Source organism: Glycomyces sp. NPDC049804 (genome assembly GCF_040674615.1).
Lineage (GTDB): Bacteria > Actinomycetota > Actinomycetes > Mycobacteriales > Micromonosporaceae > Glycomyces > Glycomyces niveus.
This window is the reverse complement of record NZ_JBFAMQ010000005.1, coordinates 354,515-449,089: the sequence shown is the minus strand read 5'-3', so window position 1 is coordinate 449,089 and position 94,575 is coordinate 354,515. Positions and strand designations below refer to the sequence as shown.

General features: G+C 71.0%; 84 protein-coding genes and 5 pseudogenes. 52 read left to right on the top strand and 37 right to left on the bottom strand.

Features of this window, described 5'->3' with window-relative positions; translation table 11 throughout:
* Together AB0K52_RS11160 and AB0K52_RS11155 are read right to left on the bottom strand one after the other, a co-directional pair.
* Positions 1-217, bottom strand: a pseudogene (locus AB0K52_RS11160) (alpha-hydroxy-acid oxidizing enzyme); the annotation flags it as partial.
* Between the two features lie 112 nt (positions 218-329).
* A complete protein-coding gene (locus AB0K52_RS11155; protein ID WP_363529516.1) occupies positions 330-2,003 on the bottom strand; it encodes a glycoside hydrolase family 13 protein in 1,674 nt (557 codons plus the stop codon).
* 101 nt (positions 2,004-2,104) lie between these two features.
* Between AB0K52_RS11155 and AB0K52_RS11150 the strand changes: the two genes are divergently transcribed.
* Together AB0K52_RS11150 and AB0K52_RS11145 are read left to right on the top strand one after the other, a co-directional pair.
* Positions 2,105-3,331, top strand: coding sequence for an ROK family protein (locus AB0K52_RS11150; protein ID WP_363529513.1), 1,227 nt, complete (start codon positions 2,105-2,107; stop codon positions 3,329-3,331).
* Between the two features lie 60 nt (positions 3,332-3,391).
* The gene (locus AB0K52_RS11145) at positions 3,392-3,880 is read left to right on the top strand and encodes a VOC family protein (RefSeq protein WP_363529510.1); all 489 of its coding nucleotides are present in this window, start codon (positions 3,392-3,394) and stop codon (positions 3,878-3,880) included.
* Between the two features lie 50 nt (positions 3,881-3,930).
* On the opposite strand, the gene AB0K52_RS11140 is transcribed toward AB0K52_RS11145, so the two are convergent.
* The gene (locus tag AB0K52_RS11140) at positions 3,931-5,928 is read right to left on the bottom strand and encodes a glycosyl hydrolase (protein ID WP_363529507.1); all 1,998 of its coding nucleotides are present in this window, start codon (positions 5,926-5,928) and stop codon (positions 3,931-3,933) included.
* A 401-nt stretch (positions 5,929-6,329) separates the two neighbouring features.
* Between AB0K52_RS11140 and AB0K52_RS11135 the strand changes: the two are divergent.
* Together AB0K52_RS11135 and AB0K52_RS11130 are read left to right on the top strand one after the other, a co-directional pair.
* Positions 6,330-6,725: pseudogene (locus tag AB0K52_RS11135) on the top strand (protein kinase); the annotation flags it as partial.
* A gap of 388 nt (positions 6,726-7,113) precedes the next feature.
* A complete protein-coding gene (locus AB0K52_RS11130; protein WP_363529504.1) occupies positions 7,114-7,725 on the top strand; it encodes a PASTA domain-containing protein in 612 nt (203 codons plus the stop codon).
* On the opposite strand, the gene AB0K52_RS11125 is transcribed toward AB0K52_RS11130, so the two are convergent.
* The 4 genes from AB0K52_RS11125 to AB0K52_RS11110 all read right to left on the bottom strand — a co-directional run bounded on the left by AB0K52_RS11125 (position 7,722) and on the right by AB0K52_RS11110 (position 15,575).
* On the bottom strand, positions 7,722-9,182 hold the full coding sequence (locus tag AB0K52_RS11125) for a hypothetical protein (RefSeq protein WP_363529501.1): 1,461 nt from the start codon (positions 9,180-9,182) through the stop codon (positions 7,722-7,724). The two genes, AB0K52_RS11130 and AB0K52_RS11125, sit on opposite strands and share 4 nt — an antisense overlap.
* Before the next feature lie 67 nt (positions 9,183-9,249).
* Entirely contained in the window at positions 9,250-12,861 is a 3,612-nt protein-coding gene (locus AB0K52_RS11120; protein WP_363529498.1) for an ACP S-malonyltransferase, read from the bottom strand.
* A 516-nt stretch (positions 12,862-13,377) separates the two neighbouring features.
* On the bottom strand, positions 13,378-14,571 hold the full coding sequence (locus tag AB0K52_RS11115; RefSeq protein WP_363529495.1) for an MFS transporter: 1,194 nt from the start codon (positions 14,569-14,571) through the stop codon (positions 13,378-13,380).
* A gap of 299 nt (positions 14,572-14,870) precedes the next feature.
* Positions 14,871-15,575 (bottom strand): GntR family transcriptional regulator, encoded by a 705-nt coding sequence (locus AB0K52_RS11110; RefSeq protein WP_363529560.1) that lies wholly within the window; start codon positions 15,573-15,575, stop codon positions 14,871-14,873.
* A 111-nt stretch (positions 15,576-15,686) separates the two neighbouring features.
* Here AB0K52_RS11110 and AB0K52_RS11105 point away from each other — a divergent pair, with 111 nt between their 5' ends.
* The 7 genes from AB0K52_RS11105 to AB0K52_RS11075 all read left to right on the top strand — a co-directional run bounded on the left by AB0K52_RS11105 (position 15,687) and on the right by AB0K52_RS11075 (position 23,951).
* The gene (locus AB0K52_RS11105; RefSeq protein WP_363529492.1) at positions 15,687-16,226 is read left to right on the top strand and encodes a YbhB/YbcL family Raf kinase inhibitor-like protein; all 540 of its coding nucleotides are present in this window, start codon (positions 15,687-15,689) and stop codon (positions 16,224-16,226) included.
* A 229-nt stretch (positions 16,227-16,455) separates the two neighbouring features.
* Positions 16,456-17,361 carry a ribokinase gene (locus tag AB0K52_RS11100; protein WP_363529489.1) on the top strand — a complete coding sequence of 302 codons (906 nt, stop codon included), beginning with the start codon at positions 16,456-16,458 and terminating at the stop codon, positions 17,359-17,361.
* Between the two features lie 242 nt (positions 17,362-17,603).
* A complete protein-coding gene (locus AB0K52_RS11095; protein ID WP_363529486.1) occupies positions 17,604-18,014 on the top strand; it encodes a hypothetical protein in 411 nt (136 codons plus the stop codon).
* Between the two features lie 341 nt (positions 18,015-18,355).
* Entirely contained in the window at positions 18,356-20,449 is a 2,094-nt protein-coding gene (locus tag AB0K52_RS11090) for a glycoside hydrolase family 36 protein (protein ID WP_363529483.1), read from the top strand.
* A gap of 211 nt (positions 20,450-20,660) precedes the next feature.
* Positions 20,661-21,683, top strand: coding sequence for a LacI family DNA-binding transcriptional regulator (locus AB0K52_RS11085; RefSeq protein ID WP_363529480.1), 1,023 nt, complete (start codon positions 20,661-20,663; stop codon positions 21,681-21,683).
* 38 nt (positions 21,684-21,721) lie between these two features.
* The gene (locus tag AB0K52_RS11080; protein WP_363529477.1) at positions 21,722-22,468 is read left to right on the top strand and encodes a GNAT family N-acetyltransferase; all 747 of its coding nucleotides are present in this window, start codon (positions 21,722-21,724) and stop codon (positions 22,466-22,468) included.
* 238 nt (positions 22,469-22,706) lie between these two features.
* A complete protein-coding gene (locus tag AB0K52_RS11075; protein ID WP_363529474.1) occupies positions 22,707-23,951 on the top strand; it encodes an MFS transporter in 1,245 nt (414 codons plus the stop codon).
* A gap of 8 nt (positions 23,952-23,959) precedes the next feature.
* Here the strand turns inward: AB0K52_RS11075 and AB0K52_RS11070 are convergent, their stop codons facing one another.
* The 3 genes from AB0K52_RS11070 to AB0K52_RS11060 form a co-directional block, all read right to left on the bottom strand.
* Positions 23,960-24,544 (bottom strand): DinB family protein, encoded by a 585-nt coding sequence (locus tag AB0K52_RS11070; RefSeq protein ID WP_363529472.1) that lies wholly within the window; start codon positions 24,542-24,544, stop codon positions 23,960-23,962.
* A gap of 38 nt (positions 24,545-24,582) precedes the next feature.
* Positions 24,583-25,485, bottom strand: a complete 903-nt coding sequence (locus AB0K52_RS11065) for an alpha/beta hydrolase (RefSeq protein ID WP_363529469.1) — start codon at positions 25,483-25,485, stop codon at positions 24,583-24,585.
* 227 nt (positions 25,486-25,712) lie between these two features.
* Positions 25,713-26,411 carry an SDR family NAD(P)-dependent oxidoreductase gene (locus AB0K52_RS11060; RefSeq protein ID WP_363529466.1) on the bottom strand — a complete coding sequence of 233 codons (699 nt, stop codon included), beginning with the start codon at positions 26,409-26,411 and terminating at the stop codon, positions 25,713-25,715.
* Between the two features lie 150 nt (positions 26,412-26,561).
* On the opposite strand from AB0K52_RS11060, the gene AB0K52_RS11055 reads away from it, so the two are divergent.
* Entirely contained in the window at positions 26,562-26,951 is a 390-nt protein-coding gene (locus tag AB0K52_RS11055; protein ID WP_363529463.1) for a helix-turn-helix domain-containing protein, read from the top strand.
* Positions 26,952-27,004: 53 nt separating this feature from the next.
* On the opposite strand, the gene AB0K52_RS11050 is transcribed toward AB0K52_RS11055, so the two are convergent.
* The gene (locus AB0K52_RS11050) at positions 27,005-28,963 is read right to left on the bottom strand and encodes a BTAD domain-containing putative transcriptional regulator (RefSeq protein ID WP_363529460.1); all 1,959 of its coding nucleotides are present in this window, start codon (positions 28,961-28,963) and stop codon (positions 27,005-27,007) included.
* A 96-nt stretch (positions 28,964-29,059) separates the two neighbouring features.
* On the opposite strand from AB0K52_RS11050, the gene AB0K52_RS11045 reads away from it, so the two are divergent.
* Positions 29,060-29,938: an alpha/beta hydrolase gene (locus AB0K52_RS11045; RefSeq protein WP_363529458.1), complete on the top strand. Its 879-nt coding sequence runs from the start codon at positions 29,060-29,062 to the stop codon at positions 29,936-29,938.
* Positions 29,939-30,040: 102 nt separating this feature from the next.
* Here AB0K52_RS11045 and AB0K52_RS11040 read toward each other — a convergent pair whose 3' ends face one another.
* Positions 30,041-30,454, bottom strand: coding sequence for a hypothetical protein (locus AB0K52_RS11040; protein WP_363529455.1), 414 nt, complete (start codon positions 30,452-30,454; stop codon positions 30,041-30,043).
* A 234-nt stretch (positions 30,455-30,688) separates the two neighbouring features.
* Positions 30,689-31,267 (bottom strand): hypothetical protein, encoded by a 579-nt coding sequence (locus tag AB0K52_RS11035; protein ID WP_363529452.1) that lies wholly within the window; start codon positions 31,265-31,267, stop codon positions 30,689-30,691.
* Between the two features lie 146 nt (positions 31,268-31,413).
* Here AB0K52_RS11035 and AB0K52_RS11030 point away from each other — a divergent pair, with 146 nt between their 5' ends.
* The 4 genes from AB0K52_RS11030 (at position 31,414) to AB0K52_RS11015 (ending at position 33,463) form a co-directional block, all read left to right on the top strand.
* Entirely contained in the window at positions 31,414-31,914 is a 501-nt protein-coding gene (locus AB0K52_RS11030) for a TetR family transcriptional regulator (protein WP_363529449.1), read from the top strand.
* An 84-nt stretch (positions 31,915-31,998) separates the two neighbouring features.
* Entirely contained in the window at positions 31,999-32,367 is a 369-nt protein-coding gene (locus tag AB0K52_RS11025; RefSeq protein ID WP_363529446.1) for a metalloregulator ArsR/SmtB family transcription factor, read from the top strand.
* Entirely contained in the window at positions 32,364-32,861 is a 498-nt protein-coding gene (locus AB0K52_RS11020) for an SRPBCC family protein (protein WP_363529443.1), read from the top strand. The genes AB0K52_RS11025 and AB0K52_RS11020 overlap by 4 nt, the downstream gene beginning before the upstream one ends.
* A gap of 44 nt (positions 32,862-32,905) precedes the next feature.
* Positions 32,906-33,463, top strand: coding sequence for a maleylpyruvate isomerase family mycothiol-dependent enzyme (locus AB0K52_RS11015; protein ID WP_363529440.1), 558 nt, complete (start codon positions 32,906-32,908; stop codon positions 33,461-33,463).
* Positions 33,464-34,057: 594 nt separating this feature from the next.
* Here AB0K52_RS11015 and AB0K52_RS11010 read toward each other — a convergent pair.
* Entirely contained in the window at positions 34,058-34,990 is a 933-nt protein-coding gene (locus tag AB0K52_RS11010; RefSeq protein ID WP_363529437.1) for a LysR family transcriptional regulator, read from the bottom strand.
* A gap of 532 nt (positions 34,991-35,522) precedes the next feature.
* On the opposite strand from AB0K52_RS11010, the gene AB0K52_RS11005 reads away from it, so the two are divergent.
* Positions 35,523-36,236: a MerR family transcriptional regulator gene (locus AB0K52_RS11005; RefSeq protein ID WP_363529434.1), complete on the top strand. Its 714-nt coding sequence runs from the start codon at positions 35,523-35,525 to the stop codon at positions 36,234-36,236.
* 164 nt (positions 36,237-36,400) lie between these two features.
* Here the strand turns inward: AB0K52_RS11005 and AB0K52_RS11000 are convergent, their stop codons facing one another.
* Together AB0K52_RS11000 and AB0K52_RS10995 are read right to left on the bottom strand one after the other, a co-directional pair.
* Entirely contained in the window at positions 36,401-36,655 is a 255-nt protein-coding gene (locus tag AB0K52_RS11000) for a DUF397 domain-containing protein (protein ID WP_363529431.1), read from the bottom strand.
* Complete coding sequence (locus AB0K52_RS10995; protein WP_363529429.1) at positions 36,615-37,460, bottom strand: Scr1 family TA system antitoxin-like transcriptional regulator; 846 nt, start codon at positions 37,458-37,460, stop codon at positions 36,615-36,617. Before AB0K52_RS10995 ends, AB0K52_RS11000 begins: the two co-directional genes overlap by 41 nt.
* Positions 37,461-37,775: 315 nt before the next feature.
* Between AB0K52_RS10995 and AB0K52_RS10990 the strand changes: the two genes are divergently transcribed.
* From AB0K52_RS10990 to AB0K52_RS10950, 9 genes are all read left to right on the top strand, one after another.
* Complete coding sequence (locus AB0K52_RS10990; RefSeq protein ID WP_363529426.1) at positions 37,776-38,081, top strand: hypothetical protein; 306 nt, start codon at positions 37,776-37,778, stop codon at positions 38,079-38,081.
* Complete coding sequence (locus AB0K52_RS10985) at positions 38,074-38,403, top strand: hypothetical protein (RefSeq protein WP_363529423.1); 330 nt, start codon at positions 38,074-38,076, stop codon at positions 38,401-38,403. The genes AB0K52_RS10990 and AB0K52_RS10985 overlap by 8 nt, the downstream gene beginning before the upstream one ends.
* A gap of 182 nt (positions 38,404-38,585) precedes the next feature.
* Complete coding sequence (locus tag AB0K52_RS10980; RefSeq protein ID WP_363529420.1) at positions 38,586-40,568, top strand: hypothetical protein; 1,983 nt, start codon at positions 38,586-38,588, stop codon at positions 40,566-40,568.
* 231 nt (positions 40,569-40,799) lie between these two features.
* Entirely contained in the window at positions 40,800-41,420 is a 621-nt protein-coding gene (locus AB0K52_RS10975) for a hypothetical protein (RefSeq protein WP_363529417.1), read from the top strand.
* A gap of 174 nt (positions 41,421-41,594) precedes the next feature.
* Positions 41,595-42,215, top strand: a complete 621-nt coding sequence (locus tag AB0K52_RS10970) for a TetR/AcrR family transcriptional regulator (protein ID WP_363529414.1) — start codon at positions 41,595-41,597, stop codon at positions 42,213-42,215.
* Positions 42,212-42,556, top strand: a complete 345-nt coding sequence (locus AB0K52_RS10965) for a DUF6204 family protein (RefSeq protein ID WP_363529411.1) — start codon at positions 42,212-42,214, stop codon at positions 42,554-42,556. The genes AB0K52_RS10970 and AB0K52_RS10965 overlap by 4 nt, the downstream gene beginning before the upstream one ends.
* Before the next feature lie 44 nt (positions 42,557-42,600).
* On the top strand, positions 42,601-42,975 hold the full coding sequence (locus tag AB0K52_RS10960; protein ID WP_363529408.1) for a YciI family protein: 375 nt from the start codon (positions 42,601-42,603) through the stop codon (positions 42,973-42,975).
* Positions 42,976-43,086: 111 nt separating this feature from the next.
* Positions 43,087-43,488 (top strand): ACT domain-containing protein, encoded by a 402-nt coding sequence (locus tag AB0K52_RS10955; RefSeq protein WP_363529405.1) that lies wholly within the window; start codon positions 43,087-43,089, stop codon positions 43,486-43,488.
* A gap of 203 nt (positions 43,489-43,691) precedes the next feature.
* A complete protein-coding gene (locus tag AB0K52_RS10950; protein ID WP_363529402.1) occupies positions 43,692-44,306 on the top strand; it encodes a LysE family transporter in 615 nt (204 codons plus the stop codon).
* Between the two features lie 8 nt (positions 44,307-44,314).
* Here the strand turns inward: AB0K52_RS10950 and AB0K52_RS10945 are convergent, their stop codons facing one another.
* Both AB0K52_RS10945 and AB0K52_RS10940 read right to left on the bottom strand, forming a co-directional pair.
* Positions 44,315-45,172 carry a virginiamycin B lyase gene (locus AB0K52_RS10945; RefSeq protein ID WP_363529399.1) on the bottom strand — a complete coding sequence of 286 codons (858 nt, stop codon included), beginning with the start codon at positions 45,170-45,172 and terminating at the stop codon, positions 44,315-44,317.
* A 78-nt stretch (positions 45,173-45,250) separates the two neighbouring features.
* Positions 45,251-45,835, bottom strand: a complete 585-nt coding sequence (locus AB0K52_RS10940; protein WP_363529396.1) for a helix-turn-helix domain-containing protein — start codon at positions 45,833-45,835, stop codon at positions 45,251-45,253.
* Positions 45,836-45,996: 161 nt separating this feature from the next.
* Between AB0K52_RS10940 and AB0K52_RS10935 the strand changes: the two genes are divergently transcribed.
* Positions 45,997-46,938, top strand: a complete 942-nt coding sequence (locus AB0K52_RS10935) for an oxidoreductase (protein ID WP_363529393.1) — start codon at positions 45,997-45,999, stop codon at positions 46,936-46,938.
* Between the two features lie 8 nt (positions 46,939-46,946).
* Here the strand turns inward: AB0K52_RS10935 and AB0K52_RS10930 are convergent, their stop codons facing one another.
* Positions 46,947-47,411, bottom strand: coding sequence for a MarR family transcriptional regulator (locus AB0K52_RS10930; RefSeq protein WP_363529390.1), 465 nt, complete (start codon positions 47,409-47,411; stop codon positions 46,947-46,949).
* Positions 47,412-47,557: 146 nt separating this feature from the next.
* Between AB0K52_RS10930 and AB0K52_RS10925 the strand changes: the two genes are divergently transcribed.
* Together AB0K52_RS10925 and AB0K52_RS10920 are read left to right on the top strand one after the other, a co-directional pair.
* On the top strand, positions 47,558-49,024 hold the full coding sequence (locus tag AB0K52_RS10925; RefSeq protein ID WP_363529387.1) for a class II fumarate hydratase: 1,467 nt from the start codon (positions 47,558-47,560) through the stop codon (positions 49,022-49,024).
* Between the two features lie 61 nt (positions 49,025-49,085).
* A complete protein-coding gene (locus AB0K52_RS10920; RefSeq protein ID WP_363529384.1) occupies positions 49,086-50,096 on the top strand; it encodes an MsnO8 family LLM class oxidoreductase in 1,011 nt (336 codons plus the stop codon).
* A 4-nt stretch (positions 50,097-50,100) separates the two neighbouring features.
* Here AB0K52_RS10920 and AB0K52_RS10915 read toward each other — a convergent pair whose 3' ends face one another.
* A complete protein-coding gene (locus tag AB0K52_RS10915) occupies positions 50,101-50,715 on the bottom strand; it encodes a hypothetical protein (protein WP_363529381.1) in 615 nt (204 codons plus the stop codon).
* A gap of 279 nt (positions 50,716-50,994) precedes the next feature.
* Between AB0K52_RS10915 and AB0K52_RS10910 the strand changes: the two genes are divergently transcribed.
* The 4 genes from AB0K52_RS10910 (at position 50,995) to AB0K52_RS10895 (ending at position 55,574) form a co-directional block, all read left to right on the top strand.
* Positions 50,995-51,699 (top strand): FadR/GntR family transcriptional regulator, encoded by a 705-nt coding sequence (locus AB0K52_RS10910; protein WP_363529378.1) that lies wholly within the window; start codon positions 50,995-50,997, stop codon positions 51,697-51,699.
* A gap of 112 nt (positions 51,700-51,811) precedes the next feature.
* Positions 51,812-53,215, top strand: a complete 1,404-nt coding sequence (locus tag AB0K52_RS10905) for a four-carbon acid sugar kinase family protein (protein ID WP_363529375.1) — start codon at positions 51,812-51,814, stop codon at positions 53,213-53,215.
* Between the two features lie 26 nt (positions 53,216-53,241).
* Complete coding sequence (locus AB0K52_RS10900) at positions 53,242-54,141, top strand: NAD(P)-dependent oxidoreductase (RefSeq protein ID WP_363529372.1); 900 nt, start codon at positions 53,242-53,244, stop codon at positions 54,139-54,141.
* 2 nt (positions 54,142-54,143) lie between these two features.
* Complete coding sequence (locus AB0K52_RS10895) at positions 54,144-55,574, top strand: GntP family transporter (protein ID WP_363529369.1); 1,431 nt, start codon at positions 54,144-54,146, stop codon at positions 55,572-55,574.
* Positions 55,575-55,694: 120 nt separating this feature from the next.
* Here AB0K52_RS10895 and AB0K52_RS10890 read toward each other — a convergent pair whose 3' ends face one another.
* Positions 55,695-56,399 (bottom strand): hypothetical protein, encoded by a 705-nt coding sequence (locus tag AB0K52_RS10890; RefSeq protein WP_363529366.1) that lies wholly within the window; start codon positions 56,397-56,399, stop codon positions 55,695-55,697.
* A 362-nt stretch (positions 56,400-56,761) separates the two neighbouring features.
* Between AB0K52_RS10890 and AB0K52_RS10885 the strand changes: the two genes are divergently transcribed.
* Both AB0K52_RS10885 and AB0K52_RS10880 read left to right on the top strand, forming a co-directional pair.
* A complete protein-coding gene (locus AB0K52_RS10885) occupies positions 56,762-58,063 on the top strand; it encodes a glycoside hydrolase family 43 protein (RefSeq protein WP_363529557.1) in 1,302 nt (433 codons plus the stop codon).
* Between the two features lie 73 nt (positions 58,064-58,136).
* On the top strand, positions 58,137-60,866 hold the full coding sequence (locus AB0K52_RS10880) for a beta-L-arabinofuranosidase domain-containing protein (protein WP_363529363.1): 2,730 nt from the start codon (positions 58,137-58,139) through the stop codon (positions 60,864-60,866).
* On the opposite strand, the gene AB0K52_RS10875 is transcribed toward AB0K52_RS10880, so the two are convergent.
* Positions 60,867-62,099, bottom strand: a complete 1,233-nt coding sequence (locus AB0K52_RS10875; protein WP_363529361.1) for an MFS transporter — start codon at positions 62,097-62,099, stop codon at positions 60,867-60,869.
* A gap of 105 nt (positions 62,100-62,204) precedes the next feature.
* Positions 62,205-63,593: a short-chain fatty acyl-CoA regulator family protein gene (locus tag AB0K52_RS10870; RefSeq protein WP_363529554.1), complete on the bottom strand. Its 1,389-nt coding sequence runs from the start codon at positions 63,591-63,593 to the stop codon at positions 62,205-62,207.
* Positions 63,594-63,724: 131 nt separating this feature from the next.
* Between AB0K52_RS10870 and AB0K52_RS10865 the strand changes: the two genes are divergently transcribed.
* Genes AB0K52_RS10865 through AB0K52_RS10855 form a run of 3 tightly spaced genes read left to right on the top strand, consistent with a single transcriptional unit; the run spans position 63,725 to position 67,241 of the window.
* Positions 63,725-65,221: an MmgE/PrpD family protein gene (locus AB0K52_RS10865; protein ID WP_363529358.1), complete on the top strand. Its 1,497-nt coding sequence runs from the start codon at positions 63,725-63,727 to the stop codon at positions 65,219-65,221.
* Positions 65,221-66,126 carry a methylisocitrate lyase gene (gene prpB, locus AB0K52_RS10860; RefSeq protein ID WP_363529355.1) on the top strand — a complete coding sequence of 302 codons (906 nt, stop codon included), beginning with the start codon at positions 65,221-65,223 and terminating at the stop codon, positions 66,124-66,126. Before AB0K52_RS10865 ends, prpB begins: the two co-directional genes overlap by 1 nt.
* On the top strand, positions 66,123-67,241 hold the full coding sequence (locus AB0K52_RS10855; RefSeq protein WP_363529352.1) for a bifunctional 2-methylcitrate synthase/citrate synthase: 1,119 nt from the start codon (positions 66,123-66,125) through the stop codon (positions 67,239-67,241). Before prpB ends, AB0K52_RS10855 begins: the two co-directional genes overlap by 4 nt.
* Here AB0K52_RS10855 and AB0K52_RS10850 read toward each other — a convergent pair.
* From AB0K52_RS10850 to AB0K52_RS10840, 3 genes are read right to left on the bottom strand one after another with little or no spacing between them, the layout of a single operon-like run.
* Positions 67,238-67,741 (bottom strand): hypothetical protein, encoded by a 504-nt coding sequence (locus AB0K52_RS10850; RefSeq protein WP_363529349.1) that lies wholly within the window; start codon positions 67,739-67,741, stop codon positions 67,238-67,240. The genes AB0K52_RS10855 and AB0K52_RS10850 overlap by 4 nt on opposite strands.
* A 60-nt stretch (positions 67,742-67,801) precedes the next feature.
* On the bottom strand, positions 67,802-68,329 hold the full coding sequence (locus AB0K52_RS10845) for a potassium channel family protein (protein ID WP_363529346.1): 528 nt from the start codon (positions 68,327-68,329) through the stop codon (positions 67,802-67,804).
* 10 nt (positions 68,330-68,339) lie between these two features.
* Positions 68,340-69,656 carry a chloride channel protein gene (locus tag AB0K52_RS10840; RefSeq protein WP_363529344.1) on the bottom strand — a complete coding sequence of 439 codons (1,317 nt, stop codon included), beginning with the start codon at positions 69,654-69,656 and terminating at the stop codon, positions 68,340-68,342.
* 646 nt (positions 69,657-70,302) lie between these two features.
* Between AB0K52_RS10840 and AB0K52_RS10835 the strand changes: the two are divergent.
* Positions 70,303-70,734: pseudogene (locus AB0K52_RS10835) on the top strand (DUF4396 domain-containing protein); the annotation flags it as partial.
* A 4-nt stretch (positions 70,735-70,738) separates the two neighbouring features.
* On the opposite strand, the gene AB0K52_RS10830 reads toward AB0K52_RS10835, so the two are convergent.
* The gene (locus AB0K52_RS10830) at positions 70,739-71,302 is read right to left on the bottom strand and encodes a helix-turn-helix domain-containing protein (protein ID WP_363529341.1); all 564 of its coding nucleotides are present in this window, start codon (positions 71,300-71,302) and stop codon (positions 70,739-70,741) included.
* 185 nt (positions 71,303-71,487) lie between these two features.
* On the opposite strand from AB0K52_RS10830, the gene AB0K52_RS10825 reads away from it, so the two are divergent.
* Positions 71,488-72,978 (top strand): MDR family MFS transporter, encoded by a 1,491-nt coding sequence (locus tag AB0K52_RS10825; RefSeq protein ID WP_363529338.1) that lies wholly within the window; start codon positions 71,488-71,490, stop codon positions 72,976-72,978.
* 84 nt (positions 72,979-73,062) lie between these two features.
* The gene (locus AB0K52_RS10820; RefSeq protein WP_363529336.1) at positions 73,063-73,524 is read left to right on the top strand and encodes an SRPBCC family protein; all 462 of its coding nucleotides are present in this window, start codon (positions 73,063-73,065) and stop codon (positions 73,522-73,524) included.
* 59 nt (positions 73,525-73,583) lie between these two features.
* Here the strand turns inward: AB0K52_RS10820 and AB0K52_RS10815 are convergent, their stop codons facing one another.
* From AB0K52_RS10815 to AB0K52_RS10800, 4 genes are all read right to left on the bottom strand, one after another.
* Positions 73,584-73,985, bottom strand: a complete 402-nt coding sequence (locus tag AB0K52_RS10815) for a hypothetical protein (protein WP_363529333.1) — start codon at positions 73,983-73,985, stop codon at positions 73,584-73,586.
* A 126-nt stretch (positions 73,986-74,111) separates the two neighbouring features.
* The gene (locus AB0K52_RS10810) at positions 74,112-77,288 is read right to left on the bottom strand and encodes an error-prone DNA polymerase (protein ID WP_363529330.1); all 3,177 of its coding nucleotides are present in this window, start codon (positions 77,286-77,288) and stop codon (positions 74,112-74,114) included.
* Positions 77,281-78,666 carry a DNA polymerase Y family protein gene (locus AB0K52_RS10805; RefSeq protein ID WP_363529327.1) on the bottom strand — a complete coding sequence of 462 codons (1,386 nt, stop codon included), beginning with the start codon at positions 78,664-78,666 and terminating at the stop codon, positions 77,281-77,283. Before AB0K52_RS10805 ends, AB0K52_RS10810 begins: the two co-directional genes overlap by 8 nt.
* On the bottom strand, positions 78,663-80,186 hold the full coding sequence (locus tag AB0K52_RS10800; protein WP_363529324.1) for a hypothetical protein: 1,524 nt from the start codon (positions 80,184-80,186) through the stop codon (positions 78,663-78,665). The genes AB0K52_RS10805 and AB0K52_RS10800 overlap by 4 nt, the downstream gene beginning before the upstream one ends.
* A gap of 505 nt (positions 80,187-80,691) precedes the next feature.
* On the opposite strand from AB0K52_RS10800, the gene helR reads away from it, so the two are divergent.
* Positions 80,692-82,893: an RNA polymerase recycling motor ATPase HelR gene (gene helR, locus AB0K52_RS10795; protein WP_363529321.1), complete on the top strand. Its 2,202-nt coding sequence runs from the start codon at positions 80,692-80,694 to the stop codon at positions 82,891-82,893.
* A gap of 54 nt (positions 82,894-82,947) precedes the next feature.
* Here the strand turns inward: helR and AB0K52_RS10790 are convergent, their stop codons facing one another.
* The 3 genes and pseudogenes from AB0K52_RS10790 to AB0K52_RS10780 form a co-directional block, all read right to left on the bottom strand.
* Positions 82,948-83,706: an SDR family oxidoreductase gene (locus AB0K52_RS10790; RefSeq protein ID WP_363529318.1), complete on the bottom strand. Its 759-nt coding sequence runs from the start codon at positions 83,704-83,706 to the stop codon at positions 82,948-82,950.
* A pseudogene (locus tag AB0K52_RS10785) lies at positions 83,703-83,927 on the bottom strand (hypothetical protein); the annotation flags it as partial. The gene AB0K52_RS10790 and the pseudogene AB0K52_RS10785, both read right to left, overlap by 4 nt.
* Entirely contained in the window at positions 83,867-84,067 is a 201-nt protein-coding gene (locus tag AB0K52_RS10780; RefSeq protein ID WP_363529566.1) for a hypothetical protein, read from the bottom strand. The gene AB0K52_RS10780 and the pseudogene AB0K52_RS10785, both read right to left, overlap by 61 nt.
* On the opposite strand from AB0K52_RS10780, the pseudogene AB0K52_RS10775 reads away from it, so the two are divergent.
* The 5 genes and pseudogenes from AB0K52_RS10775 to AB0K52_RS10755 form a co-directional block, all read left to right on the top strand.
* Positions 84,011-84,283 (top strand): annotated as a pseudogene (locus AB0K52_RS10775) (helix-turn-helix domain-containing protein); the annotation flags it as partial. The gene AB0K52_RS10780 and the pseudogene AB0K52_RS10775 sit on opposite strands and share 57 nt — an antisense overlap.
* Positions 84,280-85,650, top strand: a complete 1,371-nt coding sequence (locus AB0K52_RS10770; protein WP_363529316.1) for a GH1 family beta-glucosidase — start codon at positions 84,280-84,282, stop codon at positions 85,648-85,650. The pseudogene AB0K52_RS10775 and the gene AB0K52_RS10770, both read left to right, overlap by 4 nt.
* Positions 85,647-86,921 (top strand): MFS transporter, encoded by a 1,275-nt coding sequence (locus AB0K52_RS10765; protein WP_363529314.1) that lies wholly within the window; start codon positions 85,647-85,649, stop codon positions 86,919-86,921. Before AB0K52_RS10770 ends, AB0K52_RS10765 begins: the two co-directional genes overlap by 4 nt.
* A gap of 40 nt (positions 86,922-86,961) precedes the next feature.
* Positions 86,962-87,624 (top strand): hypothetical protein, encoded by a 663-nt coding sequence (locus AB0K52_RS10760; protein ID WP_363529311.1) that lies wholly within the window; start codon positions 86,962-86,964, stop codon positions 87,622-87,624.
* The gene (locus tag AB0K52_RS10755) at positions 87,515-88,381 is read left to right on the top strand and encodes an ATP-grasp domain-containing protein (RefSeq protein ID WP_363529551.1); all 867 of its coding nucleotides are present in this window, start codon (positions 87,515-87,517) and stop codon (positions 88,379-88,381) included. Before AB0K52_RS10760 ends, AB0K52_RS10755 begins: the two co-directional genes overlap by 110 nt.
* On the opposite strand, the gene AB0K52_RS10750 is transcribed toward AB0K52_RS10755, so the two are convergent.
* A complete protein-coding gene (locus tag AB0K52_RS10750) occupies positions 88,362-88,808 on the bottom strand; it encodes a nuclear transport factor 2 family protein (protein WP_363529309.1) in 447 nt (148 codons plus the stop codon). The genes AB0K52_RS10755 and AB0K52_RS10750 overlap by 20 nt on opposite strands.
* A 122-nt stretch (positions 88,809-88,930) precedes the next feature.
* Here AB0K52_RS10750 and AB0K52_RS10745 point away from each other — a divergent pair, with 122 nt between their 5' ends.
* Positions 88,931-89,470: a TetR family transcriptional regulator gene (locus AB0K52_RS10745; RefSeq protein WP_363529306.1), complete on the top strand. Its 540-nt coding sequence runs from the start codon at positions 88,931-88,933 to the stop codon at positions 89,468-89,470.
* Between the two features lie 42 nt (positions 89,471-89,512).
* Here AB0K52_RS10745 and AB0K52_RS10740 read toward each other — a convergent pair whose 3' ends face one another.
* Complete coding sequence (locus AB0K52_RS10740) at positions 89,513-89,857, bottom strand: lactococcin 972 family bacteriocin (protein ID WP_363529304.1); 345 nt, start codon at positions 89,855-89,857, stop codon at positions 89,513-89,515.
* Between the two features lie 159 nt (positions 89,858-90,016).
* Positions 90,017-90,973 (bottom strand): GlxA family transcriptional regulator, encoded by a 957-nt coding sequence (locus tag AB0K52_RS10735; RefSeq protein WP_363529301.1) that lies wholly within the window; start codon positions 90,971-90,973, stop codon positions 90,017-90,019.
* 131 nt (positions 90,974-91,104) lie between these two features.
* On the opposite strand from AB0K52_RS10735, the gene AB0K52_RS10730 reads away from it, so the two are divergent.
* The 3 genes from AB0K52_RS10730 (at position 91,105) to AB0K52_RS10720 (ending at position 94,358) form a co-directional block, all read left to right on the top strand.
* Positions 91,105-91,692, top strand: a complete 588-nt coding sequence (locus tag AB0K52_RS10730) for a hypothetical protein (protein ID WP_363529298.1) — start codon at positions 91,105-91,107, stop codon at positions 91,690-91,692.
* 129 nt (positions 91,693-91,821) lie between these two features.
* Positions 91,822-92,685 carry a twin-arginine translocation signal domain-containing protein gene (locus AB0K52_RS10725; protein ID WP_363529295.1) on the top strand — a complete coding sequence of 288 codons (864 nt, stop codon included), beginning with the start codon at positions 91,822-91,824 and terminating at the stop codon, positions 92,683-92,685.
* A 176-nt stretch (positions 92,686-92,861) separates the two neighbouring features.
* The gene (locus AB0K52_RS10720) at positions 92,862-94,358 is read left to right on the top strand and encodes a pectinesterase family protein (protein ID WP_363529292.1); all 1,497 of its coding nucleotides are present in this window, start codon (positions 92,862-92,864) and stop codon (positions 94,356-94,358) included.
* Positions 94,359-94,575: the final 217 nt, after the last annotated feature.

The window sequence follows — 94,575 nt, the reverse complement described above, 5'->3', positions numbered from 1 at the left end:
TGAACGCCTGCCGCGCCCGCGCCAACGACAGCTCGGCCTCGGCCGCGCCCTCGGTGTAGTCGAACGCCGCGCGCGGCGTGCGGCGCTTCGCGATGGCGCGCAGGTCCTCGATCGTCAGCGCCGCCCGCAGGCGCCGCCGCTTCGCGTTGAAGTCGGGCTTCTTGAACTTCACCAAGGGCAGCAGGTCCTTGGGGCGGGGAAATTGTCGCTGAGTCATACCGGCTCTTTGAATCGTTTCATTCTCTATATCGAGCAGAGCCTATCCCACCCGCCGCTCCCGCGCCAGACCCCGCCTCCGGCGTCGAGAAGACGCCGGAGGCGGGGACGGATCAGCCGTTCCGCAGCCAGACGGTGGTCTCGCCCGGCAGCTCGCCGTCGACCGGCCCGCTGGCGAGCAGCACCTCACCGGCCGGCAGCGGCACCGGGGCCGCGCCGAAGTTCGCCACGGCCTCCCAGCCGTTGGCGCGGCGCAGGTGCAGCACCTGCGGCTCCGACTCGACCCAGGTGAGCGACTCGTCGGTCTGCAGCTCCCGGCGCAGCGCCAGCGCGTCCCGGTACAGGTTCAGCGTCGAGCCCGGGTCGTCCGATTGCGCCTCGACCGAGATCTCGCCGAACCACTCCGGTTGCGGCAGATGGGCTTTCGCGGGACCGAAGCCGTACGACTCGCCGGCCGCGCTCCACGGGATCGGTACGCGGCAGCCGTCGCGGCCCACGTCCACGCCCGGGCTGCGGAAGAACGTCGGGTCCTGCCGCGCCGCGTCGGGGATGTCCGCGACCTCGCCCAGGCCGAGCTCTTCGCCCTGGTAGAGGTACGCGCTGCCCGGCATCGCGAGCATGAGCAGCGTCGCGGCCCGCGCCCGGCGCAGCCCGGCCTCGGCGTCCACCACCGGGTCGGCGCCGCCCGAGAGCAGCCACGCGCGGTTGTAGTGCCGCGGCCGGTCCCCGTTGGGCGGCAACCCGTACCGGGTCGCGTGGCGCACCACGTCGTGGTTGGAGAACACCCAGGTGGTCGAGGAGCCGGAGGCCGCGGCCTGCTCGAGGTTCTCGACGATGATCTTGCGGTAGGCGTCGGCGTCGAAGTCCGCTTCGAGCAGGTCGAAGTTGAACGCCTGGCCCAGCCCTTCGGCGCTGGCGTAGCGGGCGCGGCGCGCGGGCGGGTCGACCCAGGCTTCGGCGACGGCGATGCGCGGCGGGTCGTACTCGTTGAAGACCTCGCGCCATCCGGCGTAGATCTCGTGCACTTCGTCACGGTCCCACAGCAGGTGGGTGCCGGTGGCCCGGTCCATCGCCTGGAGCTGGGCCTCGCTCGGCAGGTCGTCGGGCAGGTCCTTGGCGAGGGCGTGCGCGACGTCGACGCGGAAGCCGTCCACGCCCCGGTCCGACCAGAACCGCAGGGTCTGGAGGAAGTCGGCGCGCACCTCCTCGTTGTGCCAGTTGAAGTCCGGCTGCTCGGGTGCGAACAGGTGGAGGTACCACTGGCCGTCGCCCACCGGGTCCCAGGCCGGGCCGCCGAACATGCACTTCCAGTCGGCGGGCGGCAGCTCGCCGTGCGGGCCGAGCCCGTCGCGGAAGACGTACCGGTCGCGTTCGGGCGAGCCCTTCGGCGCGGCCAGCGCCTCCTTGAACCACTCGTGCTGGTCGGAGGAGTGGTTGGGGACGATGTCGACGATGAGCTTGATGCCCGCCGCGTGGAGGGCCGCGACCATCGCGTCGAAGTCGGCGAGGGTGCCCAGGCGCGGGTCGACGTTGCGGTAGTCGGCGACGTCGTAGCCGCCGTCGGCCAGCTCGGACGGGTAGAACGGGCTGAGCCACACGGCGTCGACCCCGAGCCTCGCGAGGTAGTCGACGCGGGAGGTGATGCCGGGGAGGTCGCCGATGCCGTCGCCGTTCGCGTCGGCGAAGCTGCGCGGGTAGATCTGGTAGACGGTGGCCTGACGCCACCAGTCGGCGTCGATGCGCGTGCCCGGGGTGGTTCCGGTCGCGCCGGTCAGCAGCTCGGTCATTGAGCGTGAGCCTTTCAGGGATTGATAGGGTGATTAAATCTAGGTGTTAAATCAACTCCGTCCGCCATACTGGTACACGGGAAGGCGAGGTGTCAAGAGGCGTGGCCGACTTTGATGACAGGACCGGGTTCTCGCAGAAGCGAGCGAACGCGGCAGCCGTGCTCGACTACGCCTGGGACCAGGGGGCCTTCACCGCGAGCGACGCCATCGAGGCGACCGGCCTGACCCGTTCCACCGTGATCGCGCTGGCCGACGACCTCGTGGAGCGCGGATGGTTCTGCGAGCTGCCGAACGCGCGCGCCGCGGGGGAGTACCGCAAGGGCCGCCCCGCCCGCCGGTACGAGCTGCGGTCGAGCGCGGGCGTGGTCGTCGGCGTCGACGCCGGTCAGCACTGCGTCACCGCCGCGGTCGCGGACCTGCGCGGCCGGGAACTCGCCCGCGCCCACACCGACGTCGACGAGGACAGCGCCGAGCAGCGCCTCGCCGTCGCGGACACCGTGATCGCGAAGGCCCTCAGCGAGGCGGGCGCGCTCGAGCAGTCGGTACTCTGCGTCGCCGTCGGCGTGCCCGCCCCCACCGACCTCGACGGGGTCTCTCCCGAAGGGGAGCAGGGGTTCTGGTCCCGCATGAACCCCGGTTTCGCCGCCCACCTGCGGGAGCGCGGCGACGCGCACGGCTGGCTCATCGAGGTCGAGAACGACGCCAACCTGGCCGCGATCGCCGAAGGCGCGCTCGGCGCGGGCGCCGGGGCCTCCTCGTACATCACCCTCATGACCGGCGAGCGGTTCGGCGCGGGCTACGTCGTGGACGGCCACCTCGTGCGCGGCACGCGGGGCGCCGCAGGCGAACTGCGGCTCCTGTCCCTCGTCGAAGGGGTCGGCTCGACCCACGGCATCGCGGCCCTGCTGCGGGCCTGGGCGCTCGAAGTCCGCGACTCAGGCGCCGCGGACGCCGCCAGCGCGCTCATGACGACCCCGAAGGCGGACCTCGGCGCTCCCGTCGTCTTCCGCGCCGCGGAAGCGGGCGACCCGGCCGCGCTGGCGCTCCTCGACCGCATGGCCGAGCGGCTCGCGCGGATCTGTGCGGTGCTCGGCGGCCTGCTCGACGTCGAGCGCATCGTCTTCTCCGGTGCGGTGGCCGACTCGGTCGGCCTGCTTGTGCCGCGCACGGCCGCCCGCCTCGACGAGCTGACCCACCCGCCCGCGCCCGAGCTGATCGCCTCTACGCTGCACGGCGGCGTGGTCAGCACCGGCGCGGTCGTTCGGGCGCTGCAGATCGTGCGGGCGAACGCGATCGCGCTCGACCCTGTCGCACCTTCATTGGAATAAAGCATTCCGTTCTGATATGCTCGACTCGCACCCGTTCCCGAGGACGAAAGCGAGCGCGCCATGAGCACCCGACCCGAACCGATCCCCGAGGGCTACGGCACCGTCACGCCCTGGATCATCACGAGCGACACCGCCCGCGTCATCGCCTTTATCGAAGCCGCCTTCGACGGCGAGGAGCTCGGCCGCGTCGAGCAGCCGCCCGGGAAGATCGGCCACGCCGAGGTCCGCATCGGCACCTCGATCGTGATGCTCTTCGACACCCCGTTCAAAGTGGACACGCCTGCGATGCTGCGGCTCTACGTCGAAGACGCCCAGGCCACCCTCGACCGCGCCGTGGAAGCCGGCGCGACCGTCGTGACCCCGCTGACCGACGTCCAGGCCTGGGGCGACCGCGTCGCCCGCCTCCGCGACCCGCTCGGCAACCTCTGGTGGCTGCAAGAGCGCGTCGAGGCCCCCTCTCCCGAGGAGGCCATGCGCCGCATGGGCGAACCGCAGTACCTCAAGGCCATGGAGCAGACCCAGGTCATGGACGCCCCCGGCCTCGCCTGACCGCGAAGGCCCCGGGACCGGAGGACCCGCTCCGGACCCGGGGCCTTCACTCACTCCGCACGAATGTCGTCTACATAGACCGTTCCCGAAACGGTCGCCCCGCCATAGCCCAGGTACAGGTTGAACGCCGACACCTCCGCCAGGTGCGCGGCGTCCAGCAGCTCGCCCGCGTGGCCGGTGTCCCAAGGCGCGGGCCGGAAGTCGGTGAACGGCGCCGCCACCTCCGCGCCCGCGGTGTCCGACAGGCCCGTGTTGTACTCGAAGTACGCGCCCTTCGCCACCACCTGGATCGTCATCCCGTTCGACGAGCCGTCGCCCTTGAGCCACAGCTTCAACGCGCTGAACGCCGTCCAGTCGGGACCGACGGACTTCCCGATGCCCGTGTACCCCGCGCTCGCGAAGTCGTACGAGTACGCCAGACCGTAAGCGCCCGAAGCCTTGTGCTCCGCAGAGAGCTCGGTGGCGTTGCCGTTGACGTGGCTGTACGCCTCGCTCAGCGTCAGGTCGTCCCCCGCGTACCCCTCGAAGTCGTCGATCCAGCCCGCCGGGAGCGGCTCGACCTCGCCGAGGAACACCAGCGCCGAGCCGGTGTAGGTCGTCGCGCCCGCCTTGGCGCTCACCGACACCGTCACCGTCCGGTTGTCCAGCCAGGACGGATCGATCGCCCACTTGCCCGAGTAGAACCCCGCCGAGTCCCGCGTCAGCGCCACCGGCGCGCCTCCGTCGACGGCGAAGGTCGCCCTCCGCGTGGTCGCCGAGGTCAGGCGCATCCGGACCGTCGTCTCGGTCGTCGTGACGCGCTGGCGGTCGGTCGGGGTCACCAGGTGCAGGAACGGCGCGCTCGGCACCGCGTGCACCCGCCCGTCGAACACGCCCTCGAGGTCGGAGGCGAACAGCGAGTACGGGTCGTCGTAGAACGCCGCGAAGTCCGGCTCCAGCGCGTGCCCCGGGAACGGCACGTACGCCCGGTTGGTACCGCCGAAGTTCGCCCAGGTGAGCATGTGCGACACCCGGCTCGCCTGCGGGTCGTCCTTGAGCGCGCCCAAGAGGTCGGTGAACCAGTTCAGGTTCCGCCCCTCGGCCCCGGACTCGCCGAACTCGGTGAACGCCGGCACCTTGCCGCGCTCGTCGGCCAGGCCCACGATCATCGCGAGGTCCTTCACGGTGCCCGCCAGCCACTCCGGGCTGCCCGCCGAGTTGTCGTAGGCGTCGTAGCCGAGGACGTCCACGAACTCGTCGCCCGGGTACGTCTTCATGTAGCCGGTCGAGTCGCCCCCGAAGCTCGAGTTCGGCGAGTACGAGTACAGCAGGTTGTGCACCTTCTTGGTGTCCCGCAGGTACTCCACGGTGTACCGGAAGATCTCGATGAACTCCGCGGAGGTGCAGTGCCCGGCGCCCCACCAGAACCAGCCGCCCGTGTTCTCGTGGAACGGCCGGAACACGACGGGGATCGGCGTCCCGTCAGACCGCTTGGCGCCCTTCACGGCCGCCGCGATCCGGTCCAGGAACCCGTTGAAGTCGGCGTGCTTCGCGCCGCCGGGCAGGATCTGGCCGACGACCCGGCCCGCCGTGTCCCAGAAGTCCCCGCCCGTGACGAAGTTGTACATGTGCGCGCTGAGCACGTTGATCCCGCCGAGCGCGTCGGACTTCTCGAAGGCCCAGCTCATGGCCTCGATGTTCTGCTCGACGGTCCCGCCGTAGACGCCCGGCTTCTGGAACCCGTCGAGGATCAGGGTGTCCCAGCCGAACACGGCCGGGTAGTCGCCGGTGGCGGCCTCGACGTCGGAGGTCGTCTCGGTGTACGTGTCGAAGGTGAACCCGTCGGTGAGGGTGTGCTCGTGGCCGAACAGGATGCCCTGGCCCTGCTGGTCGAGCATGTACTGGAACAACGCGCGCGTCTCGGGGGTCGCGCAGTCGTCGACGAGCTTCACGCGGCTGGCGCGGGCCGTCTCGGCGCCGGCGGAGAGCGGCACGGCGGCGGCCGCCGCAGCGGCGGCGCCCAAGGTGATGACAGCGCGGCGGGGCGCGCGGAACGCGGGAAGAGCCACTTGCGTCTCCTTTGGAACGAAGGGCCGGCCCTCCGGTGAGGGGTGGATCCGGTATGCGGGCTTGACCTGGGGTTTCAAGGCGCTGAATCGGCTAAGCCGACCACAGGATATTCATAGTGTTTCATCGATGTCAACGGCTCTGACGCTCCTGAATCGGTTGAGGAACGGCCTTGGTCCCGCACTGTCCGGGACATTGACGGACGGCTATGCGCCCTGCTGCCAGCGCCGCGATCGCCTAGGCTTGTCGGACATTGACCGCCCCCGGACCCCGAGGTGCAGCCGTGGAACCCGGAACGCTGATCGCCGACCGCTACCGACTCGACGCCTCGATCGCCTCCGGAGGCATGGGCACCGTGTGACGCGGCTACGGCACCCGCCTCAAACGGGCCGTCGCCGTCAAGATCCTCAAGTCCGGCTTCGAGCGCGACGAGAACGCCCGCGCCCGCTTCGAGCACGAAGCCCACGCCGTGGCCTCCTTGCGCCACAACGGTATCGCCGCCCTCCACGACTACGGCGAGACTGAGGACGAGCAGGGCGCGGTCCTCTCCTACCTCGTGATGGAGCTGATCGAGGGCCGGTCGCTCACACAGGTCCTGCTCGGCGGTCCGCTCGAACCGGCCGAGGCGATGCGCGTGTGCGCCCAGGTCGCCGCGGCCCTGCAGGCGGCCCACGACGCCGGGATCATCCACCGGGACGTCAAGCCCGCCAACATCATCATCGACGAGCGCGGCCGCGCCGTCCTGGTCGACTTCGGCATCGCCCTCTCTACCGGGCGCGCCTCGATCACCGAGTCGGGCCTCCTCCTCGGCACGCTCTGCTACGCCTCGCCCGAACAGCTCGAAGGCCACGAGCTCACCCGGCCACCGACGCGTACTCGCTCGGAGCGGTCGCCTACGAATGCCTCGCCGGGACGCCGCCGTTCACCGGCGAGACCGCCGGGGCCATCATCAACGGGCACCTGCACCAGCCCCCGCCCCAGTTTTCCGAGACCGTGCCGCCCGCGCCCGCCGCCGTCGTCTTCCAGGCCCTCGCCAAGGACCCCGAGAACCGCTGGCCCTCGGCGGCCGCGTTCGCCGCGACCGCCGAGCACGCCGCCGCGAACCCCGCAGCGCCGCATGCCGCCCCGGCGCTCGCCCCGGCCCCGCGGCCGAGCCGGTCACCGCCGCGACCCCCTTTCCGGCCCCCGTGCTGCCGCCCCGCCGCCCGAAACGCAAGCGGCTCACGGTCATCCTGCCGACCGCCGCCGTCGCGATCGTGGCGGCCGCCGCCGCATTCATGCTCTCGCCCTGGCTCAGCGAAGCGGGCGACGCCGATGGCGGCGACCGCGGCACGCTCGCCGCGCAGGACTCCTCCGCCGAGACCGAGTCCGCGCCGGCCGTCGCGGGCACCACGACCCCCGCACCGTCCGCATCGGACACCACGAGCGCGGCCGCGACCGAATCCGAAGCCGACCAACCGGTCGGAGACGCGGACGGCGACGACGCGGCGACCACGGGCGGCGCCGCCGGAGACGACCGCGGCGAGCCCACCGGCGGCACCACCACCGAGGAAGGCGGCATGGTCGACGGCAGCCCGCCGAACCTCCCCGACGTGCGCGGCGAGTGGTACACCGACGCGAAGGACCGGCTCGTCTCGGAGGGCTGGGAGCACGTCTCCCTCGTGCCCGACCGCGACGACCCGGACAACGGCCAGACCGAATGCAGCGTCCTCGCCCAGGACCCCGACCCCGGCTCCCCGACCGACTACGACACCCCGATCGCCTTGACCTACCTCGAGTTCGCCGACGGCGACTGCTAGGGCCGGTCGAACGGGAATCGGTGACCCGCGAACAGCGCGGTGTCGCCGCTGCCGCCGCGCTGGCGGAGGGCGTAGGCGATGAGGGCGTGGTCGAGGATGTGGAGGCGGCTGCCCTCGGCCTCGCCGTCCGGTGAGAGCCGGTCGATCACCCAGTCCATGGCGGACTGCCCGCCATAGCGCGGCCGGGGCTCGAACACGAGGTCGGCCGCCCCGATCTCGCCGAGGACGTTCACGAGGTACCCGAAGGGGTAGGGCCGGTTGACCCGGTCCTCGTCGGTGCGGTCGAGGTCGGGGTAGGAGTCGGCGACGCGTTCGAGCATCGCGTGCGGGACGAGGTCCATCCGCCCGGTGAGCATGGCGGTCTGGATCAGGTACGGGTAGGCGATGCCGGTGAGGAAGAAGTTCTCGCCCGGATCGAGGTGCCGCCACGTGCCCACAAGGGACTCGAGGTACCGGTCGAGGGACGGCACCTGCGAGCGCAGTCGGCCGAGGTTGCTCAGCGCCATCAGGTAGTACAGGCCCATGTGGGTGCGTTCGGCCGGGTCGAGCGCGGCCATGAGGTCCCGGGCCTGCGCGAGGCGGTCGCGCCCGCGCAGCAGGTGGTCGGGCCGTCCGACCACGGCCACGGCGTTGAGCATGGTCAGCAGCGGGTAGACCTTCCCGAACGCGGCGCTCAGCGGCTGCGGGAAGGCCGGCGGCATCCCGATCTCGTCGTCGCGGTCGAGGTAGTCGAGGACCTCGCCGATCGCATCGCGGCCGCCGGCGGTGAGGCGGTCGCCGTGTCCGATGAGCGCGGTGACGGCGATGAGCATGGACCCGCCCCGGCCGCGGAAGAACGGGGAGGGGACGCGGTCGATGAGCCCCAGCGCCTCGCCGATGTGGTCGCGGTCTTCGACGAGTCGCGCCTGGAGTCCGAGCTGGCCCTGGGCGAGGAAGACCGCGGTGTAGGCCGAGAGGCGTTCGTAGTCGCCGTGCCGGCCCTGGTTCTCGTCCTTGATCTGGTCGGGGGCGACGGCGTCGACCAGGGCGAGGGTCTCGGCGGGGATGTCGGCGTCCCCGCCGGTGAGGAGCGCGGGATCGAGGCCGAGCTTCGCCCAGGCGTCCATGAGGATGCACCCGGCCATGATGCGCCAGTAGGGGTTCGGCACGGCGCGCGCGGCCTCCATGATGGGGCCGAGGGCGCGCGCGGCGCGCTGGTCGGACAGGCCGGGCCGGGCGAAGTTGAGGACGAGTTCGGCGAGGTGGCCGGAGAAGCGGGTGTACGCGTTGCCGGGCACCGTCTTCGCGAGCCGGTCGAAGGCGCCTCTGATGCGGGAGGCGGCGAGCGGGTCGTAGCGGACGGGGTGCTGGCCGAGTCCGATGCCGCGGACCATGCGGCTCCACGGGGTGGCGATGACGCGGGTCTCGGCGGGGAGGCCGTCGAGGGAGGCGGGTACGGCGATGGAGGGAGTGGCCATCGAGGCGTGTCCTTTCGGGAGGGTGGAGGGCGCCGGGCGCGGCATGGGCCGCGCCCGGCGGGGCGGCTCATCGGGGGACGGGGATTCCCAGGAACTCGGTGCGGGTGCCTTCGAGCATCTCGGCGGCCCAGTTGAGCCACTTGACGCCTTCGCAGTAGATGGCGACGGGGCGGCGCTGGACGAGCGGCGTGTCGGTGAGGGTGCCGTCGAGCTCGGCCTGGAAGTGGAACGGCGGCATGGCGGTGAAGTGGGTGCCCATCATGAATACGAACCGCACCAGCCAGTCCGGGTCGTCGGCGAGGAACGGGGAGTCCGGTTCGTCGAGCCCGAGCGCGGCGGTCATGACGGACGCGAAGTGGTCTTCCATGCCCTGCGGCCGTTCGGGGGTGACCGGCGCCCCGGTGACGGCGACGTCCCGCACCCGGTAGGCCCGCTGGAACGGGTTGCCGGGGGTGAAGGACACGTCGATGCGCGGCTCGCGCCCCGGCCCGGTGTCCACGGAGAGCTTGAAGTGCTCGAAGTGGATCTCGTCGTAGTGGCCGATGGAGTTGTGCCAGGGCTTGTTGTCGTACATCGGGTCGTCGCGGGTGTCGGCGCCGCTGCTCTCGAAGCCGATGGCGCGCGGGTCGAGGAACCTGATGCCGAGCGACGCGTCGGTGGCGGCCGCGAGCGCCGCGTCGATGCGGTGCGCGGGCGCGCCGGTCTCGATGAGCCGCTGCGCGGCTTCGAGGGCGGCGGTGTCGGTCAGTTTGACGTTCTCGGTGTTGGTGTCGCCCATGACGAGCGCGTGGTAACGCGGTTCGAGGCGGGCCTGGTGCTCGGGGTGCGCCCGGAACCAGGCGAGGAGCGCCCCGGCGTTGCGGTAGGGCCGGCCGTCGATCCAGATCCGGTCGGGGCCGAGCAGGTCGGGCCCGAACGTGCGCGGCGCGGTCCTGGCGCTCAGGGCGAGCCGGTCCTCGATCTTCTTGAAATAGGAGGCCTCGAGGGTCCCTCCCGGCGAGGGGACCCGCCCGAAGGAGTGGACGTCGCGGTGCAGGGTCCGCACGAGGTGCTCGTAGATCCGGGCCACGACCGCCGGATCGGGGACGCGGCGCTCGATGTACCGGCTGACCTCCTCGCCGGGGACGTAGCTCATCTCGTAGATCACCTCAGCGCAGGAGCCGCCGCTGAGCGCGGGGATGGACCGCTCGGTGACCGCGTACACCTCCGGGAAGCGCCGCAGGACCGGCCCCGGCAGGGCCTGCAGGAACTCGGCCTGCTTGCGGGCCTTGGCGAACGGCGGCAGCATGACGCCTTCGCCCGCCGGGTCCCAGGAAGCGGTCACGAGCGCTTCGCTGAGGACCTTCCGGACGGTCACGTCCGTCTCGCCCGGCTTGGACAGGAAGATCGTCATCGATTCGCTGCCGCCGCGGCCGAATCCGGTGATCCGCTCGCCGGCGTGGACGTAGGCGTTGATGGTGCTGGAGAGGATGCGGCGGTGCTGGGCCTGGCGCAGCACCAGGCCCTGCTCCGCGGTGAGCGTCCCGGTGGCCCGGTCCTCGGCGGCGTCGAGCGCGGGGTTGAGGCCCCGCTGCCACACCTCCTGCGGGTCGCTGAGGTTGACGATCTCGACCCGGTACCGGCCGCCCCGGACGTCGTCGGGGTCGAGCCGGGAGCCGAGCGCGATCACCTCGGCGTCGCCGCTGAGGTGGATGGTGCGGATCGGTTCGTCGAGCGCGCCTTCGAGGAAGATCGCCCGGGCGGCGGCCGCGAGGTCCTTCTTGGACTGGAGGGGGACGCCGTCGGGGCCGATCACGGGCAGCTCGGCGTCGCGCATCGCGCCCATGAGGCGCTCCAGCGCGAAGCGGGTGCCGCTGCCGCGCAGGACGGCCGCGTACAGCTCGACGACGTCGGGCGGGGTGACCGCGTTGGAGGCGGCGAGCGCGACGAGCCAGCCGAGCGGGTCGCCGCCGATCAGGTACGTGTCGCTCTGCTGGAGGACGGCGGGCCGGTAGAGCCGCAGCAGTTGGAAGACCGCGTACTGGCAGGCGATGCGGTCGGCGGCCTCCGCCTCGCCCTCGGCGGGGTCGGTGAGCCGCTCCATGAGCCGTTCGTGCACCAGCGCGGCGAGTGGCTGGGTCGCGGTCAGCTGGTCGGTCTGGCGGCGCAGCGACTCGGGGTCGGCGTCGGGCATCCGGTCGAAGTGGGCGACGAGGACTTCGGGCCGGGCGGCGGCCACGGCGCGGGCGCTGAAAGCGCCCGATCCGTCGACGATCCGCAGCTCGGTGTAGGCGCGGCCGAGTTCGTCGTCGGCACCGGTGAGCCGCTTCTTGGTGCGGGCCTGGAGGACCAGCTCGCCCCTGGCCGGCTCCACATGCGCCCGGTGGACGACGGTGTGCCGGAAGGCCTCGAGGAACCGGTGGTAGGCGGTGGAGCCGCCCGGCCGGTCGCGCAGCAGCTCGCGGGCGGAGAGCCGGCCGATGAGCCGGCGGGTGTAGCGCTCGCAGAGCCCGTTCTCGGCGAAGGACCGGAACGTGGTGCGCAGCAGGTCGTAGTGGCGCACGCCGAGGTCGTCCCCGGCCGGGTGGAGTCGCCGCAGCTCGCGGACGAGCGCGCCGGCGGTGTCGAAGGCGTCGAGCAGGGCCGCGGTCTCGGTGCCGGTGTACGCGGCGACCGGCGTGGAGACGTGGTTGTCCTCCAGCAGCTGCACCGACTTCCCGCCCGGACCGAGTTCGAGCACCAGGTCGGGGTGGAGCCGTTCGATCGAGGCGACGGTGCGCTGGGAGTCCATGACCCGGTCGGCGATCGAGAGGACGGCTTCGCGCACCTCCGCTGCGGTGGTGAGCAGGTGCTGGTCGCCGCCGTGGTTGGCGATGATCGCGGTGTGCGGCTTCGCGAAGGCGATGCCGTGCGTGTCCATGAAGGACTCGAGGCCGGTGCGCAGCGCGCGCATCCGCGAGGCGTGGGCCAGGAATGTGGTGGGCGCCTTGAGCTCGGTGGCCTCGACGCCGGGGAGCTGCCCCACGACCCAGTCGAAGTCGGACTTGCGCTCGCCGCGCACGTAGAGGTTGACCTGCACGGGGGAGTACCGCTTGTGGACCTCGACGTCCTCGCGCCGGAAGTTCCGGCCGAGCCGCTCCAGTGCGACGGCGAGGCGGTCGGGCCGTCCGGAGAGGCCGACCACGTGGAAGGGCTCGGGCACGAGCGGTGCGCGCACCGGGAGGTGGGCGGCCATGAGCCGCGACAGCGGCTCGTCCCGGTCGACGCCTTCGGCCGCGGTCAGGGACATCGGCGTGAAGGCGTGGGCGATGGCGACGCCGTCGCCGACCGACAGCGCCCCTCCGGCCACGGCCGCGGTGAGCATCCCGAAGCTCTCGCCGGTGTACGCCCTGAAGATGAGGGGCGTCCCGCGCCTGGCCGCGGCCTCCCTGAGGTGCGCCTCCAGCGCGAGGCTGTGGACGAGGAGCGCGGCGCCGATGAACCCCTGCCGGGCGAGGCGCCCGGCGGGGAGGTTGGCGGCCTCGGTCAGGACGCGGTGGGGGCGTCCCGGCACGTCGAGCGCGAAGGCGGCCTCCCGGTAGATGCGGGTGACCTCGGGGGCGCCGGATTCGAGCAGCGCGCTGCCGAGGTCCTGGAATGCGGACCGGCTGCCGAGACCGGGGAAGAAACCGACCAGTCGGGCCTGCTGGGCCTGGGTCAAGTGGTCGATGAACGGCGGGCGCGATACGGTGGGTGCGCCTTTGTCGAATGGTGTCGATTGCGCGTTCTCGGAATTGGCGGCGGCGTCGATATAAGACGCGAAATCCCATTGTGAGGTTGCGGCCGGAGTGGTTGCAGCGTCGCTTGTAGACACAGTGACGTCCTTCCCACGAGGGTGGAGTTTTGGTGGGATTGCAGGGTGGGGGTAGGATACGGCGTCGTATTCCAGTGCGACGGCGATGATCGCCTTTGTCCATGATGCCGTCATGGTGTTCCCGGCGCTGCCCCGGAAGCGGGGACGGGGGCAGGCGCGCCACGCGTCATGGTGGCGGGGGATGCAATCCAGAGTAGGCATTCGGATGCACTGAGACAAGATCGAAAGGTGAAAGTGATTCAGATCACATACAATTTTCGAATGCTTGTGTAAAATGATCTTGAACCACCACTGTGGATGAACGAGGGCACGCTGGAGCCGCCCGTGCCGGAACGCCGGCGCAGGCGGCTCGCGCGCTGTCGACTACACGGTGGAGGCGGCCGGCTCGGGCTCCGCCGCGTGCGGGACGGCCGTGCGGCCCCGCTGCGCCAGTGTCCCGGCGACCAGGACCAGGAAGCCGACCGCGATGACGATCGAGCCGACCCACAGCGGGGACGTGAACCCGAACCCGGCGCCGATGGCGAGGCCGCCCAGCCAGGCGCCCATCGCGTTGCCGATGTTGAAGGCCGCGATGTTCGCCCCGGCCGCCATCGTCGGTGCGCTCGAGGCGTACTGCATGATGCGCACCTGGAGGCCGGGTGCCGTCGCCAGGCCGATGGTGCCCATGAGCACCAGCGAGACCAGCGTGAGGATCTGGTTCTCGGCGGTCAGCGCGAAGAGCGCGAGCACGGCGGCCAGCACGGCCATGATCGCGATGAGCGAGCCGTTGAGGGACCGGTCGGCGGCCTTGCCGCCGGCCCAGTTGCCGATGAACGTGCCGACCCCGAAGAGCACCAGCAGCCACGGCACCATCGACGAGGCGAAGCCGCTGACCTCGGTGAGCGTGAACGCGATGTAGGTGAAGGCGCCGACGACGCCGCCGAAGGCCAGCACGCCCACCGCGATCGAGACCCACACCTGCGGTTCGCGGAACGCCCGCATCTCGCTGCGCAGATCGGTCTTGGCGCCGCCGGCGCTGGTGTGCACGAGGAGTTGGATGCCGATCAGGGCGATGACCCCGATGATGCTGATGGCCCAGAACGTGGAGCGCCAGCCGAGCTGCTGGCCGAGGAAGGTCCCGAGCGGGACGCCGATGACGGTGGCGACGGTGAGGCCGCCGAACATGACGGCGATGGCGCTGCCCTGCTTGTTCTCGGCGACCATGCTGGTGGCGACGACGGCGCCGACGCTGAAGAAGGCGCCGTGGCACAGGGCGGCGACGATGCGGCCCAGCATGAGGATCTCGTAGGAGGTCGCGACGGCGGAGATCAGGTTGCCGGCGATGAACAGGACCATGAGCGAGAGCAGGAGCTTCTTGCGGTCGAAGCGCACGATGGCCGCGGTGAGCGCGAGCGCGCCGATCGCGACGGTGAGCGCGTAGCCCGACACCAGGTAGCCGGCGACGGGCTCGGAGACGCGGAAATCGGCGGCGATCTCGGGCAGGAGGCCCACGATGCCGAACTCCGTGAGTCCGATGCCGAAGCCCCCCAAAGCGAGGGCGATGAGTCCTATGGGCATGGAACCCTCCAGGTTGGAATGCGTGACGAAGCGGTCGTTCGCCAATACTTGCACGCGCGGGCTATTGGCGGGAAGTGGCAATCGCGATGTGCAAGTAATGCGTTGACCTGGTGCTCCATTCGACACCGCATACGAGACAGGGCCGTGACCAGTTGGTTTCCTGGAGGCGTCACCGTGCGTGTTCGCCTGGCCCCCTTGACCCTGGGACTGGCAGTCCTACCTTCGCGGGGCGGGCCGGGAACGGCAGCGCCCGCCCGGGGACCGGGCGGGCGCTGCGGATTCTCGAATGTCGTCGTGCCTCAGGTGGATCGCTCATCGGGGTCGGCGCCGAGTCCGGCGGCGGTGGTGGTGAGGTGCTGCGCGAGGAGCGCCGCCGCGCCGTCGGCGTCGCGGGCCAGCGCGAGCGCTTCGAGCCGCCGGTGCTCGCCGGCGTGGTCGCGATGGGGCGTCCGGCGAACGGACCAGCGCCGGGCCAGCTCGCTCGCCGTCCACATGCGGTCGAAGGTCTCGAGCAGGAACGGGTTCCCGCAGGCGTCCAGGAGGGTCCGGTGGAACTGCCGGTGCGCCTCGGACCACGCGTCGGAGAAGTGCTCGCCGCCGTCCTCGTAGACCGGGGTGCCCGCGAGGCGGTGGTGGGCGGCCTTGACGCGGGCCTCCCAGTCGAGGTCGCCCCGATCGATCGCCATGCGCAGGAGCACGGGTTCGACGGTGCGGCGGGCCTCGGCGATCTGCTGCCAGCGCGCGTCGGAGTGCGCGGGGACGGCGAATCCGCGGTTGGGGAGGCGGTCGGCGAGCCCTTCGCCCACGGCCCGCAGCAGCGCCTCTCTGGCGACGGCGAGGCTCACGCGGTGCCGGTCGGCGAGCTCCTGGGGTTTGAGCGCTGCTCCGGGGCGGTGGCCGCCGGCGAGGATGGCGGCTTTGAGCTCGGTGTACACGCGCTCGGAGAGCATCTGCTTCGCGGTCGCCGCGGCGGCGTCGCCGGGCACGTGGTGCTTGAGGGCCATGCCCCCAGGATAGATCATGCCTTGAATAATCGATTATCTTTGCTACGCTCGATCCTGATCGACTTCATCGATCGAGACGGCACACCGCGAACTCCATCGAAAGGAATATCGATGAGCGGCAACGACCCGTTCGCCCGCCTCCCCGAGGCGAGCGCCTTCACACTCACCAGCAAGACCGTCGCCGACGGCGGCGCGCTGCCGAAACCGCAGTACTCGGGGGCCTTCGGAGTCCCCGGCGGCGAGGACCTCTCGCCGCACCTGGCCTGGGAGGGCGCTCCCGAAGGCACGAAGAGCTTCGCCGTCACCGTCTACGACCCGGACGCCCCGACCCACTCCGGCTTCTGGCACTGGGCGGTCGCCGACATCCCGGCGTCCGTGACCGAGCTGCCTGAAGGCGCCGGGGACGAGGCGGGCTCGGGCCTGCCCCAAGGCGCGTTCCAGCTCCCGAACGACGCCCGCGCCGCCCGCTACATCGGCGCGGCCCCGCCCGCCGGGCACGGCGAGCACCGCTACTTCATCACGGTGTGGGCGCTCGCCACGGAGTCGATCGGCGTCCCTGCCGACGCGACCCCGGCCTTCCTGGGGTTCAACATGTCCGGCCACACGCTCGGCCGCGCGACGATCGTCGCCACCGGGGAGACGCCCGCCTAGCGCCGGCGCTTCCCGCTCGGGGACCGACGAGCGAGCCTCGACCGAGGCTCGCTCGTTTCGCTTGCCCGGACCGGCGAACGCGCGTGGGCGATGCCGCGCCCAGCAGCTGGGACGGCACGTCCCGGATCACTGGATCGGCGGACTCCGCGACCGGCCCGCGGCCGCTGTGTCAGGCTTCGGATGGGCGGGTACGACCGCTCGAGTGATCCGGACTGTGGAGGCAGGCAACATGAGCGTCGTCGTCATCGGAAGCGCGAACCTCGACCTCGTCTACGAGGTCGAGCGCATCCCCGCGCCGGGTGAGACGGTGCTCTCGCGCGGCCTCGCCTCCTTCCCCGGCGGCAAGGGCAACAACCAGGCCATCGCCGCCGCCCGCGCCGGAGCCGAGACCCGCTTCATTGCCGCGCTCGGCCGCGATGAGGCGGCGGACGCGCTGGCCGCGCAGGCCCGGGACGCGGGCATCACGCTGCTCGACCGCCGGGTGGACGCCCCGACCGGCACCGCCGTGATCTTCGTGGACCGCAAGGGCGAGAACTCGATCGTGGTGAACTCGGGCGCGAACGCCGCGCTCGTCGACCTCACCGAGGCCGAGCTCGCCGAGATCGCGGCCGCTGACGTCATGGTCGTGCAGCTGGAGACGCCGCTGGAGACGGTCACCGCCGCGATCCGCGCGGCGCGGGCCGCCGAGACGACCGTGGTCCTCAACGCCGCGCCGAGCGGCGCCTTCCCCGTGGAGCTGCTGGCGGAGGTCGACATCCTCATCGTCAACGAGCACGAGGCCGCCGAGCTCGCGGGCGAGCCCGCCGGGACCGGCGAGCGCTCGCTCATGTCGGTCCTCACCTCGCACGGCTGCGACGTGGTCATCACCCTCGGCTCGGATGGGGCCTTCGTCGGCGGCCACGGCACCGAGCCGGTGAAGGTCCCGGCGTTCCCGGTCGAGGTCAAGGACACCACGGGCGCGGGCGACGTGTTCGTGGGCGCGTTCGCGGCCTCGCTCGACCACACGGCCGACCAGCGCTCGCTGGTCGACGCCACCGAGTTCGCGACCGCCGCCTCGGCGATCGCGGTGCAGCGCAAGGGCGCCGGTCCCTCCATTCCGCACCTGGACGAGGTCCGGAGCCTCCTCGACTTCTGACCCCTCGCTCGACGAACGGCTCTGCACGCACGGTGCGGGGCCGTTCGCTTCGCGTCCGGTTCCTCCGGGAAGGCGGGGAAGGGGATGCAAATTCCTTTTGCGTCCGAGCAACCTCCCCGTCCTCCGCAGCGGTCTATATCAGCGAACGACGGACACCCGAAAAGCCTTGGGGCGCAACGGGTAAGCCGCTGATCGATGCTGCCCGCCGCCTGCGCGGGCACAGACCTAGAAGGGAACTGCGCATGCGCAACCGCATTGCTGTGATCCTGTCGGCGCTCATCGCGTCGGTGGGCATCGCCTTGATGATCGGCTCGCCCGCCGCCGCTTCGGAATCCGACCGAGCGGTCGACGTGGACTGGTCGGACCGGTACTACAAGGAGTGCCTGGACTTCGCGAAGGTCTCCGGCTGCGTGCAGGGCTACGGCGACGTGCTGTGGCTCAAGGACGACAGCGCCGACGGGTACGCCGTCTCGCTCTCCTGGCGCGACACCGGCAGCACCCGCTCGGGCACCTGCCTGAACACCCTGGGCGAGGCCAAGGGCTGGACCGCGTGCGACAAGAACTTCGAAGACGGCAGCAAGATCCAGTGGCAGCTCGGATGGAACGGTCCGAACGGCTGGTCGCACAGCGGCTGGTACGAGACCTGGGTGTAGGTCTCGCGACCGGTGGCCGGCCCCGGTCAGGGGTGTAGGACCGGGTGCCGGCCGACGAAGGCCCTGTGCGATCCGCACAGGGCCTTCCCCTTTCGGGCGACGGTCGCCCGACCGCGCGGCGCGATGGCGACCCGGTCGACGTCCGGCGCCCCAGCGCTCGGGTTATTCCTCAAGAACCCTGGGAGTTCGGCCCTGGGATCGCAGGTAGGCCGTACCGATTCTTGATAACGATTTCAATCCATGACTTGAAATCGATTTCAGATTTAGGCTAGGGTTCCACCTGAAAAGCGACACCGCGGCCGCCCCCGGCCGCACCGTCGACCGACCGGCGAAGGGGAATCGTGGCCGATCAGTTCTCTTGGGGCAGTGACCGTCTCGAGCTCGGATTCGAGTGGGGCGACGACGCGCCCGTACACCTGGCGAGCGTCACCCGCGACGGTGTCGCCCATCCGGTGCACGCCGCGCCCCTCGTCGAGATCACGACCGCCGCCCACGGGAACACTCCGGCGGCCGACCGGATCGCGCACACCGCGCTCGGCGAGACCCTGCGGTACGTCTCCCACTCCGAGGCCCGCACCGCGAACGGCCGCCTGCTCACGATCTGGCAGGCCGCCGAGGGCGTCGAGGCGAGCATCGCGATCGAGATCCTCGACGGCGCCGACCGGGCCGTGCGCTCGCGCGTCTCGGTCGTCCCCGCCGGAGACCGCCCGCTCGTGCTCCGATCCGTCGCCTCCTGGTCTTCGGGGTTCACCCGCCCCGGCACGGTCGACGACGACAACCTCGCGGGCTGGCACCGGATCAACGGCGTGAGCGACTGGTTCGGCGAAGGCCGCTGGACCCGCGCCGCCCTGCGCGGCATCGACTTCCCGCGCCTGTCCACCCAGCTCGCCCACAGCACCCACGACCCGCGCGGCTACTGGACCGCCACCTCCGACGGCACCTGGTCCACCGGCCGCCACCTCCCCGTCGCCGGCCTCGAGCACGCGGACCTCGCCGTCGCCTGGCAGATCGAGCACAACGGCCCCTGGCGCTGGGAGCTCGGCGAAGACCTCAAGGGCGCGTACTTCACCCTCTCCGGTCCCACCGATGTGGACTCGGCCTGGACCCGGGTCGTGCGCCCCGGCGAGTCCTTCACCAGCGTGCCGGCCACCGTCGCCTTCGGCGGCGACTTCACCGGGGCCGTAGCCGCGCTCACCGACTTCCGCCGATCCGCGCGCCGCCCGCACCCCGACAACGCGGCGATGCCCGTGGTCTTCAACGACTACATGAACACCCTCCTCGGCGACCCCACCACCGAGAAGCTGCTCCCGCTCATCAAGGCCGCGAGCGAGGTCGGCGCGGAGATCTTCTGCATCGACGCCGGCTGGTATGACGACGGCGGCGACTGGTGGCCCAGCGTGGGGGAGTGGCAGCCCTCGACCACCCGCTTCCCCGGCGGCCTCGGCGAGGTCATCGACGCCATCCGCGACGCCGGCATGGTGCCCGGACTGTGGCTCGAACCCGAGGTCATCGGCGTCCGCAGCCCCATGGCCGAGCGGCTCCCCGACGAGGCCTTCCTGCAGCGTCACGGCCAGCGCATCACCGAGCACCACCGCTACCACCTCGACCTGCGCCACCCGGCCGCCGTCGCGCACCTCGACGGCGTCGTGGACCGGCTGGTGAACGACTTCGGCGTGGGCTTCTTCAAGTTCGACTACAACGTCAACCCCGGTCCCGGCACCGACTTGGACGCCGACAGCGTGGGCGACGGCCTCCTCCGGCACAACCGGGCCCATCTCGCCTGGCTCGACGGCGTGCTCGACCGCCACCCCGGCCTCGTCATCGAGAACTGCTCCTCGGGCGCGATGCGCATGGACTTCGCGGTCCTCTCCCGCCTCGCCATGCAGTCCACTTCGGACCAGCAGGAGTTCGCGAAGTACCCGCCGATCGCCGCCGCCGCGCCGATCTCGCTCCTGCCCGAGCAGGCCGCCAGCTGGGCCTACCCCCAACCCGAGATGAACGCCGAGGAAGTGGCGTTCTGCCTCGTCACCGGCCTCCTCGGCCGCTTCTACGTCTCCGGCTTCCTCAACCGCATGACCGAGGACCAGCGCGCCGCCGTCGCGACGGCCGTCGCCACCGCCAAGACCCTCCGGGGCGAGATCGCCTCCGGCCACCCGTACTGGCCCGCCGGGCTCCCCGAATGGACCGAGCCCTGGGTCGCCCTCGGCCTGCGCGGCGACGACGACCTCGTCTCCGTCTGGCGCCGAGGCGGACCCGCGACGACCGAGCTGCGCTTCCCGCACCTCGCCGGACGCGACCTCACCGTCACCACCGTCTTCCCCCGCGACCTCCCCGAATGGAAGACCGCCTGGGACAAGGCGACCGGCACCCTGTCCGTGCACGCGGGCGACGCGCCGACCGCCGCCCGCACCCTGCGACTGACCACTGTGCCCTAAGCCGTGCGGCGGTGATCCAGTGCAAGGCGCGCGCCGCGCCGGGAGGTTCGCTGCGCGGGCGGCCGTCGGCGCTCGCCGAGCGCGGGTCCGCATCTCCGGAACTGGCATCGCATCTTCGCCTATATCATCCTGATGAGCCTGCCGCCGCTGATCACGTTCGTGGTCGCCGGCGCAGGATCCTCTCAGGCATCACGAGCGGTGCGGTCGAGTAGTGGGGAGAACCGTGGGCAAGGAGGGCAAGAACCCGACGATCTCGGACGTCGCCGAACTGGCGGGCGTCTCGGTCCCGACGGTCTCCCGCGTGCTCACCGGTGCCGCCAAGGTCAGCGCCGCCAAGCGCGAGCAGGTCGAGGCCGCGATCGCCGAGCTCAACTTCCGGCCCAGCGCCGCCGCCCGCGTGCTCGTCTCCCGCAAGTCCCGCACGATCGCGGTCATCGCGGGCAACACCTCCCGCTACGGGTACGCCGAGACGATCCGCGGCATCGAGATCGCCGCGCGCGCCGAGGGGTACACGGTCATGATCACGGTCGTCGAGAGCGCCGACGAGGACGAGGTCAACCGCGCGGTCGAAGCGGTCGAGATGCAGACCCTCGCCGGAGTCGTGGTCCTCAAGTTCGACCCGCCCGGCGTCGCGGCCCTCAACCGGCTCGGCACCGGCCGGCCCCTCGTCGCCCTCTCGGGCACCCGCGAAGCCGGTGTGCCCCAAGCGGTCCTCGACGAGGCCGCCGCAGCGGAAGAGCTCACCGCCTACCTCCTCGGCCTCGGCCACCGCACCGTCCACCACGTCCGCGTCCCGCCCTCGCGCCGCGTCGACGGCCGCACCACCGGCTGGAAGCGCGCGCTGCGCAAGGCGAACGCCCCGGTCCCGCCCGTCCTCGACGCCACCTGGGAGCCCCTCAGCGGCGTCCCCATCGGCCGCGTCCTCGCCGCCGACCCCGAGGTCACGGCCGTCTTCTGCGGCAACGACGAGATCGCCATGGGGGTCATGCGCGGCATCACCGAAGCGGGCCGCCGCGTCCCCGAGGACATCTCGGTCGTCGGCTTCGACGACCACCCCCTCGCCGAACTCTGGTCCCCGCCGCTGACCACAGTGGAACAGGACTTCGCCGGCCTCGGCCAGCGCGGCTTCGCGCTCCTCCTCGAATCCATGAACGACGAGAACGCCCGCCGCTACTCCTCCGAACGCCCCCGCATAGCCTTCCGGGCCAGCGCCGCCCCGCCCCGGATCCGCTGAAGGCGAAAACCGTTTTGGCGCGGTGAGAGGATCGAGCCATGGTCGACGACTCGCTGAAAGCGCACGCCCGATCGCTCTGGCAGACCCTCGCCGGTGCGCCCGTGACCTTCCCGTCGGGCCCAGGAGTGCGAGTGGTCGCCTCCCCTGGATCCCAGATGTGCCCTCCCTCGTGGACCGGGATCGTCGTACTGGGCGACTCGGCGATCGCCACCGTCCCGACCGAGGATGCGGTCGTGCCCGTACAGAACGCGCTCAGTCGGATCGCGACCGAGTCCCTGTCGCAGCCCGCGGATCTGCAGTCGGTGCTGCCGGTCGAATCGGTGCTGGGGCCGGCGACGCTGGCCTACGTCTCTCGGTCCTCGTTCGTCCCCGCCCCGCCGGGCGTCGTCGAGTCGGTGCCGCACGACCACCCGGAACTGCGAGCCCTCCTGGACGCGGTGCGCCCGGACGACGCGGACGAGAGCGGGATCGGCGAGATCGATTCTCCGGCGTTCGTCGTGCGCGAGGCGGGGACGATCACGGCGGCGGCGGGCTACCGGACGTGGCCTGCCGCGACCGCGCATCTCTGCGTGCTGACCGCCGAGGAGTCGCGCGGCCTCGGCCTGGCGAAGCGGGTCGCCGCCGCCGCGGTGGACCATGCGCTCGCCGCTCGCCTGCTGCCGCAATGGAGAGCCCGGCCGGCGGCCTCTCGGCGGGTCGCGCGGGCATTGGGCTTCTGCGAGATGGGAACCCAATTGAGCGTCGAGCTGGACTCCGCTCGCCTCGCCGATCTGACCCGTCGCTGACCAGCACCGGTGGGCGGCCGCGCGCAGATGGGCCTGCCGCGGTCGCGGGATCGAGGCGAGACTGAAGACCATGCGGCCGGCGTCGCAGTGCTAGGCTGGGCCGCGTTGCCCTGCCTGAGGACGATTGGAGGCGGTATCAGTGGATCTTTCTTCTGCCATGCGTTTCCGCGCCATCAGGAGGACGAACGCCGCCTGAGCGGAGACGACACCTCGTTTCCCCCCAAGGTAGGTACCTCCGTTGTCCAACGGGACCAAGACGGCCGCTCGGCCGCCGGTCAAGCTCGACCGTTCTTTCTGGAAGCTCTTCACCGCCTCCGCCATCGCCACATGCGCCGACGGCATCAGCAAGGTCTCACTGCCCCTGCTCGCCGTGTCGCTGACCGGCGATCCGGTGCTCATCTCCGGCCTCACCGCGTTCGCGTTCCTGCCCTGGCTGGTGTTCGGCCTGCCCGGCGGGGCGCTGGCCGACCGGTTGGACCGCAAGCGCGCCATGTCGGCGGTCAACCTGATGCGGGCCGCACTGCTCGGCGTGCTCGTGCTCCTCGTCGTCCTCGGCACGGGGAGCATCCTGGTGCTGTACGCCGCGGCGTTCGCGCTCGGCCTGTGCCAGGTGGTCTACGACTCCGCGGCGCGCGCGATCCTGCCGCAGATCGTCGAACGCCGCGGCCTCGACCGGGCCAACAGCTGGCTGACGGTCGAGGAGACCGCCGGGCAGAGCTTCATCGGGCCACCGGTCGGGGCGGCGCTCTTCGGCTGGTTCCGGGCCCTGCCGTTCATCGGCAGCGCGATCGGCTTCGTGCTCGCCGCCCTCCTCGTCCTGGCCGTGCCCGGCCGGTTCAAGACCGAGCGCACCGAGCCCACCAGCTTGCGGGCGGAGATCCGCGAAGGGCTGCAATGGCTGTGGCGGCACCCGTTCATGCGGGAACTGACGATCCTCAGTGGACTCATTGCTGCGTTCCTGTCCATGGCCACCTCCCTGAACGTGCTCTACGCGGTGGGCACGCTGCACCTCAGCCCTTCGATGTACGGCGTCCTGTTCATCGCCACCGGGGTCGGCGGACTCGCCGGGGCCGCCGTCGTCGGGCCGCTGAGCGCCCGTCTCGGGCGGCCGCTGACGATCATCGCCGCCTCCTTGATCGCACCGGTGATGTGCGTGCTCCTCGGCGTCTTCACCGAGCTCTGGGTCGCGGGCGTGTGCTTCTTCGGCTTGGCGAGAGGGGTGACCATGTGGAACGTGCTCACGATGTCGCTGCGGCAGGCGCTGATCCCCGCCCCGCTCCTCGGGCGGGTGCTCGGCGCCCACCGCGTGGCGCTGTGGGGCGGTATTCCCTTGGGCGCCTTGGCCGGAGGAGCGCTGGCCGAACTCACCAGCGTGCCGACGGCGTTCATGGCGTCGGGCCTCGCCCAGGTGGCGATCGTGATCCTGATCTGCCGTATGGCGATCCGGCACCGGCGGCTGATCGCGGAGTCGTACGAGTCCTGACCGGGCCGTCAGGACTCGTTCGCGGCCGCCGACTTGGCTGCCCGCTCGATCTTGGCGCGGTAGGCCGCGCGGGCCTGCTCGTCGATGGGCCGCTCGTGTTCGGCGCGCATGCCGGTGCGGCCGTCGAGGTGCTCACGAAGGATGTCGGCGTGGCCGGTGTGGCGGATGGATTCGCCGAGGACGTGGAGCATGATCAGGAACAGGTTCGTGTCGGCGTGCGGCGGGGACCACCACGGCACGTGGCCGGGGGCGTCGATGGGGAGCTCGTCGATCGTCGCGTCCGACCGCTCCCAGGTGCGGCGGTAGAAGCCGATGATCTCCTCGCGGGTCTCGTGCTCGGCCGCCCACAGGTCGCTGCCGTCGGCGTCCTGCCAGCGGGGCAGCGGTTCGGGGGAGGGGCGGCCGAAGACCTCGCCGAAGTACCGGGCCTCGACGGTGGCCACGTGCTTGACGAGGCCGAGGAGGTTGGTGCCGGTCGCCGTCAGGGGCCGGCGGGCGTCGTATTCGGAGAGGCCGTCGAGCTTCCAGAGCAGTGCCTGGCGGTCCTGCCGGAGCCGTCCGTGCATGTTGGCCTTCGCGAGTTCATCGATCATGCGGCAAGAGACTGCCACATGAGGCGCGCGGGCTCAAGTCACTCGGCCGGTGCGACATGCCCTTGCCGGACGAGGAAGTCGCGGATGAGGGCCGTGATCTCGGCGAGGTTGGTTTCCAGCGCCCAGTGGCCGCCGTCGAGGAGGTGGAGTTCGGCGTCGGGGAGGTCGCGGAGGTAGGCGCGGGCCGAGGGTTCGGGCATGTAGCCGTCCTGCGGTCCCCAGGCGATGAGCGTCGGCGGACGGTGTTCGCGGAGGTAGGCCTGGTAGCGGGGGAACCAGTCGAGGTTCGCGCGCAGGCCTTCCATGAGGCCGACCATGATCGCCCGGCGCTCGGGGGTCCGCAGCTGCGTCCAGGCCAGGGTCCAGAGGTCGGGTGGGATGCGTGCGGCGAGGTCGGGGCGCACGTCGTTCAGGAACTCCTCTCGGAACCCGGCTTCGCTCACCGCGTCTTCGAGCATGGCCCGGCCCTCGCGGGTGGGGTTGTCCCAGTATTCCTGCAGCCCTTGGTATTTGGGACCAAGCGTGTCTTCGTAGATGTCGCCGTTCTGGATGATGAGGGCCGCCACCCGCCGCGGCGCGGCGATGGCGAGGCGCAGTCCGATCTGGGAGCCGTAGTCGTGCAGGTAGAGGGCGTACCGCTCGATGCCGAGGCGCTCGGTGAAGCGGCCCAGGAATGCGGCGTAGTCGTCGAAGGTGCATCGGTCGGGCGCGGGCGTGCCGCTGTAGCCGAAGCCGGGGAAGTCGGGCGCGACCGTGCGCCACCGGTCGGCGAGCGCGGGCATGAGGTCGCGGTACTGGTACGAGGAGCACGGGTAGCCGTGGGGGAGGAGGAGCGCGGGCGCGCCCTGCGGCCCGGCCTCCCGGTAGAAGACCTCGGTGCCGTCGAGTTCGAGGCGGTGGTGCCGGACGTTCCGGTCCGGGGCGGTCGGTCCGGTCGCCATGTCCCTCTCCCTTCGCGGTAGCCCGAGCGGCCGGCGCGAGGGCCGCGAAGCGGCGCCACGCCGGGGAAGGTCCCGCGTGCCCTCGCACCGGCCGAACCCGATGGCTTTCCGCGCAGGGGCGTCTTTAAACGCGGCCGCGTTGCTGCGCAGCCAGTGACCCGGCTGCGTGCAAGGAAAGCTCGCCCTGCGCCCGCGCGGGGCTCAGTGCTGTTGCGCAAGTGGCCCGGTCATGACGAGGCGGTTCCTGCCACGAGGGTGCGGAACGCGTCAAGGTCGCCGATGATCGCCTCGGCACGGTCCCGTCCCTCGTGCAAGTCCCAGTAGCGGGCGCCGATGGCGTCGGGGTCCGCCACCGGGTCCCCGGGGATGACACCGGAGGCGATGGTGACCGTCGCGGCGTAGACACCGGTCGGCTCGAGCTCGCTGTGGAGCGTGTGCGCCCAGTTGCGCAGCCCGGCCATGGCCATGCCCACATTCGCCAGGAACGGTGCGGGCACGGTGGAGGAGACTCCGGTAGTCAGCAGGATGGTGCCTTCGCCGCGGGCGAGCATCCCCGGCAGGACGCGGCCGACTGCGGCGACCGCGCCCAGGACGTGCAAGTCCAGTTGTGCCGCGACGTCATCGACCGTGAGAGCGGTGGCGGTCGCGATGGTCCCGGTCGGGCTGGGGCTGTACTCGAGGACGTCGATCGGCCCGAGCGCCGCTTCCGCTTCGGTGAGTGCGGCGGTGAGCGCATCGCGGTCGCGGATGTCGGCCGCGAATGCGGCAGCGGTGATCCCCAGGGCGGCCAGCTCGTCGACCAGGAGCTCCAGTTTGGAGGCGGTGCGGGCGATCAGCGCGATGCGGTAGCCGCGGCGCCCGAACGCGCGAGCGACCCCCATGCCCAGGCCTTGGCCCGCTCCGATGATCGCGAGCGTCTTCGCCATAGTCGGCGCTCCTCTCGGCCGCGGGGGCCGCTCCGGTCCAGGTCAACGCATGACCTGGATGGTTACCATTTGTTCTCGACCGACGATAGGCAGTCCGGGACCGCCCCGCAAGACGGCACATTGCTGTCGGCGACGCACATGGAGGTAACCATGCAGGCCAGAACGCTGCCGAGCCCCGGCGACGACCGAACGTCGGACGAGGAGGCGTGCCGGCAAGTCCTCCAGATCCTCTCCTTGATCGGCAGCAAGTGGAGCATCCTGGTCATCGGGCAGCTGCGAGACCGAACCATGCGGTTCAGCGAGCTCCACCGCGTCGTCCACGGCATCTCCCAGCGAATGCTCACACTCACCCTCCGCGGACTCGAACGCGACGGTCTGGTCGAGCGGACCGTGCATCCCAGCGTGCCCCCGCGAGTGGACTACGCCCTCACCGACCTTGGCGCCACGCTCCTGGACTCGATGACCGCACTCAGCGACTGGGCGAGGACTCACCGCGTCGAGATCAACGATCACCGTGCCCGCTACGACGCCGAACGATGATCCCGCTCCAAGCATGAGCGGGCTCCTCGACCGGACATCGCCTGGCGGACGGTCTATTCCCGGGCTTGTCGCAGTTCGGCGAGGAGGGCCGACACCGGGCCGGCGGTGAGCATGCCGCTGCCTGCGGCCAGTTCGCCCTCCGCCGGGGCCAGGGCCGCTTCGGCCCGGGCCATGATCGCCTTGTCGCCCAAGGCGATCGCCGCGCGTGCGATGAGTGCCCAGAGCACTTCGGTGAGCAGGTCGCCCGGCGGGGCCGGTGTTCGGCGCAGGGCTGCTGCGGCTTCGTCGCGGCGGCCCGTTTCGAGCAGTTGCAGCGGGCGCGCCCAGGGTTCGTATGGGCCCCAGTCGGTGTCGGCCGGGAACCCGAGCGGCAGTCCGTCGCGGAGCCGCAGGCACAGCAGCGCCAGCGGCAGCAGTCCGCGCTGGACGCCGGGCATGCCCGCGCCGTCGAGCCGGTCCGCCGCGGCCCGGTACGCGGCCTCGACCTCACCGAAGGACGAGCCGTGCGCCGCGAGCCGCATCGCCCGGTACCAGTCGGTGAAGACCCCCGTCAGCGGCCGCTCATGCCGCGCCGCGAGGGCATCCGCCGCCGCCGCGTGCGTGTCCGCCCCCGCGAAGTCCGCCAGGGCGCTGCGCGACTGGAGCCGGATCAGGTGGCCCAGGATCTCGTACGCGGGCAGGCGGTGCCGGGACGCGAGGGCAACCAGTTCGGCACCGATCCGGTCGCGCTCGGGCGCGAGGCCGGTGCGGTGGAAGGCCTGCATGAAGACCCCGTTGAGCGCGAACGCCAGCAGCGCCGGATCGCCCAGCCCTCGGGCCAGCCGCTCGGCCTCCGCAGCCGCCTGGGCCGGACGCGGTCCCGGGACGCCCCGCGACTCGACCGCGATCACCGCCAGCAGACGGGCCTGGTCCACATCGTGCGCGTCAGGCCCCAACCGCGCCAAAGCATGTTCCGCGGCGGCCGCGATCCGGGCCGACCTCGCCGGGTCGTCCGAACGGGTCCAGATCGCGGGCACGTCGTACCCGCCGATCACCCGCGCCGCGAGCTCAGGGTCGTCCAACCGCTCGGCGGCCGCGACCGTCGCCGCCCACTGCTCCTGCGCCGCAACCAGACCGGTCCCGCCGGTGAACGCCAGACTGCGCAGCAGACCGACCGTGGACTCCAGCCTGGCCGGCGACCGCGGCCCCACCGTCTGGTCGTACGCCGCCGCAGTCGCGGTCCAGACCTGTTCGGCCCCTTCGACATCGGGATCGACCTGGCGCAGCAGGTCGGCCTCCAGACGCCGGAGCCGGACGTTCGGCTCGACCCCGTGCCGCTCGTCGAGCAGCGCCTTCGCGCGCCGCAGGACCGCGAGCGCGTCCGCCTGCCGCCCGGACCGGTACAGCGCCAGCGCCAGTGACCGCCAGGCCTCCTCGCGCCAAGGATGCTCCGCGACCAGCGCGTCGAGCTCCGGCACCGCCTCGCCGGGCCGCCCGAGTGCCAGCAGCGCCTCGGCCCGGCGCTCAACCGCGTCGAGCCGCAGCTGCTCGAGCCGCGACCGCTCGGTCCCGGCCCAGGCCTCGTCGAAGTCCGCGTACGCCGGCCCGCGCCATTCACAGAGCGCCCGGTCGAGCAGCGCCAGCGCCTGATGCGGCGCCGCCCCGCCCGCCTCGGCGACGGCCGCCTCGAACCGCCACGCGTCCACCGCCTCCGCCTCGACCCGCAACGCGTACCCCGGCCCCTCGGTCACCAGCACCCGGGCGGGCGTCCGGGGAGGCCGGTCCGGTTCCAGGGAGCGCCGCAGCGCCGCCACGAACGTCCGCACCGCGCCCACCCCGCCCGCCGGCCCCGGACCAGCGCCGGGAGCCGAGCCCCAGAGGTCGTTCACCAGCCGGTCCACCGGCACCATCCGCCCGCGCGCGACCACCAGCCGCGCCAGCACCGCCCGGTGCCGCGGCCCCTTGAGATCCAGCTCGGACCCCGCCCCGTCCCAGGCCAGGACCGGGCCGAGCACCCCGATTCGCACGCGCACGCCCACCTCCGTCCGCTCGTCAAACTATCGCGCTCATTGAACGCTCATCGGTGACTCGCAGACTCGGAGAGGTCCACCGAACCAGAAGGAGCCACCATGAACCTTTCGATCCCGGGCTTCGACCACCGCCGGATCGCCGTCGACGAACAGGTCTCGCTGCACACGGCCGTTGGCGGCGAAGGCCCTCCGGTCGTGCTGCTCCACGGCTTCCCCCAGACCCACCTGATGTGGCGGCACGTCGCCGCCGACCTCGCCGCCGACCACACCGTGATCGTCCCCGACCTGCGCGGCTACGGCGCGAGCGACAAGCCCGCCGAGGCCGGACCCGACACGTACTCCAAGCGCACCATGGCGAACGACATCGTCACCCTCGCCGAGCGCCTCGGCCACCGCCGCTTCGCGCTGGCCGGGCACGACCGGGGCGCGCTGGTCGCGGTCCGCGCGGGCCTCGACCACCCCGAGGCGGTCTCGCACCTGGCGATCCTGGACGTGCTGCCGACCCTGGACATGTGGGAGGTCCTGCGCGGGGCCGACGCCAAGGTGGCGTTCCACCTCTACCTCATGGCCCAGCCGCCCGGCCTGCCCGAGCGGATGATCGCCGCGAGCGCCGACGAGTTCTTCGGGTTCTTCCTGGACGCCTGGACGAAGGCCCCCGAGGCCATCCCGGGGCCGGTCCGCGAGGCGTACCTGCGGGCCTCCCGCGAGGCGGTGCCCTCGATCGTGGCGGACTACCGCGCCTCGGCGGGGATCGACGTGGAGCACGACCGCGCCGACCGCGAGCGCGGCGCGCAGCTGCGCATGCCTGTCGCTGTGCTGCAGCAGGACTGGGGCGCGGCGCTCGGCTATGACGCCGCGGCGGTGTGGCGGGCCTGGGCCCCGGATCTCGACCACCGGCTCACGGGCGCCGGCCATTTCATGGCGGAGGAGGACCCGTCCCTGGTGGTGAAGGTGCTGCGGGACCTCTTGGCGCGCTAGCGAAAAGGCGTGCCTCCCTCGGAGGGGAGGCACGCCGTTGGGATTGCCCTGCTCAGGCTGCCGTCAAGTGCGCCGACTCGACCGGCCGCTGGAGTCGATCGTCTAGACCGTGGTGGTCTGCGTCAACCCCGACCACCACTGGCCGTTGGCGTGGTACACGACGTACCAGGCGATCCGGTGGCCCTCGGGGAAGTCCTTGTTGCACACCGTCCAGCCCGCGGAAGGGGCGAAGTTGTTGGTGCAGTAGCCCTCGCGGTCGCCGTCGAGGTCCCACCAGGTGATCTTCACGGCGTAGTCGGCCGAGCCGTTGTTCTTGAGCCAGATGTAGTCGCCGTACGGCTGGACGCAGCCGGACACGTAGCGGTTCTCGACGCACTCTCTCGAGCTGTCCTCGTACCAGGTGACGTTGGTCGTCCAGTCCTGCTCGTACGCGGCGAACGCCGGCGTGGCGAGGCCGAGGACGGCGAACAGGGGGACGGCGAGCGCGGCTAGCAGCGCCGCGAAGCGGTTGCGCATGGGGGAATGCCTCTCTGATGGACGTGGCCGCGCTCCGGGGGTGGGCACGGGTGGAGAGAATGCGTTCGGCGCCAATGGATTTGGGTCGAGCGCTGAGGGAAGTACGCAGTGGCTCGGTCCTCGGGTTGCCTGCGGCGCACGACTGTTTCTCGGAGCGGTCGCGTCGGCTGCGGCAGAATCAGGTGCGGAATCCGCTCCGGAGGCTCGGGACGGCCTGTGGTCGCCGCGATCGGCTCACGCCCGCCGCCACAGGGCGGCCGAGAGCCACACCACCGCGGCGGCGAGGACCACCAGTGAGACCTGCAGGGCCGCTTCGGGAACGAGCGCCCGCAGCCCGATCGGGAACGTCGCCGCCGCGTACAGCGCGAGCGGGATGCGAGGCGCGCCGCTGCGCCAGAGCCCGGCTGCGTACACGACCGCCGCGACGATGAACAGGATCGAAGCGACCGTGAGCGCGGTCCCGAGCGGCCCGCCGCGCAGCGCCTCCACTTGCGACGGTTCAAGGTACGCGAACACGAGGTTGATCACGAACTCGACGCCCACGAGCGCGGCGACCGACGCGAGGCTCGCGATCAGCCCGACCGTGAGCAGCCCGCCTCTCCGTGAGCGGGAAGCGAGGTAGAGCCCGAGGACGAAGCCGATCGCGAAGATCTGCGCGAGGGGCGCGAGCAGCTGCGTGACCGCCGTCGTCGGCAGGATCTCGGCCCGCTTGGCGGTGTTGACGAGGATGATCGCGGCGCAGAGCCATCCGGCGAACGCGGCGATCCGCAGGTACGGCCGCAGTTCGCCGCTAGGGGTGGCAGGGGTGGTCATGGCAGCCTCCAAGCTGAGGGAATAACACTTGTTATAGCAATAACGATTGTTATGCTGGCTGCGGCGGGCTGTCAAGTACCCTGGCATCCACGTCGCCGAACGCGGCCGAATCGCGTCCATCCCGTTACCCGGAGCGGAGTCCGCCCATGTCTGCACCGACCGTCGCCGAGCAGCTGGTCCTCGGCGGACGCGCGCTCATCAGTCGCGAAGGGACCGCCGACCTCTCGGTGCGCCGCCTCGTCGAAGCCGCAGGCCGCTCGACCATGTGCGTCTACAGCCACTTCGGCAACCGCAAGCGACTCCTCGCCGAGGTCTTCCGCTCCTGCGGCGACGACCTGCTCGCGGCACTCGCCAAGGCCCGCAACGCCGCCGACCTCGAACGCGACTACGCCGCCTACGCCCGCGAGGAACCCCGGCACTTCCAGTACCTCTTCGCCGCCGACCTCGAGACCTTCGGGATCGACCAGTCCCTCCGGCTCGACCTCATCGACTCGGTCCTCGACCGGGCCGCCGCCCACCTCGGCGGCGGCAAAGATGAAGCGCTCGCCTGGTGGCTCCGCATCCACGCCGCGACCTGGCTCGACACCACGCAGCGCCTCGCCGGCGAGCCCGCCCGCTTCGACACCGAGGCCGCGCTCAAGCGCTGATCCCCGGCTTATTCAACCAATAGGTTGACAACGATCGGAGCAAGGTCTAGCGTTATATTCAACCAACTAGTTGAGGACGATCGCGTGGGCGACAGCACCGACCAGCTCGACCGGGCCTTCGCAGCCCTCGCCGACCCGACCCGCCGCGACCTCGTCGCCAGACTCGCGATCGCGGACGCCACGGTCGGCGAATTGGCCGAACCGTACGAGATGAGCTTCCAGGCCGTCTCCAAGCACGTCAAAGTGCTCGAAGACGCCGGACTCGTCACCCGCAGCAGAGACGCCCAGCGCCGGCCGGTCCACCTGAACGCGGAGGCCCTAGACCAGATGACCCAGTGGATCGAACGCTACCGGCGCGAAGCCGAAGCACGCTTCAGCCGCCTCGACGCCCTCCTGGCCCGCACGGCCGAGGACGACGGGAACCGGCCCACCAGCAAGGAGAAGGAATCATGACCAAGCACGAAACCGAGATCGCCGCCGATCCGAAGGTCCCGACGATCGCGATCACCCGCGAATTCGACGCCTCGCCGGAACGCGTCTTCCAGGCCCACGTCGACCCCGACCTCTACGCCCAGTGGACCGGGCCCCGCTCGGCGAAGATGAAGATCACCCGCTGGGACGCCCGCACCGGCGGCGAGTGGGCGTTCAGCGGCGAGAGCGAGGGCGGCGAGTACGCCTTCTTCGGCAGCTTCCACGAGGTCCGCCCGAACGAGCGGATCGTCTGGACCTTCACCTACGAGGGCGAGCCCGACAGTGTCTATCTCGAAACGCTGACCTTCGAACCGCTCGAAGACGGCCGCACGCGGCTGCGCATCCTGAGCGTGACGCAGGACTTCGAAACCCGCGACGGCATGCTCGCCAGCGGCATGGACGTCGGCGTCAACGAGGGCTACGAGAAGCTCGACGAACTCCTCGCCGCCAAGGCCGACACCGAGAACGAGGGGTAGCGGCCACCGTGAGCGAAGCCATGAGTGCAGCCCAGCGTGCAGCCATGCCGCAGAACCCGTCGGAGCGCCACGCCCACGACGCCGCCCGCCTCGCCGCGCTGATCGAATCGGCGAAACCCGAAGACTGGTCGCGCCCGAGCCCGGTCGCGGCCTGGACCGCCCTCGACGTGGTCAAGCACCTCATCGAATGGTCCCGCGGCTTCCTCAAGGGCGCTGGAATCGAGTTGGCGCCCTTGGACATCGAAGCCGACCCGCTGGCCGCCTGGCGGCGCCACACCGCCGACGTCCAAGCCATCGTCGACCACCCGGCAGGACGGGTGCTCAGCAACCCGAACACCGGCGACAGCCCGGTAGACGAGGCGATCGACCAGTTCTACACGGCCGACATCTGGATGCACTCATGGGATCTCGCCAAGGCCCTCGGCCGCGAGCCCGATCTGGGGGAGGAGCGCTGCCGCACCGCGCTGGCGGGCATGCGGCCGATCGAGCAGCTCTTGCGCGACAGCGGCCACTTCGGCCCGGCGATGCCTGTCGCCGACGACGCCTCGCACCAGGACAAGCTGGCCGCCTTCGTCGGCCGCGATCCGGCCTGGCAGCCCTAAGCGGCACCGGGAAGTACTCGCTGCCCGCCCGCCGCCCGCAAGCGCGGCGTCTCGTGCGGGCGCGCACCGGCTCAGCGTTCGACGGGCTGCGGCCTGCGGCGCGGTGACCGTCCGGGTCGGTTGATCGAACGGGGGAGGTGAGGCCGGGCGGCGTCGGCGGGTCGCGGAGCGGCAGTGGGGATCCGCGCCAGGGGCGCGACGGTGTCGAAGCGCGGCACGGTCGGCGCGGGAGCCGAGGGCTCCGGGTATGCGGTCGTCTCCGCTTCGGCGACGGCCGCGCGGAGACCCTGTTCCGGCTCTTCGCAGAGGTCCACCGGCCGCGGCCCGAACGCATTCGGAAGGTCTGCGACGAATCGCAGGGTCCGGACCCGCAGGGAGACACCGGAGACCTGCACCCGCCACACGGCCAGCGTCGTGCAGCGGACGGCCCGGAACAGCCAGTCCGCGGGCATCGTTCCTCGACAAGTGTCGAGCAGTGTCGTCAATGTGCGATCCATGATCGGGCCTTCCGTGGGGTCGTCGCGGTCGCGGCCGCTGACCCCATTGTCGGCAGTAGGGGACTGGTTCGACAATGTCGTGTTCGGGAACGAGCGTTCAACGTTCGTGAACGACCGCCGGCAACTGCGCCTTGATCCCCGACTTCTCGGCCGGGCCGAATTCGCGTGCCAGTCGCGCGAACGACCGGATGAGTTCGGATTCGTTGTCGGCCTTCCAGATGAGCGCGACATCATGCACCGCCGAGTCCGCCAGGGGCACGTAGACGATCTGAGGCCGAGTGTTGAACCGGGCCCACTGCTCGCCGAGGACGCCGATGCCCTTGCCCGCCGCGCAGAGCGCGAGCTTCGCCTGGACGGTCTCGATCTTCGCCACGAACTCGATGGGCTTGCCGCTCGGCGTGACCTGGGGCAGGAAGTCGTCCAGCCATTCCCGCGGCGCGGACGCGGTCACCACGGGTTCCCCGTGCAGGTCTTCGAGGGTGGCGGACTCTCTGGAGGCGAGATGATGCGATGTGGGCACCACGAGCATCATCCGCTCCCGGAGGACCACCGGCCCGATGACGTAACTCGGGTCGTTGACCGGGAGATACAGGGCGAGGACATCGATTCGTCCGGACTGCAACGCGCTCAACGGATCGCCGACCTCCACCTCCAACACCACATGCGCCTCCGCGTCATCGTGGAGTCGGCTGAACGCGTCCGCGAGGTCGGCGAGGTGCTCGCCGGTGGCGGGCCCGAGGAACCCGAGTCGGAGTTCCCCGGCGGGTTGCCGGGCCGCCTCCACCGCGTGCGCGAAGGCGGCGGTGATCGCGGCGTGGGCCGGGGCGAGCTCCTCGCGGAGGAGCTTGCCGATGTCGGTCGGCTCCACCACGCGGTTGGTGCGGGTGAACAGGGGCGCGCCGACCCGCCGTTCGAGCTTCTGGATGAGCTGCGTGACCCGCGCCGGGGCGATCCGCAGCCGCTCGGCGGCGCGACGGAAATGCAGCTCCTCCGCCAGTACGAGGAAGGCTTCGATCTCCTGCCGTTCCACCCGGCGACCTCCGTGGTTCAATCAACGTGAACGTCTGTTGACGATCCATTATCGTTAGCCCGCATCACGATTCGGTATCGGACAACCGAGTGTTCGCGGTGGCGGTGAGGTGTTCGTGAATGAGCTTGCGGTCCGCCGGGGCGGCGTGCTCGGTCGCACAGCGAAGGCCGGCAACCGCTCAGCGGTTCCCGGCCTTGCGCGGTCGTCGCGGCGGCGGTTTCCAAGGTCCGCGGTGACGACCCGGCCCCGCGCTGACAAACGCCCTGGCAGCCAGCCGGTTGCGACGTCGTTCTCATTGTCTTCGGTGATGGCGTGAGTTTCATCGACGATCTCGACGGTCAATGCCTGCCCCCTGAGCCGGTGCCGAGGTAAAGCTACGGACGAAGGCGCTGGAACCGGACCCTGAGTGTGCGGAGTACCAGGGCACCGGTCCGCCACCGCGGGCGACCGCGACCGCTCCGGGGCGGCATTCCGAGAGTTGTTCCGGTCAAGGCTTGACCCTCAGGTAACCGGAGCCCATAGCGTGGTCGGCATGAGTCATCGCGAACTGCTCAGCATCGGTGAGTTCTCCCTCAAGACGGGCCTGTCGATTCCGGCGCTGCGCCACTACGACGAGGTCGGGCTGCTACTGCCGGCCCGGGTCGATCCCGGCACCGGCTACCGCCGCTACCGGCTCGACCAGGCCCCGCAGGCGACGCTGATCCGCCACCTGCGGTCAGTGGACGTGCCCATCGACCAGATCCGCACCATGCTCTCCGACCAGAGCGGCCACGACGTCGCGGCTGTGCTCCAGGCGCACCGCGAGCGGCTCCTGGAGCGGGCTCATGCCATCGCACGACTGGCCGAGACCCTCGGCCGACACAACGAAGAAGGGACCGACATGAAGACAGTCAAGGAGGACCGGGTGGTCCAGGCGACCCTTCCGGCTGGGGAACTCGAGGCGACCGTCAGCTTCTACACCCAGGCCTTCGGCCTCGAGTACGACGAGAGCATTTCCTCGTTCCAGTTCGGCGCGTGGGAGACCGACTCGTTCTTCCTCCTGACGCTCGATGCGGCAGCGGGCACCGACGGCGGGTTCGGCCCCGCGATGTTCGGGCTCTACGTCGATGACCTCGACGCCGCCCACTCGGCCGCACTCGCTGCGGGAGCCGCGCTCGTCCAGGCGCCGTTCGAGACCGACTACGCGCCGCGCCGTTCCGTGGTCGCCGACCCCAGCGGTAACCGCATCTCGCTCACCCAGCGCTGACACGCGGCTCCGGAGGAAGCCTGATCACCCTTCCCCGGAGAACTCCGCAAGGTTCGTTCACGCATCAGCGCAGAAGAACCATGCCGCAGGGAAACTCGAAGACAAGTTCAAAGGCCGGGAGCCGCAACTGCGGTTCCCGGCCTTCGCCTGTATGTCTGAGTTTGTCAGCCTGCGGCGTTGATCAGGGCACCAAAGTCCTTGGGGGACAGGTCGAACACGGGGGAATCCGTGTCGAGCTTCGAGTCCCGCAGGTGGAAGCCTGCGTCATCGGAGCAGAAGGCGACCTCGACGCAGTTGGAGTTGTTGTCAGCGCCGCTGAGGGTGCTCTTGCGCCAGGCGCGGCGGACTTCGACGCAGCTCGAGTTGTTTCCAGAGCCGCTACGGGTGCTCTTGCGCCAAACGGAAACGCCTGTCGTCATCGTGGTAGACCTCGATCCGGATCGCCTTTTTCCAAAGCATCTTGCGGACCTCATCGTAACTTGCGATACGTGTCGGATCGTCGATGAGCCAGCTCGAGTCGAGAGCTTCGGTGTAGGCAAATGGCGGGCCCGCGAGCTCGCTGGCCTCCTTCATGTAGATCTCGAAGTTGCTTCGCTGAGCGAGCACCGGGCCAGGCAGAACGCGGATCTTCACACCCGACTTCCTGCTCCAGCGATGGAGGTGCGCGATCTGGTCTTGATAGAGCTCCTGCGAGACCTGCCGCAGTTGGATGAGCGCGGTCTCCCCGATGAGGAACTGGAGTTCGGGCCGGTCGGTGCGCGCCGCGATGGTCTGTTGGCGGCCGCTCTTGAAATCCCAGCCGTTGTCGACCCATTCGTCCGAGCCGGGCTCGGCTTGCCGGGCGACGATGTAGTGGTACTCCTGGAGCTGGAGGATGCCCGGGATCATCAAGGCGTCGAACTTGAAGAAGAAGCCGTAGTGCTGTTCGGCCAGGGCGATGAACATCGCGTTGAACCGCTGATCCGCCTCCAGGGCCTCTCCGTTCCGGCGGCTGAGCGCGACCTGCACCATGTACTGGGCCGTTTCCTCGCTCAACCCGCAGGCGGCCGCGAGCCCTTTGATGGTCTTGGCGGGCGGGGTTGCGCGCCCCGCTTCATAGGCGCGATAGGTGTCCGTGGAGTAGCAGACCTCTTCCGCGATTTCGCGCTGCGTCTTGTCGAGTGCGAGACGACCTTTCCGGAGCATCATTCGTGTGAACCACGAGCCGAGTTCCGTCTGCGCCATACCTGCCCCCCAGGCGTTCGGTCCTTCATGCGAACTCTCACTATCGCACAGTCCACTTCAAAACCGATGCTGTGAGAATCGCTGCGTGAGTAGGTAACCGTGTAAAACCAGCGGTTGATTAGATACGGTCCAAGTCTCACGGTCCCTTTGCGCCGCAGTGAGTTTCATCTTGTGACCTGCGAATTCACCGTCTAGATTCATGGTTGTCGCGAACCGAGACTTGAAGTGCGCGGCATGGCAGGGAGGCTCGGAGCTGCGATTCTGGCTCCGCGATCTCCTCTGTCGGATTTCCGATACTCAGAAGGGGGACAAGCGATGACGGCCAATCGCCAAGGGGTTGAACGGGGTTCGTTCAGCGACGACTACCGGACCTACCGGGTCCGCGCATCGGGTGCAGATGCGCCCGACTCTTTCCAAGTCCTGACGGGCGATCACGACGACATCGTGCTGATCGTCTCCGGGCTCAACTCCGGTGACCTGAAAGCGACTTGGGGGCCGTTCTGGCGGTCGTTCAAACCCACCTGGAAGATCTGGGTTGAAGAGGCGGCCTTCCGCGTCTTCGAGTGCGGGCGCCAAGAGATCAACTCCGCCCCCGCCTCGATCCGGTTCTGCCGTGGCTAAGACCATGGTCGCAGCAGCCGATGAAGGCCGCCCCTACAACCTCCGCTCCGACGGTGAGCCCGGCATCCACGGCCACCTCGGGAGCTTCCGCCGAGGCCCGGCCGTCTTCAGCCTCTACGAGATCCCACCCGACCGGGGCCAGTACCCGAACGGCCCGACGGTCTACCTGATCGATGTCGAAGACGGGGTGGGCGCCCGTGAGTGCTGCCGCTTCACCGACGACCCGGAAGACCTCCCGGTCTGGAACGGCGCGTGGAACAACGATGAATGGTGCATCTGGATCCTCCGCCGCGCCTTCGCCTTGATCGCCGCACCGGATTGAGACCGAGCGATACCACCGAACACCATCGGCGAGAGGGCGGGTCCGAAGCGGATCCGCCCTCTCGACCACGTTCCGAGACACCATCATTACGCCACCGATATGCAACTGTGATGTTTCTTGGCCGCGTCTCCCCTTCCGAGTGGGTCACCCGATCCACGGCATGCGAGCCACGAGGAGTCAAGATGCGGAAACGACACGCCATCGGGGCGGCGGTGACGGCGACTGCGGTCGTCGGCGCGGTCGTCACCGGCGGACTGATCGCCAACGCCGAGACGAACACGACGCCGTCGCCATCCACCGCGGCCAACCAGGCCGGCATCACCGCCCCAACGGTCATCCTCCCCACCGGGGACGCCGTGACGATCTTCGAAGACGGCACCATGGGCGTCAAACCCGCGCCCGGCCGCGAGGACATCGGGTTCGTCTCGATGTACGAGCCCGGAGCCGGCAACGAGCGGCTGGTCATCCCGCGCGATGTGGCCGCCGAGATCCAAGCGGGACACGAAGACCCGCGCCGGTACAACGTCACCGCACTCGCCGCCGCAGGCCACGCGGACGCCGCCGCCGTCGAAGAGTCCGAACTCGACGCATTCGCGGGCCTTCCGCCGAGTGCAGCCCAGGCCGAAGCCGAGCGGCAGCAGACGCAGACCCTCACCGTCACCCTCAAGGACCGCACCGGCAAAGCGCCGCAAGACAACTGGGTGCTCTGGGCCGACCTGGACGACCCCGATCACTGGGGCCGCATCGAGTTCGATGAGAGCGGCGTCGGCACCGTCGAACTCGAGCCGGGGGAGTACGCCCTCCAGCACTCGATGTGGAACGAGGCCACCGACACCGCCCGCGGCGAGATTGTCGCCGGCCTGACCGCGGTGACCATCGGGAAGGAACCCGAAGCGCTCGTCATCGACGCCGCCGAGGCGGTGCCGCTGACCATCGAGGTCGAGGAGGAGGACGCCGCATACGAGCGGGGCATCCTCACCCTCAGCGCCTCCGGTGAGGCGAACTCGGTCGGCACCGGCGACTTCATCGGCGCGCGGGACGACGTGTACATGCTGCCGGAACCGGACCTGCCCGGCTTCGACCTCGGCTTCCTGTACCAGGCCGTGCTCACCGGCGATGACGACGACGAGGCCTACCAGTACAACCTCGCCTTCCACGAGCGCGGGTCGTTCCCCGACGAGGGCGAGTTCAAGCCGTCCGAGGACCACCTGGCGGCCGAGGAGACGGCCTTCAACAGCCTCGGGGTCGACATCGAAGGCTTCACCTGTGACTACGGCGACACGAACCCGCAGCTCGGCCCGGGCCTGTGCGCCATGATGCCGACGTCGTTCCCCTCGGAGCGGACGGTCTACTACACCGCCGACCCCGAGATCGAATGGTCCGGCTTCCATGAGGGCGGCGTGTACGTCGATGAGCTCCAACTCGTGGACGGCTTCTACGACTCGAAGGACCTCGGTTCGCTGGAGGCCGGGGAGACCGACCGCTCGGTCGTCCAGGGGCCGCTCTCCGCCGGGCCGGCCAACTCGATCCTCTACACCTATGAGGACGTGCCGTTCCTGTACGCGGCCACCAAGCCCGCGTACAGCGGCAGCGACGAGGACCTGACGCTCGTGGGCCACAGCGCCCGCGCCGTCCTGAGCACCGATGACCAGAAGGTCGGCGTGCTCGAAGGGATCGACCCGTGGGGCGGCTACGAGTTCGACCTCACCGGGTTCGACGAGGGCCGGTACACCCTCGAAGTCGACTCGACCAAGAGCACCGACACCGCGCTCCTCGGCACGGCTGCCACGCAGACCTGGAACTTCGACCTCGACCCGGCCGCCGCGACCGACGAAGGGACGACACTCGCGCTCCCGGTCGTGCTGATGCGAGCGGAGGACGTCGAAGGCGGCTTCGTCGAGGACGAGGACGAACTGGAAGTGACGCTCGACCTGGTGGTCAACGAGTACGCCCCGGAGGTCACCGCAACGGCGATGACCCTCGAAGTCTCCTTCGACGACGGCCTGACCTGGGACGAGGTCGAGATCGACCGGGACGGCAACTCCGCCACCGGCACGATCGAGCACCCGGAGGACGCTGAGTACGCCTCCGTGCGGATGACCGCCGTCGACGACGCGGGCACCGAGGTCACCCACACCTTGATCCGCTCGTACGGGCTCCGCTAGCGCCGAGGACGAATCGCGAGCCGGGACCGCCGCCGGTCCCGGCTCGCCCTCCCGACCGCCTTGCACCGCTCGTATACGGTCGGTTCGTCCGCCGGCGCCCCACTGGTGCGCCGCTGGTCCCCACTGCTCCGAAACCCTGAGAGCGACCGCATGTCGTATCCGCCTCCGCCCGCGCCGCAACCCGAATTCCGCCCCGCGCCCCCACCGGCGCCCCCGCGGGCTCCGCACCGGATGCCTTGGTGGGCCAAGGCGCTCATCTCGATCCTCGCCGCGGTCACCGCTCTCCTGCTGGCGTTCGCCGCCATCGAGCTCGTCTGGATCGGCAAGCAGATCGACTGGTTCTTCTCGGTCGGCGAATCCGATGACCCCACCGGGCCGCCGCCCGAGGGCGCGGGCGACTTCAACGAGCACGTCTGCCTTGAGTTCGACCTCGCGGCGTTCGACGAATTCACCGGCGGCACCGCCGAGTTCGCCAGCGCCACCGCCTTCCCCGACGAGGACCCCCGCGCCCTCCACTGCCACTTCCGCACCGCGGCAGGGGAGAAGCTGAGCATCGCCGTATTCGCGGGCTCCGAAGAGGACTACGCCGCCGACGCCGTCCTCGAGAACCGCGAGGGGTTCGAGGGCGCCGCTTGGGCGGTCGAAGACCTCGCCACGGGCAGCCTGGTCGGCTACAGCCGCGTCTTCCCAGGGGAGTCATGGGAGACGTACGGCGTCGAGCTCGGGTACGAACGGATCATGATCAGCGTGACGCTTGAATACGAGCCCGGCGCCGGAGCGCGTGAGACGGCCGTCGAAGTCGCCGACACCGCCGCCAGCGCGGCGCTCAACCGGTTCCTGGACTACGCGTAGCGCGGTCCGCGAGCGACAGCGCAGGCCGCCGTCGCCGGCGAAGGCGGGGAGGTCGCGAGGGCGTTCCACGCCGGCACCGCCTGGGGCCGAGCCCGGGCGAAGGCCGTGCGGACTTCAGCAAGGTGCATTTCAGATACCGCTTGTCATTCGGATACCGTCATGTATCTTGGGTGCGTGAACCAGGAAACCAGGACGCGGCTGACGCGTAAGGAGAGCCAGGAGGAGACGCGACACCGCCTGGTCGCGTCCGCGATCGAGCTGTTCGCGCAGGCGGGTGTGGCGGCGACCTCGCTGAACGCCGTCGCCGAGCACGCGGGCTTCAGCCGCGGGGCCGTGCACGGCAACTACGACGGCAAGGACGCGCTCGCCGCGGCCGTCGCCGAATCGGTGGTGGGCGCGCTCGGACCGGAACTCCAGCGGGTGCTCGCGGCCCCCGAGCCCAGCGGCGACCGACTGGCGGCGTACATCCGCGCCTTCCTGCGGTACTGCGCCGAGCGGCCGCACGCCGCCGGTGCGCTGATCGCGGTGGTCGAGTACTTCGGCCGACGCGACCCGCAGCACTACAGCGAGCGCGCCGCGGCCTCCCTCGACGACCTGGTGGGCCTGTTCGAGGACGGCCAGCGGCGCGGCGAGATGCGGGCCTTCGACGCCCGGACGATGGCGTTCGCGGTGCGGACCGTGCTCGACAGCGCTGCGCTGAGGCTCTCCGCCGGCCAGGCCGACGCCGCCGAACTGACGACCGAAATCGCGGCGATGTTCACCGCCGCCACCCGTAAGGAGGGCACCCCGGCATGAGCCGCACGTACCGCATCACCGTCCGCGGCCGGTTCGCGGACCTCACTGCAGCGCAACGGGAGCAGTTGCGCGGCGCGCAGGCCGAGCACGACATGTTCGCCGCGAGGTACACCCCGGAGGGCGCGTTCCTCTACGGACCCGAACTGGTCGGCTACCAGTTCCGCTACCTCCTGAGCGTCGACGAGGCGAGCCCGGAGGACGCCGATCTCGCCGCGCGGCTCGAGGCCGAGGAACTGGCCGAAGCGGGCATCCGCGAGCGGGGCTTCCAGGGCCGGATCACCGACACCGCACTGACGTGCGTGGAGGACATGAAGATCCGCGGCGGCAGGCGGCGGTCCTGACCGCTCACCATCCGAACCCGAATCACAGATTGCGAGTAGATCCCATGACGCAGTACTTCCTGACCGTGCCGCACGATTCGGCCGAAGAGCCGACCATGGAGTCCATGCGGGACTTCGACCCCGCCGAGATGGAGGCCCTGATGGCCGCCGTCGGCAGGTTCAACGCCGACCTCAACGAAGCGGGCGCGTTCGTGACCGCGGACGGACTGCAGCCGCCGTCGAGCGCGATCACCGTGGACGCCACCGGCGAGACGCCCAAGCGCACCCCCGGGCCGTTCGTAGAGGCCGCCGAGTACGTGGGCGGCTTCTGGATCATCGAAGCCCCGAGCGAGGAGCGGGCGCTGCAATGGGCCGAGCAGGCCTCGGCCGCACTCGGCTCGCGCATCGAAGTGCGCGCGCTCCAAGAGCAGCCCGAATAGTCGCGCCGGCGCGGCCCCCTACCGAGACGTCGGGGGCTGCGCCGTTCCCGGAGCGGCCCGGCCTGCGGTCGGCTAGCATCGGCGCGTCGCCCGCGAGTCGGAGGAGGGCCCATGAGCGGGGAGCGCGATCTCCAGAAGCTGCTGCGCGGCATGCGTCCTGAACTGCATCCGGGCCCGTACGTCTTCACCGCCGTCACGGCGGCCGCCGCTCCGCCAGGTGTCGCACCGGTGGTCACGGTCGCCGAAGCGGAGGGCCTGACCCTGGTCATGACCCGCGAGGAGGCGGAGCGGGCGGGCCTGGGCTACGACTACGAGGCCGCCTGGATCACCCTGCGCATCCACTCCGCGCTCGACGCGGTCGGCCTCACCGCCGCCGTCGCAACCGAACTCGCCGCAGCCGGACTCAGCTGCAATGTGGTCGCCGGGTTCTACCACGACCACCTGTTCGTGCCGTACGAGCACGCCGACCGGGCGCTGGCGATCCTCGAGGCGCTTGCGAGTCCCGGCGCCTGACCCCGCCGCTTGTGCGGGAGTTACCCTCGCGTGTAGTACGGAGCGCCCCCGGCAACAACCCTGCCTCGGGGAAGCTGAAGGCAGGCTGAAGTGCTGCGGGGGCGATTGCGGCGTGCGGTGGGTAGCATGCACCCGGCGGCCGAACGGCCGCCGCATCCTGATCGGGAGGTCCGAGGCATGGGTGGCGAAGGGCGGCAAGGGCGGTGACCGCCGCTTTCTTTACCGGGCTGGCCCTGGGGCTGGCGCTGATTGTGCCGATCGGAGCGCAGAACGTCTTCGTGTTCGGGCAGGGCGTGACCCTGGGGATGCCGAGGGCGCTGTGGGCCGTCATCGGCGCGGGCGTGTGCGACACGATCCTGATCGTGCTCGGCGCGGCCGGGACCTCGGCGCTGCTGCACTCGGTGCCGGGCCTGCGGCCCGCGATGCTCCTCGCGGGCGCGCTGTTCCTCGCCTACCTCGGCGTGAAGTCCCTGCGCGCCAAATCGACCGAACTCGACGATGAGACCGGTGTCTGGTCGCGGGGGCAGGTGTTGCGCCGGACCATGGCCGTCTCGCTGCTCAACCCGCACGCCATCCTCGACACCGTCGGCGTGCTCGGGGCGGCGATCACCGCCCAAGCGGTCGGCACGCGTGTGCCGTTCGCGCTCGGTGCGGTGACCGCCTCGTGGGCCTGGTTCCTCGTACTCGCGGCGGCGGCACACGGTTTGCGGCGCTTCATGACCAAGGAGCGGCGGGTCTGGTTCGACCGCGTCTCCGGGCTGATCCTGCTGGTGTTCGCCGGGTGGCTCGCAGTCGAGTTCGTCCAGACCCTGGTCTAGGGCCCGGGTCAGGCTCCCGGTTCGATCCGCAGGAGCTGGCCGGTCTCCAGGGCGGCCCAGACCGCGCCGTCAGGGGCGATCGCGATGCCGTGCGGCTCGCTGTTCGCGAAGGGGATGTCGTGCCCGGTGACCGTGCCGCCGGCGCTGAGGTGCCCGATCCGGTTGCCGCCCCACTCGGTGAACCAGCAGCCGCCCTCGGTGTCCGCGACGACCGCGTGCGGCCGCGCGCCTTCCTTGAGCGCGTAGGCGGTCACGGTGCCGTCGGCGTCGAGGTGCCCGACGCGGTCGCCCATGATGTCGGCGAACCACACCCGGCCGGTTCCGGCCGCGATGCCGACCGGGGCGGCGCCCGGCAGTTCGAGCGGAATGACCTCGACCGCGCCGTCGTCGCCGACGCGCCCGACCGATGCCCTGGCGTTCAACGTGAACCACACGTCGCCGCCCGGCGCGATGGCGAGTGCCGAGGCGAAGGCGCCGGTGGCCGGGATCGCGAACCGGGTCAGCGACCCGTCGGTGTCGATTCGTCCGATGTGGTCAGTCCCGGATTCGGTGAACCAGACCGCGCCGGTGCGGTCCACGGCGATGCCGTAGGGCCCCGCGCCTTCGGCGAGTGGCACTTCGGTGAGCGCGCCGTCCGCGCCGACGCGGCCGATCCGGTGGCCCTTGAACTCGGTGAACCAGGCCGCGCCGTCGGGTGCGACGGCGATGACCGTGGGCTGCGACCCGGCCGCCAGCTCGGTGTACTCCGGTTCGCCGCCCGGCGCGATACGGCCGACCCGGTCGCCTTCGGCCACGGTGAACCAGGTCGTGCCGTCGGGTGCGAAGGCGATTCCATACGCGCCCTTGGCGACGTCGACGGTCCTCATCAGATGGTCCTCTCCTCGGGGTTCGCCCGATCGGGGTTGTGAAGGAATATATATCGACAACGAGGCATGCCGCCTCGATCAGCCGTTCTCGCTCGCCGTCGCGACGGGCGCGGCGGCGACGCCGTTGAGGACCAGGTCCATCCACCGCTCGCGGGCCCTGGCCGGCTGGTCGGAGGGCGCGGTGGCGAACAAGAGGAAGAAGTCGTCCACCGTCAGGTCGGCACGGAAGCGGCCGGTATTCTTGCCCGCCTTGAGGATCCGGTCCATCGCCGCCATGGCGCGGGTGATCGGCCGCTCGATGTCGTACTGCGCGCCGAGCGACTGCGCCGCGGCCTTGGCGGCCTTGTCGCTCGCCGCGAGCTCGACGGCGCCGAGGAGGAACCGCCGGAGCTCTTCGAGCGCGTCCGCGCCGGCCTCCATGCGGTCGGCGGTGGCCTCGACCTCGTTCATGATCCGCTCGAGGTGGGATTCGATGACCGCGGCGACCAGGGCGTCCTTGGTGGGGAAGTGGCGGTAGAGGGTGCCGACGGCGACGCCGGCCTCCTCAGCGATGGCGTCCATGCGGACCTCGGGGCCGTGGACGACGATCTGCCGGTCGGCGGCCTCGAGGATCTTGGAGCGGTTGCGCGCGGCATCGGCGCGCAGTGGGCGTTCCGCGCTCATCCCTCTCCTCTCGTTCGACCGCATCGTAGGGCATCGCGACCCGTGTGACGCCCGTCGCCGGGTTTGCAATAACCTGAATCATGGTTCATGATAAAGATGAACTCAAGTTCAGCTTACCTCGCGGACCGGATCGCCCGACCGCGAAGAAACCGGAGGCCCCGATGAGCACCAAGCAGAGCGCCAAGCCCTGGACCGCCGCCGACATCCCCGACCAGACCGGCCGCACCGCCCTCGTCACCGGCGCGAACAGCGGCCTCGGCATCGAGACCGCCCGCGCGCTGGCCGGGCGCGGCGCGCACGTGATCCTGACGTCCCGCTCCGAGGCCAAAGGCCGCGAAGCCGTCGCGGACATCCGCGCCGACCACCCGCGCGCGAACCTCGAGGTGCGCACGCTCGACCTCGAAGACCTCGACTCGGTGGCCGAGTTCGCCGACCGTCTGAACGCCGACCGCAACCGGCTCGACCTCCTCGTGAACAACGCCGGCGTCATGGCCCCGCCGCGCTCGCTCAGCCCGCAGGGCCACGAGCGCCAGTTCGCCACCAACCACCTCGGCCACTTCGCGCTCACCGGGCGGCTCCTCGGACTGCTCGAAGCCGGCCGCGACCCGCGCGTGGTCACCGTCTCCTCGCTCGCGCACCGGCACGGCAAGATCCACTTCGACGACCTCACCGGCGAGCAGCGGTACAGCGCCGTCGGCTACTACGGCCAGTCCAAGTTCGCCAACGCCGTCTTCGGCCTCGAACTCGACCGGCGGCTGCGGGCGGCGGGCAGCCCGATCCGCAGCCTCATCGCGCACCCGGGGTTCTCCGCGACGAAGCTCGTGGCGAACGGCATGAACGCGCCCGTGCGGCTGCTCGCGAAACTCCTCATGCCGTTCGCCACCCAGTCCCAGGCGCAGGGCGCGCTGCCGCAGCTGCGCGCCGCCACCGACCCGGCGGCGCAGAGCGGGGAGTACTACGGCCCCAACGGCAAAGGCGAGCGCATGGGCGCGCCGGTCGTGGTCCAGACGATCCCCGAAGCGAAGGACCGCGAGACGGCCGCGCGGCTGTGGTCGGTCTCGGAGGAGCTGACGGGCGTCACCTTCGCGTTGAGCGCAGCCTGACGCAGGACCTAAGGCGTCGTCTCGAGGTGCCGGAGGACGCGCGCGGCGATGTCCCCGAGGGCGTCCAGGTCCTCGGGGGAGATCGCGTCGAGCACGAGGCGCCGCACGGCGGCCACGTGCAGGGGCGCGGCGACCTCGATCGCCTCGACGCCCTGCTCGGTGATGGTCACGAACGCGCCCCGGCCGTCCTCGGCGCACTCCTCGCGCGCGACCAGGCCGCGCTTGATCATGCGCGCGATCTGGTGCGAGAGGCGGCTCTGCTCGAAGTCGATGTTCTTCGCGAGCTCCTGGAACCGCAGGCGGCCGGAGGGCTCGTCGGTGAGCGCCACGAGGATCGCGAAATCCGGGCCGGAGAGCTTCGACTGCGACTGGAGCTCGCTGCCGAGGCGGGCGGTGAGCTTCTGGTTCAAGCGCACGAAGGCGCGCCAGGAGCGCTGCTCGCGCGGGCTCAGCCACGGTGTGTCGTCGTTCATGATGGCGCCATCCTACCTGGTCATTGACACATCATGTACCGTCGCGGCATTTCGGCGGACCGCACACCGGGGGCGAGTCTTAGCGGACCGCCCGGAATCGTGGAATCCTGGGGCGAAACGGGATCGAGCGCGAGGGGCCCTTTCTGATGGCGAACGAGCAGTACCGACTGCGGAGCATGCCGGTGGGCACCGGCGCGACCGGGACGCGGACCGAGTCCGACTCGATGGGGCCGATCGAGGTCCCGGCCGAGCACTACTGGGGCGCGCAGACCCAGCGCTCCCTGCACCACTTCGCGATCGGCGAGGACCGGATGCCCACCGCCGTCTACCGGGCCTTCGGCCGCGTGAAAGAAGCCGCCGCGCTGGTGAACGCCTCGCACGGCCTGCTCGAACCGGTGATCGCCGAGGCGATCGTGGTCGCCGCCGGAGAGGTCGTCTCGGGCGACCTCGACGCGGAGTTCCCGCTCTCGGTGTGGCAGACCGGTTCCGGGACGCAGACCAACATGAACGTCAACGAGGTCATCGCCAACCGCGCCAACCAGCTCCTCGGCGGCGGCATCGGCACCAAGACCCCGGTGCACCCCAACGACCACGTCAACCTCAGCCAGTCCTCCAACGACAGCTTCCCCACGGCGATGCACCTCGCCACCCTCCTGGCCCTGCGCGACCGCACTCTGCCGCAGCTGGACGCGCTCACCGAGACGATCCGGTTCAAGGCCGAGCAGTGGGTCGACGTCGTCAAGATCGGCCGCACCCACCTTCAGGACGCCACGCCGCTCACCGTGGGCCAGGAGTGGTCCGGGTGGGCCGCGCAGCTGCGCGACGCCCGTGTGCGCCTTGAGGACTCGCTCGCGAGCATCTGCGGCCTCGCCGCCGGCGGCACCGCCGTCGGCACCGGCATCAACGCCCCCGAGGACTTCGGCGAGGCCATCGCCGCGAAGCTCGCCGACCTCACCGGGCTGCCGCTCGTGACCGCCCCGAACAAGTTCGCGGCACAGGCCTCATTGGACGGCATGGTCGCGGTGAGCGCGGGCCTGCGCGGCGTCGCCGTCGCACTCATGAAGGTGGCCAACGACATGCGCTGGCTCGCCTCGGGTCCGCGCGCGGGACTCGCCGAACTGCGCCTGCCCGCCAACGAGCCGGGCTCGTCGATCATGCCCGGCAAGGTGAATCCGACCCAGCAGGAGGCCACGCTGATGGTGTGCCTCCAGGTCATCGGCGAGGACTCGATCGTGGCCGCCGCCGGCGCGCAGGGCCATTTCGAGCTCAACACCATGCGCCCGGTCGTGATCGCCAACGTGCTGCACTCCGCCCGCATCCTCGGCGACGCCGCCGAGAAGCTGAAGGACTTCAGCGTCGAAGGCACGCAGCTCGACCGCGCGAAGATCGCCGAGCACGTCGACCGCTCGCTCATGCTCGTGACCGCCCTCAGCCCGCACATCGGATACGACAAGGCCACCGAGATCGCGCACAAGGCCGACGCGGAGGGCTCCACGCTGCGCGAAGCCGCGCTCGCCCTCGGGGTGAGCGCCGCCGACTTCGACCGCATCGTCGATCCCGCGACCATGGTCGGCCACCCGCGGCGGGACCTCGGCCTCGATCCGGGCCGGTGAGACCGGGCACGATCGGCGCGGATCGCGAAACATTCGCGGCCGCACGGGCGTTGCGCGGCATATGAGGACTCCGCACCCCCTCCGGCTCTCGCTGCTCGACCGCGCCGTGATCGCCGGGGGCGAGACGCCCGCCGAGACCCTGCGCGACGTCGTCGCCAACGCCAAGCAGGCCGAGGACCTGGGCTTTCACCGCTACTGGGTGGCCGAGCACCACAGCGTGCCCGGCATCGCCGGCTCGGCGCCCACCGTCCTGGCCGCGGCCGTCGCCGCTGCGACCTCGCGCATCAGGGTCGGCACCGGCGGCGTCATGCTGCCCAACCACCGGCCGCTGGTGGTCGCCGAGCAGTTCGGCGTCCTGGAATCGCTCTTCGAAGGCCGCATCGACATGGGCCTGGGCCGCACCCTCGGCTTCGTCCCGGCCGTGCGGGCCGCGCTCGGGCACGACCTGGACGAGGCCGACGACTTCGACGCGCTCCTCGCCGAACTCCTCGGCTACTTCACCGGTGAGCAGGCGGCCCACCCCGGCGTGCACGCGCGACCCGGCGAAGGGCTCCGCCCCGAGCCGTTCGTGCTCGCGGTCGGCTCAGGGGGCGAGTACGCCGCCCGGCACGGCGTAGGTCTGGTGATCGCCCCGTCCAAGGGGCTCAAGGCGACCCGCGCCAAAATCGACGACTACCGGCGCGACTTCCGGCCCTCGGGGTGGCGGTCCGAACCGTACGTCGTCGTGGCGCAGAGCGTCGCTGTCGCCGAGACCCGCGAGGCCGCCGAGGACCTGCTCCTGCCCGAGTTCTGGTCGACCGCGCTGTCCCGCACCAAAGGCGAGTTCCGGCCGCTGCGGCCCGCGGACGAGATCAGGGCCGCCGAGAAGACCAGCCGCGAGTCCAAGCACCTCGAACAGGCGCTGACGGGCGCGGTCTACGGCACCGCCGACGAAGTGGCCCCGCGCCTTGCCGACCTGGTCGAGGCCACCAGCGCGGACGAACTCCTCATCGGCACCTCCTCCTACGACCGCAAGGCCCTCTTCGACTCTCACCGCCGCCTCGCCGAACTCGCCGGTCTCGCAACGCGGTGAGCGGTCAGCGGTCGCGGAAGTAGTGCTTGGCGGCCGGGAAGTTGAGGAACGAGATGAGCGCGAACGCGCCGCCGACCATCAGCAGGACCGCGACCCAGTCCAGCACGTCCACCCACTGCGGCGTGGCCGCCACGACCCACTCGTTCGCCTCGTTGCTGTAGTCCATGCCGCCGCTGTCCTGCGGCAGGAGCGAACGGTGGGCGAAGAAGTCCCGGTTGAGCCGCGTGAAGAAACTTGCGGGCATGCAGCATCCGACCGCGGTCCAGGACATGATGAGCGTGAGGAACCGCGCGGTCGGCGCGCCGCGGCTGTTAAACGCGGCCAGCAGCGCGTAGCAGGCGGCGAGCAGCACATAGAAGCCCGCCATGGCGGTGAATGCGCCCTGGACCACGAGGTCGATCTCACCGGAGGCGATCTCGAAATCCCCCGTGATGTCGTGGTGCATGAGCCGCTCGGCCTCGCCGCGCACCGTCTCTTTCACGACCAGGAAGCTGACGGCGGTCAGGACCAGCATGACGACGGTGAGGCACTGCGTCCACACGACGGCGGCGACGATCTTCGGCCGCGGCTCGAACGGCGGCGGGAACTGCGGGTCGTGGTACACCGGGGGATGGGCCATGGCGACCTCCGTTCGCAGGAGCAAAGGCCCCGATAGTAAACCGCTGCCGCACAACGGCATCGACCACGCCGAAGCGCCGCAATCGGTCCGATCGCGGCGCTTCGCGAGATCAGCCGCGGCCGCAGGCCTCGCAGAGGCCGCGCCGCCGCTGGTGGTACGCCATCGCCGCGTGGGCGTGGTCCACCGGGCAGGTGACGGCCTGACCACTCCAGTTGCGACCTCGTTCCCCGGCGGATCGCCGATTGGCTTACGCTGGCGGCATTCAGAGGAGGAGGGCCGATGGCGCGAGCGTCACGGACGCAAGAGGTGGTCGAACAGGTCCTCGACGCCATCATCGACGGCAAGCTGCGACCCGGCGAACCGCTGCCCCCTGAGGGCGTGCTCGCTGAGGATCTACACGTCTCTCGGCTGACCCTGCGCGAGGCGGTGCGGCTGCTGCAGGCCCAGGGCGTGATCGTGCAGGTGCCGGGCCGGCGCCACCGGGTCGCGCCCGTCGCGCAGTGGACCGGGCTCGAGGCGGTCGTGCGGCACGCCCGCAGCGCGGGGGAGCGGGAGCGGTCCTCGCTCGAACTGCTCGAAGTGCGCATGATGATCGAGACCGGCGCGGCCCAGCTCGCGGCCGAGCGCCGCTCCGACACCGACCTCGACGCGCTGCGCGAGCAGATCGAGCGCATGAAGGCCGCGCACGCGAAGACCGACGTGGCCGCGTTCGTCGCCGCCGACCTCGCCTTCCACGACGTCATCCTCCACGCCGCCGACAACCGCATCCTCGTGGCGGCCCTGCTGCCGCTCACTGCGATGCTCGCCGAGACCCGCAGTGAGACCAGCGCCGTCGCCGAGATCCGCGAGCACGCCATCGCCGAGCACACTGCGATCGTCGACGCGCTCGCCTCCGGCGACCGGCTAGCCGCCCGCGACGCGATGGCCAGCCACATGGACCAGACCCGCGGCGACCTGCTCGAATACGTGCACTCGCGCCGCTAGGACGGCCGCTCCGCTCCACCCGATTTGACGAACGCGGAAAACCGAGGCAGGATATCTGATATCTGATATCTGATATCCGGGATCGAGCCCGGGACTGAACGAAGGAGTTCACGTGGACGTCGCGACGCTGCTCGCCACCGTGCCGGCACCCGCTCAGGTCACCGCCGCCGACGTGCGCGCCGAAACCGACCCGGCCTCCGTCCTCGTGGTCCTCGACGACGACCCCACCGGCACCCAGTCCGTCGCCGGACTCCCCGTCCTCACCCGCTGGGAACCCGCCGACCTCGACTGGGCGTTGGGCACCGGCGCCGCCGCCGTCTACGTCCTCACCAACACCCGCTCCCTCGACCCCGGCACCGCCGCCGCCCGCAACCGCGACGTCGCCGCCGCCGCGCTGGCCGCCGCCGCGCGCGCGGGCAAGCGCGTCACCTTCGTCTCCCGCTCCGACTCGACCCTGCGCGGCCACTTCCCGCTCGAGACCGACGTCCTCACCGAGGCCATCGCCGAACACGGCCGCCCCGCCCCCGCGCTCACGCTCCTCGTGCCCGCCTTCCCCGACGCCGGGCGCATCACCGTGCGCGGCGTCCACTACTGGGTGGTCGACGGCGAGGCCACCCCCGTCGGCGAGACCCCCTTCGCCCAAGACGCCACCTTCGGCTTCCGCTCCTCCGACCTGCGCGACTGGGTCGCCGAGAAGACCGGCGGCATCGTGCCCGCCGCCGACGTCGCCGCCCTCACCGTCGACGTGATCCGCACCGGCCCCGACGCCGTCGCCGACTTCCTCCGCGCCCTCGGCGAAGGCACCCTCGTCACCGTCGACGCCGTGGACGAGAGCGACATGCGCGTGGTCGCCCTCGCCCTCCACCGGCTCGAACGCGAAGGCGTCCAAGCGCTCCTGCGCGTCGGCCCGCCCTACGTCAGAGCCCACATCGGACAGGACATCGCCGCGCCGGTCACCAAGGACCGCATCGACTTCGCCAACGACCGCGGCGGCCTCGTCGTCGTCGGCAGCCACGTCCCCCTCACCACCGCCCAGCTCGCGGGCCTCCGTGAAGCCCGGCCCGGCACCGCGACCGTCGAACTCGACGTGCACCGGCTCATCGACGACCGCCGCGACGCCCACCTCGAAGCCCGAGCGGCACAGGTCGCCCAAGCCCTCGAGACCGGCACGGTCATCGTCCACACCACCCGCGAGCTCGTGACCGGCCGCGACGGCGACGAAAGCCTCGCCATCGCCCGCCAGGTCTCCAGCGGCGTGGTCGATCTCGTCGCCCGCGTCCTCGACCTCGCCCCGCCGCGCTTCGTCATCGCCAAGGGCGGCATCACCTCCAGCGACACCGCCTCCGAAGCGCTCCGCATCCGGCGCGCCACCGTCGTCGGCCCCATGCTCCCCGGCATCGTGTCCCTGTGGCAGCCCGAGGACGGCCCGGCGCGCGGCATTCCCTACATCGTCTTCGCGGGGAACGTCGGCTCCACCGACTCCCTCGCGCAAGTGGTCGGCGTCCTCGCCGACTGACCGTCCCCCGATTGATTGGAACGATCATGAACAGCAACGTCGCTGTCATCGGCCTCGGCGCGATGGGCCTGCCCATGGCCGCGCGCCTGGCCGAGCGATTCGCCGTCCGCGGCTTCGACATCGCGGCCGAACGGCTCGACCTTGCCGCCGCGCAAGGCGTCACGCCCGCCGCGACCGCCGCCGAAGCCGTCGCCGACGCCGGGACGGTCCTCGTCGCCGTCCGCACCGGCGACCAGCTCCACGCCCTCCTGTTCGGTGACAACGGGATGGCGGCGCACCTGGCGCCCGGCGCGGTCGTCGTCCTCACCAGCACCGTCGGCACCGCTGGGCTCGCCGAGACCGCCGCGCGCCTCGCCGCGCAGGACGCCCACCTCGTGGACGCCCCGCTCTCCGGCGGCCCCGTCCGCGCCCGCGAAGGCGACCTCCTCATCGTCGTCGGAGCCGCACCCGCCGCCCTCGCGGCGGTCGAGCCCGTCCTCGAGCAGCTCGCCTCCACACTCTCCATCGTGGGCGACAAGCCCGGCGACGGCCAGGCGCTCAAGACCGTCAACCAGCTGCTGTGCGGCGTCCACATCGCCGCCGCCGCCGAAGCGCTCGCCCTCGCCGACGCCCTCGGCCTCGACCGCGAACGCACCCTCGACGCGCTCACCGCCGGCGCCGCCAACTCGTTCATGCTCGGCAACCGCGGCCCGCGCGCCCTCCAGGCCTACGACGACGGCGGCGCCGAAGTCCTCAGCCGCCTCGACATCTTCGTCAAGGACATGGGCATCGTCGGCGACGCCGCCCGCGCCGCCCACCTCGCCGTGCCCGTCGCGGCCGCCGCCGAGCAGTTGTTCCTCCTCGGCGAGGCCCAAGGCCTCGGCGCGCTCGACGACTCCGCGGTCATCCGCGTCGTCGCCCCGCAGCTCCGCGAGACGGAGGCGTAGTCATGGGATTCACACTGCCGCTCCCCGCCCTCATCCTCGTCGGACTCGCGGGCGTCGCACTCCTGCTCCTGCTCGTCATCAAATGCAAGATGCAGGCGTTCTACGCCCTCGTCATCACCTCGATCGCCGTCGGCATCGGCGCGGGCCTCCCGCTCACCACCGTTCCCGCCCAAGGCGACGAACCCGAGCGGCTCGGCGTCGTCCAGGCGATCATCGCCGGCGTCGGCGGCACCCTCGGCTCCGTCGCCGTCCTCGTCGCCCTCGGTTCCATGCTCGGCAAGATCATCGAGATCTCCGGCGGCGCCGACGCCCTCGCCGGGAGGTTCACCGGCTGGCTCGGGCCCAAGCGCGTCGGCGTCGCCCTCACCGCCGCCGCCGCGATCCTCGCCATCCCGGTCTTCTTCGACGCCGGGTTCATCATCCTCATCCCGATCATCTACGCCTTCTCCAAGGCCGCCGGGCTCAACCCGATCAAGTTCGGCCTGCCCATCGCCGGGATCATGCTCGCCGTCCACGTGGCCGTCCCGCCCCACCCGGGCATCGTCGGCGGCGCCGCCATCCTCGGCGCCGACGTCGGATGGATCACGATCCTCTCGCTCGCCGTCTCGATCCCGCTCGCGGTCGCCGCGTACTTCCTCGGCAAGCTCTTCAACCGCCGCGAATACTCGATGATCGCCGCCACGAAGGCCATGTTCGACGGCTTCGGCAAGAACGACGGCCCCAAGAACGGCACCCTCGAGGACGGCGAGAAGGCCCCCGGCGCCGGGACCATCATCGGCATCATCGTGCTGCCCTTGGCGCTCATCATGGTCGGCACCACGATCGCCCCGCGCTTCGAGGCCGGGACCTTCTGGAACGGGTTCCTCTCGATGATCGGCCAGCCGATCTTCGCGCTGGCCGTGGCCATCGCCGCCGCCATGTTCGCGCTCGGCGTGCGCCGCGGCTGGTCCGCCGCGAAGCTCGGCGAGGTCATGGAATCGGCCCTGCCCGCCGCGGCCGTCATCATCCTGGTGACCGGTGCGGGCGGCGGTTTCGGCAGGGTGCTCACCGAGTCCGGGATCGGCGCGGCCGTCGCCGACTCGCTCTCCTCGGCCGGCATCCCGGTCCTGCTCGCGGTCTTCCTCATCTCGCTGATCCTGCGCGCCGCGCAGGGCTCGGCGACCGTGGCGATCACGACCGCCGCCGGGCTCATGCTCCCGGCCGTGCAGGCGCTCGGCCTCGACCCCGTCCACCTCGCGCTCGTAGCGCTCGCGATCGGCTACGGCTCCCTGGGCCTGAGCCACGTGAACGACTCGGGCTTCTGGATCGTGACCCGCTACCTCGGGCTCTCGGTCAAGGACGGCCTCAGGGTCTGGACGCCGATGACGACCCTGCTCGGCCTCCTCGGCTTCCTGATCACGGCGGGCCTGTACGTGCTCATCCCGTCGAGCTGATCAGGGACCGGACCTCCCGGTCCGGGTCAAGACCGCCGGGCCGGGAGGTCTCCCTTCGGTCACTTTCCTTTCCGCGCAACGGGACCGCCGGGCACCTCGGCCCGGCGGTCCTTGCGCGCGCTACGCCCACACGTCGTAGCTGTTGCAGTTGAAGTTGTAGCCGCCGGTCGACGAGGTGATCTCGAAACCGAACGCGATCTCGCCGATGGTGACCCTCGGCATGCGGCCGTTGGCGACCAGCCACTGGGCGTGCGCGGTGATGTCCACCCAGGGGTTGGTGGAGTGGTTGCGCGCGAGGAAGCTGTAGACGTGGTTGCCGCCGTTGTGCCCCTGGTAGAAAGCCCAGTTCTGGTATCCGAGGTTGACGTCGGTGACGTAGGAGCCGATCGGTCCGACGGCGCCGTGCCACTGCGTCCAGATCATGATCTCGTAGTCGTGGTCGTTGCCCCACACGTCGTAGGTGGTGCAGTACGCGAGGTTGGAGCCGGTGGGGACGGAGACGTTGTGGTTGCTGGAGACGTTGCCCATGTTCCACACGTCGCGCCCGAGCTGGTAGGCGACGTGCGGGTAGGACTTGACACCGCCGGTGTTCGGATGGTTGGCCCACACACCCCAGTTGGAGTGGGAGTTCGCCCAGATGGACTGGTCGCCGGCGCCGCTGCCCCAGACATGGTTGTTGACGGTGTAGGCGCCGGTGGTCCACTTCCCCCAGTCGTCGGAGGTGGACCAGGCCGCGGCCTGGGCGGGGGACTGGAGGGCGCCGACGGCGCCGACGGTGGCCAGCGGTGCGGCGAGTGCCGCGGTGAGGAGCGATCTGCGCTGCATGGAAGACCTTTCTCGCGATCTAAGACATTCGTAGATCTACGAACATCGATGGGTTGATTAGATCATGTAACAAAGTTCATGTCCATACATGGATACTTGATTCCATACATTGACAAACCGATTCGGGCCGCAGCCAGGGGCGCTCTCGTTGAATATCGAAGATATTGACTACGTCGATGTCGATTGTTACCCTTCACATCATCATTTTCGACTGCACGAACCCTGGAGAGTCAATGTCGACACCCTCACGACCGCAAGGTCTCAGCCGCCGCGGGCTCATCGCCGCCGCGGCCGCCGTCCCCGCCGCCGCGCTGCTCCCGGCATCACCCGCGGCGGCCCAGACCGCCTACACCGGCTATCTCATGGCCCACTTCATCGGCGAAGGGTCCGGCGGCGAGCAGATCTACCTCGCCCACTCCGACAACGGCCTCAACTGGACCGATCTCAACCGCGGCCAGATCGTCCTGCGCACCCCCATCGGCACCAAGGGCGTCCGCGACCCCATCATCGTGCGCAACCCCGCCGGCAACCGCTACTGGATCGTCGCCACCGACCTCCACATCGGATCGGGCACGTCCTGGACCGACGCGCAGCACGTCGGCAGCCGCAACCTCGTCGTCTGGGAGTCGACCGACCTCGTCAACTGGTCGATCCCATGGCTGCTCCCGGTCGCCGCCTCCATCGGCGACGCCGGCGACGCCTGGGCGCCCGAGGCCATCTGGGACTCCTCCGCCGGGAACTTCCTGCTCTACTGGGCCACCAACTCGACCCTGAACGGCATCAAGAAGCACCGCATCTGGAGCGCGCGCACCACCGACTTCCGCACCATCACCAGCCCGCAGGTCTACATCAACCTCGCCGGGTCCGAGCAGCTCATCGACACCCAGATCATCGAGGCCAACACCGGCGGCTACCGCTACTACCGCGCCTCGAAGACCACCCAGATCGTCATCGAGGGCGGCAACTCCCTCACCGGCACCTGGACCCGCCTCGGCGACCTCTCCGGCCTCACCGGCGGCGGCGTCGAAGGCCCGATGTGGGCGAAGTTCAACGACCGCAACGAATGGGCGCTGTGGCTCGACCAGTACGCCACCGGCCGCGGCTACCTGCCCGTCGTCACGACCAACCCGGCCGCCGTCTCCGGCTATCGCATCGCCTCCGGCTACAGCATGGGCGGCAACCTCAAACGGCACGGCTTCATCCTCAACCTCACCCAGACCGAGGAGACGCGGGTCCTCAACCGCTACCAGGCGCCGGTGTTCAACCGGCTCCAGTCCTACAACTACCAGGACCGCTACGTGCGCCACTACAACATGGACGTGCGCATCGACCCCGGCGTGAGCCCCGCCCAGGACGCCCAGTTCCGGCTCGTGCCCGGCCTGGCCTCCTCGAGCGCGGTCTCCTTCGAGTCCGTGAACTTCCCCGGCCACTTCCTGCGGCACGTCAACTACGACTTCGTGCTCGCCCCCAGGGAAGCGGGCGGCACGTTCAACGCCGACGCCACCTTCAACCGGGTCGCGGGGCTCGCCGACTCCTCCTGGAGCTCGTTCACCTCGTACAACTTCCCGACCCGCTACATCCGCCACTACGGCTACGCGCTGCGGCTCGACCCGGTGAGCTCCACCCAGGAACGGGCCGACGCGACCTTCCGCGTCACCACCTGATCCCCGCCAGACCGCCCGGCGCGGGACCCACCTCCCGCGCCGGGCCTGCTCCCCAATCCCTCTGGAGACACGCATGTCCAACGTCAGCCGCCGCCGCCTCATCCAAGCCGCCGGCGTCGCCGCCGTAGCCACCGCCGCACCCGTCACCGGCGGAACCCAGGCGCAGGCCGCGATCGCCCCCGCCAGGCCCGACTTCGGGGCCGCCGCATTCGAGTTCCCGCTCGGCCAGGTCACCCTGAACGCCGGGCGCTGGCTCGAGAACCAGAACCGCACCCTCACCTACCTGCGCTTCGTCGACGTCAACCGCCTGCTCTACAACTTCCGCGCCACCCACAAGCTGTCCACGGCGGGCGCGGCCCCGAACGGCGGCTGGGACGCCCCCGACTTCCCCTTCCGCACCCACATGCAAGGCCACTTCCTCACCGCGTGGGCCCAAGCGTGGGCCGTCCTCGGCGACACGACCTGCCGCGACAAGGCCAACACGATGGTCGCCGAACTCGCCAAATGCCAGGCCAACAACGCCGCCGCCGGATTCGCCGCCGGGTACCTCAGCGGGTTCCCCGAATCCAACTTCGACGCCCTCGAGAACGGCACCAAGGGCGACGTCCTCTACTACTGCATCCACAAGACCCTCGCCGGCCTCCTCGACGTGTGGCGCCTCATGGGCTCCACCCAGGCCCGCGACGTGCTCCTCGGGCTCGCCGGATGGGTCGACGCCCGCACCGCGCGGCTCTCGACCACCCAGATGCAGAACGTGCTGCGCGTCGAGTTCGGCGGCATGAACACCGTCCTCGCCGACCTCTACCAGCAGACGGGCACCGAGCGCTGGCTCACCGCCGCGAAGCGGTTCGACCACGCGGCCGTCTTCGACCCGCTCGCGAACAACCAGGACCAGCTCAACGGCCTGCACGCGAACACCCAGGTGCCCAAGATGATCGGGGCCGCCCGCGAGTACAAGGCCACCGGCACCGCCCGCTACCGCGACATCGCCCGGAACTTCTGGAACATCGTGGTCGGCGCCCACACATACGTGATCGGCGGCAACAGCGAGGCCGAGCACTTCCGCGCCCCGAACGCCATCGCCCGGTACCTCGACACCGACACGTGCGAGGGCTGCAACACCTACAACATGCTCCGCCTCACCCGCGAGCTGTGGCTCCTCGACCCCAACAACGCCGCCTACTTCGACTACTACGAGCGGGCCCTGCTCAACCACCTCATCGGCTGGCAGAACCCCGCCGACGCGCACGGGCACATCACCTACTTCACGTCCTTGAACCCGGGCGGGCGCCGCGGCGTCGGCCCGGCCTGGGGCGGCGGCACCTGGAGCACCGACTACAACTCGTTCTGGTGCTGCCAGGGCACGGCCCTCGAGACGTTCACCAAGCTCATGGACTCGGTGTACTTCAAAGCCGACACGACCCTGTACGTCAACCTGTACACGCCCTCGCGCCTGAACTGGACCGAGCGCGGCCTCACCGTCGTGCAGTCCACCTCGTACCCTGTGAGCGACACGACCACGCTCACCGTGACCGGCACCGTCTCAGGCTCGTGGACGATGCGCCTGCGCATCCCCGCCTGGACCTCGGGCGCGGTGATCAGCGTCAACGGCCAGGCCCAGAACATCACCGCGACCCCCGGCACCTACGCGGCCCTGACCCGCACGTGGGCCTCCGGCGACACGGTCACCGTGAAGCTCCCGATGAGCCTGAAGATGCAGGCGGCCAACGACGACGAGAACGTGGCGGCGGCGGTCTTCGGGCCCACGGTCCTCTCCGGGAACTACGGAAGCACCACCCTCGGCACCCTGCCCTCGCTCGACGTGGACTCGATCGAGCGGACCAGCACCTCCTCGCTCGCGTTCACCGCCACCGCCGACGGCGCCCAGGTGAACCTCGGCCCGTTCTACGACGCCCACGGCCACAACTACACCGTCTACTGGAACGCCTCGGGCGACGGCGGCTCGACCACGGCCCCCGCGTTCAAGCTCTACAACGCCAACTCGAACCTCGTGCTCGGCATCCAGAACATGTCAACGGCCGCAGGCGGGCTCGCGCTGCAGTGGAACGACACGAACACCGCCGACCACAAGTGGGAGCTCGTCACCGACGGGTCGAACGTGAAGCTCCGCAACCGCAACTCCGGGCTCGTCCTCGGCGTCGAGAACATGTCCACGACCGACAACGCCCGCGTCCTGCAATGGAGCGACAACGGCACCGCCGACCACCTGTGGGCGATCGTCGACAACGGCGACGGGCGGCACAAGGTCCGCAACGCCCACACCGGGAAGCTCCTGGCGATCCTCAACGCCTCGACGGCCGCCGGGGGACAGGCCGTGCAGGACTCCGACAACGGGACCGCCGACAATTTCTGGCGCTTCGTCCCCGACGGGGCCCGCCGCATCCAGAACGTCAACAGCGGCATGGTGATCGGCATCCAGAACATGTCGACCGCCAACGGCGGCCTCGCGATCCAGTGGGGGAGCACCGGCACCGCCGACCACTTCTGGACCGCGGTGCTGGACACCGGCGGCTACTTCAAGCTGCGCAACGGCAACAGCGGCAAGGTCCTCGGCGTCGAGAACGCCTCCACGGCCGCGGGCGCGCGCGTCATGCAGTGGGACGACAACGGCACGAACGACCACCGCTGGCGGCTGCGGTACGGCTCGAACGGAGCCTTCCGCATCCAATGCGCCAACGGCGGCAAGGTCCTCGCCGTCCAGAGCGCCTCGAAGACCCAAGGCGCCCAGATCATCACCTGGGACGACACCGGTGCCGCCGACCACCTCTGGAAGTTCGTCTAGCTAGCGGTCCTCATCCGTCCGCGGCGCGCGGGCCGAACCCGGCCTGCGCGCCGCGGGCGAGCAGACCAGCGCGATCGCCACGAGCACGAGCACCACGTAGAACGCGTTCCGCAGGCCCACGCTCTCGCCCAGCAGGCCGATCAGCGGCGGACCGATGAGGAACGCGCAGTAGCCCACGGTCGCCACGACCGCGACGTTCGCGGTGGCGTTCACCGGGTCGTCCGCGGCGGCCGACATGCCCACCGGGAACCCGAGCGACGCGCCGATGCCCCACAGGACCGTGCCGACGATCGCGACCGGGGCGGTCGGACCGAGGATCACCAGCAGCAGGCCGACGAGCGCCAGCAGCGCCGAGCCGGCCAGCACCGGGACCCGCCCGAACCGGTCGAGGAACCAGCCGCCGCCCACGCGCCCCAACGTCATCGCGGTCACGAATACCGCGAACACCGCCGCACCGCCGGGGTTGGTGAGCCCGTAGCCGTCGACCATCGCCAGGCCCAGCCAGTCGTTCGCGGTGCCCTCGGTGAACCCCATGCCGAGGATGATGAGGCCGATGAGCAGCACCCGGATGTCAGTCCACGCCGCGAGGCGGGTGCGCCATCCGGCCTTCTCGCCCGGCTCGGCTTCGCGCGGCTCCTCGGCGGGCTGCAGGAACCGCACCAAATACGCCGAGACGGCCAGCACCGCGAGGCCCACGACCGTGAGGTGCCAGCCCGCGGAGACGCCCAGCTGCTCGGTCAGCGCGCCCAGGCCCGCGCCGAGCATGGTGCCGACGCTGAAGCCCGCGTGGAACATCGGCATCAGCGTCTTGCCGATCCGCCGCTCGTTCGCCGCCCCGGAGAGGTTCATCGCCACGTCGAGCATCGAGTTGCCCGCCCCGAGCACCGTCAGCGCCCCGAACAGCGCCCAGTAGGACGGCGCGAACCCGGCGATCAGGCCGATCGCGACCAGCCCAGCCGCCGTCAGGGTGAGGAACCAGCGGATCGCCGCCGTCGCCCCCAGGTGTGCCACCACATGCCCCGAGGCGATCAGCCCCAGCATCGCCCCGGCCGCGAGCCCCAGAATGAGCACGCCCATCTCCTGCGTGGTCGCGCCGAGGAGGTCGCGCATGTTCGGGACGCGCGCGGCCCAGTTGGCGAACACGAACCCCGAGAGCGCGAACACCGCGAAGACGGCGTTGCGCCAGGCCACGAGCGCGGGATCGGTGCGGGCTGGCACGGCGGTGCTGGTCACGGCGGTCCAATCAGGCGGCAGAGCGGGCCCAGGACAGGCCCGTTCCCCAGCTTGCACCGGCGCCTGACGTTCGACAAACGAATTCGACGGGACATCAGATACGACTCACGAAGACGGGTACGGCGTGAACCCGCTGCGGTGGTCGGTCACATCCAGCGGGCGGCCGATCGCCGGGAACGCCCGCTGCGGGCAGCCCGAGCGGTCGCACACCTTGCAGCCCGGCCCGATCGGCGTCAACGCGGCCGGGCTCGCCAGGTCCAGGCCGTCCCCGTAGACGAGCCGGTGCGCATGGTGCAGGTCGCAGCCCAGCCCGATCGCGAACGTCTTCGCCGGGGTCCCGAAGCCGCCGTACCGGCGCGTCACCGTCCGCGCCACCCACAGGTACGCCCGCCCGTCCGGCATCTGCGCCAGCTGGGTGCGGATCTCCCCGGGATGCGCGAACGCCTCGTACACGTTCCACAGCGGACAGCTGCCGCCCACGCGCGAGAAGTGGAAGTCCGTGGCCGACTGCCGCTTCGAGATGTTCCCCGCCCGGTCCACCCGCACGAAGAAGAACGGCACCCCCCGCGCCCCCGGCCGCTGCAGCGTGCTCAACCGGTGCGCCACCGTCTCCCAGCCCACCCGGAACCGCCGCTGCAGCAGGTCGATGTCGTACCGCAGCTCCTCGGCCGCGCCCCGGAACACGCCGTACGGCAGGATCAGCGCCCCCGCGAAGTAGTTCGCCAGCCCGATCCGCGCCAGCGACCGCGCCTCCGGCCCCGACAGGTCCGCGGCCGCCACCAGGGCGTCGATGAGGTCCGCGTGCCCGGCCAGCGCCAGGTGCGTCGCCAGCTGGAACGCGCGCTGGCCGGGGGAGAGCAGCGGCGAGACGCGCAGGACGCGGCCGTCGGGGTCGAAGCGGCGCTTGGCCTGCTCTTCGGGGTCGAGTGCGGCGACGGTGGTGCCGTGCCGGTCGGCGAGGAGCCGCGTGAGCCCGGACGCGAGGTCGGAGGGGTCGAGTCGGGCCGCGATGTCTTCGGCGGCTTGGTCGAGTTCGGCGATGTAGTTGCGCTTGGCGTAGAACAGGTCCCGCACCTCCTCGTACGCCGTGGGAGCGGCGCCGGCGTCCAGTTCGGCGCTCATGGCGGTGTTGCGCTCGACGGCGTGGCGGTAGCGGCGGTGCAGGTCGACGACGTAGCGCGCGAGTTCGGGCATGCCCTCGGCGAGTTCGCGGGTCTGGCCGGGGGAGACCTGCTCGGCGTGGGCGGTGTCGGCGAGGGCGTCGCGCAGCTGGGCGTCGAGCCGGTCGCTCTCGGCCGCGGAGAAGCGCTGCACGTCCACGTCGAAGACCTCGGCGAGGCGCAGCAGCACCGGGCCGGTGAGGGGCCGCTGGTTCGACTCCATCTGGTTCACGTAGCTCGTGGAGATGCCCAGCGCGGTCGCGAGCGAGGCCTGGGTGAGGCCCTGCTCCTCGCGGAACCGGCGCAGCCGCAGCCCGACCTTGGCGGTCTTCAACGCCATCGAGTGGTCCTTTCACAACATTCACAAAACGGCGCCGATATTTCCACAAGAAACCACATGTTCAGTGCTTTCAACGGGATCGGCGGCTGTACATACTGTGAAGATAACCCAGAAGGAGCCGCCGCATGATCGAGCATCCCGTCCGCGCCCACGCCTCGCGCGAGCACTTGGCCCGCGAGGAGCAGTTGGCCTGGAAGATCGCGCAGGTCGCGATCGACCCCGTGCCGGTCGAGCCCGGGGTCGCCGAGATGATCGGCAACCGGGTCATCGACAACGCCGCCGTCGCGGCCGCGTCGCTCGCCCGCCGCCCGGTCGCCAACGCCCGCGCCCAGGCTCTCGCGCACCCGTACGGGCCCGGCGCGGCCGTGTTCGGCGCCGAGGTGCGCTGTTCGCCCGAGTGGGCGGCGTGGGCGAACGGGGTCGCGGTGCGCGAGCTCGACTTCCACGACACGTTCCTCGCGGCCGACTACTCCCACCCCGGCGACAACATCCCGCCGGTCCTGGCCGTGGCCCAGCACCGGGGCCTGGACGGGGCGGCGCTCGTTCGCGGCATCGCGACCGGCTACGAGGTGCAGATCGACCTCGTGCGCGGGATCTGCCTGCACGAGCACCGGATCGACCACATCGCCCACCTCGGGCCCTCCGCCGCGGCCGGCATCGGCAGCCTCATGGGCCTCGACGCCGAGACCGTCTACCAGGCCGTCGGCCAGGCGCTGCACACCACCACCGCCACGAGGCAGTCCCGCAAGGGCGCGATCTCCTCCTGGAAGGCGTACGCGCCCGCGTTCGCGGGCAAGGCCGCGGTCGAAGCGGTCGACCGGGCCATGCGCGGCGAAGGCGCGCCCTCCCCGATCTGGGAGGGCGAGGACGGCGTCATCGCGCGCCTCCTCAGCGGACCGGACGCCCGCTACACCGTGCCGCTGCCCGCCCCCGGCGAGCCCAAGCGCGCCATCCTCGACTCCTACACCAAGGAGCACTCGGCCGAGTACCAGAGCCAGGCGCTCATCGACCTCGCCCGGCGGCTCGCGCCGCGCATCGGCGACCTCTCGCGCATCGCCGAGATCGTCATCCGCACCAGCCACCACACCCACAACGTGATCGGCACCGGAGCGAACGACCCGCAGAAGACCGACCCCGACGCGAGCCGCGAGACCCTCGATCACTCCATCATGTACATCTTCGCCGTCGCCCTCGAAGACCGCGACTGGCACCACGAGCGGTCCTACACTCCCGAACGGGCGCACCGCGAATCGACCGTCGCGCTGTGGCGCAAGGTCCGCACCCTCGAAGACCAGGAGTGGACCCGCCGCTACCACGACCCGGACCCGGACAAGCGCGCCTTCGGCGGCCACGTCACCGTGGTCTTCGACGACGGCACCACGATCGACGACGAGCTCGCCGTCGCCGACGCCCACCCCCGCGGCGCCCGCCCCTTCGCCCGCGACCAGTACATCGCCAAGTTCCGCACGCTCGCCGACGGCGTGATCGAACCGTCCGAACAGGACCGCTTCCTCGACCTCGCCTGCCGCCTCGGCACACTCGACGCCGCCGAAGTCCGGGCCCTCAACCTCGCCGCCCCTCCCGGCGCGCTCACCGCACCCCTGCAGGGAGGACTCTTCTGATGACGCAACGGATCTCACCGTCCCAGAAACGCCAGGCGCTGCGCGCCGGACTCGCCTCCGGCCGCCTCCAGCGCCTCCCGGGCGCGTTCTCGCCCCTCGTCGCCCGCGCCGTCGCCGACCGCGGCTTCGAAGGCGTCTACGTCTCCGGCGCCGCGCTCGCCGCCGACCTCGCCCTGCCCGACATCGGGCTCACCACCCTCACCGAGGTCGCCGGGCGCGGCGGCCAGATCGCCCGCGCCACCGACCTGCCCACCCTCATCGACGCCGACACCGGCTTCGGCGAGGCCGCCAACGTCGCCCGCACCATCACCGCGCTCGAAGACGCCGGCCTCGCCGGCTGCCATCTCGAAGACCAGGTCAACCCCAAGCGCTGCGGCCACCTCGACGGCAAGGAGGTCGTGCCCGCCGCCGTCATGCTGCAGCGGGTGCGCGCCGCCGTCCAGGCCCGCACCGATCCCGACTTCGTCATCTGCGCCCGCACCGACGCCCGCGCCGTCGAAGGCCTCGACGCCGCCGTCGACCGCGCCAAAGCCTATGTGGACGCCGGAGCCGACATGGTCTTCCCCGAGGCGCTACGCACCGAAGCCGAGTTCGCCGCCTTCCGCGAAGCGGTCGACGTCCCGCTCCTGGCCAACATGACCGAGTTCGGCACCTCGCCCGCGCTCACGGCTCGGCAGCTCGAAGACCTCGGCTACAACCTCGTCATCTGGCCCGTCTCCAGCCTCCGCGCCGCCATGGGCGCCGTCGAGAACCTCTTCGACACCCTCGAGGCCGAGGGCACCCAGGCCTCCCATGTAGACGCGATGCAGACCCGCGCCCGCCTCTACGAACTCGTCGACTACGCCTCCTACGCGGCCTTCGACCAGCAGCTCTTCGACTTCAAGATCCCCGGGAGGGACGCATGAGCACCGACATCCGCAAGGGCCTCGCCGGCGTCGTCGCCGACACCACCGCCATCAGCGAAGTCGTCCCCGAGACGAACTCCCTCACCTACCGCGGCTATCCCGTCCAGGAACTCGCCCGCTCCTGCTCCTTCGAAGCCGTCGCCCACCTCATCTGGTACGGCGACCTCCCGGACGCCGCCGCCCTAGCCCGCTTCACCGAACGCGAAGGCGCCCAACGCGAGGTCACCCGCTCCACCATCGCCGTCGTCGACCGCGTCCCCGACAACTGCCACCCGATGGACCTGCTGCGCACCGCCGTCTCCTGCCTCGGCGCCGAAGACCCCGCCGAGGACGACAACAGCCCGGCCGCCAACCGCGCCAAGGCCGAAGCGATGTTCGCCAAACTCCCCACGGTCGTCGCCCACGACTTCCGCCGCCGCAGGGGCCTCGCCCGCATCGCCCCCGACCCGAGCCTCGGCTTCGCCGAGAACTTCTTCCACATGTGCTTCGGCACCGTCCCCGCACCGGAAGTGCTGCGCTGCTTCGAGATCTCGATGATCCTCTACGCCGAGCACAGCTTCAACGCCTCCACCTTCACCGCCCGCACCGTCGCCTCCACCCTCTCGGACATCTACTCCGCCGTCACCGCCGCGATCGGCGCGCTCAAAGGCCCGCTCCACGGCGGCGCCAACGAGGCCGTCATGCGCATGATGCTCGAGATCGAAGACCCCGCGCTGGCCCGCTCCTGGCTCCTGGAGCGCCTGGCCGCCAAAGAGAAGGTGATGGGCTTCGGACACCGCGTGTACAAGGACGCCGACTCGCGGGTGCCGACCATGAAGGCCGCGTTCATCGACATGGCCGAGCTGACCGGCGGGCGGCGCTGGGTCGCGATGTACGAGGAGCTCGAGGCGGCCATGATGGAGGCCAAGGGCATCCACCCCAACCTCGACTTCCCGGCCGGTCCCGCCTACTACCTCATGGGCTTCGACATCCCGATGTTCACGCCGCTGTTCGTCATGTCCCGCATCACCGGCTGGACCGCGCACGTGATCGAGCAACTGGAGTCGAACGCGCTCATCCGGCCGCTGAGCGCCTACACCGGACCCGCGCAGCGCGCGATCCCGCTGGCGGCCTAGGAGACCAACGTGCGACGAGGAGGGTCGTGCAGATCGCCGAGCAGCAGCCGGTGCGTCCCGTCTGCCACCCCGGGGCCGGAGCGGAGGCGGATTCCCTCCTCGTTGTACGAGGCGTACATGCCGACGGCGAAGGCCGCGAGGCCCAGCAGGAACGCAATGACCGAGACCGGGCCGAGCACGGAGGTGAACGGAAGGACGACCCCGGCTTGGTCGAGGCCGACGGCGCCGCCGTAGAGGACGACCGCGGAGACGGCGCCGATGAACGCGGTCAGCTTGTACCGCTTGCGGATCGTGCGCGAAAGCGCCCTGCTGCGAACCCGCACCAGCAATGCCGCGCCGCACCGGTCGCAATGCAGTTCGACCAGTGCCTTGCCGGTCGCGGGGCGGCGGATGCGGCGGGTCGTGACCGTGTAGCGGCGTTTCCTTTCAGTCGAGAGAACATCGAAGCCGGTCCCGGTCAGGTGCCCGATCCGGATGGTCGTCTCCTCGCGCAAGGGCATGCGGGCCTCCACTTCTCCCGCTTCGAGCTTAGGAAGCCGCGCCGGGACCGGTCCCGGCGCTCAGCGGTCGCCGCGGCCGCGAGCGGCGCGCTGCGCCGCCCGCTCGCCGAACTTGCGGGCCACGATCGAGGCGGCGCTCGCGATGGCCGTCAAGTTGAACGCCATCTGCACGCACAGGACGGTCCGGGCGACCTGGCCCTGCGCCGAGACGTCCCCGAAGCCGACGGTGGCCAGGGTGCTCACGGCGTAGTAAAGGGCGTCAACGCGGGTGTGGAGCTCGTTGAACTCGCCCGGCCGGTTCACGGCCAGTGCGTAGTCGAGGAGCGCGAACAGCAGGAGTCCGGCGAGGATGGCCACGATCAGCGCGCCCAGCGGCGCGTCGGGCTCGCGCAGCTGTCGCAGCGACTGCCAGCGGATCGCGAAGGCCAGGCCCGCCAGTATGAGGACCGTGGCGGTCCACCGCAGGACCAGGGATCCGGACTCGGGCTCGTTCGACACCGGAACGACCGAGTAGAGGATCATGAGCGCGACGCACGCCAGCAGCCAGCGCAGCGGGTGTCCGCGCCTCGGCTTCGTCTCGTCCTGCAACCTCTCCACCTCAATCCCGGATCGGAGCGGCGGCGTCGGCGTCGCCGGTCCGCTCTGTGAGTCGTTCGGTCATGAAAGCCACGACCACGGCGATGAGCACGATCGGGGTCATCGCGGCCGAGTCCGTGCCGAGCAGCAGCGTGATGAGCAGGGCGGCCGATACCGGCAGCGGCAAGATGGCGGCCGTCGCCGCGGCCATGCCCGCCGCCATCGCCGGGAGGAGCCCGAACCCGGGCAGGCCGCTGACCAGGGTGCCTGCGGCGGCGCCGAGGAACACGGCCGGGAAGATCGGGCCGCCGCGCAGGGTCGCGAGCGACACGCCGTAGGCGAGGCCCTTGAATGCCAGGATCGCGACGAGCGCCCCGGTGCCGAGCGCTTCCCCGGTACCGGTGAACGTCGCGAGCGCGTCCTGTCCGGACAGCAGCACCTCGACGGGGGAGCGGTCGGTGAGCAGCGCGTAGAGCGCGGCGGCGACGGCCGTAACGGTCACCGCGGCCATGGCCATGAGTGCGGGACGCCGTTTGGCGTGGGGCAGGAGCCGCCGTCCGATTCGGTGGATCACATTGACGCCCAGGGCGATTGCCGCCGCGAACGGCACGGTCCACAGCAGATCGGCGGCGTCGAGTCGGGTCTGGGCGCCCAGACCGGGCAGCTCGAGCGAGATCACCGGCAGCCCCGTCCAGGTGCCGAGCCCGGTGAAGACGAGCGCGCCGATGCCGGCCGAGAGCAGGCACGGCAGCACGACCTTCGTGGACCTGAGTCCGGACCTGCTTGCGGATTCGAGGATGAACACGGCCGCGACGAGCGGGCTGCCGAAGATGACGGCGACGGCCGCCGCCGACCCCGACGCGTCCAGGAGCGCGTTCTCGGGGCTCTTGCGGGCGATCCAGCGCGAGGTGAGGATGGTCGCGAGCGCGGCGCCGACGGCCATGAGCGGGGCTTCGGGTCCGAGCACGACGCCGAGCGGGAGGCCGCCGAGCGCGGCGAGCAGGACTCCGGGCAGGTGCGAGGGCGGCACGGGTTCGGCCGAGAGGCCGTCGATCGGGACGTGCCCGCCGTGCCCGGGCAGGCGGCTGATCGCGACGGCGACGAGCGCGCCGCCGATGAGCAGCCACGGGAACGGCCACCACCACGGCACCGGCTCGAGGCCCCAGGCCTCGGGCAGGTCCTCCCACACGAACGCCGTCAGCCAGTGCAGGAGGGCGAGGAAGGCGAAGGCGGCCACGGAGATCGGGATGCCGACGAGCGCTGCGAGGCCGAGCAGCCGCAGGTACCGGACGCCGTCCGCGCGCCGCGTGGAGGCCGCACCGTCCGATGTCGCCGCCATGCCGCCCCTCCGTTCCCTGCACTGTGGATCTTCCTACGGCGGTCGCGCACGGCGCAGGACATTGTCCATCCCGCATCGCGAACCCCGTTTGCAACATACCGGGCGGGGGTATACGATCATCCGGCTGCGGCCACCCCGGGCCGCCAGACCCTCGAGGAGCATCGCTGTGGACCACTCCCGCCACGACCACCAAGGTCATGACGACCACGCCGGCCACGACCACCACGCCGCCCGCACCGCCGAAGCCGAGCACGAGGGCCGCACCGCCCACGACCACACCGGACACGGGCACACCGGACACGGGCACGCCGCCAACGGCGACCACACCGGACACGCCGCCCACGAACACTCGGCCCCCGCCCCTGCGGCCGAAGACCATGCCCACCACGCCGGACACGCCGCCCGCACCGCCGAGGCCGAGCACGAGGGCCGCACCGCCCACGACCACACCGGACACGGGCACGCCGCCAACGGCGACCACGCCGCCCACGATGCGGCCGAAGACCATGCCCACCACGCCGGACACGGCAACCACGGCGACCACGCCGGACACGATGCGGCCGAAGACCATGCCCACCACGCCGGACACGGCAACCACGGCGACCACGCCGGACACGGCGGACACGGCGGCCCGGCTCCCGCGAGCTGGGGCATGGCCGCCTCCGCCACCCTCCACTGCCTCACCGGCTGCGCCATCGGCGAAGTGCTCGGCGTCGTCATCGGCACCGCCCTCGGCTGGCACGGCTTCGCCACGATCGCCCTCGCGATCACGCTGGCCTTCCTCTTCGGCTACGCCCTGACCATGCGCGGCGTCATGCGCGCCGGGCTGTCCTTCAAGGACGCCCTCAAGGTCGCGCTCGCCGCCGACACCATCTCGATCGCGGTCATGGAGATCGTCGACAACGGCTTCCTCCTCGCCATGCCCGGCGCGATGGAGATGGGCCTGGCCGACTACCGATTCTGGCTGACGCTCGCCGCCGCGCTGGCGATCGCGTTCGTGGTGACCGTCCCGATCAACCGCTGGCTCATCTCACGCGGCAAGGGCCACGCGGTCGTCCACCAGCACCACCGGCACTAGGGGCCTAGCAGACGGCGGCGGGCCGCAGCGCCGCCATGGTCCGGTCGAGGCTCCGCCCGAACTCGTCCGGCCGGGCCACCGCCTCGACCATCGCCGCGTGCAGGCACGCGAACGCCCCGCCGACCACCGCCCGCAGCACCACCGGGTCCGGCGCGCGCCCGGGCCGCCGGGCCGCCCGCTCCATCAGCGTCTCGGACAGCGAGCGCTGCAGCCCGTCGAGCCGCCCGAGGTACGCCGCGAACAGCCGCGGGCTCGCGTTCACGATCTTCTGCACCGCCGCGTCGTGCTCGCGCATCGCCGGATCGGCCAGCCGCTCCACGATCGGCTCGAACGCGTGCCGCAGCGAGTCCCACTCGGTCTCGTCCAGCGGCCGGGCCTCGAGCCGCACCGCCAGCTCCAGGCCGAGCCGCTCGAGGCTGTCGAGGACCACTTCGTCCTTGGAAGCGAAGTATCGGAAGAAACTGCGCTGGGACATGCCGACGGCGGCGGCGATCTCATCGACCGTCGTCTCCTCGAATCCCTTTGCGACGAAGAGTTCCTCGGCGGTCCGTGCGATCCTTGACTGCACGGCCCGACGTGACACTTCTCGCAGACTCCCACCGGCCCCCATGACCCGGATGGTAGCAACTGCAATGATTGACAGTCACTGACACTTTCCGGTGCGCGCGCTCCGTCACCCTCCGACACCCCGGAGGATGCAGGTGCGGGCCCGTCGGCACCGGGCAAGGAACACCACAAAAGGAAACTTCCCCCATGACCGTTGACCAGCGACCGGCCGAGTCACCCGAAGCCGACGCAGCACCAGCGCCCGAACCGGGCATGTCGAGCCAGATCAAGATCGTGCTCGGCGTACTCCTCGTCGCCACGTTCGTCATGATCCTCAACGAGACCGTGATGGGCGTGGCCCTGCCGCGCCTCATGGAGCAGTTCTCGATCACCGCGGCCACCGTGCAGTGGCTGACGACCGGCTTCATGCTCACCATGGCCGTGGTCATCCCCATGACCGGCCTCATCCTGCAGCGCTTCACCACCCGCACGGTGTTCCTCGCCGCCATCGGCCTGTTCACCGCCGGCACCCTGCTCGCCGGCGTCGCCACCGTCTTCCCGATGCTCGTGGCCGCCCGCGTCATCCAGGCCAGCGGCACCGCCGTCATGCTGCCGCTCCTCATGACCACCGTCATGACCTTCGTCCCGGCCGAACGCCGCGGACGCACGATGGGCTTCATCACGATCGTCATCGCCGTCGCCCCCGCGATCGGCCCGACCTTCTCCGGGTTCATCCTCAACAACCTGACCTGGCGCTGGATGTTCCTCGCCGTCCTGCCGATCGCCGTCCTGGCGCTCGTCCTCGGCGGCGTCCTCATCAAGAACCTCGGCGAGACCCGACCGGTCAAGCTCGACCTGCTCTCCGCGATGCTCTCCGCCGTCGCCTTCGGCGGCCTCATCTACGGCCTCAGCAGCTTCGGCGAGTCCGCCGCGGGCAACCACACCCCGGTCCCGCCGTACGTCGCCGTAGGCGCGGGCGCCGCCTCCCTGGCCCTGTTCGTCTTCCGCCAGCTCCGGCTCCAGCGCGACGACGCGGCCCTGATGGACCTGCGGCCCTTCAAGTCCCGCTCGTTCACCGTCGGCATCATCATGCTGCTGGTCTCGATGGCGACCCTCTTCGGCTCGCTCATCCTGCTGCCGATCTACCTCCAGAACGTGCTCAACCTCGACACGCTCCAGACCGGACTGGTGGTCCTCCCCGGCGGCCTCGCCATGGGCCTCTCCGGCCCGTTCGTCGGCCGCATCTTCGACCGCGTCGGGCCCCGCCCGCTCGTCATCCCCGGCTCGATCGTCCTCGCGGGCGCCCTCGGCCTCATGACGATGCTCGACCAGGAGAGCGCCGTCTGGTTCGTCGTGGTCATCCACGTGATGCTCAGCCTCGGCCTCAGCAGCCTCATGACCCCGCTCATGACCTCCTCGCTCGGCGCCCTGCCCATGGAGCTCTACTCCCACGGCAGCGCCATCATGAGCACCCTGCAGCAGGTCGCGGGCGCCGCGGGCACCGCCGTGTTCATCACCCTGATGACCACCGGTGCCGCCGCCAGCATCGAATCGGGCGCGACCACCGTCACCGCCCAGGCCGACGGCATCCACCTCGCGTTCCTGTGCGGCACCGGCATGGCCCTCGTGGCCGCCGCCGCGGCCTTCCTCGTCAAGAAGGCCGACGCCCCCGCGGGCGACGCCGCCCCGGCGCACTAATACGACGACGTAGAGGCCCGGCCCCTGCCAGGGGCCGGGCCTTTTCGCGTCCCGCCGCGAAGCCGCGGATGCTACGGTCCCAAGATGCCGCGAACCGACCAAGCCAGCCGGGACATCCCGGCCTCGCCCGAACGCGTCTACGCCGCCCTGACCGACCCCGAGGCGCTCGCCGCCTGGCTCCCGCCCGCCGGGATGACCGGCCGCTTCGACCACTACGACCCGCGCCCCGGCGGCACCTACCGCATGACCCTCACCTACGCGGACCCCGAAGGCGCGCCCGGCAAGACCACCGCCGACACCGACACCGTCGAAGCCCGCTTCATCGAACTCGTCCCCGACACCCGCGTCACCGCCGAGATCGACTTCAAGTCCGACGACCACGCCTTCACCGGCCCCATGACCACCACCTGGTCCCTCGAGCCCGTCCCCGAAGGCACCCGCGTCACCTTCACCGCCACCAACGTCCCCGACGCCATCACCGCCGCCGACCACGCCGAAGGCATGAGCTCGTCCCTGCTCAACCTCGAGTCCTACCTCGAACGCTGAAGGCCGGACCCCGATCCGGGACCCGGCCTCCGCGACACACCCGCTCGCGAGGGGACCCGCTACTCGGTGACCTCCCGGAAGGAGCAGTCGTTCGCCTCAGGGTCGTTCGCGCCGTCGACGGAGCAGACCTCCATCACGTACTCCTCGCCGGTGAGCACGTTCCACTGGAACGTGGTGAACTCCCCGGCCCCGAGTCCGTTGTAGATGCTCTCGAGCAGGATCCACTCGCCGTCCTCGACGAGGTAGAGGCTGCCGCGAACGCCGTGCCCGTCCCGGTACCAGTCATGCACCGAGAAGACGTCGCCCTCATCATGGTGCATCATCTCGGCGATCAGGTTCCCGCCCGCATCCGTGAGCTGCACCTCGAGGTCCGCGGCCTGCGCGGGGGCGGCGATGCTCGCGGCCAGCGCGAGACCGGCGCCGAAAGCCAGCCCGGCGCGCGCGATCCAGGTCTTGTTCATTGTGGAGGCTCCAATTCGCTTGGGGCGCATTATTATCGGTGCGCCTTCGTACCCATCAAGACGTGAATCCGGGACGGTTTCCGCACTCCCGAAACGAGTGATGCGCGTCTCGGCTAGCGGCGGTAGTCATCGGAAGTCCCGCGACGGCGCGCTCGGACTGCTGAGGTCCAGGAGCGTCAGCTTGTCCGCCACGATCATCGGCATCACGTGATCGCCCACCGCGTCGTGCGGCTTCTCCACCGCGCCCCGCACCACCAGCGCCCGCGCCACCGACGCCACGCTCTGCCAGCGCTTCCAGAGCCCTTGCGAGCACACGATGTTCGCGATCCCCGTCTCGTCCTCCAAGCTCAGGAACGTGACGCCCTTCGCCGTCGAGGGGCGCTGGCGGTGCGTGATGATCCCGGCGACCTCGATCCGCGAGCCGTCCTCGGCGTACGGGAGCCGGGCGGCGGTCAGGACCCCGGCGGCGTCGAGCCCGGCGCGCACCAGCTCCATCGGGTGGGTCTGGACCGAGAGCCCCAGGCCGGTGTAGTCGGCGCGGGCGAGCTCGGCCCCGCTCATGCCGGGCAGGGTGGGCGGCGGCGCGGCCGGTCCCGTGCCGGGGATGGTGTCCGGCCGCTCGTCCACGGTCCCGGCCGTCCACAGTGCCTTCCGGCGGTCCGGTTCGAGACTCTCGAGGGCGCCGGCGACGGCGAGCTTCTCCATGCGCTCCTTGCCTATCCCGGCCCGGCGGGCGAGATCGGCGAGGCTCTGGAACGGGCCGCCTTCGGCGCGTGCGGCCGTGATGCGCAGCGCGGCCGGCTCGCCGAGGCCTTTGACGTTGTCCAGGCCGAGGCGCAGGTCCGCCTCGCCTATGAGCGGCGGCTTCACGGGCCGCCCGGTGGGGACGAGGGAGGCGACGGGCTCGCTGGCGTTGACGTCGGGGGCGAGCACGGTGAGGCCGTGGCGCTGGGCGTCGGCGACGAGGGAGGCGGGGGAGTAGAAGCCCATGGGCTGGCTCGCGAGGAGCCCGGCGTAGAACGCGGCGGGGTAGTGGCATTTGATCCAGGCCGAGGAGTAGACGAGGAACGCGAAGCTCGCGGCGTGCGATTCGGGGAAGCCGAAGTCGGCGAAGGAGCGCAGCTGCTCGTAGAGGCGGTCGGCGTCGGCGCCGGTGATGCCGCGCTCGGCCATGCCGGAGTAGAGGCGTTCGCGCAGCTCCTCCATGCGCTCCTCGGACCGCTTGGCGCCCATGGCCCTGCGGAGCTTGTCGGCCTCGCCGGCGTCGAAGCCTGCGGCGTCGATGGCGATGCGCATCAGCTGCTCCTGGAACAGCGGCACACCGTAGGTGCGCTCCAGGGACTTGTGCAGGATCTCGGGGACGAGGTGGCGCCAGGGTTCGCCGTGGCGGCGGCGCAGGTAGGGGTGGACGGCGCCGCCCTGGATGGGCCCGGGGCGGATGAGCGCGACCTCGGCGACGAGGTCGTGGAAGTGCCTGGGGCGCAGGCGGGGCAGGGTCGCCATCTGGGCGCGGGACTCGACCTGGAAGACGCCGACGGTGTCGGCCCGGCAGAGCATGTCGTAGACGTCCGTGTCGTCGGGCGGCAGCCGCCAGAGGTCGACGCGGTCGCCGTGGAAGCCGAGGACGAGGTCGGCCATGCGGTGCAGGGCCTCGAGCATGCCCAGGCCCAGGAGGTCGAACTTGACGAGCCCGGCGTCGGCGCAGTCCTCTTTGTCCCATTGCAGGACGGTGCGGTCCTTCATGCGGGCGGGCTCGACCGGGACGATCTCGCTGACCGGCTGCTCGGTGAGGACCATGCCGCCGGGGTGGATGCCCAGGTGCTGCGGCATGTCGGCGAAGTCGGCGGCGAGGGAGCGCACGTCGTCGGGGATGCCCTCGGCTTCGGCGGGGTCGATGCCGCCCCAGCGGTGGAGGCGCTTGGACCACGCGAGGGCCTGGTCGTGGCCGTACCCGAGGGCCTTGGCGGCGTCGCGGACCGCCGAGCGGGGACGGTAGGTGACCACGTTGGCCACCAGGGCGGCCCGGTCCCGGCCGTACTTCTCGTAGACGTACTGGATGACCTCCTCGCGGCGGCCGGACTCGATGTCGAGGTCGATGTCGGGCGGGCCGTCGCGCTCGGCGGAGAGGAACCGCTCGAACAGCAGCCCGAACGACACCGGGTCCACGTTGGTGACGCCGAGGGCGTAGCAGACGGCGCTGTTCGCGGCCGATCCCCTGCCCTGGCAGTAGATGTTCCGGTCGCGGCAGAAGTCGACGATGTCGGCGACGATGAGGAAGTAGCCGCTGAACCCCAGCTGCCCGATGACCCGCAGCTCGTGCCGGATCTGCTCCCAGGCCTTGGGCGAGCGCTCGGGCGGCCCGTACCGCTCGGTCCCGCCCTTCTCGGTGAGGGTCTCGAGGTAGGCGTCGTCGTCGAGCCCGGCGGGGACGGGGAAGTGCGGCAGGCGCGGGGCGAGCAGCTTGAGGGGGAAGGCGCATTCGGCGGCGATGCGCACCGATTCGGCCACGGCCTCGGGGAAGTCGGCGAAGCGCTGGGCCATCTCGGCGCCGCTGCGCAGGTGCGCGCCGGCGTTCGCGGGCAGGTACGGGTCGGTCGCATCGAGGGTGCTGCGGGCGCGGACGGCGGCGAGCGCGGCGGCGGTGCGGGCGCGGGCCGGGGCCGCGTAGTGGACGTTGTTGGTGGCCACGACGGGCAGGTCGAAGCGGCGGGCGAGGCGCGCGAGGGTTTCGATCCGCTCGGTGTCGCCGGGCAGGTCGTGGCAGGTGAGCTCGACGGCGAGGTGTTCGGGCCCGAACGCGTCGGCGAGTTCGCGCAGCGCCGCCTCGGCGGCGTCGAGGCCGCCCGAGCCCTTGCGGGAGTCCAAGGCCGCGTTGAGGAAGCCCTTGCGGCAGCCGGTGAGGACCTGCCAGCCGCCGTCGGCGTGGGCGCCGAGCTCATCGAGCCGGTACCGGGGCAGGTCCTTCTCGCCGCCGGCGAGTTTGGCGGCGGTGATGGCGCGCGAGAGGGCGCGGTAGCCGTCGGGGTCGCGGGCGAGGACGACGAGGTGGCGTCCGCCCGGGTCGACCTGGCCGCGGCGGGACCGCGCCAGGTCGAGGTTGAGTTCGGCCCCGAAGACCGTGGGGAGGCCGAACCCGCTTGCGGCCTTGTCGAACTGCGGGGCCGCGTACAGGCCGTCGTGGTCGGTGATCGCGAGCCCGGCGAGGCCGAGCCGGGCGGCTTCGGCGGCGAGCGCGGCGGGGGCGTCCGCGCCGTCGGCGAAGGAGTAGTGCGAGTGGCAGTGCAGCTCGGCGTAGTCAGTCATACCAGCCCACCGCCTTCCATTGCCCGCCTTCGCAGACGAGGAGGGCGGCGCGGCCGTCGGCGAGCTCGACCTGGAGGCGCGCGTAGCGGCGGGCGGCCGGGCTCCACCAGCGTTCGGACACCGGCCACGGCCCGGCCCAGGCGGTGATCGGGAACTGCTTGCCGCCCAAGGCGATGCGGGCCGGGGCGGCGGAGAGGTCGCCGCGGGCGAGGGCCTGGACGGGGGCGCCGGTCGCGTCGAGGACGGCGACGGCGTCGTCGGTGCCGATGAGGGTGGGCAGCGGATCGGGCAGCGACCCGGGCCACGGCCCGGAGGGCGGCGGCGGGGCGTGCTCGACTTCCCAAGCGGCGGCGCCGAAACGCTCGGGGAGGTCGCGGCCGTCGGTGGCGGCGGCGATCTGCACGGCGTCGGGTCCGAAGCGGCTCTGGGCGTGCCGCAGGGCGGCCTCGGCCTTCACGTCGCGGGCGCCCTTGTCGCCCCACAGGCCGCGCCCGGCCGCGACGAGGCCGATGAGCCCGCCGGGGGCGAGTTCGAGGACGGTGACGGCGTGCGCGGTCTCGTCGGCCGTCTCGCTCGCGGTGCCGGTGGCGAGCCAGCCTTCGAGCTGCCAGCGGACGCGGCGGGCGAGCTCGGCGGCGCTGATGGCGGGGTCGAGCTGCCAGGTGCGGCGGCGCTCCATGCCGCTGCCGGTGCGGGCGGTGATGGTGACGCGGGTGCAGGCGAGATTGCGTTCGTCCAGCGCGGTCAGCAGGCGTTCGGCGAGGGGCCGGGCGGCGAAGACGGCCTGTTCGACGGTGGCGTAGGGGGTCTCGGGGGTGTCGGTCGCGGTCAGCTCGGGCGCGGCGGGGCGGGGGACGAGCGGGCGGGCGAGCTGCCCGGAGGCGAGCAGCTGGGCGCGGCGCGCGGCGGCGCCGAACCGCTCGGCGACGGCTTGGCCGGGGAGGTCGCGGAAGGCGCCGAGCGTGTCGATGCCCAAGTGCCGCAGGGTCTCGCAGGTCTCGGCGTCGATGAGGCCGGTGGCCTGGAGGTCGCGGATGTCGCGGCGGGCGAGGAACGCGGCGTCGCGTCCGGCGGGGACGATCCGGCCTTCGCGAGCGGCGAGCACGGCGGCGAAGAGGCCGTCGGCGACCCCGGTCAGGCAGTCCTGGTCGACCAGGCCGGAGACGGTGTCGATGAGCGTCTCGCAGAACGCGGCCTCATCCCCGGCCCCGCGCCGCAACGGCACGGCGACGACCCCGGGCTCGAGCACTTCGACATAGGGGGTGAGCAGGTCGAGCGCATCGAGCACGGGCTCGAACGCGGCCGCATCCTCGGCGTCCCAGTCCACGAGCCGCATCACGAGCACCCGCCCGCCGGCCCGCCGCACCCGCACACTCACGACCGATCGCCCCCGCCCGAACGAATGGGAACGACCGAGACGCCACGACGCCGCTGCGACGCCCCGTCGGTCTCAACGGCGGTCCCGCGGTCCACGGCCGCCCCGCGCCCGGGGCGGAGCGCGCCGCCCGACTCAGGAGTGGCGGATTGGGCGGGTACCTCACGCCCGCTCGGGCCGCCGCCCGTTCGATGCGGTGCGCCGTTCGCTTCGGCGCCTTGGCGGTCGGCGAAGGCCTCCCGATCGGCCCGGCTAGCGGGGCGGTCGGCGCCGCGAAGCCTGGTGCCTCCCCGTTCGGGAGCATCGCGAACCGCTGGGCCGCCCGTTCGATGCGGTGCACCGTTCGCTTCGGCGGTGGTGCGGGCCGTGCCGGCACGATCGGCGAAGCGCTCGCGCCGAGCGCCGCCCGCTCGGCCCGGTGCGCTGTTCGGCTCGGCTGCTTGGCGGTCCGTGAAGGCCCCCCTATCGCGGCCGGCGGGGTGGTCGGCGCGAGTAGCGCCCCGCTCGGCGGGCGCATCGCGAGCTGCCGCCTCACGACGCCCGCGCGGAGCATCGCCAGCCTGGCGCGGTGCGCTGCTCGCTTCGGCCGATTGGCGGTCCTCGAAGCCGACCCTATCGGGACGGCTCGCGCGCGCGGCGGCTTCGCGTCCACGACTGCCGGCCGTTCGCTTCGGCGTGCGGTTGGCTTCGACCGCCTGCCGGTCCATTGCGGAGCGCTGCCGGAGGTCGATGACGTTCTCGGGGACGGCTTCCGCCGCTTCCGCCTCGCCGCCGTAGGGCCAGATGCGGGCCTCGTGGACGCCCCCGGACCGCCAGTGGGCGGCGACCTCGAGCTCGCAGGCGTCGAGGCGTCCGGCTCCCCAGCGGCGTCCGGCGTTGGGGCGCAAACCCTTCCATCGGGCGCGGGCGACTTCGAGGCGGGCGTCGGCGCCGACCACGGGCCGGGTCTCCCACCAGATGATCGCGGTGCCGCTCTTGCGTGCCCGTGCGGCCAGCCGCCGCACCTGCGTCGGGGTGAGGCCTTCGCTCGGGACCACGACCGCCGCCACGCCCTCGGCGAGCGTGCCCGCCGCCTCGACCACGAGCGGTCCCGGGTCGACCAGCGCCACCCGTCCCAGATCCACCCCGGCGGCCGTCGCCGCCAGCGGGTACACCCGGGGCATCCCGACCAGCGCGCACCAGGCCCCGGCCCTGGTCGGACCGGCCAGCAGCCGCCACAGCAGCGAGGTCGCCCCGCGCCGCGAGGCCATGATTGCGGTCACAGTCGCGAGTCCGCCGTGGGGGAGGAGCGCGGAAATGTCGGGGGTGACGGGCAGGATGGCCTTCGCCGGCTGGATCGACCCGGGAGCGGCGCCCGGGAGCGGCGCGGCCTCCGGTTCCGGAGCGCGGCGCGGTTCTGCGCTCAGCGGCCCGCCCGCGAGGCGGGCCTCGCGCCCGGCCTTCGCTTCGGCTGCGGGGCGCAGCTCTGCGGCGGTGCGCAGGCCGAGCTCAGCGGCCAGCGCGGCCGCGACGGATGTCGCCACCAGTTCCCCCGTGTCTTGTCGAACATGTGTATCAAGATCAACATACCGAACTGCGGGCAGCGCGCAACCTCAAACAGGTGTTTGATAAATCTCTTGGCGTAGACCCACAGGTCACATGGCACGGAATGGCCACGAAACGGCGTTCGGCGATGAACGGGCCCAACCCGGCCACCGCGCTCGCCGCGCGAGGAAGCGCCCGAACGGCGCGGGGCTCGGAGACCGTTTCGGCGGATCGCCCCCGCTGAGCGGCGTCCGGGAGGACCGACCACGCCTCCGGCGCTCCCGGAGCGGGGCGCGGCCGTTCCGGCTGGTCGGAACCCGGAAACGCGAAAGGGAAGGGGCCTGCGCCTCTTCCCACTCCAGAATATAACCCGGGGGTTCCGAAACCAGGTGCACCGGGGTGCGTTTTCGCAGTTCAGTGTGGTTCACAATCGTATTTCACGCCAGCACTCGCAACGCCGAGGGGACCGGAATGCACACGCCGCCGATCGAAGGGGCCGCAGTAGTGAACCAGACCCGCACCTCCACCTCCGCCGCCCGCACCAGCGCCTTCCGACTGCCCGACCGACTCGCCGCGAAGGCCGACCCGCGGCTCATCGCCGACGACGAGCGGCACTTCGCCGCCATCGAAGCCAGCCTCGAGCAGTCGATCGCCGAGATCGGCGAGCGCCTCGCCGCCGCCCGCAGAGCACCCGGCGGCACGGGGCGGTTCGAGGGCCAGGCCGCCGCCGACCGGGACCGGGAGATCCACCGGCTCACCGGCCGCCTGGGCACCCTCCGCCGCTTCGGCATGGACCTGTGCCTGGGCCGGACCGTGGCCGCCGACGGCGAGACCGTCTACATCGGCCGCCTCGGGCTCACCGCCGCCGACGGCCGCCGCCTGCTGCTCGACTGGCGCTCGCCCGCCGCCGAGCCGTTCTTCGGCGCGACCCACGCCGACCCGATGGGCCTCGCCAGCCGCCGCCGCTACCGCTGGACCCGCGGCCGCATCAGCGACTACTGGGAGGAGGTGTTCACCCTCGACGGCCTCGAAGGCCATGCGGCCCTTGACGACCAGTCCGCGTTCATCGCCAGCCTCAGCACCAGCCGCTCCGAGCGGATGCGGGACGTCCTGGGCACCATCCAGGCCGACCAGGACGCGATCATCCGGGCCGGATCGAGCGGCACGCTCGTGGTCGACGGCGGCCCCGGCACCGGAAAGACCGTCGTCGCCCTCCACCGCGCCGCCTACCTGCTCTACTCCGACCCGCGCGTGGGCCACCACAAGGGCGGGGTCCTCGTCGTCGGCCCGCACCAGCCGTACCTGGCCTACGTCGCCGACGTCCTGCCCAGCCTCGGCGAGGAGGGCGTGCAGACCTGCACGGTCCGCGACCTCCAGCCCGAGGGCGCGACCGCCCCTGAGGAGGCGGACCCCGATGTCGCCGCATTGAAGTCCGGCATGGAACTGCTAGGGGCGATCGAGCCGGCGGTGCGCCGCTACGAGCGCCCGCCCGCCTCAGGGACGACCGTCGAGACCCACTGGGGCGAGGTGCGCATCAGCGCCGACGACTGGGCCGACGCGTTCGACGCGGCGGGCCTCGGCACGCCCCACAACGAAGCGCGCGAAGCGATCTGGGACGAACTGGTCACGATCGTCGCCGAGAAGCTCGACGAGGAGGAGATCGACGAGGGCCTGCTGCGGCAGTCCCTCGCCCGCAACCGGGACCTGGTGCGCGCCTTCGACAAGGCCTGGCCCGTCATCGAACCCGCCGACCTCGTCACAGCATTGTGGGCGGTCCCCGACTTCCTGGGCATGTGCGCGCCCTGGCTCGACGAGGACCAGGTCTCCCTGCTCCACCGCGCCGACGGCGCGCCCTGGACCGCGTCCGACCTGCCGTTCCTCGACGCCGCGCGGTTCCGGCTCGGCGACCCCGAGGCGTCCCGCGACGCCCGCCGCCGCGAGGCCGAGATCGCCGCCGAGCGCGTGGTCATCGACAGGGTCGTGGAGGACATCCTCGAAGCCGGGGACGGCAATGTGGAGGAGATGATCCTGCTCAAGGGCGCCGACCTCCAGGACGCCCTGGTCCACTACGAGGACTTCGAGACCGCCGACCCGGACCTGCTCGCCGGTCCGTTCGCGCACGTCATCGTCGACGAGGCCCAGGAGCTGACCGACGCCGAATGGCAGATGCTGCTGCGCCGCTGCCCCTCCCGCAGCTTCACGATCGTCGGCGACCGAGCCCAGGCCCGGCACGGCTTCACCGAGTCGTGGAGCGAGCGCCTGCACCGCGTCGGCCTCGACCGCGCCCGCCTCGCGTCGCTGAGCATCAACTACCGCACGCCCGAAGAGGTCATGGCCGAGGCCGAGCAGGTCATCCGGGGCGCGCTTCCGGACGCGAACGTGCCGACCTCGGTGCGCAGCAGCGGCGTCCCCGTCCAGCACGGATCCACTGAGGACCTCGAAGCGATCCTCGGCGCCTGGCTGGCCGCGCACGACGACGGCACCGCCTGCGTCATCGGCGCTCCCGGTTTCGAGCCCACCGCCCGGATCCGCTCGCTCACCCCGGAGCTCTCGAAGGGGCTCGAGTTCGACCTGGTCGTCCTCGTGGACCCGCAGGCGTTCGGCGAGGGCATCGAAGGCGCGGTGGACCGGTACGTGGCGATGACCCGCGCGACCCAGAAGCTCGTGATCCTCACGAGCGATTCGATCGCAAGGCCCGCCGCCTAGGGGAAGGACCGGCCGCGCGGCGATCCCGCGCGGCCGGTCCACTTGCGCCGCAAGCTAATCGATGGTGTGTCCGCCGTTGACCGTGAGGCGCTGGCCGGTCACGAAGGCCGCGGCGTCAGAGACCAGATAGGACACCGCAGCGGCGATGTCGCCCGGCACCCCGATGCGGCCCAGCGGCAGGTCCGCGAGATACCCGGCCAGGTCGGCCTCGCCGAGCTCGCCGTGCCGCTCGACCGGGATCCAGCCCGGCGCGACCAGGTTCACGGTGATCCCGTCCGGGCCGAGCTCCCGCGCCCACGAACGGGTCAGGCCCCACTGCGCGCCCTTCGCCGCCACGTACGCCGACCAGCCCGCCAGCGCCCGCTCGAACATGTCGGAGCCGATCTGCACCACCCGGCCGCCCCCGGCCGCGCGCATGTCCGGCAGGAACGCCTTGAGCAGCAGGGTGGGGCTCTTCACGAAGAACTCGAGCTGCGCGAGGTGGTCGTTCCATTCGAGGTCGTCGATCGCGACTTCCGGCTGCGGCCCGGTCGCGTTGGCCACCAGCACCGTCACCGGCCCCAGCTCGGCGCGCACCCGCTCGGCGAGCGCCGCGACCGCGGCCTCGTCGGTGACGTCCCCGCCGAAGGCCGCCGCGGTCCCTCCCGCCGCCTCGATGTCCGCGACGACCCGCTCCGCCCCCTCGCGGCTCGAACCGTAGTTGACCGCGACGGCGAACCCGTCGGCGGCCAGGCGGCGGGCGATGACCGCCCCGAGGCCGCGCGAAGCGCCGGAGACGAAGGCGACGGGGGCGTTCTGACCGGGACCGGTCATGGGGATCCTCCAGGGAGTCGGATGGTCGGGAGCGGTACCACCCTAGACCAGCCGCGCGGCGGTCCCGCGCGGCCGGCCGGTCCCGGCCGCTCCCGCTTCTCGAACCCGAACTCGTGCTTGAGGAACGAGGTCCGGTACTCGTGCCCCGGGCATGGCGGGGTCAACCGCGCGGCCTGGAACCGCCGCCAGCCGTCGCCCAGCGCTTGGGTGCCGGAGTCGTACCGCCGAGTTCGATCTCGGCTTCGTAGTCGTGCAGGTGGATCTGCCACAGGGCGGGCAGGAGGAACTTCGGCTCCGCACCGCCACCGGCACCACCGTGGTCGCGCATGTGCGCCGCCGCCGCCTCGAACGCGCCCGGCACCTGCTCCTGGAGTCGACGCTGTCGATCCCGGCGGTCGCGGCGGCGGGGGACATCGCCGACCTCCAGGCGTTCAACAAGGCCTGCCGCCGCGAGCTCGGCCGCCTCGGCCCTGCGCGAGGCGGCCGGAAAACTCTGAGCCCGCGAGGGGTTACCGGCGGGTCACACCACTGGTATGTTTCCAAAAGTTACTCACGTCACGCCCGGAGGTGCCCGTGACCGCAACGCCGCGTCTGCCCGACTTCGCTTGGGGGGTGGCCACATCAGCCTTCCAGATCGAAGGCGCCACGGCCGAGGACGGACGCGGACCGTCCGTCTGGGACACCTATGCGGGCACGCCGGGGAAGATCCGCGACGGCCACACCGCCGACACCGCCTGCGACCACTACCACCGCTACCCCGAGGACATCGCCCTCATGCGCGACCTCGGCATCGACGTCTACCGCTTCTCCATCAGCTGGCCGCGCGTGCGGCCCGGCGGCACGGGCGCGGTCAACGACGCCGGGCTCGACTTCTACGAACGCCTCGTCGACGGGCTCTTGGACGCCGGGATCACCCCGCTGGCGACCCTCTACCACTGGGATCTGCCGCAGCCGCTCGAGGACGCCGGCGGCTGGCTCGACCGCGACACCGCCCACCGCTTCGCCGAGTACGCCGCGATCTGCGCCGAGCGCCTCGGCGACCGCGTGCGGCATTGGATAACCCTCAACGAGCCCTTCGAGCACATGGCCCTCGGCTACGCGCTCGGCCAGCACGCGCCCGGCCACCTCCTCCTGCTCGACGCGCTTCCCGCCGCCCACCACCAGCTCCTCGGCCACGGCCTCGCCACGAGCGCCCTGCGCGCGGCGGGCGCGCCGTTCGTCATGCTCACGAACAGCTACACGCCCGCAGTCCCGTTCAGCGGCAACGAGAACGACCTTGCCGCCGCCGCGGCCTACGACCTCATCCACCGCCGCCTGTTCACCGACCCCGTGCTGGTCGGCCGGTACCCGGACTTCTCGGCCCTCGGCCTCGGCGCGCTCCCGTTCCTCAAGGACGGCGACCTCGAGGCCATCGCGCAGCCCCTCGACGGCCTCGGCGTCAACTACTACAACCCGACCCGCCTCACCGCGGCCCCGCCGGAATCGCCGCTGCCCTTCGACATCGTCGAGTTCGACGATGTGAAGACCACCGACTTCGACTGGCCCGTCATCCCCTCCGGCCTCACGCAGACCCTTGTGGAGCTCACCGAGGACTACGGCGACGCGTTGCCGCCCCTGTGGATCACCGAGAACGGCTGCTCCTACAGCGTCCCGCCCGCCGCGGACGGCACCATCCCCGACCAGGACCGCATCGACTACCTCGCGGCGCACGTGGAAGCCCTCGACGCCGCGACCGCGCAAGGCGTCGACGTGCGCGGCTACCTCGTGTGGAGCCTCCTCGACAACTTCGAATGGGCCGAGGGCTACCACCAGCGCTTCGGACTGGTGCATGTGGACCCCGAGACGCAGGACCGCACCCCTAAGGCGTCCTTCGACTGGTACCGGAGACACATCGAGGAGCGCCGCGGAGCGACGCAGAGGCAGAGCGAGAGCCGCCGCCCGTGACCACCGCCCCCGAAGCCCCTCCTCCCGCAGCCCTCGCCCAACCCGAACGGAACGTCGGCAAAGCCTGGATCGGCGGCATCACCACCGCCATGCTCGGTCTCTACATGGCCTTCTTCACCCCGATCCAGATCCTCCTGCCGCTCCAGCTCGCCGAGATCGACGAAGACGGCAAGGTCGCCGCGTTCGGCCTCGTCACCGGCGTCGGCGCACTCGTCGCCGTCGTCGCCAACCCCCTCGCCGGGGCGCTCTCCGACCGCACCGCGGGCCGCTTCGGCCGCCGCCACCCCTGGACCGTCGGCGGCATCGCCGTCGGCGCCGCCGGGCTCTACCTCCTCGGCCTCCAGACCACCGTCATCGGCGTGCTCCTGTGCTGGTGCCTCGCCCAGGCCGCCCTCAACGCGGGGTACGCCAGCCTCAACGCGGGCATCCCCGACCACGTGCCCGTCCGCCAGCGCGCCGTCGTCTCCGGCTGGATCGGCTTCCCGCAGGCCCTCGGCCTCGTCGTCGGCGCGGTCGTCGTCACCATGCTCGTGACCGACATCCCGACCGGCTACCTCGTGATCGGCCTGGCCGCCTTGGTGATGGCGCTCCCGTTCGCGCTGTCCACTCCGGACCCGCCACTGCCGCGCGCCGCGCGCCCGCCCTTCGACCGGCGCGCCCTCCTCGCCATGTTCTGGGTGTCGCCGCGCGCCCACCCCGACTTCGCGTGGGCGTGGTTCACCCGCTTCCTCGTCATGCTCGGCAACGCCACCGGCACGCTCTACCTGCTGTACTTCCTCGAGGACGCCGTGCGCTACGAGGAGCGGTTCCCCGGGCACAGCGCCGACGAGGGCGTCCTCATCCTCACGCTGCTCTACACCGGCGGGGTCATCGCCACCGCCGTCGCGGGCGGCGTGCTCTCGGACCGGATCGGCCGCCGCAAACCCCTCGTGGTCGCCTCCTCTGCGATCATCGCCGCCGCCGCGCTGATCCTGGCGTTCTGGCACACCTGGCCCGCCGCCATCGCCGCCGCCGCGATCATGGGCGCGGGCTTCGGCGTCTACCTCTCGGTCGACCAAGCGCTCATCACCCAGGTCCTCCCGGCCGCCACCGACCGCGCCAAAGACCTCGGCATCATCAACATCGCCTCCACCGCACCGCAAGTCCTCGGCCCGGCCCTCGCCGCCCCGATCGTGGCAGGGCTCGGCGGCTACTCCGCGCTCTACGCGGTGAGCGCCGCGGTCACCCTCCTCGGCGGCATCCTGGTCTGGCCCATCAAATCCGTGCGCTGACACCAATCGGGCTGTCGGTACCCGGTGCCAGAATCGGCACATGGGGCGAGTGCTGCTGGACGAGATGATCGAGACCGACTACGGACTGTTCGAACTGTGCTGGGGCGACTACGGTTTCGACGGCGATCTCGAACGGAACTTCGCCGGTCAGGTCAACGGCTTGGCCGGAGCCGCTTCAGGCCTAGGGTTGTTCGTCCATCTCGCCGGGCGGTCCGGGGGCTCGCCCGTGCGCATCGTCTTGGCGTCCGATCCTTCTCCGGCTGATGTCGAATCGTGGGAGGACATCGTCGAGGTCTCCATCGCAATTCCACCTGGCGCTGAGGTGGTGTGGTGTACCTTTGCGGGCGGCGACGGCGGTGACCTCGACCTTCCTTGCGGGACCTACCGGGTGCGCGTCAGCGCCTACGGGCGCGATGCCGCCCATCAGGGCGAGTACGCGGAGGGCGGAGTGGACCGCTACCTGCTGGAGCTGTGGCCGGCCCCGGTCCGACCCGACGCGATCATCAAGAGCACCAGCGCCGATGCCGACTACTGGCACCGCGAAGTGGGAAGTCGTCGCAGCGGGCTTTTAGTATTCGGGCATGCCCGCCACGATGCTCTACTGTGCCGACATGCTCCGGCCGCGCCGTCCCGACGAGCACTATGCGGCCGAGGCGGCGCTGGCCGCCGGGCTCGGTGCGGCGGTCGCGCTCGTCGACCATGAGGCGTTGGCGCGCGGTGCGATCGCCCAGGCGGTCGCCCGGATCCCTGCCGGACTGGGCGCGGCCTGGTACCGCGGTTGGATGGCGACCGGCGGGCAGTACGCCGCCCTGTACGGCGCGCTCGCCGAGCGCGGCGTCGAGCTCGTGACGGGGCCGGAGCGGTACCGGGCGGCGCATGAACTGCCCGGCTGGTACGGCGCGTTCGCGGGGCTGACCCCGGCCACACGCTGGCTTTCCCTGCAGCCCAACGAGATCCCGAGCGTTGAGGAGCTGGCGGTGGTGGCGGGGGAGTTGGCGGGTGGACCGGGGATGGTGAAGGACTTCGTGAAGTCGCGCAAGGGCGAGCCGGAAGCGTTCTACGTGGCCGACCTCGCGGATGTCGCGGCGCTGCGCGCGACCGCTGCCTGTTTCATCGAGCGCCAAGGCTCAGACCTGGCCGGCGGACTCGTGGTGCGGGCGTTCGAAGACTTCGTCGGCTCGGGCGGTCGTGCTGCCGAGGCGCGGGTGTGGTGGGTCCGAGGCGAGCCGGTGGTCATCGGCCCGCACCCTGACCGGCCGGACACCGTCGTCGAACCCGACCTGAGCGGGGTCGCGGAAGCCGTTGCGGCCCTGGGGTGCCCGTTCGTCACCACCGATCTCGCGCAGCGCGCCGACGGCGTGTGGCGGGTGGTCGAGGCGGGCGACGGGCAGGTGAGCGACTTCCCGCGGGGCGTCGATCCGGAGCCGCTGCTGCGTGCGCTTATCGCGGCGAGCGGCTGAGGTCTTCAGGTGGCAGGCTCAGGGCTCGGCTGATGGCCGGGAGGTCCTGGTATTCGCGCCAGAGGACGATCTTTCCGTCGCGGACGCGCAGGACGGCGATGAAGGCCGCGGAGCCGGAAAGGCCGGTGGTGGTGACCGTGCCGGTGAGTTCGTATTCGACGACGAGGACCTCGGGGTCGGCGGTCGCGAGTGTGGACAGTTCGCGGAAGGCTTCGAAGCGGAACGGGAGCGGGCGGCTCGCGTAGAACTCGAGCCATTCCGTGCGGCCTTCGAAGCGGCGGGCTCCCGGCGGGGAGAACGGGGTTTCGACGACGATGTCGTCGGCCAGGAGTTCGGCGGGGAGCAGGGTCGGGCCGTCTTCGCGGAGGACGGCCTGCTGCATCTGCCGGTAGATCTCGAGCGGCGTGGCCGCGGTCGTACTGGGCATGGTGGTGCCTCCGAGAGTAAACTGAGTGTGACTCGACTTCCGAATATAATGAGTGCGACTCACTTTGGCAAGGGGGATCTCGAATGAACCGGGACAGCGTGGGGCCCAAGGACGGGCGACCCGTGCGCGCTGACGCCCAGCGCAACCGCGCGCGCATCCTCGAAGCGGCCGAAGCGGTCTTCGCTGAGCAGGGCGCGTCCGCCGCCACCGATGCCGTCGCCGCCCGCGCCGGGGTCGCGATCGGTACGGTCTTCCGCCACTTCCCGACCAAGCCCGACCTGCTCAAAGCCGTGGTGATGAACTTGCTCGACCGGCTCATCGGCAAGGCCGAGGCGATGGTCCGCGACCGGGACCCGAACGCGCTGTTCGGGTTCGGCGCCCTCATCATGGAGGCCGCCGCCTCGCAGCGGGCGATCTTCGCGCGCCTCGCCGAGACCGGGGTGCAAGTGCGCGTCGCCGATGCGCTGGAGCGGCTGCGGCCCTCGGTCGACGTCCTGCTCGAGCGGGCTCGTGACGGTGGTGTCGTCAGGGAGGACCTGCGGTCCGACGAGCTCATCGCGCTGCTCGCCGCCCTCTGCCAGGAAGCCGTCGCCGCCGAATGGGACGAGGCGCTGCGCCGCCGCGCCCTCGACCTGCTCTTCGACGGCCTGCGGCGAGCGTGAAGGGGCGCCGCCCCCGCAGGCGACGCCCCTGGCCGACCGGACTCAGGCGTCCGGGTTGTACTTCGTATAGCAGGTGTGCCCGGAACCGGCTTGGGCCGTGGCCTTGGACCACTGGCCGGGGCCGGCGACGCCGCGCTGGGTGTCGTCGCCGATGATCGCGGTGGAGCTGTGGAAGTTCGTCGGGTGGTAGTAGTTCGAGATGCACTTCGACGACCACCAGTGATCGCCCGAGGCGGTGCCCTGGCACCAGGTGCCGCCGCCGATGTCCTGGCAGGTCACGGACTCGGCGTCCATGCCGGGCGAGGCCTGCACCGAGGTCGCCGGAGCGACGGCGAGCACGGCCGCGGCCCCGAAGGCGAGCAGGATGTTGCGTTTCGTGCGCCGCATAGCGCACCCTCCTTGCATCTGAAGTGGATGGCACCGATTCGACTGCGCCGGTTCGTGTCCGGGATCGGTGCCGGTGGGCCGCAGTGGCACACGCCCCAGAAAGTATCACTTACAGTGACGAGATGCTCGCGTTCAGTGAAGCTGTCCGGTGTCCGACAGTCAGGCGGCCGTCCTGCGGTACTGCGACGGCGTGGTGCCGTACTCGCGGGCGAACGCCTGCCGCAGCGCCTCGGCGGAGGCGAACCCGCAGCGGCTCGCCACCCGCGCCACCGGCAGGTCCGTCGTGGAGAGCAGCTGCGCGGCCGCCGTCACGCGCGCCTGCCTGACGTACCGGCCCGGCGTCTGGTGCAGATGCAGGCGGAACAGGCGGGTCAGGTGCCGCGGGCTCACCCGCGCGACCCCCGCCAGCGCCTCCGTGGACAGATCGCCGTCGAGCGCCTCGCCCACATGGTCGGTGACCTTGCGGACCAGGTCGTGGTCGACCGCGGGCGCGGCGGTGAACATGCTCATCTGCGCCTGGTTCCCGGGCCGGTGCAAGTAGGTGACCATCGCCCGCGAGACCCAGCGGGCCATGTCCGGCCCGTAGTCCGCCTCGATGAACGACAGCGCGAGGTCGAGCGCGCTCGTCACCCCCGCCGCGGTGTAGACGTTCCCGTCCCGGATCCAGATCGGGCGCGGGTCCACTTCGACGCCCGCGTACTGCTCGGCGAGGCGCTCGGCGAAGTGCCAGTGGGTGGTCGCCCGCTTCCCGTCGAGCAGCCCCGCCGCCGCGAGGACGCTCGCGCCGGTGCACAGGGACGCGATGCGCTCGCTCTCGCGGGCGAGGCGCCGCACATGCCCCACCAGCCGCTCATCGTGGGCCGCGCCCTCGTGCCCGAGCCCGCCCGAGACCACGAGCGTCCCTATCGGACCGCGCAGGCGTTCGAGCGCCGCCTGTCCGTTGAGGACCAGCCCTGACGAGCAGGTGATCGGCCGCCCGCCCGGGGTGGCGAGCACGAGGTCGTAGCCGAGCGCCGCGTCGATCACCCGGACCGAGTCCAGTGTGGTCGTGACGCAGGCGATGTCGAGGAGTTCGGCGTCGTCGTACCCGACGACGACCACGCGATGCGGTGCCATGCCCTCCAGCCTAGGTCTGAAAGACCTGGATGCCAAGATTTCGGACCTGCCTGGTCCGGAACGTTGAACTCCTCGGGGGATCGGGGGATGGTTGACCCAACGGATACCCCCTCTAGGTATGGAGACCAGCCATGACGACCACGACCACCGAAACCCTGCCCCGCTCGGGGAACCCGCTCCGGGCCGCCCTGCGGCGCTGGCCGACCGCGGCCGGCATCGCGATGGCCGCCTTCGTGGCCTGGGGCGTGACCTCCGGGGCCGACATCGCGCCGGTGCTCACCGCCTCCGGGTTCGTCTACATCGGCGCCGCGGCCTTCCAGCGCCGCGGCGCGGCCTGGCCGGTGTTCTTCCTGTCCTTCGCCGTGATCGCCGCCGCCGGGTTCACCGCCTACGAAGCGGACTTCGCCGTCTGGGGCCTCATCGGCATCGCCGTCCTGCTCGCGGCCTACGGCCTCGTGCGCGGCGCGGCCCGCCCGGCGGAAGGCCTGCCGCTGCAGAGCCTCGCGATGCTCGGCTTCGGCGCGGTCGCCGTGGCGGTGCTCCTCGTCGGCGGCGACCTCGGGCTCTACCTGGTGGCGGCCGGCCTGCTCGGCCACGCGGCCTGGGACGTGTGGCACCACCGCACCGAGCGGGTCGTCTCCCGGTCGCTGGCCGAGTTCTGCGTCGTCCTCGACACCCTGGTGGCCGCGGCGATGATCGTCGTCGCGATCGCGAACTGACCGCGTTGGAAACCGTGGATCGCTGTTGACATCCGTGCGCCCATTGCGCACCATATATTGAATATGTTCGATGTGACCGCATTGCTCCGGGCGGTCGCATCGGCGCGCGACGACGCGAAGGCGGTCAGCATGACGAACCCACCGCAACCCGGCAGCTCCCGACGCACGGCCCTCAAGCGGATCGCGGCCACCGCCGCTGCCGCCGTCACCGCACCGCTCATCGGCGGCGTGGACCCCGCCCGGGCCGCCGACGCCGCGGCCCGGCAGATCGGCACCGCCGCATGGGAGACCCTCATCGACGGCAACTCCTTCGCGAGCCGGGCCGCCCTCGAATCCGAATGGAACTACCTGTACCCCTGGGGTGCCGACCACAACGGCACCGCCCGGATGTACGCGTCCTCGACGGACGCCAACCACTGCTTCATCTCGCCCGCGGGCGTCCTCAACCTCAAGGCCACGCGCATCACCTGGAACGAGGGCAACAGCAGCAAGGACCCCTACCTGCCCATCCGCTACCACTCGGCGGCCATCCACGCCAAGAACCAGGTCCTCGTCAACGACCGGTACCCGAACTGGGAGATCCGCGGCGAGTTCCAGGCCCCCTCGGCGCCCGGCACCTGGCCGGCGTTCTGGATCACCGGCGCCGCCTCCTGGCCGCCCGAGAGCGACATCCTCGAGTACAAGGGCGACAACCGCAACTGGTTCAACACCTACGACGGCGCCTGGGACAACACGCTCGTCACCGTCGCCTCGCCCGGCAGCTGGCACGAGTACCGGATCTGGATGACCAAGACCTCCGCCGCCGACGTCCAGATCCACTACTACCTCGACGACGTCTGGAAGGCCGCCCACACCGGCTCCAACTTCGTCGGCAAGCCGATGAACATCATCATCAACCTCCAGATGGAGGGCTCCTCGGGTGCCAACGGCCCCACCGGCGACACCTACTACAAGGCGCGCAACGTCTACGTCGGACGCACCAACAACGGCTGACCCGCAACCGGAAAGGACCCGGCTCCTGCGGCCGGGTCCAGTTCCCGTCCATTCGCGGGGTTGGCTTTGGGAAGCGATTGCCCTAAGCTTTACATTGACACACATCAATGCCCGGTTCGCTGAGGAACCACCCGGCATGTCTCAGCGACCGGCTCTCCCCTGGAGACGACATGCCAATGAACCTCCGAGTCCCCCCGCGCCGCGGGCGGACGGCGGCCGTCCTCGCCGCCGTGCTGGGCGCGGTGATCGCCGCCGCCGGGACCTTCTTCATCACCGGCACGGCGCAAGCGGTGACCACCGGCGTCTGGTACCACATCGAGTCGCGCCATTCGGGGCTCGTGCTGGGCATCCGCGCGGCCTCGACCGCCGGCGGCGCCGAGGTCGTCCAGTGGTCGAGCAACGGCTCCTACGACCAGCAGTTCCGCTTCATCGACGCCGGCGGCGGCTACTACAAGATCCAAGTGCGCCACTCGAACCAGGTCCTGGACGTCGAAGGCGCGAGCAGCGCCGACGGCGCGAAGATCCAGCAGTGGGGCGACGCCGGCAGCGCCAACCAGCAGTGGCGCGTCACCGAATCGGGCGGCTACGCCACCATCGTCAACCGCGCCTCCGGCAAAGCCCTCGACGTCTGGGAGTGGTCCACCACCGCCGGCGGCCGCATCTCCCAGTACGCCGCCACCGGCGCCGCCAACCAGCAATGGAAACTCGACCCCGCCGAAGGCGACGTCGACGCCGACTACGTGGTGGCCCTCGACGGCTCCGGCACCCACACCACGGTGCAGGCGGCGGTGAACGCCGCGCCCTCCGGCTCGACCATCCTCATCAAGAAGGGCACCTACAAGGGCAACGTGACCGTGCCGTCCTCGAAGACCGGCATCACCTTCCTCGGCGCCACCGGGAACGCGGCCGACGTCGTCATCCACGACAACCGCTGCGCCGCCTGCGACAACGGCTCCGGCGGCACGTGGGGGACCAGCGGCAGCGCCAGCGTCCTCCTGCAGGGCGCGAACTTCACCGCCGAGGACCTGACCTTCGCCAACACCTACGACGAGGCGGCCAACGGGCAGAGCCAGGCCGTCGCCGTCAAGGTCCAGGGCGACCGGATGGTCTTCGACAACGTGCGATTCCTCGGCAACCAGGACACGCTGCTCACCGACTCGCCCTCGGCGTCCACGGTGTCGCGGCAGTACTACCGCGACTGCTACGTCGAAGGCGACGTCGACTTCATCTTCGGGCGCGGCACCGCCGTGTTCGACGGATGCACCATCCACTCGCTCACGCGCGGCTCCAGCACCAACAACGGCTACATCGCCGCGCCCAGCACCGAGATCACCAACTCGTACGGGCTGCTGTTCTACCAGTGCACCCTGACCAGCAACGCGCCCAGCAACTCCGTGTACCTCGGCCGGCCCTGGCCCGCCGGCGGCTCGACCACCGCGCGCGGCCAGGTCCTCTACCGCCAGACCGTCATGGGCGCGCACATCCGCACGGCCGAACCGTGGTCGGACATGTCCGGTCTCGCCTGGGAGGACGCCCGCCTGCGCGAGTACCAGAACACCGGGCCGGGCGCGACCGTGAACGCCAACCGCCCGCAGATGTCCTCGGGCGACGCCGCCAACTACGAACCCGCGGACTACCTGCGCGGCAGCGACGGCTGGAACCCGATCCGCTAGACGCACCCACCGCCGCCGGGCGCCCCCGCCCGGCGGCCCTCCCTCCACCGGTTACCGGCAGGTTCGCCACCGCCCCGACGCGACCGGTGGTTGTCTGGACGCACCGCCGGGGGGGGCGGGGGGGGGCCCCCCCCCGCACACCGGCGGACGACCAGAAAAGCCCGCCGCCGGAAACCCACCCAAAAACCCCGTGAACCACCCATAGTAACCTCAAAAC

What these genes read in the sequence shown, in the direction of transcription:
- AB0K52_RS10850 (WP_363529349.1), bottom strand. Translation starts at nt 67,741, where the DNA reads ATGCCCTTGCGCGAGGAGACGACCATCCGGATCGGGCACCTGACCGGG.
- AB0K52_RS10910 (WP_363529378.1), top strand. Translation starts at nt 50,995, where the DNA reads ATGGCGCGAGCGTCACGGACGCAAGAGGTGGTCGAACAGGTCCTCGAC.
- AB0K52_RS10890 (WP_363529366.1), bottom strand. Translation starts at nt 56,399, where the DNA reads ATGCAGCGCAGATCGCTCCTCACCGCGGCACTCGCCGCACCGCTGGCC.
- AB0K52_RS10930 (WP_363529390.1), bottom strand. Translation starts at nt 47,411, where the DNA reads ATGAACGACGACACACCGTGGCTGAGCCCGCGCGAGCAGCGCTCCTGG.
- AB0K52_RS11005 (WP_363529434.1), top strand. Translation starts at nt 35,523, where the DNA reads ATGAGTCATCGCGAACTGCTCAGCATCGGTGAGTTCTCCCTCAAGACG.
- AB0K52_RS11000 (WP_363529431.1), bottom strand. Translation starts at nt 36,655, where the DNA reads ATGACGACAGGCGTTTCCGTTTGGCGCAAGAGCACCCGTAGCGGCTCT.
- AB0K52_RS10740 (WP_363529304.1), bottom strand. Translation starts at nt 89,857, where the DNA reads ATGCGGCGCACGAAACGCAACATCCTGCTCGCCTTCGGGGCCGCGGCC.
- AB0K52_RS10730 (WP_363529298.1), top strand. Translation starts at nt 91,105, where the DNA reads ATGACGACCACGACCACCGAAACCCTGCCCCGCTCGGGGAACCCGCTC.
- AB0K52_RS10735 (WP_363529301.1), bottom strand. Translation starts at nt 90,973, where the DNA reads ATGGCACCGCATCGCGTGGTCGTCGTCGGGTACGACGACGCCGAACTC.
- AB0K52_RS11045 (WP_363529458.1), top strand. Translation starts at nt 29,060, where the DNA reads ATGAACCTTTCGATCCCGGGCTTCGACCACCGCCGGATCGCCGTCGAC.
- AB0K52_RS10750 (WP_363529309.1), bottom strand. Translation starts at nt 88,808, where the DNA reads ATGCCCAGTACGACCGCGGCCACGCCGCTCGAGATCTACCGGCAGATG.
- AB0K52_RS10820 (WP_363529336.1), top strand. Translation starts at nt 73,063, where the DNA reads ATGCCGCGAACCGACCAAGCCAGCCGGGACATCCCGGCCTCGCCCGAA.
- prpB (WP_363529355.1), top strand. Translation starts at nt 65,221, where the DNA reads ATGACGCAACGGATCTCACCGTCCCAGAAACGCCAGGCGCTGCGCGCC.
- AB0K52_RS10945 (WP_363529399.1), bottom strand. Translation starts at nt 45,172, where the DNA reads ATGAGGACCGTCGACGTCGCCAAGGGCGCGTATGGAATCGCCTTCGCA.
- AB0K52_RS11145 (WP_363529510.1), top strand. Translation starts at nt 3,392, where the DNA reads ATGAGCACCCGACCCGAACCGATCCCCGAGGGCTACGGCACCGTCACG.
- AB0K52_RS10855 (WP_363529352.1), top strand. Translation starts at nt 66,123, where the DNA reads ATGAGCACCGACATCCGCAAGGGCCTCGCCGGCGTCGTCGCCGACACC.
- AB0K52_RS10755 (WP_363529551.1), top strand. Translation starts at nt 87,515, where the DNA reads ATGCTCTACTGTGCCGACATGCTCCGGCCGCGCCGTCCCGACGAGCAC.
- AB0K52_RS11155 (WP_363529516.1), bottom strand. Translation starts at nt 2,003, where the DNA reads ATGACCGAGCTGCTGACCGGCGCGACCGGAACCACCCCGGGCACGCGC.
- AB0K52_RS10900 (WP_363529372.1), top strand. Translation starts at nt 53,242, where the DNA reads ATGAACAGCAACGTCGCTGTCATCGGCCTCGGCGCGATGGGCCTGCCC.
- AB0K52_RS10980 (WP_363529420.1), top strand. Translation starts at nt 38,586, where the DNA reads ATGCGGAAACGACACGCCATCGGGGCGGCGGTGACGGCGACTGCGGTC.
- AB0K52_RS11015 (WP_363529440.1), top strand. Translation starts at nt 32,906, where the DNA reads ATGCCGCAGAACCCGTCGGAGCGCCACGCCCACGACGCCGCCCGCCTC.
- AB0K52_RS11035 (WP_363529452.1), bottom strand. Translation starts at nt 31,267, where the DNA reads ATGACCACCCCTGCCACCCCTAGCGGCGAACTGCGGCCGTACCTGCGG.
- AB0K52_RS11040 (WP_363529455.1), bottom strand. Translation starts at nt 30,454, where the DNA reads ATGCGCAACCGCTTCGCGGCGCTGCTAGCCGCGCTCGCCGTCCCCCTG.
- AB0K52_RS11060 (WP_363529466.1), bottom strand. Translation starts at nt 26,411, where the DNA reads ATGGCGAAGACGCTCGCGATCATCGGAGCGGGCCAAGGCCTGGGCATG.
- AB0K52_RS10990 (WP_363529426.1), top strand. Translation starts at nt 37,776, where the DNA reads ATGACGGCCAATCGCCAAGGGGTTGAACGGGGTTCGTTCAGCGACGAC.
- AB0K52_RS10725 (WP_363529295.1), top strand. Translation starts at nt 91,822, where the DNA reads ATGACGAACCCACCGCAACCCGGCAGCTCCCGACGCACGGCCCTCAAG.
- AB0K52_RS10925 (WP_363529387.1), top strand. Translation starts at nt 47,558, where the DNA reads ATGGCGAACGAGCAGTACCGACTGCGGAGCATGCCGGTGGGCACCGGC.
- AB0K52_RS11080 (WP_363529477.1), top strand. Translation starts at nt 21,722, where the DNA reads ATGGTCGACGACTCGCTGAAAGCGCACGCCCGATCGCTCTGGCAGACC.
- AB0K52_RS10995 (WP_363529429.1), bottom strand. Translation starts at nt 37,460, where the DNA reads ATGGCGCAGACGGAACTCGGCTCGTGGTTCACACGAATGATGCTCCGG.
- AB0K52_RS10885 (WP_363529557.1), top strand. Translation starts at nt 56,762, where the DNA reads ATGGCCCACTTCATCGGCGAAGGGTCCGGCGGCGAGCAGATCTACCTC.
- AB0K52_RS10825 (WP_363529338.1), top strand. Translation starts at nt 71,488, where the DNA reads ATGACCGTTGACCAGCGACCGGCCGAGTCACCCGAAGCCGACGCAGCA.
- AB0K52_RS11095 (WP_363529486.1), top strand. Translation starts at nt 17,604, where the DNA reads ATGCGCAACCGCATTGCTGTGATCCTGTCGGCGCTCATCGCGTCGGTG.
- AB0K52_RS10880 (WP_363529363.1), top strand. Translation starts at nt 58,137, where the DNA reads ATGTCCAACGTCAGCCGCCGCCGCCTCATCCAAGCCGCCGGCGTCGCC.
- AB0K52_RS11115 (WP_363529495.1), bottom strand. Translation starts at nt 14,571, where the DNA reads ATGCCCATAGGACTCATCGCCCTCGCTTTGGGGGGCTTCGGCATCGGA.
- AB0K52_RS10920 (WP_363529384.1), top strand. Translation starts at nt 49,086, where the DNA reads ATGAGGACTCCGCACCCCCTCCGGCTCTCGCTGCTCGACCGCGCCGTG.
- AB0K52_RS10915 (WP_363529381.1), bottom strand. Translation starts at nt 50,715, where the DNA reads ATGGCCCATCCCCCGGTGTACCACGACCCGCAGTTCCCGCCGCCGTTC.
- AB0K52_RS10760 (WP_363529311.1), top strand. Translation starts at nt 86,962, where the DNA reads ATGGGGCGAGTGCTGCTGGACGAGATGATCGAGACCGACTACGGACTG.
- AB0K52_RS10965 (WP_363529411.1), top strand. Translation starts at nt 42,212, where the DNA reads ATGAGCCGCACGTACCGCATCACCGTCCGCGGCCGGTTCGCGGACCTC.
- AB0K52_RS10810 (WP_363529330.1), bottom strand. Translation starts at nt 77,288, where the DNA reads ATGACTGACTACGCCGAGCTGCACTGCCACTCGCACTACTCCTTCGCC.
- AB0K52_RS11100 (WP_363529489.1), top strand. Translation starts at nt 16,456, where the DNA reads ATGAGCGTCGTCGTCATCGGAAGCGCGAACCTCGACCTCGTCTACGAG.
- AB0K52_RS10960 (WP_363529408.1), top strand. Translation starts at nt 42,601, where the DNA reads ATGACGCAGTACTTCCTGACCGTGCCGCACGATTCGGCCGAAGAGCCG.
- AB0K52_RS11105 (WP_363529492.1), top strand. Translation starts at nt 15,687, where the DNA reads ATGAGCGGCAACGACCCGTTCGCCCGCCTCCCCGAGGCGAGCGCCTTC.
- AB0K52_RS11020 (WP_363529443.1), top strand. Translation starts at nt 32,364, where the DNA reads ATGACCAAGCACGAAACCGAGATCGCCGCCGATCCGAAGGTCCCGACG.
- AB0K52_RS11030 (WP_363529449.1), top strand. Translation starts at nt 31,414, where the DNA reads ATGTCTGCACCGACCGTCGCCGAGCAGCTGGTCCTCGGCGGACGCGCG.
- AB0K52_RS10720 (WP_363529292.1), top strand. Translation starts at nt 92,862, where the DNA reads ATGAACCTCCGAGTCCCCCCGCGCCGCGGGCGGACGGCGGCCGTCCTC.
- AB0K52_RS11070 (WP_363529472.1), bottom strand. Translation starts at nt 24,544, where the DNA reads ATGATCGATGAACTCGCGAAGGCCAACATGCACGGACGGCTCCGGCAG.
- AB0K52_RS10935 (WP_363529393.1), top strand. Translation starts at nt 45,997, where the DNA reads ATGAGCACCAAGCAGAGCGCCAAGCCCTGGACCGCCGCCGACATCCCC.
- AB0K52_RS11065 (WP_363529469.1), bottom strand. Translation starts at nt 25,485, where the DNA reads ATGGCGACCGGACCGACCGCCCCGGACCGGAACGTCCGGCACCACCGC.
- AB0K52_RS10975 (WP_363529417.1), top strand. Translation starts at nt 40,800, where the DNA reads ATGCCTTGGTGGGCCAAGGCGCTCATCTCGATCCTCGCCGCGGTCACC.
- AB0K52_RS10790 (WP_363529318.1), bottom strand. Translation starts at nt 83,706, where the DNA reads ATGACCGGTCCCGGTCAGAACGCCCCCGTCGCCTTCGTCTCCGGCGCT.
- AB0K52_RS10940 (WP_363529396.1), bottom strand. Translation starts at nt 45,835, where the DNA reads ATGAGCGCGGAACGCCCACTGCGCGCCGATGCCGCGCGCAACCGCTCC.
- AB0K52_RS10955 (WP_363529405.1), top strand. Translation starts at nt 43,087, where the DNA reads ATGAGCGGGGAGCGCGATCTCCAGAAGCTGCTGCGCGGCATGCGTCCT.
- AB0K52_RS11055 (WP_363529463.1), top strand. Translation starts at nt 26,562, where the DNA reads ATGCAGGCCAGAACGCTGCCGAGCCCCGGCGACGACCGAACGTCGGAC.
- AB0K52_RS11125 (WP_363529501.1), bottom strand. Translation starts at nt 9,182, where the DNA reads ATGGCCACTCCCTCCATCGCCGTACCCGCCTCCCTCGACGGCCTCCCC.
- AB0K52_RS10840 (WP_363529344.1), bottom strand. Translation starts at nt 69,656, where the DNA reads ATGGCGGCGACATCGGACGGTGCGGCCTCCACGCGGCGCGCGGACGGC.
- AB0K52_RS11110 (WP_363529560.1), bottom strand. Translation starts at nt 15,575, where the DNA reads ATGGCCCTCAAGCACCACGTGCCCGGCGACGCCGCCGCGGCGACCGCG.
- AB0K52_RS10865 (WP_363529358.1), top strand. Translation starts at nt 63,725, where the DNA reads ATGATCGAGCATCCCGTCCGCGCCCACGCCTCGCGCGAGCACTTGGCC.
- AB0K52_RS10895 (WP_363529369.1), top strand. Translation starts at nt 54,144, where the DNA reads ATGGGATTCACACTGCCGCTCCCCGCCCTCATCCTCGTCGGACTCGCG.
- AB0K52_RS10815 (WP_363529333.1), bottom strand. Translation starts at nt 73,985, where the DNA reads ATGAACAAGACCTGGATCGCGCGCGCCGGGCTGGCTTTCGGCGCCGGT.